This is a genomic window from Thermodesulfobacteriota bacterium, assembly GCA_035325995.1.
Taxonomy (GTDB): Bacteria; Desulfobacterota_D; UBA1144; order Nemesobacterales; family UBA2774; genus JADLGH01.
This window is the reverse complement of sequence record DAOKYU010000005.1, coordinates 170,907-266,568: the sequence shown is the minus strand read 5'-3', so window position 1 is coordinate 266,568 and position 95,662 is coordinate 170,907. Positions and strand designations below refer to the sequence as shown.

The 95,662-nt window shown below is 57.4% G+C and carries 95 protein-coding genes, 1 tRNA gene and 1 pseudogene (1 of these 97 running past the window's edge); 58 read left to right on the top strand and 39 right to left on the bottom strand.

The features are described from left to right. The first annotated feature begins 129 nt into the window (after positions 1 to 129). The 4 genes from radC (at position 130) to PKC29_09125 (ending at position 2,905) form a co-directional block, all read left to right on the top strand. Positions 130 to 825: a DNA repair protein RadC gene (gene radC / locus PKC29_09140; GenBank protein HML95577.1), complete on the top strand. Its 696-nt coding sequence runs from the start codon at positions 130 to 132 to the stop codon at positions 823 to 825. A 43-nt stretch (positions 826 to 868) separates the two neighbouring features. Continuing rightward, positions 869 to 1,519: a cation transporter gene (locus PKC29_09135; GenBank protein HML95576.1), complete on the top strand. Its 651-nt coding sequence runs from the start codon at positions 869 to 871 to the stop codon at positions 1,517 to 1,519. A 191-nt stretch (positions 1,520 to 1,710) separates the two neighbouring features. Next, positions 1,711 to 2,271, top strand: a complete 561-nt coding sequence (gene xrtH / locus PKC29_09130; GenBank protein HML95575.1) for an exosortase H — start codon at positions 1,711 to 1,713, stop codon at positions 2,269 to 2,271. Next, entirely contained in the window at positions 2,264 to 2,905 is a 642-nt protein-coding gene (locus PKC29_09125; GenBank protein HML95574.1) for a hypothetical protein, read from the top strand. The genes xrtH and PKC29_09125 overlap by 8 nt, the downstream gene beginning before the upstream one ends. Positions 2,906 to 2,912: 7 nt before the next feature. Here PKC29_09125 and PKC29_09120 read toward each other — a convergent pair whose 3' ends face one another. Further along, complete coding sequence (locus tag PKC29_09120; GenBank protein ID HML95573.1) at positions 2,913 to 3,644, bottom strand: hypothetical protein; 732 nt, start codon at positions 3,642 to 3,644, stop codon at positions 2,913 to 2,915. 359 nt (positions 3,645 to 4,003) lie between these two features. Here PKC29_09120 and PKC29_09115 point away from each other — a divergent pair, with 359 nt between their 5' ends. The 4 genes from PKC29_09115 (at position 4,004) to PKC29_09100 (ending at position 9,725) form a co-directional block, all read left to right on the top strand. Further along, a complete protein-coding gene (locus tag PKC29_09115) occupies positions 4,004 to 5,152 on the top strand; it encodes a lytic transglycosylase domain-containing protein (GenBank protein ID HML95572.1) in 1,149 nt (382 codons plus the stop codon). A 322-nt stretch (positions 5,153 to 5,474) separates the two neighbouring features. Then, positions 5,475 to 7,484: a (Fe-S)-binding protein gene (locus PKC29_09110; GenBank protein ID HML95571.1), complete on the top strand. Its 2,010-nt coding sequence runs from the start codon at positions 5,475 to 5,477 to the stop codon at positions 7,482 to 7,484. 354 nt (positions 7,485 to 7,838) lie between these two features. Then, the gene (gene pabB, locus PKC29_09105) at positions 7,839 to 8,909 is read left to right on the top strand and encodes an aminodeoxychorismate synthase component I (protein ID HML95570.1); all 1,071 of its coding nucleotides are present in this window, start codon (positions 7,839 to 7,841) and stop codon (positions 8,907 to 8,909) included. 6 nt (positions 8,910 to 8,915) lie between these two features. Continuing rightward, positions 8,916 to 9,725: an aminotransferase class IV gene (locus PKC29_09100; protein ID HML95569.1), complete on the top strand. Its 810-nt coding sequence runs from the start codon at positions 8,916 to 8,918 to the stop codon at positions 9,723 to 9,725. Positions 9,726 to 9,909: 184 nt separating this feature from the next. Here the strand turns inward: PKC29_09100 and mnmE are convergent, their stop codons facing one another. The 4 genes from mnmE to PKC29_09080 form a co-directional block, all read right to left on the bottom strand. After that, positions 9,910 to 11,310, bottom strand: a complete 1,401-nt coding sequence (mnmE, locus tag PKC29_09095; GenBank protein HML95568.1) for a tRNA uridine-5-carboxymethylaminomethyl(34) synthesis GTPase MnmE — start codon at positions 11,308 to 11,310, stop codon at positions 9,910 to 9,912. 115 nt (positions 11,311 to 11,425) lie between these two features. Then, entirely contained in the window at positions 11,426 to 12,133 is a 708-nt protein-coding gene (locus PKC29_09090; protein HML95567.1) for a carboxymuconolactone decarboxylase family protein, read from the bottom strand. Positions 12,134 to 12,162: 29 nt separating this feature from the next. Next, complete coding sequence (locus PKC29_09085) at positions 12,163 to 12,750, bottom strand: TetR/AcrR family transcriptional regulator (GenBank protein ID HML95566.1); 588 nt, start codon at positions 12,748 to 12,750, stop codon at positions 12,163 to 12,165. A gap of 219 nt (positions 12,751 to 12,969) precedes the next feature. Beyond that, on the bottom strand, positions 12,970 to 14,118 hold the full coding sequence (locus tag PKC29_09080; GenBank protein HML95565.1) for an SAM-dependent methyltransferase: 1,149 nt from the start codon (positions 14,116 to 14,118) through the stop codon (positions 12,970 to 12,972). An 85-nt stretch (positions 14,119 to 14,203) separates the two neighbouring features. Between PKC29_09080 and PKC29_09075 the strand changes: the two genes are divergently transcribed. The 8 genes from PKC29_09075 (at position 14,204) to gshA (ending at position 23,583) form a co-directional block, all read left to right on the top strand. Further along, positions 14,204 to 14,983, top strand: coding sequence for a lysophospholipid acyltransferase family protein (locus tag PKC29_09075; protein HML95564.1), 780 nt, complete (start codon positions 14,204 to 14,206; stop codon positions 14,981 to 14,983). Positions 14,984 to 15,124: 141 nt separating this feature from the next. Further along, positions 15,125 to 16,291 (top strand): LL-diaminopimelate aminotransferase, encoded by a 1,167-nt coding sequence (locus tag PKC29_09070; GenBank protein ID HML95563.1) that lies wholly within the window; start codon positions 15,125 to 15,127, stop codon positions 16,289 to 16,291. Positions 16,292 to 16,328: 37 nt separating this feature from the next. Next, positions 16,329 to 17,870, top strand: a complete 1,542-nt coding sequence (locus tag PKC29_09065) for a glycosyltransferase family 2 protein (GenBank protein ID HML95562.1) — start codon at positions 16,329 to 16,331, stop codon at positions 17,868 to 17,870. 108 nt (positions 17,871 to 17,978) lie between these two features. After that, entirely contained in the window at positions 17,979 to 18,737 is a 759-nt protein-coding gene (locus PKC29_09060; protein ID HML95561.1) for an MBL fold metallo-hydrolase, read from the top strand. Beyond that, entirely contained in the window at positions 18,734 to 20,026 is a 1,293-nt protein-coding gene (gene purB, locus PKC29_09055; protein HML95560.1) for an adenylosuccinate lyase, read from the top strand. The genes PKC29_09060 and purB overlap by 4 nt, the downstream gene beginning before the upstream one ends. A 112-nt stretch (positions 20,027 to 20,138) precedes the next feature. Continuing rightward, complete coding sequence (locus PKC29_09050; protein ID HML95559.1) at positions 20,139 to 21,263, top strand: DsbA family protein; 1,125 nt, start codon at positions 20,139 to 20,141, stop codon at positions 21,261 to 21,263. A 135-nt stretch (positions 21,264 to 21,398) separates the two neighbouring features. Beyond that, positions 21,399 to 22,301, top strand: coding sequence for an RDD family protein (locus PKC29_09045; protein HML95558.1), 903 nt, complete (start codon positions 21,399 to 21,401; stop codon positions 22,299 to 22,301). A gap of 7 nt (positions 22,302 to 22,308) precedes the next feature. Beyond that, complete coding sequence (gene gshA, locus PKC29_09040) at positions 22,309 to 23,583, top strand: glutamate--cysteine ligase (protein ID HML95557.1); 1,275 nt, start codon at positions 22,309 to 22,311, stop codon at positions 23,581 to 23,583. A gap of 51 nt (positions 23,584 to 23,634) precedes the next feature. Here gshA and clcA read toward each other — a convergent pair whose 3' ends face one another. The 4 genes from clcA to PKC29_09020 form a co-directional block, all read right to left on the bottom strand. Beyond that, the gene (gene clcA, locus PKC29_09035) at positions 23,635 to 24,987 is read right to left on the bottom strand and encodes a H(+)/Cl(-) exchange transporter ClcA (protein HML95556.1); all 1,353 of its coding nucleotides are present in this window, start codon (positions 24,985 to 24,987) and stop codon (positions 23,635 to 23,637) included. A 75-nt stretch (positions 24,988 to 25,062) separates the two neighbouring features. Beyond that, the gene (locus tag PKC29_09030) at positions 25,063 to 25,482 is read right to left on the bottom strand and encodes a PPOX class F420-dependent oxidoreductase (GenBank protein HML95555.1); all 420 of its coding nucleotides are present in this window, start codon (positions 25,480 to 25,482) and stop codon (positions 25,063 to 25,065) included. A 53-nt stretch (positions 25,483 to 25,535) separates the two neighbouring features. Continuing rightward, positions 25,536 to 26,930, bottom strand: a complete 1,395-nt coding sequence (gene argH, locus PKC29_09025) for an argininosuccinate lyase (protein HML95554.1) — start codon at positions 26,928 to 26,930, stop codon at positions 25,536 to 25,538. A 250-nt stretch (positions 26,931 to 27,180) separates the two neighbouring features. After that, positions 27,181 to 27,615 (bottom strand): PPOX class F420-dependent oxidoreductase, encoded by a 435-nt coding sequence (locus PKC29_09020; GenBank protein HML95553.1) that lies wholly within the window; start codon positions 27,613 to 27,615, stop codon positions 27,181 to 27,183. Between the two features lie 137 nt (positions 27,616 to 27,752). Between PKC29_09020 and PKC29_09015 the strand changes: the two genes are divergently transcribed. After that, the gene (locus tag PKC29_09015; GenBank protein HML95552.1) at positions 27,753 to 28,265 is read left to right on the top strand and encodes a nitroreductase family protein; all 513 of its coding nucleotides are present in this window, start codon (positions 27,753 to 27,755) and stop codon (positions 28,263 to 28,265) included. Positions 28,266 to 28,278: 13 nt separating this feature from the next. Here the strand turns inward: PKC29_09015 and PKC29_09010 are convergent, their stop codons facing one another. Then, positions 28,279 to 29,364 (bottom strand): phosphotransferase, encoded by a 1,086-nt coding sequence (locus PKC29_09010; protein ID HML95551.1) that lies wholly within the window; start codon positions 29,362 to 29,364, stop codon positions 28,279 to 28,281. Then, on the bottom strand, positions 29,361 to 30,293 hold the full coding sequence (locus tag PKC29_09005) for a sucrase ferredoxin (GenBank protein ID HML95550.1): 933 nt from the start codon (positions 30,291 to 30,293) through the stop codon (positions 29,361 to 29,363). The genes PKC29_09010 and PKC29_09005 overlap by 4 nt, the downstream gene beginning before the upstream one ends. A 123-nt stretch (positions 30,294 to 30,416) precedes the next feature. On the opposite strand from PKC29_09005, the gene PKC29_09000 reads away from it, so the two are divergent. Then, complete coding sequence (locus PKC29_09000) at positions 30,417 to 31,373, top strand: ROK family protein (GenBank protein HML95549.1); 957 nt, start codon at positions 30,417 to 30,419, stop codon at positions 31,371 to 31,373. A gap of 10 nt (positions 31,374 to 31,383) precedes the next feature. On the opposite strand, the gene tilS is transcribed toward PKC29_09000, so the two are convergent. From tilS to katG, 5 genes are all read right to left on the bottom strand, one after another. Continuing rightward, complete coding sequence (tilS, locus tag PKC29_08995) at positions 31,384 to 32,715, bottom strand: tRNA lysidine(34) synthetase TilS (protein ID HML95548.1); 1,332 nt, start codon at positions 32,713 to 32,715, stop codon at positions 31,384 to 31,386. Position 32,716: 1 nt separating this feature from the next. Beyond that, entirely contained in the window at positions 32,717 to 33,394 is a 678-nt protein-coding gene (locus PKC29_08990) for a DUF502 domain-containing protein (protein ID HML95547.1), read from the bottom strand. Positions 33,395 to 33,400: 6 nt separating this feature from the next. After that, entirely contained in the window at positions 33,401 to 33,685 is a 285-nt protein-coding gene (locus PKC29_08985; GenBank protein HML95546.1) for an integration host factor subunit alpha, read from the bottom strand. 19 nt (positions 33,686 to 33,704) lie between these two features. Then, positions 33,705 to 36,116 carry a phenylalanine--tRNA ligase subunit beta gene (gene pheT, locus PKC29_08980; GenBank protein HML95545.1) on the bottom strand — a complete coding sequence of 804 codons (2,412 nt, stop codon included), beginning with the start codon at positions 36,114 to 36,116 and terminating at the stop codon, positions 33,705 to 33,707. A gap of 248 nt (positions 36,117 to 36,364) precedes the next feature. Then, the gene (gene katG, locus PKC29_08975; protein HML95544.1) at positions 36,365 to 38,578 is read right to left on the bottom strand and encodes a catalase/peroxidase HPI; all 2,214 of its coding nucleotides are present in this window, start codon (positions 38,576 to 38,578) and stop codon (positions 36,365 to 36,367) included. 237 nt (positions 38,579 to 38,815) lie between these two features. Between katG and PKC29_08970 the strand changes: the two genes are divergently transcribed. Together PKC29_08970 and PKC29_08965 are read left to right on the top strand one after the other, a co-directional pair. Continuing rightward, positions 38,816 to 39,718 carry a LysR family transcriptional regulator gene (locus tag PKC29_08970; GenBank protein HML95543.1) on the top strand — a complete coding sequence of 301 codons (903 nt, stop codon included), beginning with the start codon at positions 38,816 to 38,818 and terminating at the stop codon, positions 39,716 to 39,718. Between the two features lie 87 nt (positions 39,719 to 39,805). After that, positions 39,806 to 40,978 (top strand): cysteine desulfurase family protein, encoded by a 1,173-nt coding sequence (locus PKC29_08965; GenBank protein HML95542.1) that lies wholly within the window; start codon positions 39,806 to 39,808, stop codon positions 40,976 to 40,978. A gap of 7 nt (positions 40,979 to 40,985) precedes the next feature. On the opposite strand, the gene argC is transcribed toward PKC29_08965, so the two are convergent. Further along, on the bottom strand, positions 40,986 to 42,026 hold the full coding sequence (gene argC, locus PKC29_08960; protein HML95541.1) for an N-acetyl-gamma-glutamyl-phosphate reductase: 1,041 nt from the start codon (positions 42,024 to 42,026) through the stop codon (positions 40,986 to 40,988). Between the two features lie 183 nt (positions 42,027 to 42,209). Between argC and gap the strand changes: the two genes are divergently transcribed. From gap to PKC29_08940, 4 genes are all read left to right on the top strand, one after another. Continuing rightward, a complete protein-coding gene (gene gap / locus PKC29_08955) occupies positions 42,210 to 43,217 on the top strand; it encodes a type I glyceraldehyde-3-phosphate dehydrogenase (GenBank protein HML95540.1) in 1,008 nt (335 codons plus the stop codon). Further along, a complete protein-coding gene (locus PKC29_08950) occupies positions 43,214 to 44,434 on the top strand; it encodes a phosphoglycerate kinase (GenBank protein HML95539.1) in 1,221 nt (406 codons plus the stop codon). The genes gap and PKC29_08950 overlap by 4 nt, the downstream gene beginning before the upstream one ends. Before the next feature lie 109 nt (positions 44,435 to 44,543). Next, positions 44,544 to 45,629, top strand: a complete 1,086-nt coding sequence (locus PKC29_08945) for a class I fructose-bisphosphate aldolase (GenBank protein ID HML95538.1) — start codon at positions 44,544 to 44,546, stop codon at positions 45,627 to 45,629. 136 nt (positions 45,630 to 45,765) lie between these two features. Then, a complete protein-coding gene (locus PKC29_08940; protein ID HML95537.1) occupies positions 45,766 to 46,902 on the top strand; it encodes a glycosyltransferase family 9 protein in 1,137 nt (378 codons plus the stop codon). Here the strand turns inward: PKC29_08940 and PKC29_08935 are convergent. Beyond that, positions 46,899 to 47,780, bottom strand: a complete 882-nt coding sequence (locus PKC29_08935) for a nitroreductase family protein (protein HML95536.1) — start codon at positions 47,778 to 47,780, stop codon at positions 46,899 to 46,901. The genes PKC29_08940 and PKC29_08935 overlap by 4 nt on opposite strands. Before the next feature lie 96 nt (positions 47,781 to 47,876). Next, a complete protein-coding gene (locus tag PKC29_08930; protein ID HML95535.1) occupies positions 47,877 to 48,638 on the bottom strand; it encodes an MBL fold metallo-hydrolase in 762 nt (253 codons plus the stop codon). A 74-nt stretch (positions 48,639 to 48,712) separates the two neighbouring features. Here PKC29_08930 and PKC29_08925 point away from each other — a divergent pair, with 74 nt between their 5' ends. Then, positions 48,713 to 49,480 (top strand): SAM-dependent chlorinase/fluorinase, encoded by a 768-nt coding sequence (locus PKC29_08925; GenBank protein HML95534.1) that lies wholly within the window; start codon positions 48,713 to 48,715, stop codon positions 49,478 to 49,480. A 44-nt stretch (positions 49,481 to 49,524) separates the two neighbouring features. Here the strand turns inward: PKC29_08925 and PKC29_08920 are convergent, their stop codons facing one another. From PKC29_08920 to PKC29_08910, 3 genes are all read right to left on the bottom strand, one after another. After that, positions 49,525 to 49,986 carry a hypothetical protein gene (locus PKC29_08920; GenBank protein HML95533.1) on the bottom strand — a complete coding sequence of 154 codons (462 nt, stop codon included), beginning with the start codon at positions 49,984 to 49,986 and terminating at the stop codon, positions 49,525 to 49,527. 257 nt (positions 49,987 to 50,243) lie between these two features. Further along, complete coding sequence (locus PKC29_08915) at positions 50,244 to 51,161, bottom strand: alpha/beta fold hydrolase (GenBank protein HML95532.1); 918 nt, start codon at positions 51,159 to 51,161, stop codon at positions 50,244 to 50,246. A gap of 16 nt (positions 51,162 to 51,177) precedes the next feature. Then, positions 51,178 to 52,539: a prolyl oligopeptidase family serine peptidase gene (locus PKC29_08910; GenBank protein ID HML95531.1), complete on the bottom strand. Its 1,362-nt coding sequence runs from the start codon at positions 52,537 to 52,539 to the stop codon at positions 51,178 to 51,180. A 176-nt stretch (positions 52,540 to 52,715) separates the two neighbouring features. On the opposite strand from PKC29_08910, the gene PKC29_08905 reads away from it, so the two are divergent. The 7 genes from PKC29_08905 to PKC29_08875 all read left to right on the top strand — a co-directional run bounded on the left by PKC29_08905 (position 52,716) and on the right by PKC29_08875 (position 59,666). Then, the gene (locus PKC29_08905; GenBank protein HML95530.1) at positions 52,716 to 53,834 is read left to right on the top strand and encodes a hypothetical protein; all 1,119 of its coding nucleotides are present in this window, start codon (positions 52,716 to 52,718) and stop codon (positions 53,832 to 53,834) included. 30 nt (positions 53,835 to 53,864) lie between these two features. Then, positions 53,865 to 54,830, top strand: a complete 966-nt coding sequence (locus PKC29_08900; GenBank protein ID HML95529.1) for an RluA family pseudouridine synthase — start codon at positions 53,865 to 53,867, stop codon at positions 54,828 to 54,830. Positions 54,831 to 54,832: 2 nt separating this feature from the next. Further along, complete coding sequence (pgeF, locus tag PKC29_08895; GenBank protein ID HML95528.1) at positions 54,833 to 55,513, top strand: peptidoglycan editing factor PgeF; 681 nt, start codon at positions 54,833 to 54,835, stop codon at positions 55,511 to 55,513. Positions 55,514 to 55,596: 83 nt separating this feature from the next. After that, positions 55,597 to 56,040, top strand: coding sequence for a hypothetical protein (locus PKC29_08890; protein HML95527.1), 444 nt, complete (start codon positions 55,597 to 55,599; stop codon positions 56,038 to 56,040). Positions 56,041 to 56,164: 124 nt separating this feature from the next. Beyond that, complete coding sequence (locus PKC29_08885; protein HML95526.1) at positions 56,165 to 57,373, top strand: argininosuccinate synthase; 1,209 nt, start codon at positions 56,165 to 56,167, stop codon at positions 57,371 to 57,373. 13 nt (positions 57,374 to 57,386) lie between these two features. After that, positions 57,387 to 58,394, top strand: coding sequence for a tRNA preQ1(34) S-adenosylmethionine ribosyltransferase-isomerase QueA (queA, locus tag PKC29_08880; protein HML95525.1), 1,008 nt, complete (start codon positions 57,387 to 57,389; stop codon positions 58,392 to 58,394). 15 nt (positions 58,395 to 58,409) lie between these two features. Further along, a complete protein-coding gene (locus PKC29_08875; protein HML95524.1) occupies positions 58,410 to 59,666 on the top strand; it encodes a class I SAM-dependent RNA methyltransferase in 1,257 nt (418 codons plus the stop codon). A gap of 82 nt (positions 59,667 to 59,748) precedes the next feature. Here PKC29_08875 and PKC29_08870 read toward each other — a convergent pair whose 3' ends face one another. Then, entirely contained in the window at positions 59,749 to 60,405 is a 657-nt protein-coding gene (locus PKC29_08870) for a lysophospholipid acyltransferase family protein (GenBank protein HML95523.1), read from the bottom strand. Between the two features lie 156 nt (positions 60,406 to 60,561). After that, positions 60,562 to 61,422 (bottom strand): GNAT family N-acyltransferase, encoded by an 861-nt coding sequence (locus PKC29_08865; GenBank protein HML95522.1) that lies wholly within the window; start codon positions 61,420 to 61,422, stop codon positions 60,562 to 60,564. Between the two features lie 481 nt (positions 61,423 to 61,903). Here PKC29_08865 and PKC29_08860 point away from each other — a divergent pair, with 481 nt between their 5' ends. After that, positions 61,904 to 62,968, top strand: a complete 1,065-nt coding sequence (locus PKC29_08860; GenBank protein ID HML95521.1) for a glycosyltransferase family protein — start codon at positions 61,904 to 61,906, stop codon at positions 62,966 to 62,968. Between the two features lie 45 nt (positions 62,969 to 63,013). On the opposite strand, the gene PKC29_08855 is transcribed toward PKC29_08860, so the two are convergent. The 5 genes from PKC29_08855 to PKC29_08835 form a co-directional block, all read right to left on the bottom strand. Continuing rightward, positions 63,014 to 63,586, bottom strand: coding sequence for a hypothetical protein (locus tag PKC29_08855; protein ID HML95520.1), 573 nt, complete (start codon positions 63,584 to 63,586; stop codon positions 63,014 to 63,016). Between the two features lie 149 nt (positions 63,587 to 63,735). Continuing rightward, positions 63,736 to 64,719, bottom strand: coding sequence for a glycosyltransferase family 1 protein (locus tag PKC29_08850; protein ID HML95519.1), 984 nt, complete (start codon positions 64,717 to 64,719; stop codon positions 63,736 to 63,738). A gap of 45 nt (positions 64,720 to 64,764) precedes the next feature. Continuing rightward, on the bottom strand, positions 64,765 to 65,409 hold the full coding sequence (locus PKC29_08845; GenBank protein HML95518.1) for a phosphatase PAP2 family protein: 645 nt from the start codon (positions 65,407 to 65,409) through the stop codon (positions 64,765 to 64,767). Continuing rightward, positions 65,399 to 66,133, bottom strand: coding sequence for a glycosyltransferase (locus tag PKC29_08840; protein ID HML95517.1), 735 nt, complete (start codon positions 66,131 to 66,133; stop codon positions 65,399 to 65,401). Before PKC29_08840 ends, PKC29_08845 begins: the two co-directional genes overlap by 11 nt. 142 nt (positions 66,134 to 66,275) lie before the next feature. Next, positions 66,276 to 67,463: an ArsA family ATPase gene (locus PKC29_08835; GenBank protein ID HML95516.1), complete on the bottom strand. Its 1,188-nt coding sequence runs from the start codon at positions 67,461 to 67,463 to the stop codon at positions 66,276 to 66,278. 106 nt (positions 67,464 to 67,569) lie between these two features. Between PKC29_08835 and PKC29_08830 the strand changes: the two genes are divergently transcribed. The 3 genes from PKC29_08830 to PKC29_08820 all read left to right on the top strand — a co-directional run bounded on the left by PKC29_08830 (position 67,570) and on the right by PKC29_08820 (position 68,466). Beyond that, positions 67,570 to 67,716 (top strand): hypothetical protein, encoded by a 147-nt coding sequence (locus tag PKC29_08830; GenBank protein ID HML95515.1) that lies wholly within the window; start codon positions 67,570 to 67,572, stop codon positions 67,714 to 67,716. A gap of 193 nt (positions 67,717 to 67,909) precedes the next feature. Further along, positions 67,910 to 68,212, top strand: coding sequence for a hypothetical protein (locus tag PKC29_08825; protein ID HML95514.1), 303 nt, complete (start codon positions 67,910 to 67,912; stop codon positions 68,210 to 68,212). After that, the gene (locus PKC29_08820) at positions 68,155 to 68,466 is read left to right on the top strand and encodes a hypothetical protein (GenBank protein HML95513.1); all 312 of its coding nucleotides are present in this window, start codon (positions 68,155 to 68,157) and stop codon (positions 68,464 to 68,466) included. Before PKC29_08825 ends, PKC29_08820 begins: the two co-directional genes overlap by 58 nt. Before the next feature lie 65 nt (positions 68,467 to 68,531). On the opposite strand, the gene PKC29_08815 is transcribed toward PKC29_08820, so the two are convergent. After that, positions 68,532 to 68,894 (bottom strand): helix-turn-helix domain-containing protein, encoded by a 363-nt coding sequence (locus PKC29_08815; GenBank protein HML95512.1) that lies wholly within the window; start codon positions 68,892 to 68,894, stop codon positions 68,532 to 68,534. 140 nt (positions 68,895 to 69,034) lie between these two features. On the opposite strand from PKC29_08815, the pseudogene PKC29_08810 reads away from it, so the two are divergent. The 3 genes and pseudogenes from PKC29_08810 (at position 69,035) to PKC29_08800 (ending at position 71,064) form a co-directional block, all read left to right on the top strand. After that, a pseudogene (locus tag PKC29_08810) lies at positions 69,035 to 69,888 on the top strand (pirin family protein). 228 nt (positions 69,889 to 70,116) lie between these two features. Next, entirely contained in the window at positions 70,117 to 70,410 is a 294-nt protein-coding gene (locus PKC29_08805) for an HU family DNA-binding protein (protein ID HML95511.1), read from the top strand. A gap of 267 nt (positions 70,411 to 70,677) precedes the next feature. Further along, positions 70,678 to 71,064: a response regulator gene (locus PKC29_08800; protein HML95510.1), complete on the top strand. Its 387-nt coding sequence runs from the start codon at positions 70,678 to 70,680 to the stop codon at positions 71,062 to 71,064. Here the strand turns inward: PKC29_08800 and coaBC are convergent. Then, on the bottom strand, positions 71,048 to 72,250 hold the full coding sequence (coaBC, locus tag PKC29_08795; GenBank protein HML95509.1) for a bifunctional phosphopantothenoylcysteine decarboxylase/phosphopantothenate--cysteine ligase CoaBC: 1,203 nt from the start codon (positions 72,248 to 72,250) through the stop codon (positions 71,048 to 71,050). The genes PKC29_08800 and coaBC overlap by 17 nt on opposite strands. A 140-nt stretch (positions 72,251 to 72,390) precedes the next feature. Here coaBC and PKC29_08790 point away from each other — a divergent pair, with 140 nt between their 5' ends. The 3 genes from PKC29_08790 (at position 72,391) to msrB (ending at position 75,339) form a co-directional block, all read left to right on the top strand. Next, positions 72,391 to 72,888 carry a MarR family winged helix-turn-helix transcriptional regulator gene (locus PKC29_08790; protein ID HML95508.1) on the top strand — a complete coding sequence of 166 codons (498 nt, stop codon included), beginning with the start codon at positions 72,391 to 72,393 and terminating at the stop codon, positions 72,886 to 72,888. 262 nt (positions 72,889 to 73,150) lie between these two features. Continuing rightward, on the top strand, positions 73,151 to 74,722 hold the full coding sequence (locus tag PKC29_08785) for an MFS transporter (GenBank protein ID HML95507.1): 1,572 nt from the start codon (positions 73,151 to 73,153) through the stop codon (positions 74,720 to 74,722). A 206-nt stretch (positions 74,723 to 74,928) separates the two neighbouring features. Next, entirely contained in the window at positions 74,929 to 75,339 is a 411-nt protein-coding gene (msrB, locus tag PKC29_08780; GenBank protein ID HML95506.1) for a peptide-methionine (R)-S-oxide reductase MsrB, read from the top strand. An 80-nt stretch (positions 75,340 to 75,419) separates the two neighbouring features. Here msrB and PKC29_08775 read toward each other — a convergent pair whose 3' ends face one another. Then, positions 75,420 to 76,325, bottom strand: a complete 906-nt coding sequence (locus tag PKC29_08775; GenBank protein HML95505.1) for a hypothetical protein — start codon at positions 76,323 to 76,325, stop codon at positions 75,420 to 75,422. Positions 76,326 to 76,492: 167 nt separating this feature from the next. Here PKC29_08775 and PKC29_08770 point away from each other — a divergent pair, with 167 nt between their 5' ends. Continuing rightward, positions 76,493 to 76,894 (top strand): hypothetical protein, encoded by a 402-nt coding sequence (locus PKC29_08770; GenBank protein HML95504.1) that lies wholly within the window; start codon positions 76,493 to 76,495, stop codon positions 76,892 to 76,894. 107 nt (positions 76,895 to 77,001) lie between these two features. Here the strand turns inward: PKC29_08770 and PKC29_08765 are convergent, their stop codons facing one another. Both PKC29_08765 and PKC29_08760 read right to left on the bottom strand, forming a co-directional pair. Further along, entirely contained in the window at positions 77,002 to 78,927 is a 1,926-nt protein-coding gene (locus PKC29_08765) for a pyruvate kinase (GenBank protein HML95503.1), read from the bottom strand. A 95-nt stretch (positions 78,928 to 79,022) separates the two neighbouring features. Continuing rightward, positions 79,023 to 79,097: transfer RNA gene (locus tag PKC29_08760), tRNA-Met, on the bottom strand. 528 nt (positions 79,098 to 79,625) lie between these two features. Here PKC29_08760 and PKC29_08755 point away from each other — a divergent pair. Further along, positions 79,626 to 80,237, top strand: coding sequence for an SCO family protein (locus tag PKC29_08755; GenBank protein HML95502.1), 612 nt, complete (start codon positions 79,626 to 79,628; stop codon positions 80,235 to 80,237). Positions 80,238 to 80,297: 60 nt separating this feature from the next. Beyond that, positions 80,298 to 80,759, top strand: a complete 462-nt coding sequence (locus PKC29_08750) for a copper chaperone PCu(A)C (protein ID HML95501.1) — start codon at positions 80,298 to 80,300, stop codon at positions 80,757 to 80,759. A 256-nt stretch (positions 80,760 to 81,015) separates the two neighbouring features. Here PKC29_08750 and PKC29_08745 read toward each other — a convergent pair whose 3' ends face one another. Continuing rightward, the gene (locus tag PKC29_08745; protein HML95500.1) at positions 81,016 to 81,846 is read right to left on the bottom strand and encodes a M23 family metallopeptidase; all 831 of its coding nucleotides are present in this window, start codon (positions 81,844 to 81,846) and stop codon (positions 81,016 to 81,018) included. 317 nt (positions 81,847 to 82,163) lie between these two features. Here PKC29_08745 and PKC29_08740 point away from each other — a divergent pair, with 317 nt between their 5' ends. From PKC29_08740 to PKC29_08685, 12 genes are all read left to right on the top strand, one after another. Next, positions 82,164 to 82,970, top strand: a complete 807-nt coding sequence (locus PKC29_08740; GenBank protein HML95499.1) for an AAA family ATPase — start codon at positions 82,164 to 82,166, stop codon at positions 82,968 to 82,970. Next, positions 82,948 to 83,796, top strand: coding sequence for a ParB/RepB/Spo0J family partition protein (locus PKC29_08735; protein HML95498.1), 849 nt, complete (start codon positions 82,948 to 82,950; stop codon positions 83,794 to 83,796). Before PKC29_08740 ends, PKC29_08735 begins: the two co-directional genes overlap by 23 nt. A 25-nt stretch (positions 83,797 to 83,821) precedes the next feature. Further along, on the top strand, positions 83,822 to 84,082 hold the full coding sequence (gene purS, locus PKC29_08730) for a phosphoribosylformylglycinamidine synthase subunit PurS (GenBank protein ID HML95497.1): 261 nt from the start codon (positions 83,822 to 83,824) through the stop codon (positions 84,080 to 84,082). Next, complete coding sequence (gene purQ / locus PKC29_08725) at positions 84,075 to 84,821, top strand: phosphoribosylformylglycinamidine synthase subunit PurQ (protein HML95496.1); 747 nt, start codon at positions 84,075 to 84,077, stop codon at positions 84,819 to 84,821. The genes purS and purQ overlap by 8 nt, the downstream gene beginning before the upstream one ends. Then, entirely contained in the window at positions 84,821 to 84,967 is a 147-nt protein-coding gene (locus PKC29_08720) for a hypothetical protein (GenBank protein ID HML95495.1), read from the top strand. The genes purQ and PKC29_08720 overlap by 1 nt, the downstream gene beginning before the upstream one ends. A 160-nt stretch (positions 84,968 to 85,127) precedes the next feature. Beyond that, on the top strand, positions 85,128 to 85,364 hold the full coding sequence (locus tag PKC29_08715) for a sulfurtransferase TusA family protein (GenBank protein HML95494.1): 237 nt from the start codon (positions 85,128 to 85,130) through the stop codon (positions 85,362 to 85,364). Beyond that, positions 85,364 to 86,311 (top strand): cysteine synthase family protein, encoded by a 948-nt coding sequence (locus PKC29_08710; GenBank protein HML95493.1) that lies wholly within the window; start codon positions 85,364 to 85,366, stop codon positions 86,309 to 86,311. The genes PKC29_08715 and PKC29_08710 overlap by 1 nt, the downstream gene beginning before the upstream one ends. Continuing rightward, positions 86,302 to 86,718 (top strand): M67 family metallopeptidase, encoded by a 417-nt coding sequence (locus PKC29_08705; protein ID HML95492.1) that lies wholly within the window; start codon positions 86,302 to 86,304, stop codon positions 86,716 to 86,718. Before PKC29_08710 ends, PKC29_08705 begins: the two co-directional genes overlap by 10 nt. A gap of 386 nt (positions 86,719 to 87,104) precedes the next feature. After that, positions 87,105 to 88,565 (top strand): NADH-quinone oxidoreductase subunit N, encoded by a 1,461-nt coding sequence (locus PKC29_08700; GenBank protein ID HML95491.1) that lies wholly within the window; start codon positions 87,105 to 87,107, stop codon positions 88,563 to 88,565. Between the two features lie 184 nt (positions 88,566 to 88,749). Next, the gene (locus PKC29_08695) at positions 88,750 to 91,044 is read left to right on the top strand and encodes a DNA translocase FtsK 4TM domain-containing protein (GenBank protein HML95490.1); all 2,295 of its coding nucleotides are present in this window, start codon (positions 88,750 to 88,752) and stop codon (positions 91,042 to 91,044) included. Continuing rightward, the gene (gene lolA, locus PKC29_08690; protein HML95489.1) at positions 91,041 to 91,718 is read left to right on the top strand and encodes an outer membrane lipoprotein chaperone LolA; all 678 of its coding nucleotides are present in this window, start codon (positions 91,041 to 91,043) and stop codon (positions 91,716 to 91,718) included. The genes PKC29_08695 and lolA overlap by 4 nt, the downstream gene beginning before the upstream one ends. A 40-nt stretch (positions 91,719 to 91,758) precedes the next feature. After that, entirely contained in the window at positions 91,759 to 92,085 is a 327-nt protein-coding gene (locus PKC29_08685; GenBank protein HML95488.1) for a hypothetical protein, read from the top strand. A gap of 117 nt (positions 92,086 to 92,202) precedes the next feature. On the opposite strand, the gene nuoD is transcribed toward PKC29_08685, so the two are convergent. The 4 genes from nuoD to PKC29_08665 are packed head-to-tail and all read right to left on the bottom strand — an operon-like array spanning position 92,203 to position 94,785. After that, positions 92,203 to 93,432, bottom strand: a complete 1,230-nt coding sequence (gene nuoD, locus PKC29_08680; GenBank protein HML95487.1) for an NADH dehydrogenase (quinone) subunit D — start codon at positions 93,430 to 93,432, stop codon at positions 92,203 to 92,205. Further along, positions 93,432 to 93,956 carry an NADH-quinone oxidoreductase subunit C gene (locus PKC29_08675; GenBank protein HML95486.1) on the bottom strand — a complete coding sequence of 175 codons (525 nt, stop codon included), beginning with the start codon at positions 93,954 to 93,956 and terminating at the stop codon, positions 93,432 to 93,434. Before PKC29_08675 ends, nuoD begins: the two co-directional genes overlap by 1 nt. Next, on the bottom strand, positions 93,953 to 94,438 hold the full coding sequence (locus tag PKC29_08670) for an NADH-quinone oxidoreductase subunit B family protein (protein ID HML95485.1): 486 nt from the start codon (positions 94,436 to 94,438) through the stop codon (positions 93,953 to 93,955). Before PKC29_08670 ends, PKC29_08675 begins: the two co-directional genes overlap by 4 nt. Beyond that, the gene (locus PKC29_08665) at positions 94,429 to 94,785 is read right to left on the bottom strand and encodes an NADH-quinone oxidoreductase subunit A (GenBank protein ID HML95484.1); all 357 of its coding nucleotides are present in this window, start codon (positions 94,783 to 94,785) and stop codon (positions 94,429 to 94,431) included. The genes PKC29_08670 and PKC29_08665 overlap by 10 nt, the downstream gene beginning before the upstream one ends. Before the next feature lie 138 nt (positions 94,786 to 94,923). Between PKC29_08665 and PKC29_08660 the strand changes: the two genes are divergently transcribed. Further along, positions 94,924 to 95,662 carry the 5' portion of a hypothetical protein gene (locus PKC29_08660; GenBank protein ID HML95483.1) on the top strand. The gene runs 68 nt beyond the window's last position, so only the first 739 of its 807 coding nucleotides appear in the window; the start codon lies at positions 94,924 to 94,926; its stop codon lies beyond the right edge, outside the window.

The following is a 95,662-nucleotide window of genomic DNA, read 5'->3' as shown; positions in this document are numbered from 1 at the left end:
ACTCTCAATCACAAGGCGGGCTCCCTCACAAGGGCAGCCCGCCTTTTTTATTGCCCGCGATCATCTATTCCTCTTTATAAACCTTTTAAAAATTTTACGTTTGAGGTTACAATTTAGCTTTCGTCGATCATGTCTAACGAGCCGCATTATCTGCATCACAGGCAAAGGCTGAGGGACCGTTTCGCGAAGTCGGGCGCGGAAGGGATGCACGACTACGAGCTCCTGGAGCTCCTCCTCACGTACGCCATACCCCGCATGGACGTAAAGCCATTGGCGAAGAGGCTTATCGGCGTGTTCGGCAGCCTCTCGGGCGTCCTCGACGCGGACATGAACAGGCTCGAGAGGGTGCGCGGGGTGGGGCCGATGACGGCGACGCTGATACGGCTCGTGAACCAGCTCTATTCCACGTACCTCGCCGAAAACATGAAGAAGGGGGACGTGCTTTCTTCCCCCGAGGCCGTCCTCAAGTTCGCGCGCGTGCGGCTTTCGGGCCTTAAGCACGAGGCCTTCATGGTCATATTCATGAACACGAAGAACGAGGTCATAGACTACGCCATGCTCCAGGAGGGGACGGTGGATAACGTCGCCGTCTATCCCCGGAGGATTATCGAGAGGGCGCTCGCGCGCCACGCCTCTGGCCTTATACTCGTCCACAATCATCCGAGCGGGAACCCGTCGCCTTCGAAGGAAGACAGGCTCCTCACGCGCGACATAGCGTCTGCCGCGCGCACGCTGGACATCCGCGTCCTCGATCACATAATCGTCGGGAAGGACGGGCACTTCAGCTTCGTCGAGAACGGCATGATGCCCGTGACGGAAAAATAATCGTGCTATCCTTATCAAGAAACGTATCAGCGGTTCATTTGCGATGAAGGATCCGGCGCTATACGACCTTTCCGACCCCCGTGCCGTGCGTAGCCTGCATAAAAAGGCTCTCTACCTCTCCGTATTCACAGTAGCGTATAACTTCCTCGAAGGGATCGTGTCCATAGCCGCCGGCGCCGCCGCAGGCAGCATGGCCCTCGTCGGGTTCGGCCTCGACAGCTTTGTCGAATCGCTCTCGGGCGGGGTTATGATCTGGCGCTTCGGGGGGCGCGGCGCTCTTTCCGAAGAGGAGGAGGAAAGAAGGGAAGCCCGTGCGGTAAGGCTCGTGGGTTATACCTTCTTCGTGCTGGGGGCTTATGTCGCGTACGAGTGCTTGAAGAAGCTGATCCTGCGTGAACCACCCGAGCCCAGCCTCGTCGGAATAGTCATAGCGGTTATATCCCTCGTCGTGATGCCCGCCCTTTTCTACGTGAAGTACAGGCTCGGAAAATCAGTCGGGAGCAGGGGCCTCGTCGCCGATTCCAGACAGACGCTCGCATGTTGCTACCTTTCCCTTTCCCTCCTGGCTGGTCTGGGGCTTAACTATCTCTACGGTATATGGTGGGCCGACCCGGCTGCCGGGCTCGTGATCGTCGCGTTTCTCTTCAGGGAAGGCCTGGAGGCGGTGCGCGGCGAGTACGAAGGCTGCTGCTGAGCCGTTCGTGAGGCGATAATAGAGCCGGCCTCTCCGGCATCTTCCACAATGCCCGGCGCACATTCCCGGACAATTAAATGTTTACATTGTAATCTTTGAAAAAAAGAGATGCCGGATGTATATTTGAGTCCTGTATTTACACGGCCCGAAGCGGCTCAGAGCCCTCACATTCAGCTTATCAACGGAGCCTCATGACGGAAGAAGCGAAAGACCCTAAAGGAAAAGCCGGGCCGGCCCCGGTCAGCGTTTTAAGGTTCGTCATAACGTACGTCGTCCTCATGGGGGTTTTCTTTCTCCTCATCGGGCTCAAGCCCGTTCAGGACGTGTTCGACATAAACGACGGCTACTCGCAGGTGATCGTTTTCCTGACCGCCAAGATACTCGGCGTAATCGGCATCCCGGTTTCGACGCAGGGCTCGCTCATGCATCTCCCGTCCATATCACTGGACGTAGAGTTCGGGTGTAACGGCCTCGAAGCCGTCATGATTTACACGGTCGCCGTCCTTACGTTCCCCGCCACGTGGAGGGAGAGGCTCGTCGGAATAATCGGCGGATTTTTAGTGATACAGGTGCTGAACCTTATAAGGATAGTCGGGCTCGCATACGCGGGCGTATACCACAGGGAGCTCTTCGACGTCATACACCTGTACGTAGCGCAGGGGGTGATGATAGCGGTCGCGCTCGGTACGTTCGTCCTTTACCTGACGTATATAAACCGGAATCAGGGAAAAGGGGAAGAGGCCGTTGAATAAGTCCGTCATTCTAAAGCCGGCTCTTATATTCATCGTCGCCTATCTCGTTTCGCTCGGGCTCTGGCTCGGAATAAAGAACTACTACGGCATGGCCGTGACGACCGTCGCTTCCTACGCGACGGCCATCGTAAAGAACGTAAAAATAGTCGAGATAAAAAGGGAAAAGGACATCGTCACCGTCGGATTCATACCGAAAAAATACGGGGTGACGATTCTTCAGACGAGCATAAACGTCCCGATATCGAACTATACGTTCAACGCCCCGCTCACGTTCGCGATAATGGCGGCGTTCTACCCGTTCCTGAAGAGGCGGCGCGTCTACGCCGAGGCGCTTTTGATAATGGTGGTCGTGCATTTCCTTTTCGTCTTCTCCTACGAGGCGCACGGGCTTACGTCTGAGCTCGAAAAGCAGGGCTACGAAAAGTCCAGCGGGGCGGTGCACATATTCTGGGAGTTCCTGTGGGGATTCATTAACAACATGGTCGTCAGGTTCGAGCCGTTTCTGATAGGAGCGTACCTTTACTTCTTCAGGGACTCCTCGCGGAAGGCCGCACCGGCCGGCGGCCCGAAAGAAAAGACGTACGCCGAACCCCCGCCCAAACGTGCAAGGAAGGGGAAGTGGAAAAAGAAGTGAGCTGCGCTCAGGACGCGGGGCTTTCTTTCCGCCCGATTCCGAGCGCGTTACTCCAGAGGACCCCGAGAAGATATGTCGCGTATATGAACACCACCCCCAGCACGAACGAGGCTGCCACGCCCAGGACGTCCGCCGTGCTGTAGGGCTTTCCGGAAAAGAAGAGCTCTTCTGCGAGCTTGAATACGTCGTCGCTCCTCCACCCCACGGAATTCACCCCGGATGAAATGGACCCGGCTATACGGGATACGACTATGGAGCCCATCTCGTAATAATCACCGCTGAAAGATATGAAAGGGGCGAACGCAACGGGGAGCGCTATACCGAGCTTTACGGCTGCCGCGAGGGGCGGCGAGCCGGCCGCGGACCTGAGAAGGGGCACGCCCAGAAATATGGTAAGAAGGAAGGGCAGGAAGACCGTGTGCATATAGGTCACGTCGCTCCCCTTTGTATCGAACCCGGTGAGCTGCCCCGCGTAGTCGGAGCCCGAATAGACGAAGGGGAATATACTTTCGAGGACGCCTCCCCCGTATAGGGGGCTTATTTCGAGCCTGCTTACGCCCCCGCCGCCTATTATGCACCCGAGGGCGTGCGCGAGCTCGTGGACCGGCACGTACACCCACCACGTGAGTGCGAAGAGGACGAAGATCACGCCTATGTTTACGGCGGAGGCAGTCCGGAGGGCCGCGTCGAGGCCCGAAAAGAAGTCTTCGAGAGGTAGTACTATTATTTTTTTCAGCATTTCGGAGGCCTTCTCATCATAAATAAGAACGCCGCGCGTGTAAATATGCGATTTTCTTCGTACAGTTTATTAGGTTTAATGGTTTAATGCATTAATGATGCATTGTAAACTATAAATCTTATTGACAAATAAAAAGTAAGGCTTTAGAATGAGAGCAAGGCCTGACAATAGATTTTCGGAGGAAAAAGGCCTTTTTAATCGCGCCGGGGATTGCGTGAGGGGCCGGGAAATCTGTTTCACCTCCCCGCGGCGACTGACCGAAGAGATGGAGGATGGGTCTTGAATGTTTCCGCTCTTCAGCTCGTATCGATGCGCGGCCGGATTTCGCTTTGCCGGCTGAGCAGGACGGGTGCGCCCTTATGAAAAGAGGAACGCGAAAAATATCGGTGCGCCGTTTTCTTGCCCTGCTGGGGGCGCTGCCGTTTCTGCTCGGCTCGTTTCCCGGCGACAGCTCCGCCGATACCTCTTTTTATAAAAAAGAGGTCAACGGCGTGGTTCACTACACTAACATCAACCCCAAGAGCAAGGATTTCAAGCGTATCGTGAGCCCCTGGGGCACCTTCCGCGGCACCCCGAAGAGCCGGAGAGGCTATCTCAACAACCACAAGTACTCAGACAAATTCGACAAGCACATAAACATAACGGCCAGGGAGCACGGCCTCGACCCGCTTCTCGTAAAGGCGATGATAAAGGTCGAGTCCAACTTTAACCCCGACGCCGTCTCGCCCGCCGGCGCGATGGGCGTGATGCAGCTCATGCCGGGGACGGCGGAGCGCGTCGGGGTCTCGGACGCGTTCGACCCGGAGGAGAACATCGAGGGCGGCATAAAATACCTGGCCATGCTGATGAAGCTCTTTAACAACAACACGACGCTGGCGCTCGCGGGATACAACGCGGGCGAAAACGCCGTCATAAAGTACGGATACAAGATACCCCCGTACGAAGAAACGATAGAATACGTGGACAGGGTCTACGCCCATTACGATCATTTGAGGAACTATCCCGTCGACAGAAACACCGGGAGCATGGTCGCGAGCGGTAAAGACAAGGCCTCGTCCCGGCGCAATGCCGGATCCTCGAAGCCCTCGAAGTCTTTCATGTACGTCGAAACCGTGAGCGAGGCGAGGGTCTACAAAAATGGGAAAGTGGTCGCTTCCTCCCGCGTGGAGCCCGCCCCCGGAACGAGGGGCAGGACCCTCCTCGGCGCGGGCGGCGTGACTAGGCCCGCGGCCGTGCTGAACGCCGAATCCGCGGTCAGCGGCTCGGAGGGAAGGTATACGGTCCAGGTCGCTTCTTTCCCGGACAGGGCGTCGGCAGAAGAGATGGAGAGGGAGTTCAAGTCCAAGCGCTACCCGGCGTATACCGAGGAAGTAAAGATTCCCGGAAAGGGCACGTGGTACAGGGTGAAGATCGGGAAGTTCACGACCGAGAGCGAGGCCAACAGGTACGGAAACGACATGAAATCGTCCGAGCCGGGCGTAAACTCCATACTCGTCACGATGAACTGACACATCCCCGAAAGGCATTTCACCCCCCGGGACGTGCCTAAACCTGAAAAACAGTTAAAATAGGTAACGGGTGCCGCCCGGAGCGTCCGGACTTGCCGGATGCCTTCAAAGCCGTAGCGATAATATATACAACATATATATGTTATAGCTTCCGGGCGCAGGGAGAATAAGTACATTTTTTTTGCCGGGTAATCTTCAAAATACCTAATAACGGCAAGGCGAAAAGCGGTTTCGAGCTTGACTTGCATACCGCTATTTTTTAAGATACTACTTGTCAAGTTTCGGGGTTACTGCGCCCTCCGGCCCAAGGAGACGATAATATATGAAGCCAATAATAATGGCAGTCCTTATAATAGCCGCCTTCGGCTTTTTTGCGTACAACATATACAACCTGATTAAGCTCCTTCGGCTGGGGAAATATGAACAGCGCTTCGACAACATAAAGGAAAGGATAAGGCTAGTACTCGTATACGTCTTCGGCCAGAAGAGGCTCGTCAAGAACTACACCTTCGCAGGCATAGAGCACTTCATGATCTTCTGGGGCTTCGTCATAATCACGATAGGCACTATAGAGATGCTCATCAGCGGCGTCATCCCCGGGTTCAAGCTCATCCCCGGAAAGGCGCACGTCGCCTACGAATTCATTTTAGACATCGTACAGCTGCTCGTTCTCGTGGCGATAGTAATGGGCATCATAAACAGGACGACCATAGCCAGGAGGCGCGAGGTGAACGGGCTCGACGCCGTCGTCATACTCGGGCTCATATTCGGCCTCATGGTTACGGCGCTTACGGCCATGGGCACGAAGGTCGCCCTCGGCGAAGCAGATCCGACGTGGCTCCCCGTATCGAGCACCATAGCCAGCGTCTTTTTCAGCGGCATGAGCGAGAGCGGCGTCAGGTTCTCGCACGAATTCTTCTGGTGGTTCCACATACTCATAGTGCTCGGGTTCCTGAACTATCTTCCATACTCGAAGCACAGCCACGTATTCACGGCTATACCGAACGTATTTTTCCAGAGCTTAAAGCCGAGGGGGGCGCTCAATCCAATAGACTTCGAGAATGTTCCCGACGACATCGACCACTTCGGCGCGGGGAAGCTCGAAGACTTTACGTGGAAGGACATACTCGACGCCTACACCTGTACGGAGTGTGGAAGATGCACGGACAACTGCCCGGCGTGGCACACCGAAAAACCCCTTTCACCGAGGGAAATCGTAGTGAAATTAAGGCATTACGCGTCGAGCGAGGGGAAGGTCCTCCTCAACGTCAACGGCAATGCCGCCGCCGTGGCCGAGGAGCTGGACACGATACCGGGGCCGAAGTGGGTCACGGAGGAGGAGCTCTGGGCCTGCACGAGCTGTAATGCGTGTGTCGAGCAGTGCCCGCTCTTTATCGACCAGATGGGCAAGATCATGGAGATGAGGCGCTTCCTGACGCTCGAAGGGAGGCTCACCGGCTCGGCAGTGAAGACGCTCCAGAAGCTCCAGACGCAGGGTAACCCCTGGGGCTTCAGCGGCAGCGACCGCGCCGCGTGGCTCGCGGGTTACGAGGGCGTAAACGTCATAGGAGACGAGGGCAACGAGGACGCGAGCGGTTTCGATTACATATACTGGATGGGGTGTTACGGCGGATACGACCCGCGCGGCCAGAAGATCGCGCAGTCGGTCGTCAGCCTGTTAACACAGGCGGGGGTCAATTTCGCCGTGCTCGGGCCGCTCGAAAGCTGCACCGGGGACCCGGCGAGGAGGCTCGGCGAGGAGGCCCTTTACCAGATGCTCGCGACCCAGAACATCGAGACGATGAACGATCTTAAGGTAAAGAAGGTCATCGCAAACTGCCCGCACTGCTTTAACACGATCAAGAACGAGTACCCGCAGTTCGGCGGAAATTTCGAGGTTATAAACCACACGCAGCTCCTTAACGACCTCGTAAGGGAGGGGCGTCTACGCCCGACGAAGGAAGTGAAGGAAGATATCGCATATCACGATCCATGTTACCTCGGGCGGTATAACCGCATATTCGACGCCCCGAGAGAGCTCCTCGAATCGATACCGGGAGTGAACCTGGTCGAGCTCGACAGGAAGCGCGAGCGGAGCTTCTGCTGCGGTGCGGGCGGCGGAAAGATATGGATGGAGGAAGAGGCCCCGCGCGTCAACTGGAACCGCTTCGAGGAGGTCGAGGCGAAGAACCCGGACACCCTGGCCGTGGCGTGTTACTTCTGCGATACGATGTTCGAGGACGCGGCCAAGCAGGCCGGAAACGAGAAGATGCAGATTAAGGACATCTCGATGATCCTTCGCGAGTCCGTCGAACCCGATAAGAAATCCTGATAGATGACAATCCTTGGAGCGCTTTGGATTTATCCAGGGCGCTCCCCGCTTTCCCATTTATTACCAGCTTTCCTTCTCGACCGGCCGATCGGTTTTTTGTGTTTAAATACCCTAGAAAGCGTAAACCGGTGTTCTCACATGGGATTCACTCTACATATATGTAGGTCATATATGTATACTTGAGAAGTGCCTATGAGCAATCTGCCTTCTTTCTCTGCTGTATTCGTCGATTCGGGAAACGGATGGCTCGGTGAGCCCGGTAGGTCGGGCTCGATTGCGTTCGGGGAGCCTCGGCTCAGGATTACTGTCGAGAATGGATTAATATATATTAAAAATGATAAACAAATACTAACAATGAGTCGTAATCCGCTTCGAGTCCTCGAAAGCTACATTGGGGAAGGATTCATAGCCGTGGGTTATATAGGTTATGAGTATGGGGCGGTTACGGAGGACGGCTTTTCGAGGAAAAGGGAGAAGACGGGGAGAAGACTCCCGGACCTTGCCCTTCTGCTCTACAGGCCGGAGGATGAGATGCCGATCGGCTCGGAAGGGCCGGTAGAGGCCAGGCTTTCGGACTCACCGTTTCGGGGGAGGGCGCTGCACGTAACGTCCAATATGGACGAAGCGGAGTACGTAGGTATAGTGGAGCGCGCCAAAAAATACATAGAATCGGGGGATATATACCAGGTCAACCTATCGCGGAGGTTCGAGGTGGAAGGCCGTGTCGATGCCGGGGCGCTCTTCCGGCGATTGTTTCACGTGCAACATGTGCCGTTCGGGGCATACATCGATTTCGGTGACTTTCAGCTCGTGAGCGGCTCGATGGAGCTTTTTCTCCGGAGAAAGGGGAAGACGCTGACCACCTGTCCTATCAAGGGGACCCGGAGCCGGGGGCATTCGCGCGAGGAGGACACGATCAAAAAGGCGGAGCTCCTCCGGAGCGACAAGGAAAGGGCCGAGAACCTTATGATAGTCGATCTCATGCGGAACGACCTCTCCCGTGTATGCAGGAGGGGTTCCGTCAAGGTCGGCAGGCTATTCGACGTCGAAACGTACGCGACTCTTCATCAGCTCGTCTCGGAGGTCGGGGGGCAGGTGGAAGGAGGGGAGGGGGTCTCCGGTATCCTGGAGAAGGTCTTTCCGCCGGGGTCCGTAACGGGGGCTCCGAAGAAGAGGGCGCTGGAAATAATCGACGAGCTGGAGCCACATTACCGGGGGCCCTACTGCGGCGCGCTCGGTATATTTTATCCGGACGGCGACTTTGCGCTCAGCGTCGGCATAAGGACGGCGGTGATCGAGCCCGATAGGACCACGTTCTGGACGGGGAGCGGAATAGTGTGGGATTCGGACCCCGAGGCGGAATTCGTGGAAACGACCCTGAAATCGAAGGCCATGACGAAGGCCCTCGGATTTTCGGAGGGATAGTATCAAGTGGCGGAGCATATATTCATCGAAGACAGGCCCGTAAACGATGCGGCCACTGTGAGAACACTCTTTTACGGCGAAGGCCTTTTCGAGACTTTCAGGTATAAGTCGCGGATGCCGGCGCTGTTCGAGAGCCATTACGAAAGGATGAGAAACGGCGCGGAGTACCTCGGAATACCTATGTACTCGATCTCGTATATCGAGGGGTTGATTGAAAATGCCGTAGCGGCCGCCGGTATAGGGGACGCCTACGTCAAGGTATGCCTCCTTTCGGACGGGAGCACGCTGTTTTACGACCTTCCGTCGAAAAGCGCCGTTTTAACTGTGGTCAGGGAGTATAAGCCGCCTTCGGAGCCGCTCGCGCTTCACGTGGGCTCAGCAAGGAGGAATTCGACCTCGCCCCTATCGCACCTGAAATCACTCAACTATCTCGAAAATGTGCTCGCCCGGAGGGAGGCCGTCTCGGCCGGGTTCAGCGAATGTCTTTTCCTGAGCGACAAGGGGCACGTCGCCGAGTGCTCGGCGGCCAATATATACTGGATAAGGGGCGGTATTCTGTATACGCCGTCCCTGGAATGCGGAGCACTTCGGGGAACCACGAGGGAAGCCCTCTTGCAGGTTGCCGGGGATGCAGGGCTGGATGTCCGGGAGGGGCGTTATTCACCGGACGATCTGTACGAATGCGAGCTTGCGCTAGCCACCAATGCCCTCATAGGTGTGATGCCCGTATCGGTTATAGGGCATATCTCGCTGGATACCGATACCGTGCACCTGGATAGCCTGAGGAAAGTCCTGTTCGAGCGCCTGGGGTGGTAACTACACCGCGAAAAACATGTGGAAAAAAGTGGAAGGATTGTGGATGAATATTTCAACAAAACCTTGAACCATGTCTTAAGTGGCTGGAATTAATAATTAATATTGTTTAACATAGCCTTAACAAATGTGAAATTATTTATCCACAATGATCGTTGTTTCACGTGAAACATGGCGTTGCCCGGATTTATTTGCCGACGCAGAACTTGCTGAAAATGCGGCCGAGTACGTCCTCGGTTGTAACCTCGCCCGTGATCTCCCCCAGTGAATCGAGGGCTACTCTCAGATCGAGCGCCAGGAATTCAGGCGATTCCCCGGCGTCGAGAAGCTTGAGGAACGACGAGAGGCCTTCCGCCGCCTTCTCGATGGCCAGTTTGTGCCTGAGCTCGGTTAATACAATCTCCTCCGCCTCTCCCCGTTTCGCGTTTCCGCGGAGGAGCCCGTTTATGGCTTCTTTCAGGTCCTCTATGCCGGTTCCAGCCTTTGCCGACGTGTGAACCGTCTTCCCGGGGGCGCAGAATCCCCGGAGCTCGCTGTCGCTTACTTTAAGCCCCGCATCCGCCTTGTTGACCGCCAGAACGGCCTGTTTTCCCTCGAGGCTGCTTAAAACCTCGTTATCATCCTCGTCGAGGGGGGCGCTGCCGTCTATAACGCATATTATGAGCTCGGCCTCCGAGGCCTTCTTCTTCGCGAGGTCTACCCCGGCACGCTCTATCTCGTCTCCGGTGGCTCTTATTCCCGCAGTATCGACTAGGCGGAGCGGGAGACCCCTTACGTCTATGCTTTCCTCGATAAAGTCCCTGGTCGTGCCCGGAACGGGACTTACTATTGCCCTTTCCTTCATGACGAGCCGGTTAAGGAGGCTCGATTTGCCGACGTTCGGCTTCCCGATGATGGCTATGCTGACACCGTGTTTCAGAATCCTCCCTTCATTGTAGGTGCTCAAAAGTGCTCCGAGGCCGGCCAGGATATCCTCCGTCCGTGCGATGAGGGCGCTTTTAACGATGGGGTCTATGTCTTCCTCGGGGAAATCCACCTGTGCCTCGACCTCGGCCAGTATGTCGAGGATAATGTCCTTTATTTCCTGTATCTTATGGGACAGTACGCCCTCTAGCTGGAGCTCGGCCTGTTTAAGGGCGTCTCCCGTCCGGGCGTTTATCACGTCCGCTACGGCCTCGGCCTGCGCCAGGTCCATCTTCCCGTTGAGAAACGCCCTCAGCGAGAACTCCCCGGGATTCGCGGGCCTCGCTCCCTGGCCGAATACCAGGTCCATAATCTTTTTGGGTACTATGTGGCCGCCGTGGGAGTGTATCTCGACGACGTCCTCTCCCGTGTAGGAAGCCGGGGATTTCATATACACGGCCAGCACCTCGTCGATCAGCGCCCCGCTTTCCGGGTCAGTGATGTGACCGTGGTAGAGGGTCCGCGGTGTGAAGCCCGGGGCTTCTTCCCCCCCGGCTTCGAATATAGCGCGGATAATATCGAGTGATTCCGGGCCGCTTATGCGTATAACGGCTATTCCGCCGTCCCCGGGAGGGGTGGCTATAGCGGCAATCGTGTCGTCATTGGGGGTAAATGAGGAGCCCATTTAATGGATAAATTACCATAACCGGGCCGGCCGGGCTATCTTCGAACCCTCCCGGCCGCAATAACGAGCAGCCGGGAGGCCGGTATAATCGGATTTGCAAGCTAAGCCGCCTGAATCAAACGGCTGCGCGGGCCTTTTCCTTCTCGTTTATTTCCATCAGGGTCTCCATGGCTATGCTAGTATGGGCAAACGCCGACCCTGCGGCCATGACCATGGCTACGTTAATGGCCTCGGCCATCTTTTCCTTCGAGATCCCCGCACTCCGCGCGTCCTTAACGCAGCCCCTTATGCAGTAAGGGCATTTTGTGAGGTGGGCGCATGCGAGCCCCATTATGCCGCGCTTGAAGTCCTTGGACAGTGCGCCGTCTTCGAAGACCTTTTTCGTGTACTTTTTGAACGACTCGGATATCCCCCCGCTGCAGGCGTGGAAATCGTTTACCTCCTTCAGGATGTTCTTCTTGAAGAAGTGCCCCTCGGTGAGGGGGATGTCGTTATCGAGTGCGTCGTGCGCTTCGAACGCGATGCTGGAATACGCGAATGGAGCGCCCATCGCGAACCTCATCGCGACGTATATCGACTCGATTATCTCCTGGTCAGTCGCTCCCAGGTTCTTGGAGAGCCTTACCCTCGACCTTATACAGTAGGGACAGCCGGTTATGTGCGCCCCTGCAACCGCGATGAGCTGCTTTTCCTTCTGGGTGAGCGCCCCGTCTTTAAACGTATTGTCGTGGAATTCGGACCACGCGCCGTGAAGATCCGGATTGAGCTCCTTAAAATAAGCCATTTCCTTGCCTATTACGCTTTTATACATATGATCGGACATGATGTTGCCTCCCGTTTGTGTGTCGTGTTTCAGGTCGCTTTTAAAAGCGACATAATCATCGCCGTCCCCGAATCGAGCGGCTCCATGGTGCGGTGCGTCTTCACCATCAGCACCATGCCCTCGAGGTGTGAAAGGATCATCTGCGCCATCAGCCTCGGCGAATAATCCCCCCTGAACTCGCCGCTTTCTATCCCTTGCCTGATGCAGCTTTCGAGGGAGTCTTCCCACATATCGAAGAACGACGAAAGCATTTCCCTGAAGTTATCGTTGGTTCCGCACATCTCCACGGCGAGGTTGCCGAAGGGGCATCCCGCGGGAGGTATCTGGCTCCTGTGGTAAGCCGCGACGCGCCTGTAGAATTCCGAGAGCCGCCCGGCAGGCGGGAGCGAGGTGTTTCTGAGCGTGGGCTCCAGCACCTCCGCCTCGTAATGCCTTATCCGCTCCCTCAGGGCCTCGAGACCGAGCTCCTCCTTGCTGTTGAAGTGGTAGTAAAGATTGCTCCTCGTGACGCCGCTCACCCTCGTAATATCGTCGAGCGAGGTCTGCTGGAAGCCGTGCCTGTGGAAAAGCGCCTGGGCGCTGTCGATAATCTTTTTCTTGCTACCGCTTATGGACAAAGAATATCCCCTCCTCGTACCTGATAAAATATCCTCTCCACTGACATCCTCTTCACTAACCCGCTTTCGCTGCCAATCCCCTTCTCTAACCCCTTATCACAATAGTACTGACCACCCAGTCCTAATTATATTGCGAAAGGAGACATGCTGTCAAGAGATTATTTTCTCGGTAACCAATTATTAAATGAACGGCCGGGATTATGTAAGAATCGGGATGAGTTAAGTAACGCCGAAGCTGATAGTCAGGGGCGACTCGGGATAAAACCCTTCGAGCTCGCGGCCAAGCCCTTTTGCCTGAAGCAATGCCCTGAAGCTGTGTCCCATGGAGCCCGGGAGGAAAAGGCCCTTTATGGCCGAAAGCGCTTTAACCTCCCTCAGCTCCTTGCTTTTTTTTGCCGGGCTCTCCCTTTCGAGTATCTCCAGGACGCCCCAGTCTATAAGAAACTGGCCCTGCGTGGTGTATTTCACCTCCCTGAGGCCGGTTTCCTCGCCGGCCCGTACAAGGAGGCTGAAATCTACGTGCGCCGTAATGTCCTGCTCACCGATGCGGATGTACGGGTCCTCGCTCACCGTGTGTCTGTAGATACACTTGTATGTCCCTTTCATCCTGTCCGGTCCGAAAAGCTCGTCCCGGAGGTAGCCGTAGTCTATTGTCAGGGCGAAGCCTTTCTTTAAAACCCGCGCGATGTCTTCCAGGCATTCAGCAGAGCCGAGGTTAACCTCTACCTCCTGCCCCTCGACGAAATCGTCCTTCCAGCCGAAGTACTCCTCTATATCGGGCGCAGGCCCGTCGCCCGTCGTTTCGATAAGCCGCCCGTCTTCGAGTGTTACGAGTATTTCGCGAATCCTCCCGCCCTCGAACCTCGCCCGCCTGAAGGGGAGGGCGTCCATGAGCTCGTTCGAGAGCAGGGCGCCGGTTACGCTCTCCGCGCCGAGGGCGTCGAGAGATTCGGCGAACCTCACGCGCCCCCGGTGCCCGCCGAGGAGCGTCTCCGCCTCGCGTATCGCGGCGGGGCTCTTCTCTATTACGACGTAGCTCGTCCGGCTGTATACCCCGGGCGCGTTCTCCCTCAGAGAGTGCAGAATGTCGGACGCGAGGAGCCCTCGTCCCGCGCCGGGCTCGGCCACTGTAAACTCGCCGCCCCCCAGCGTCTCCGCCGCCTTAACGAGGAACCGGGCGATGGTTTCGCCGAAGGCGGGATGGACACAGGGGCTCGTGTAGTAGTCGCGCTCCTTTCCGATACGCGCGCCGCCCGATGTATAATAGCCGTAGCCAGGGTGATAGAGCGCAAGCTCCATGAAGCGGTCGAACTTCATCGGGCCGCTGCCCGCTATCTCGTCCTTTATGATTTCCGTAAGGGGGCTCATGGGCGTGTTTATTTTCTCCCGGCTGAAGTAGATTATATCTGAAACCGCTTCGGTAGAGACAGCCCGGCGCCGGTTATCGAATTATATGAGATACTTTCTGAAAGCGCTTAAAATAGCGGCGTTCGTGCTGCTCGTCGTGACGTTCCTCGCCGTATCGTTCGCCGTCGATCTCGCGGTCGGGAACGAAAAATCGAAGCGCCTTTATTTCTCGCGCATATCCTCTTTCTACATGAAAATGGCGCTCGCAGTTCTGGGCGTCAGGGTGAGGGTGATAAACCCGGAAAGGCTCGTCCCCGGCCGAGGCTCGTTCATGGTGTGTAACCACCTCTCCTACATCGACGTATTCGCTATATTCTCGAACGTCCCCGCGGTATTCGTCGCCAACTCGGAGCTCGAAGAGGCCTTCCTCCTAGGGACCATTATAAAGTATTCCGGCGGGGTATTCGTCGAGAGGAGGGGGCGCGCCCGGCTCCTCCGGGACATGGAAAGCATAACGGGCATGCTCGACCTCGGGCTTAACGTGGTCCTCTTCCCCGAGGGCACGACGTCCGACGGGAGCGGCGTTTCGCCGTTCAAGAGCTCCTTTCTCGCAGCCGCCGAGGGGAGGGAGGTCCTGCCCCTCTGCATAAAGTATAAAACCGTCAACGGCGCGCCCATAACACCCGAGAACTCGCCGCTCGTCTATTATTACGGAGATATTACATTTTTCGAGCACTTTTTCAGGTTCCTCGGTCTCGAATCGGTCACTGCCGAGCTCACGGCCCTGGGGCCCGTAGACGCGCACGGGCTTTCGAGGAAGGAAATAGCCGATATTGCCTGCCGGGAGATAGGCTCGTGCTATCTCGATGATACTTATACCGGTTAAATCCCGCTATGTATTTACACGCGTTTATGTTATTCAGTTGTTATATCCGCAGAGGATGCGCCCCCGGAGGAAGCTTGCCCTAATACTTTAGTTTGGTTATGATAAATGCTCTTAAAGGGCAATAATAAAGGAGAATTTCAAATGGATTTGAAGTGGGCGAAGCGAATCGCGGACCTTCCGCCATACCTTTTCGCAGAGATAGACGCCAAGAAAAACGAGATGAGGGCAAAGGGGATGGAGATAATCGACCTCGGCGTGGGCGACCCCGACATTCCGACCCCGGATTTCATAATAGAAGCGCTCAAAAAGGCCGCGGACGACCCCAAAAATCATCGCTATCCTTCGTACGAGGGCATGCCCGCTTACAGGGAGGCGGTAGCGGAGTGGTACAAGGAGCGCTTCGGCGTCTCGCTTGACCCCGCGACGGAAGCCGTCGCGCTCATAGGCTCGAAGGAGGGCATAGCCCATACGCCGCTCGCGTTTTTAGACCCGGGCGACGTCGGCCTCTACACTGACCCCGGTTATCCCGTCTATCCGACGTCCATAAGCTTCGCGGGGGGTATACCGCACGCGGTGCCGCTCCTTAAAGAAAACGGGTTCCTTCCCGACCTCGACGCCATACCCGAGGACGTAAAGCGGAAGGCGAAGATATTTTTCGTGAATTATCCCAACAACCCGACGACGGCCGTGGCCGACGCGGACTTTTACAAGAGGCTCGTAGAGCTCGGGCAGAAGTACGACATACTCATCTGCCACGACGCCGCCTACACCGAAATCGCGTACGACGGATACGAGCCCTACAGCTTCCTTCAGTTCGACGGCGCGAAAGAAGTGGGAATCGAGTTTCATTCCCTGTCGAAAACGTTTAATATGACAGGATGGAGGATTGGTTTCGCCGTGGGCAGCCCGAAGGCCGTGGGAGGGCTCGGCAAGATCAAGACCAACATAGATTCCGGGGCTTTTCAGGCCGTCCAGGCGGCGGGCATCGAGGCGCTCAAGCACTATAAGCTCGGACTCGAAGACAGGAAGAAAATATTCCAGGAGAGGCGCGACATTTTCTGCAAGGGACTCGACGAGGCAGGGCTCAAATACGAAAAGCCGAAGGCGACCTTTTACATATGGTTCGAAGTGCCCGAAGGCCTTACCTCGAAGGAATTTTCGGCGAAGCTTCTGACCGACACCGGGATAGTCGTAACGCCCGGCACCGGGTTCGGAAAGTACGGGGAAGGCTATGCGAGAATTTCGACTACCTTCAGCACCGACAAGATAATTCAAGCGGTGGAAAGGCTGAAAGAGGTCAAATACTGACCCCTTTCCCAAATGAAAAGGCAGCGGGAAATTAGAAGTGGAATATTTTATTTTAACTTCTAAAATCGTATTAACCTTACTTTACACGTTAACCCTTATACTCCTCTGCATTTTCGGCCTTCACAGGTATTACCTGTCCTACCTTTACGGCAGGTGCAAGAACAAAAAGCCCGTTCCGAAGGAGAAGTTCGCGGTCCTTCCGAAGGTTACCGTGCAGCTTCCCGTATACAACGAGATGTACGTCGTGGAGCGCCTCGTCGATTCCGTAAGCAAGCTCGACTATCCGAAAGACCTCCTGGAGATACAAATACTCGACGATTCCACCGACAGGACGGCCGAAATCGCCGCCGCATGCGCGGAAAGGTACAGGGCCGAGGGTTTTAACATAAAGCATATACACAGGGAGAACAGGCAGGGCTACAAGGCCGGGGCCCTCCGCGAAGGGCTCGAAAAGGCCGAGGGGGAGCTCGTAGCGGTGTTCGACGCCGATTTCATGCCCCCTCCCGAGTTCCTGAAAAACACGGTCGATTTCTTCACCGACCCCGTGATCGGCATGGTGCAGGTGAGGTGGGGCCACGTCAACCTCGATTACTCGAATCTCACGAGGGCCCAGTCCATACTACTCGACGGCCATTTCGTCATCGAGCAGACGTCCCGGTTCAACCAGGGCATGTTCTTTAACTTTAACGGCACGGCGGGCGTGATACGAAAGGAATGTATAGAGTCCTCGGGCGGCTGGCAGCACGATACCCTGACCGAAGACCTAGACCTCAGCTACAGGGCGCAGCTCGCCGGGTGGAAGCTCGTATACGTGAAGGACATGACCGCGGACGCCGAGCTCCCCGTCGACATGAACGCGTTCAAGAGCCAGCAGCACAGGTGGGCCAAGGGCGGCGTCCAGACGGCGATAAAGCTCCTCCCCAGGATATTCAGGGATAAGAACCTTCCTTTCAGGGTGAAGCTCGAAGCCTTTTTCCATCTCTTCGGCAATATTTCCTATCTCCTGCTGCTGCTGCTCTTCCTCCTCATGTTCCCGGTGGCCCTCTTCTGGAGGCACCTCGGCTGGGAAAGCAGCGTTGCGATGAACATCTTCGCGATAACGGCCGGGACGTTCAGCTTCGTCCTGTTCTATATAATCACGGTGAAGGAAGTTCACGGCAAGAAATGGCTCGGCTACCTCAAATACGTCCCGCTCGCGATTTCCATAGGGGCGGGAATGGCGGTCAACAATTCCAAGGCCGTGCTGGAGGCCCTCCTCGGCAAGACCTCCGAGTTCCGGAGGACGCCGAAGTTTGCCGTCACCTCGCGCGCCGACAACTGGCGCTCGCGGAGCTACGTCGTCTCGAAGGAGATCACCGCGATAGTCGAAATAGCGTTCGGGCTCTTCTTCACGGTCCAAACGGTTTTCGCCCTGTACATGGGTTACCTTCCGTGGATACCCTTTCTTCTTCTTATCCAGTTCGGCTTTTTCTACACGGGGCTTTTGTCCATACTCCACGGCTCGGGCAGAAAGGGCGTCCCTGCAGGCGTGAACGCCATCATGCCGGAGCCCGCGCTCACGAGGGATAAAAAATTCTGACGGCGGCCGGCAGCGGGCGGCCCGTTTATTCGCCCCGGTGTATACACGGCGGACGTCATCGTGTATGTTGCATCTAACCGGGATTTTAAGAGAGGCATGAATATATAAATGAGGGTGTGCACGCTTGCGAGCGGTAGCTCGGGAAACTCGCTCTATATAGAATGCGGCGCGACCAGGATACTCGTCGACGCCGGTATCAGCCGGAGGCAGATGACCCAGAGGCTTGCGTCCATCGGGGTCTCGCTCTCGGATATAGACGCCGTAGTGGTGACGCACGAGCATTCGGACCACACGTCGTCCCTTCCCCGGCTGGGGCTTCCGGCCTACGTCGCCTCGGCGACCGCTCATCTATGGAGGGAGAAGGTCCCCGAGCTCGCCGAGTTCGAGAGCGACAGGCCGTTTACGATAAAGGACCTTTACATTACGCCGTTTTCGGTCCCCCACGACGCGCTCGACCCCGTGGGATTTACGATAGAGGCGGGAAACGGCTCCAAGATAGGCATAGCGACGGACATAGGGACGGCGACGTCTCTCGTAAAGGAGAGGTTGAGGGGCTGCACCGCACTCGTACTCGAGTTCAATCACGACCCGGAGATACTCCTTTACAGCCACTACCCGTGGGACCTCAAGCAGAGGATAAAGGGCCGCCTCGGCCATCTCTCGAACGGCCAGGCGTCGGAGCTCCTGGGCGCGCTCATCCACCACGGGCTCAGGCACGTCGTGCTCGCGCACCTGAGCCAGGTCAACAACAGGCCCGAGGTCGCCTACGAGTCGGCGTTCGGGGTTTTAAGGAAAGCGGGCGGCGAGTCGGACATAGCGATATCCGTCGCGCCCAGAAAACAAGCAGGGGAGGTATTCGGAATTTGATAGAAAGATATTCGAGGCCCGAGATGTCGGCCATATGGACGGACGAGGCCAAGTACAACAACTGGCTCAAGGTCGAGATCGCCGTTTGCGAGGCCTGGGCGAAATACGGCCGCATACCGAAGAGCGCCGTCAAGGTGATAAAAAAGAAGGCGGGGTTCGAGGTCGTCAGGATTAACGAGCTCGAAAAGGAGCTGAAGCACGACGTCATATCGTTCCTGACGTCCGTTTCGGAGCACGTCGGCGAGGAGGCGAGGTTCATACACCTGGGCCTTACGTCGTCGGACGTTCTCGACACGGCCTTCGCGCTTCAGTTGAGGGACGCTTCCGACATACTGGTAAAGGACCTGAAACAGGTAGCGAAAATACTGAAAAAACTGGCGTACAAGTACAAGAACACGCCGATGGTGGGTAGGACCCACGGCATACACGCCGAGCCCAAGACCATGGGGCTCGTCTTCGCGCTATGGTACGACGAGATGAAGCGGAACACGGAGCGCATGAAGAGGGCGCGCGAGGTCGTAAGCGTCGGCAAGATATCGGGCGCCGTGGGCACGTTCGCGAACGTGCCGCCCGAGATAGAGGAAGACGCGTGCAGGAGGCTCGGGCTCAGGGCCGCGCCGATATCGACGCAGATCGTGCAGCGGGACATACACGCCGAGTTTTTCGTGACGCTAGCCATAATCGCGTCCTGCATAGAGAAGATCGCGACGGAAATAAGGCACTTTCAGAGGACCGAGGTTTTAGAGCTCGAAGAGCCGTTCACGCACGGACAGAAGGGGTCGTCGGCGATGCCGCACAAGAGAAACCCCGTCCTTTCCGAGAACCTCTCCGGGCTGGCGCGCCTCGTAAGGTCCTACGCGCTTCCGGCGCTGGAAAACATTCCGCTCTGGCACGAGAGGGACATAAGCCATTCGTCGGTGGAAAGGGTGATAGGCCCGGACGGGACCATTCTCCTCGACTTCATGCTGACGAGGCTTTCGGGTCTTCTCGACGGCCTTCAGGTCTACCCGGAGAACATGAAACGAAACCTGTGGCTGACGCGCGGGCTGATATTTTCGCAGAAGGTGCTCTTAAAGCTCGTCGAGAAAGGGCTTTCGAGGGAGGATGCCTACAGGCTCGTCCAGGAAAACGCCATGAGGACGTGGAGAGGGGAGGGGGATTTCAAGGAGCTCCTTTCGGGGGACAGGGCCGTGTCCGCCGCGCTCACCCCCGGCGAGCTCGACGAGTGCTTTGATGAAACGGCCGATTTAAAGAACGTCGACCGCATATTCGAGAGGGTGTTTGCATAGACCAAAATCTAATGATTATAGATAGAAGCGGCTGATTTGAGCCCTCATTTTTTATTGCATTATAAACATTCAGTGGTATAGTTTTAGCTAATCTATACCCAAGGAGGCAAGTATGAGATTTAGATTTTTATCTCTTGCAATACTATCTATTACTTTCCTGATAGTAAGTGCGGCTGCTTATGCGCAGCAGATTTCCAAGGAGGAGAACGAAAGACTCCAGGAGTTCTTCAAGAACAGGTTCGGGGTGAACATCCCGTCAGACAGCAAAATAGAGATCGAGGGCTTCGAGAAGAGCCCGGTAGGCGATCTCAAGTCGGGTAAGTTCGTGATCCAGTCGGCGGCAGGCGCTCAGGAAGTCCCCTTCGTCATAAGCGGCGACGGAAAGTACATCCTCATGGGCAACGTGGTCGATACGAAGAAATTCGAGGCCACCCCGATAAAGGGCATCAAGAAGGGCGCGGTGCCGATTCCAAGGGGCGAGTTTCCCCTCCTCATGACCGACGACGGGAAGTATCTCATAATCAACAGTGAAATCGTCGACACGGGGACGTTCAAGGAGTCGGAGCTTAAGGGCTTTAAGGGCGGCTCTTTCATAATGGGCGGCTCGCAGCAGGTGCCGGTATACATAAGCGATAACGGTCAGTACCTCGTTCTCGGCACCGAGATGATGGACACCACCATCGACCCGCATCAGGAGATCATGGAAAAGATTTCGCTCGAAGACGTACCGGTCAAGGGCAACAAGGACGCCAAGGTCGTAGTCGTCGAGTATTCCGACTTCCAGTGCCCGTTCTGCAAGAGGGGCAAGGACATGCTTCCCGATATACTGAAAACGTATGAGGGCAAGATAAGCATCTCCTACAAGCAGCTCCCGCTCCGGAACCACAACTGGGCGATGCCCGCGGCCATAGCGTCCGAATGCGCATACCAGCAGGGTAACGACAAGTTCTGGGAAATGCACGACAAGCTCTTCGACAACCAGAAGCAGATAACCCTCGAAAATTCCGAACAGAAGTTCAACCAGTTCGCGAAAGAGATCGGGCTCGATACAAAGAAGTTCGATGCGTGCCTCGACTCGCCCGATGTGAAGGCCAAGGTCGAGAAGGACGTCGCCGAGGCGACGGCTATAGGCGTTCAGTCCACGCCGACGTTCGTCGTGAACGGCATGATAGTCCCGGGTGCGAATCCCGAAGGCCTGAAATCCGCGATCGACATCAAGCTTTCGCAGGACTCGTAAACATAAAATTCAGACCACAAACGGTGCGTCCTATCCCGAAACAGCCGACGTCAGGCAGAGCCGGTATTACGGGGTAGGGCGCATTTTTTTATTTTTAGCGTATCTTCTATATAATACTTCTTCCGGCAGGCAAAAATGAAGTGCCCTACTTGCGGATACAACAGCTTCGATCATCTCGACACCTGCAAGAAGTGCGGCTCCCCGCTGAGGGGCGACCCCAGAATGAGGCCGGTGATCGACACCCCGACGGAAGACGAGTACGAGCCCCGGCCGAAGTTTCGTCCGGAAAATACTTCCGGGGAAGACTCCCGGTCCGACGAATTTCTCGACATACCGATAAACGAAGGCCGTTCCCCCTCCGAACGCGAAACCGACGAAGGCACTCCGGAAGCGCGGCGGGAGCGGAGGGAGCAGCTCGATTTATTTGGTGAATCGGAAGCCGCATCGGGTGTCTCTAATGAATCGGCAGGGGGGGAGCCCGACCTGCTGGAAGGGGGCAGGCCAGAAGACTGGCTGCCTCCGGACCCGGGCGGCCCAGATAAATACGTAGATAGGTACGAGGACCCCTTCGCCGGGGAAGAGCAAAATGCGGAGCCAGGAGCCGCATATCGCGGACGCGAGGCCGACGAGGTCTACAACCTCGCAGGGTTTTTTCCGCGGACGGCGGCGTTTTTTGCGGACCTCGTGATAGTGGCGGCGATAGCATACATCACGCTGAAAATAAGCTTCATGGTTGCCGGCGCCGGCGGAGAGACCCCGGGCATGAATTATCTATACCCGGTTCTTTTTCTTCTCGCCTCCACATACTTTATTTTCCTTCATGCCCTCGGCGGGAAGACTATAGGCAAGATGCTTATGGGCATAAGGCTCATAAACGACGAGGGGGGAGACGTCGGGATATGGGACGCGTTTTTGAGATGGTTCGGCTATTTTATCTCGGCGGCCGTTATGCTGGCCGGATTCTTCTGGGCGATATTCGATTCGGAAGGGCAGGCGTGGCACGACAAGATAGCCGGGACTTACGTCGTAAAGGATTAAAGCGTAAATGAAAAAACTAAGGGAAATAAACGAAAAGATATCTCAAAACCGCGAGAGTCTCGAATCATGGGCGCTCGGGAAGGCCGAGAAAGAGTTCGTTCCGCTCTACTCCTCGGTCGATCTCCGGATATCCGATTACAAGATAGCCCCCGTCGATACGAATATCTTCCCGGCGGGGTTCAACAACCTGTCCCCGGAATCGAGGGACAGGGCGTCCGGGCTGTTCAAGGCCTACTTCAGTCAAAAGCATCCGAACGTAAGGAACATCACGATTATCCCCGAGCTCCACACGAGGAACCCCTACTACTGGGAAAACGTTTCCGTTCTCAGATCCATACTCGTAAAAGTCGGCTATTTGGTGGACATAGGAATAGTCAGCGACGACTTTACACAGGACAGCGCGACGTTCAAAGCCCAGAACGGCGAAGACGTCACGGCGTACAAGGTCAAAAAGGAAGACCACAAAGTTTTCACGTCGAACTCCGTCCCCGACCTCCTCCTTATAAACAACGATTTTTCGGAGAGGTGCCCGAAATCGCTTAACGACATAATCCAGCCCGTGGAGCCGCCGGTCGAAATCGGCTGGCACACCCGCCGGAAGAGCGTTCATTTCGATTTCTACAACAGGCTCGCACGCGAAGCGGCGGATATAATCGGCATCGACCCCTGGATAGTAAGCATCGAGACCGTGCCGGTGGAAGGGGTCGATTTCGACGATCCGGCGGACAGGGAAAGGGTCGCCGAAGTAGCCGCCAGAATACTCGACAGGCTGAAAAGGGAATACGAGGCGAGGGGGGTAAGCGACAAGCCCTACCTCTTCATCAAGAGTAACTCCGGCACATACGGCATGGCCGTTATAAGCGTCTCGGGGCCCGAGGAGATAAGAAACCTCAACGCCGAGGGCAGAAAGCGGATGCGCGTGAGCAAGGGGGGGAAGCCCGTCCGGGATATAGTAATACAGGAGGGCATACCGACGACGCTGGCCCACGGCGCCGACTCCGCCGCGGAGCCCGTCTTTTACCTCGTGAACGCCAAGGTCGCGGGTGGATTCCTGAGGGTGAACAGCGGGAAGAGCGGCCTCGAAAACCTGAACACGCGCGGCATGGAATTCGTCCCCCTGTATTATCACGGGAGCCCGGTCGAAAGCGGGGCCGAGTGCGTCGTCTGCTCGCCCGCGCACGAGCTCGTCTCCTCGATAGCCAGCATCGCGGCCGGCTACGAAATCGAGGAGATATTGAGAGAGGGCGGATGCAAGGACGACGAAACCGGAGCGCGCGCCTGATCCATTCCCGGGGCGGTGCGCGGCGGCTCGAACACCGTCTTTCCCCGGCCTCTACTTTTTCGCCAGGTTTAAGGTCCTTCTCAGGAGCACCGTGTATATCGGCTTTCCGCCGAGCCCTTCCGCGACGACCGTAGCCGTGAGGCACGTGATTATGAGCGGAAGTATGAGGAAATAGTTACCCGTCATCTCTATCGTCAGCGCTATACCCGTAAGCGGCGCCCTTACGGTTGCGCAGAAGAGGGCCGCCATCCCGGCCACGGCGAAGGATTCGGGCCTTATGTCGACACCGGGAAAAAAGAAGCCCGCGTAGTGCCCGAACCACATTCCGAAGAGGGTGCCCAGGGCAAGCATCGGGGCGAATATCCCACCGGGCGCGCCTGAGCCGTAGCTTACCATTGTTGTCCCGAACCTGGCCGCGAACAGTATCAATAGAACCATCACGGGAAAGGTCCCCGTAAGGGCCTTGGGTATGACAGCGTATCCGCCGCCGATAGTATCGGGGAAAAACCACGCGAGAAGTCCTATAAGCCCCCCGACCAGCAGGCCCGTCAGGGAAAAGAGATAACCCTTCAGGTTCGCGAAGAAGTCGAGCGTCTTTACGAGAAGGAAGTTAAAGAGCACCCCGAATACCCCGAACACTATTCCGAATACGAGAAAGAGCCAGAGGGAAGAGAGGGCGGGGGCGGAGAGCATCTGCATGGATATGTCCGGCTGCTGGCCCATTATTGCGCGGAGCGCGATGTCGGACGCGGCCGACGCCACGAGCACGGCCTGCACCGAGAGAAAGCTGTATTTAAACTCGGGGCGCATCTCCTCGAAGACGAACAATATGCCCGCGAGCGGGGCGTTGAACGCCGCCGTCAGGCCGCCCGCGGCGCCCGCGGCTATGAGGGCGTGGGAGTCGTCCTTCGATACCCTGAAAATATCGGAGACCATCTTCCCTATATTGCCGCCCATCTGTATCGTCGGCCCCTCGCGGCCGAGCACCATCCCCCCGCCGAGGGACAAAAGGCCGCCTAGGAACTTTACGGGCAGGACGAGCTTCCACCTTATGGGCCTTATGTCGTCGAGAGCGCCCTCTATCTCGTGGACGCCGCTCCCGCCCGTCTCGGGCGCGACCCTTCTTACCAATAGAAACGCCAGGAATACGAGGACCGCGGAAAATAAAACGGACGCCATGACGAGTACGGAGGTCGACTGCGGCAGGCTGTCCATAAACATCTGCCTGAGCCCGCCGACCTTGTCTATCGAGATTTGAAACAGTGCGCCGACGATACCGGTAAGGCCGCCGGCTATGGCGGCCCAAAAGATGAGCGGGGTGAATTTTCTCTCGGACGCGAGAAATCTTTTAAGAACCTTCGACAGTTCCGCGCTGCCTGTCTTCCGCTCAGAGTGAATCTCCATCCATTCCTCCGGGGGTGAAACAATAAATTATAATCCGGTATTCCCGCTCGCGGCGAATCCGGGATCGGAGCTTGTCTACCAGGCCGTAACGTCGCGGTACGAGATTATTTTCGAAGGGGTAATCCTGACGAGTACCTCGCCCTCCCCGGAATTCCTCTTCCCGAAGGCTTCGGCCTCCGCCTGCCCCACGTACCTTCCCGCTATCCGCTTCGCCCAGTTGTGGAGCTCTTCGGGGTCTTCGGACAGCTCGGCCGTGCCTTCTATCATCACGAAAGAGTAGGGCGGGGCCTGGTCGTCTACGGCCATACAAACCCTGGGGTCCCTTTCCATGTTCCTCCCCTTGACCGTTTCGGCCCCGGTCGTGAAAACGAGGCTGTCGCCGTCGAGGTCGTACCACACGGGCACGACGTGCGGCGAGCCGTCTTTCCTTACCGTCGCGAGCTTGCCGGTCTTGGTGCCGTCCAGAAGGAATTTCCTCCGTTCAGCGTCACTCATTTCAGGCATGGGAAACCTCCCACCCGGGTTGACCGGGATATGTTTTGAACGCTCTATACTTCTTTTTTCCAGGAAGCGATATCTTTTTTTGCCGTCTCTATCATTTCGAGGACGTTCTCACCGGCCGTACCGCCGTAGGACTTTCTGTTCCCGACCGACCCTTCGAGCGTTATATAATCAAAGAGGTCCTCGTCGAATGCCTTCGAGAACATCTTGTATTCGGAGATGTGGAGGTTGATGAGCTCCCTTCCTTTCTCCTCTGCATATCCTACGATCTTCCCCGTAACCTCGTGCGCTTTTCTGAACGGCATTCCCTTCCGTGTGAGGTAGTCCGCGATGTCGGTCGCCGTGATGAACCCCTCGCCGAGCGCTTTTTCCATATTCGCCCTTTTGAACTCTATCGTGTGAAGCATTTCGTGAAGGACGGCGAGGCAGGACTTCACCGTGTCGGCCGCGTCGAACATGGGCTCTTTATCTTCCTGCATGTCCCTGTTGTAGGAGAAGGGAAGCCCCTTCATTATAGTCAGTATCGCCACGAGGTCGCCGTAGACGCGGCCTGTTTTTCCGCGTATGAGCTCGGCCATGTCGGGGTTTCTCTTCTGGGGCATTATGCTGGAGCCCGTCGTGAACTCGTCGCCGAGGTCCACGAAGTCGAACTCCTTGGTAGACCACAGAACGAGCTCCTCGGATATACGGCTCAGATGCGCCATGAGGTTCGCCGATACGGATATGAATTCGATTATAAAGTCCCTGTCGCTTACCGTGTCTATGCTGTTCCGCGTGACTTCGGGGAATCCGAGCGCCGAGGCCGTGTGCTCCCTGTCTATCGGGAACGTCGTCCCCGCCCCCGCGCCGGCGCCGAGCGGCATCACGTTCACCCTTCCGAAGCAGTCTATGTATCTCTCCCTGTCGCGCTTTAGCATCTCGAAGAGCGCGAGGAGGTGGTGCGAGAGGAGGACGGGCTGCCCTCTCTGGAGATGCGTGTAAAGAGGGAGTACCGTGCCGAAGTTCTTTTCTGCGAGGTCTACTAACCTTTCCGAGATGAGACCCAGAAGCTCTACTATCTCTTCTATTTCTTTTCTGAGGTAGAGCCTCATGTCGAGGGTTATCTGGTCGTTCCGGCTTCTGCCGGTGTGAATCTTGCCCCCGACCTCGCCTATCTTCTCTATGAGTCTTTTTTCGATGTTGAGGTGGATGTCCTCGTATTCTTCCCTGAACGGAAATTTACCGGAGTCGATTTCCTTCTCTATCTGCCGGAGCCCCTTTATTATCTTCTCGGCTTCCTTTTCGGGGATTATGCCGTTCGCCGCCATCATCCCGGCGTGCGCGACGCTGCCCTCGATGTCTTCCTTATAGAGCCTCTTGTCGAAGTCTATAGACGCCGAGAACTTCTCGGCAACCTTATGCGTGCCCTTTTTGAACCTTCCCGCCCATGATTTCTTGATCACACTCGGCCTCCGCTTTAAGCCTTTATATTACCGTGATTTCTACGGCCTTAGAATATCGGGATTGTGAAACTATATCATGCGAGGGCAGTTAACTTAAGCCGAAGACGGCTGTTTTTTCTCCCGCCGCGCGGGAAGCGCCGGAGTGAAAGGTGTGTAAATAGAATTAGCCGGGTTTCGTTAACCCTGCAGCCACCGCGGGGTTAACGGCTTATTTGAAACGGAAGTTTCAGACCGGGCGGATTCAGGAATTTTACTTTCCGAGCCTTATGACGGATTCCGACCCGGCCTCGAGGTCTCTCACCTTGAGCAGCGGCTTCCCGTTTTCGAAGGATTCCCTGTCGATGCCCCAGCTCCACACGCGACGGGGCGTTACAACTATGTTAAGGCCATGCCCGAGCGGGCCTTCCATTTCGACGAGCTCGGCCGCGCCGTGCATTTTTATGCCGCGCGGCCTGAACGGCCTCGCCGATTCCACGTCGTCGACGACGACGGCCACGAGCGCGCCGCCGTTCCTGATGTTCTTGTATTTAAGCGTCTTCTCCATGTCGATGCTCGGGATTACCAGCCTGTCCCCGTCGAGCATGAATGAGACGGGGGCGACGTCCGGCTGGCCGCGCTTCGAAACGGTGGCGACCCTCGCCAGGCGCTGCGATTTCAGGTATTCCCTTTCCTTATCTGAAAACATAAACCCCTCCCGCGGCGCATGGTCCGTGTATGGACGCACCGCTTCAAGCGTGCTGCTATACTTATCAGTTAGTTGTACACGCGTCCCGTATGGATTCATGCAAGGGCGTTTTTTTAAACGGGAGAGGAGGCGAAAAGATGGAAGTATTCGACTGCGTAAGAACATTGAGCTCGATAAGGAGCTACGTTACAGGCGACGTTCCCGAAGAGGTAATCAGCGAGGTAATGGAGGCGGGAAGGCTCGCGCCGAGCGCCCGTAACCAGCAGCCCTGGGAGTTTATTCTCGTTACGGACAGGGCCGTGCTCGAGGCACTCGAAAGATACTGCACGAGCGGGAGGTTCGTATCGGAGGCCGCCTTCGCCGTCGTCGTCCTGACAGACCCGTCCAGCAAATGGCACGAGATAGACGGGACCCGCGCAGTGCAGAACATGGCGCTCACAGCCTGGGGGCGGGGGCTCGGCTCGTGCTGGATAGGCATGATAGACAAAAAGGGCCTCGCGCAGTATCTCGGCATACCCGGCTCGCTCAGCATCCTGACCGTGCTTCCCTTCGGATACTTCGACGAGGGGCTCGCCGGCCACGGGAAAAATCGGAAACCTCCGCACGAGGTATTCCATCTGAACCGGTTCGGTGTGAAGCCGGGGGATTGATCGCGCCGGGCGCTCAGGGCAGGACGGAGCCCGCGTCGAAGTCGAGGGCAGCCGCGAAATCCCTCGTGACTATGGCCCGCACGAGCTTCTTCACGCGTCCCGTAGCGCCTATGGACCCGACGTGGAAATGGACCGGGAAGCAGAGGTTAAGGAGAAGGCCGAGCCTGTAGTCCCTGACCGCGTCGTCCCTCGTGTAGCCGCCGACGCCGTCTTCGACGATTGTGTCGAACCATGTGTCCACGACTTCGTAGTGATATTTTCTCCGCTCGGAAACGGGTTCGCTCCCGGCCGTAAGCCTGGCCACGTCGAAGGCCCCCATGCTCCTTATCGCGAGCTGCCAGTCGAGTATGACAATGCGCTCATCCGAGCCCGGCTTCCCGAATAGAAGGTTGTCGGCCCTGAGGTCGCTGTGAACTATGGTTTTCGGACGGGAGTTTATCTCGCCGGCCAGCCACGGGGCGCACCTTCCGAGTTTTTCTCCGAGCTCGACCGCGCGCCTGTCGAGGAGCCCTCCAAAGTGCCCGATGAAGGACGGCCATTTCTCTTCGTAGTCCTGCCAGACCGGGTTCTCGTAGGGTATCCACTCAAACCCGTCGAGCTCGGGGCTCCCCCAGTACCGGGCGTGGAGCTTTCCTATATCCGCCGTAATTCCGAGGGCCTCTTTCTCGCTTATTCCCCGGATCTGGTCCCCGGGCCTTAACGCGCTCAGATCCTCCATCACTATAGCGTATGCCGGAGGCTCCATAACGGAGCCGTATATGCGGGGGAGCCTCATGGAAACGCCGGGAGCGACGTCCCTGTAGAACATTATCTCTCTCGTAAAGGCGTGGAGCTCTTCGCCCGCCTGCCTGTAGGATTCGGATTCGGGCTCGATTTTTATAACGAGCGACCCGGGCGCCCCCTCTTCCTTCACGTCGTAAGCCGGGACCGCCTTCACCACGCTGCTCATGAACCCCTCGACGCCGCCCAAGGGAAGTATCCTGAAACCTGTTACGCGCGATTTCCCTATGGAGCCGCCTTCTCTCAATATCAGCGTCAGCCATTCGGCCGTTATCTCGTTCACGTGAAGGGGGTTCTTTATGCCCGTCTGTGTAGTCATGCTTTCCCCGCCGCCGGTATTATGCTCACGCCTCCGTTTATAAACCCCGATACCCAGTCTCTTTTGCCGTCGCCGCAATTCTTGAGAACCTTTGCAACCCGCTTCGACTTGAGGACGTTCACCCTGTACGCCTCGCCCGTGCCCGGGGATATGAAATCGACGTCGATACCGTCATTGGTTTTCTTCTCGCGCTTGAGCGTAAATTCCGAAAGCCCTGTCCTGCCCGTTTCCGTCCTGAGGAAGTATTCCGCCGCCTGGGCCTCCGCGCTGTAGCAGGAGCGTCCGCGAAGGCTGCCGAGGTCTATCTCGCCGCGCACGTACTTGTCTATTACGTCGTCCGCCTTTTTACCTTCCCTCACCCTACCGTAGCAAATGCCGTGCGGGAGGCAGACGAACGTGGCGGCGAACCTGTGCCCTCCGATGTGGTTAGTCTGCCACACGTTCCGCCCGTGGGGGCCGGCGGCGGCTTCGAGGTATACGGGCTTCCCGAATTTCCCGCAGCACGTGTCGCGCTCGCCGTTCGTGCATACGATTACGAGGGGCTCTTTCCTCTCGTATTTATCGCCCTCGAACACGGAGTCCACGTCCAGCAGAGGGAGGTCTTCGTACGAGCCGAGGTTTATCTCGTAGAGCCTGGCGTCCGTATCCGACGCGCGCGAGATGAAGAGGCTTATGCCTTCGTCCCCACGCCCGTTTTGGCTCACGACCTGAAGGCGCGAGCCCTTGACTGCCTTCCCGATCTTCTTCAGCTTCTCTCTGGCGGCCTTCGGTATGGAGCTGTCCTTGTACGCGTCGCCGGACCATCTGCCCCTGTACTCTATGAGTATCCATCCGCTCGCCTCGGCCGCCGTGCCGTAGAGCGGCTCGCCGGCGCCGAGCGAATCCACGGCGCACAGCCCGAGCCCGCCCTTTTTTTTATCCTTGCTCAATGTGCCGCGCCTCTCGAATCCTTATGAATTTTGCTTCTTCCTTCGGCTTGTTTACAAGACGAGAACAATCGACGATATTTTACAGCAAAGCCGTGAATATTTAACCCCGGGACCGGTAATCGCATGGGAAAGACCGTAATAGGAATGGACATCGGAGGGACTAACCTCCGGGGCGCTCTCGTCACCCCGGAGGGCCGTATACTGAGGCAGCTCAGGATCGCGTCCGACGCGGACGACGGTATCGACGCCGTGGTCGAGAACATCGCGGGCCTTGTAAACGAGCTGGGCGGCGAAGGCGGCGTCTCGGGGGTCGGCATAGGCATAGCGGGGGTTATAGACTCAAAAACCGGCGTCATCACGCAGGCCCCCAATATCGCGAACGTCGTCAACTATCCCATACGGGATAACCTCGCCAAAAAACTCGGCCCGGGGACCAACGTTATCGTGGAAAACGACGCCAACTGCGCGGCACTGGGCGAATGGTGGATCGGCGCGGGGAAGGACGCCGCGTCACTCGTCATGATAACGCTCGGCACCGGGGTCGGCGGCGGAATCATCCTCGACGGGAGGTTATGGACGGGAGCCGACGGCATGGGGGGAGAGGTCGGACACATGACCGTCTACCCGGACGGCGCCCTCTGTAACTGCGGGAACCATGGCTGCCTCGAAAGCTACGCCTCGGCGACGGCTGTGAGAAGGATGGTGAGGGAGGCGCTCGCGGAGCCGGGCGTGAAAACCGTCCTCAGGGATATGATCCCCGGGTCTGACCCCGACGACATTCCGGAGGTCGTCATGAGCGCCGCTCTCAAGGGCGACGCGGCCTCTATCGATATTTGGGAGCGGTTCGGCGTCGCGCTCGGAATAGGCATGGCGAGCCTCGTCAATATCCTCAACGTCGAGATGATAGTCCTCGGCGGCGGGGTAGCCCGGGCGTGGGACATGTTCATAGGGCCCGCACGCGCCGAGCTGAAAAAACGCGGCCTGAGAGCCCCGGCCGAGAGGGTCGTGATCGAAAGGGCCGGGCTCAACGGCGACGAAGGCATACTGGGGGCGGCATACCTCGCCCTCGGCGGGCGGTGAAGGCGGCGTCCTAGAACCGCGGCCTTACGAGGGTCAGCTTCAAAGCCTTCTCCGGCTTGCCTTTTACCTTCGCCCGCTCGTCGATCCTCATCCCGCCTATCCAGACTATCTCTCCCGCGGAAAGGAATATCGGAACGCGCTTCCGCACGAAGGCCGGGACTTTCCTGTCGATGAAAAAGTCCTTCACCTTCTTCCGGCTTTTCATGCCGAGCGGGACGAACCTGTCCCCGGGTTTAAAGCTCCTTACCTCTACCGGAAACCTTACGGCCCCCGGGTCGAGATAAACGACGTCCTCTCTATCCTCTTCGAGCCCCGCTGCCGGGACCTCTTCCACCTCGACTTCGAGCTCGTCGAAGGTCCATTTTCCCGGCGTGGGAATCTCATGCGCAAACCCGCGGGCCAACTCGTCCTTCGTCGTCACGATGAAGGACCCGTGTCCCTTCACAATGACGCTTCCCCCAGGAAATACGGACTCTCCGGACGTTGCCATCGATGTCAGGAAGGCGTCCGCCGCGGAGAGGTGGATCGACGACACATTCTTGAGATTCTCCCTCGTTTCGGTGAGCGCACGCATAAGAACGGCGACTCTCACGGCCCCATGGAGACGGGTGTATTTGGCGAGGTCTCCCGTGAGCTCTCCCCGCTCGCGATTAAAAACCCTCCGGAATCCCTTTTCGGCCTCGCGGGAAATAAAATCCTCTTCGAGGCGCAGTATATCCGCCGTCCGTGCGAGGGTTTCCTTTATCTTCGGGTTATATTCCGAAAGACCCGGCAGGAGGTCGAGCCTTATCCTGTTCCTCAAATAATCCCTCTCCAGGTTCGTCGAATCGTCTATCCATTCGATCCCGCGGGACTTAAGGTAGCCCTCTATGGCCGCGCGGTCCGTCTCGATAAGCGGCCTCACGATATATTTTCCCGATACGGGAGGGATGCCCGAAAGCCCCCGCGTCCCGCTCCCGCGAAGGAGCCGCATGAGGACTGTTTCGGCCTGGTCGTCGAGGGTGTGGGCCGTAGCGATCCTGGCCGCCCCGTGCTTTTTCCGCACGCTCTCGAAAAATTCGTACCTCAGCACCCTGGCCGCGTCTTCGAGAGAGAGCCGGGACTTCTTTTTCTGCGCCGGCGCGTCCGCCTCGCCGAGCTCGAATTCCACGCCGAGGGATTCCGCCACGCCCCGGCTGAATTCAGCGTCGCGCGCGGCTTCCTTCCCGCGTATGCCGTGGTTAAGGTGCGCGGCTACCAGAGTGAGCTTGTATGCCTTGAGCTCGTGAAGAGCGTGCAGCAGGGATACCGAGTCCGCGCCGCCGGAAAGGCCGACGACGACACTGTCTCCCGGCCGGAGCATGTCATACTTCTCGATTGTTTTTCGTGCCCGGGAGAGCATTTTCCGATGTATTGGCGGCGAGTCCGCCCGACATTATTATCCTGAATGCGTCTTCTATGCTTATATGAAGCTCTTTTACGTCCTCTTCCGGCAGCATGACGTAATATCCCGTGGTCGGGTTAGGCGTCGTAGGCACGAATATGCCTACGAGATTCCTTTCGGACCGGTTAAGGGGCGTACCGCTTTCGAGGTTTCCCGTGATAAAGCCTATCGAGTACATGCCCTTCCTCGGAAACTCCAGGAGGGCGACCCTCTTTATATCCTTGATCCCTTTCCCCATGAAGACGGTTTCTATTACCTGCTTCGTCGCGGTGTATATGGTCCGCGCGAGGGGGATACGCGTTATGACGGCTTCGCCCAGGCCGACGAGCTTGCTGCCCAGTATGTTCCTGGCCAGGGCCCCGACTATAAGGACGATGAGGAGCGTCCCCAAGAGCCCCGTGCAGAAGAGAAGGGCTTCGTAAACGCCTTTTGGAAGGTCTGCATACGGGCCGCCCAAAACCCTTCCGGGTATTGCGCTTACGAGGCCGACGATCCACGTGCCGAGCTTGAATAGTATGAATAGTGTGAGGCCGAACGGTGCGGTGACCAGTATCCCGGCCAGGATATTATTCCTGAAAAAACTATAGATATGCTTCATGCAGCATCATGCTGTCTGCTTGTCTATGGCGTCGCGGAGGAACCTGCTGGGCTTGAACACGACCGCCTTCCTCTCGGCGATTTCTATAGTTTCGCCCGTTGCGGGGTTGCGGCCCTTCCTGGCCTTGCGGTTCTGGACACGGAAGCTGCCGAACCGGGGGAGCTTTATGCCCTCGCCCTTGCTTAGCCTCTCCTTGGCTATTTCGAAAAAGAATTCTACTATTTCCGCGGACTCCCTCTTCGAGAGACCGATTCTGGTGTGTATTACGTCTGCCAGCTCTTTTTTAGTCATCTCTTTACCCCTCCATTCGCTATATTGTACGTAATTCGGCACCCAGAGCCAATCGAAGTTTCTTAAGCGCCTTGTCCTGAATTTTGTTGATTTCCTCTTCCGTGAGCGTTTTGTCCGCGGCCCTCAGGTGGAGCGAAACGGCGACGCTCTTCTTCCCTTCCTGCACCGTACCGCCCGTGAATACGTCGAATATCCGGGCGTCCTCTATAAGGCCCGAGCCCATGGACCTTATCTCGTCAATTATACTCCCTGCGGAAACGCCCTGGTCCACTACGAGCGCGATGTCGCGCCTTACGGACGGGAATTTCGGAAGCGGCCTGAATTCGCCCTTCTTCCCCGCCGTGAGACGTGCGGCGGCGTCGAGGTCCATCTCGGCGACGTACACCCTCCTCGTGAGATCGAGCCTTTCTCTTAACCCGGGGTGAAGCTCGCCGGCGTAGCCGACGACCTCGCCGTCTATGACGATCTCGGCGGACTTTCCGGGATGGAGGAATGCGATTTCAGGCGCCGCTCTGAACGAAGCGCCTTCCTGCGCGTGGAGCGCGCCGAGCGCTTTTTCGAGCACCGCCTTTAAATCGAAGAAATCGAATTCCTCCCTGTCCCAGAGCTCAGGCTGTTTCCTTCCGGTTGCGGCCGCAGCCAGTTTGCTGGTCTCTTTCGGAAGCTTATCTCCCGACGAGGGGATATAAATCTTCCCCGTCTCGAAGATCCTTATGTCGCTCTCCTGCCTGCTCAGGTTAAGTAGCACGTTCTTTACGAGTCCGGCCGTAAGGCTCGTCCTCATGACGGCCCCGTCCTTGCTTATCGGGTTCAGTATCGGGAGCGCCTTTTCGGGGCTGAAGAGCCCGAGAAGCTCTTCGTCCTCGAAGCTGTAATTTATCGCCTCGTAGAAACCGTTCGCCGTGAATACTTCCCTGAATTTAGCCTGTACGGCCCTTCCGCCGCCCGGGAGCTCCGTCTTCATGGCGACGGCCGGGAGCGTGACGGGCACGTTGTTATAGCCGTAAAGCCTGGCCGTCTCTTCTATGACGTCTATTTCGCGGGTGAGGTCCACCCTGTACGTCGGCACTCTAAAAGCAAGAACCCCGTTCTCCGACGACAGAAGCTCGAGCCCGAGCCTCTTCTGTATCGATATTATTTCTTCTTCGCTTATGTCGGTGCCGAGTATGGCGTTCACGCGCGAAGCCGTGACGCTCACGACCGCGGGCTCGATTATGACGGGGTTCTCGTCTATCCTGCCGGCGGCTACTTCGCCCCCGGCGAGCCCGGCGATGAGCCCCGCCGCCCTGTCGAGCGCCTTTACGACGCCCTCGGGATCGACGCCCCTTTCGAACCGGTAGGAGGATTCGGATTTGAGCCCGGTTTTCCTGGACGTTTTTCTTACGGTATCGGGGCTGAAATAGGCGCTTTCGAGGAGTATGCTCGTCGTCCCCCCGGTGACCTCGGTATCCGCCCCGCCCATGACGCCCGCGAGCGCAACGGGCCCTTCGCCGTCGCAGATGAGAAGGTCGTCGGCGGAGAGCTTCCTTTCGACGCCGTCGAGGGTCGTGATCGTCTCGCCGTCCCCGGCCTGCCTCACGACTATCTTCTTCCCCCGGACGAGGTCGTAATCGAACGCATGGAGCGGCTGGCCTAATTCGAGGAGGACGTAGTTCGTAACGTCCACGACGTTATTGATGGACCTTATCCCCGACGATTCGAGCCGCGTCTTCATCCACCGGGGCGACGGGCCTATCTTTACGCCGCTTATCACTCGGCAGGTGTACCTGGGGCAGCTCTCGGGCGATTTTATCTCGACGGATACGTAGTCGCCGACGGGGCTCCCCGACTCCTTCACCGACGTATCGGGATACCCTGCCGTGCCGGAAAGCACGGCGGCTGCCTCCCTGGCCGTCCCGACCACGCTGAGGCAGTCGGGACGGTTGGGGGTTATGCCTATTTCAAGGAGGACGTCGTTAATGCCTAGTTCGTCTATGAGCCGCGTCCCCGGAACCGCGCCGGGCGGAAGAATCATGATGCCGTCCGATTCTATTCCCAGCCCGAGCTCGTTCTCGGCGCAGAGCATGCCTTCGGAGACCTGCCCTCTTATCTTCGCTTTTTTGATGGTGATTCCCTCGGGAAATTTCGGCCCCGGCGGGAGGACCGTGCCCGTCCTCGCCAGCGCGACCTTGTCGCCCGTTTTCATGTTGCTCGCCCCGCAGACGATCGGATATTCGGCCCCGCCGTCCGAAACCCTGCAGAGGGAGAGCTTGTCGGCGTCCGGGTGCTTACCCATATCGAGTATCTCGGCGACGACCACGTCTTCGAGGGCTTTGCCCACGTATTCTATCGATTCCACTTCGAGCCCGGACATGGTCAGCCTGTCGGCGAGCTCCTCCGGAGAGACGGAGAAATCGACATACTCCTTAAGCCAATTGAGGGATATTATCATTGTTCAGTGACCCAAAATTTAATAATTACATATTCTTAGGGCCGGGTCAATACTTTCGCCGGAAGTCCCGGCGGGGGAAGAGGGCAGGCGGGTGAGCGCCTTGTCGGCCCCGGTCCCGGGCTCCTTTTCCGTACCCGGCGGCTCTTCAGCTATTCACAGGGCCTAAAAAAGAAAGGCGGCGATCCCCGGTTCGGGGGATTGCCGCCGCTTCTCTTCACAAGGAGGAGGATATGGTCAAACTCTTTTTTTTAGTTCTGATAGATGAGGTCGAAGCGGTCGAGGTTCATCACTTTATTCCACGCCGCCACGAAGTCGTGAACGAACCGCTCCCGAGAGTCGTTGCATCCGTAGACTTCGGCGACGGCCCTTAGCTCGGAGTTCGAACCGAAGATAAGATCGACCCGCGTAGCGGTCCACTTGAGCTCGCCCGTCTTGCGGTCGCGGAGCTCGAATTCCTCTTCGTCCTCCGAAGTCGCCTTCCACACCGTACCCATATCGAGCAGGTTGACGAAGAAGTCGTTCGTCAGAGCCCCGGGGCGGTTGGTAAAGACGCCGCGGCGGGAATGATCGAAGTTGGTGTCGAGCACGCGCATGCCGCCGAGGAGAACCGTCATCTCGGGAACCGTCAGCGTCAGGAGCTGGGCCCGGTCGACCAGCATTTCCTCGGGCTTTACGGTGTAACGGCCCCTGAGATAATTCCGGAAACCGTCGGCCTCGGGCTCGAGGTATGTGAAGGATTCCACGTCTGTCTCTTCCTGGGACGCGTCGGCGCGCCCGGGCGTGAAGGGCACCGTAACTTCGTAACCGGCGTTCCTCGCGGCCTGCTCGACGCCCGCGCATCCGGCGAGGACTATCAGGTCGGCGAGTGAAACCCTCTTGCCGTCCGTCCGGGAGTCGTTGAATTCCTTCTGTATGCCTTCGAGGGTTTCGAGCACCTTCGCCAGCCGGGGCGGATCGTTTACTTCCCAGTCTTTCTGCGGCGCGAGGCGAACGCGCGCGCCGTTGGCGCCGCCGCGCTTGTCGGAGCCGCGGAACGTCGAGGCCGACGCCCATGCGGTCGATACAAGCTGGGGCACCGTCAGCCCCGAGGCGAGTATCTTTGCCTTGAGCGCCGCGGCGTCATTGTCGTCTACGAGTTTGTGCGTGACCGCGGGTATAGGGTCCTGCCAGATGAGGTCTTCGTCAGGGACTTCGGGGCCGAGATAGCGCGAGCGCGGGCCCATGTCGCGGTGCGTGAGCTTGAACCACGCGCGGGCGAAGGCGTCGGCGAACTCGTCCGGGTTCTCGTAAAAGCGCCTCGAAATCGGCCCGTATATCGGGTCCAGCCTGAGAGACAGGTCGGTCGTGAGCATGAACGGCGCGTGGCTCTTCGACGGGTCGTGCGCGTCGGGCACGGTGCCCGCGCCGGCCCCGTTTTTGGGTATCCACTGGTATGCTCCCGCCGGGCTCTTCGACAGCTCCCATTCGAAACCGAAGAGGTTCTCGAAAAAGTTATTGCTCCACTTCGTCGGGGTAGTGGTCCATGCGCCTTCGAGTCCGCTGGTGATGCAGTCGCCCCCATTACCCGTACCGAAGCTGTTCTTCCAGCCGAGGCCCTGCTCCTCTATGCCTGCGGCGGCGGGCTCGCGCCCGACGTACTTGGCCGGATCGGCCGCCCCGTGGGTTTTGCCGAACGTGTGTCCTCCGGCGATAAGCGCGACGGTCTCTTCGTCGTTCATGGCCATGCGGCCGAATGTCTCGCGAATGTCGCGGGCGGCTGCGATGGGGTCGGGGTTTCCGTTCGGCCCCTCGGGGTTAACGTATATGAGGCCCATCTGCACCGCGCCCAGGGGATTCTCCAGCTCGCGGTCGCCCGTATAGCGCTTGTCGCCGAGCCATTCCGCCTCGGAGCCCCAGTAGATGTCTTCCTCTGTCTCCCAGACGTCCTCGCGCCCGCCTGCGAAGCCGAACGTCTTTAGCCCCATCGATTCCAGCGCGCAGTTGCCTGCCAGGATCAGGAGGTCGGCCCAGGAAATCTTCCTGCCGTACTTCTGCTTTACAGGCCAGAGCAGCCGGCGCGCCTTGTCGAGGTTCGCGTTGTCGGGCCAGCTGTCGAGCGGTGCGAAGCGCTGGCTGCCGGAGCCTCCGCCTCCGCGGCCGTCCGCTACGCGGTAGGTCCCGGCGCTGTGCCAGGCCATGCGGATAAAGAACGGCCCGTAGTGCCCGTAGTCGGCCGGCCACCAGTCCCGGGACTCGGTCATAAGATCGAAAATGTCTTTCTTTACTGCATCGAGATCAAGTGTCTTGAACTCCTCTCTGTAGTTGAATTCCTCGCCCATAGGGTTGGACGAGGGGGAGTGCTGGCGCAGGATGTTCAGCCGGAGCATGTTCGGCCACCATTCCCTGTTCGATGTGCCGCCCCCTGCGCTGTGCTTGGACATTCCGCCCGAGAACGGGCACTTGGCGGCGCTTTCGGTATTCATATCTCCTATAACAGCGTCGTGAGCTAATGCGTTCTTCTCACTCATTTTTTGTCACCTCCTCTTTGAATGCTTGCTGTCGGAGTAATATTATGAACTCCCGACCTATAGTCGTCAAATATTCATTATCTATGTAATAGATAGGCAATGCCTATGCTAATTTATCTCCTGCATGGTAAAATGTATTAACTACGGGTCCCGGGGGGGCACGGGACGCCTGTGTAGCCGGGGAGATAACGTATGGAGCTTCATCAGCTTAGATACTTCGTGGCAGTCGCCGAGTCGGGCGGGTTCAGCAAGGCCGCCCGGAGGTGCTACGTCGCCCAGCCCTCGCTCAGCCAGCAGGTAATCAAGCTGGAGCAGGAGCTCGGGCAGAGGCTTTTCGAAAGGCTCGGAAGGCGCATAGCGCTCACCGAGGCTGGAAGGGCGCTCCTGCCGCGTGCGAGGCTCGTTCTTAGCGAGGCAGGGAACATAAAGTCGGGCATAGTCGAGGACGTGGCCGAAGGTGTCGGCACGCTTTCCGCGGGGCTCATTCCGACGATAGCGCCATATCTCCTCCCGGGTGCGCTCAAGAGATTCTACGCCGGCTATCCCCGCGCCCGCATATCGCTCCAGGAAAACCTTACAGACATGCTGGTGAGGGGCATAGTAGACCTCGAAATCGAGGTCGCCGTCATGAGCCTGCCGATAGAAAACAACCTGATTACGACGGAGCCGCTTTTCGACGACCCGCTTTACCTGGCCCTCTCGCCGGGCCACGAGCTCCTTAAAATGCGCGAGATAAGGGCGAAGGACCTGAGGAACGTCCCCTTCATCGCCCTCGATGAGGATCACTGCCTCGGCGAGCAGATAAATAACTTCTGCTACGAGAGGCAGATAAACCCCGAGGTCGTATGCAGGACGTGGAACCTCTCGACGATTCAGCACTGCGTCTCGTTCGGAAACGGGGTTTCGCTCGTCCCGCTGATGATGGTGCTTACGGACACGTCGAACACCTGCATTTACAGGCCGATAAAGGGCCGGTCGCCGAAGAGGACCGTGGTTGCGGCGTGGCACAGGGACCGGAAGCCTTCGCGTCTCGCGCGCGAATTCATAGGGATGGTGAAGGACGAGTATGCCTCGCTTCTCGAAAGGGCGAAGTGAGCATTCTTCCCAGCGGCTCTTGCGGCCTGTTAAGACTGCGCGCGGCTTGTGTAAACTAAACTAAATCCCGATACGGGTTTTGCCGGTATGAAGAAAGTGTATCTCGACTACAATGCGACTACTCCAGTCGACCCGAGGGTCCTCGAAGCGATGATGCCGCACTTTAAAGACGGCTTCGGGAACCCTTCGAGCATCCACGCGTTCGGGAGCGCCGCGAAAGCCGCGCTCGACGAGGCCCGTGAGAAGGTCGCCGCCCTCCTCGGGGCCGGGGCGAGGGAGATACTCTTCACCTCCGGCGGGAGCGAGGGCAATAACCTGGCAATAAAGGGGGCGGCGTTCGCCGAGAGAGGGCGCGGGGGAAAGCACCTCGTAACGACGCGGGTCGAGCACGATTCCACTCTGGAAGCGTTCATGTATCTGGAGTCGCACGGGTTTAAGGTGACGTACCTCGGCGTGGACAGGAACGGTCTCGTCGATCTCGACGAGCTCCGCGAAGCCGTCACCGGCGAAACGAGGCTCGTCTCCGTAATCTACGCGAACAACGAGACGGGCGCGGTGATGCCTGTCGGTGATATCGCTGCCATCGTAAAGGAAAGGGGCGCTCTCTTTCACGTGGACGCCGTACAGGCGGCGGGCAAGATGGGAATCGACTTGAAGAAGATCGATGCCGACCTGGTCTCTATATCGTCCCACAAATTCTATGGCCCGAAGGGGGCCGGTGCGCTCTACGTAAGGGAGGGGCTCGCGAGGCGCCTCACTCTCACGCCGCTCATACACGGCGGAGGGCAGGAGAGGGGGCTGAGGTCGGGCACGGAAAACGTCCCGGCCATTGCGGGGCTCGGGAAGGCCGCGGAGCTTGCGCTCGGCGAGCTCGACCCTGACAGGGAGAGGGTGGGGAGGCTCCGCGACGAGCTCTTCGCCCGCATATACTCAGGGGCAGGAGGCGTCACGCTTAACGGGCAGCCGGACGGCATGGTCCGGAACACGCTCAACCTGTCGTTCGAGGGCGTTCACGGCGGCTCGCTCGCGATGGCGCTCGACCTCGAAGGCATAGCCGTCTCGACGGGCTCGGCGTGCTCGGAGGGGAACGTCGATCCCTCGCACGTCCTCCTGGCCATGGGGCGTACAAGACAAGAGGCTCACTCGTCTGTCAGATTCAGCCTGGGAAGATTCACCACACCGGAAGAGATAGAGTACGCCGCCGGGGCTGTCGTATCTGCCGTGAAGAGGATAAGGGCGCTTAAGGGTGCGGGCTCTTAAGCCGCGCTCAGGGGAAAAGAGGCGGAATATCGAGACCCGCCGATTCCTCGAAGCCCATCATTATGTTCATGTTCTGGACAGCGACGCCCGAGGCCCCCTTGACGAGGTTGTCGATCACGGACACGATCACGGCCGACTTCGATTCCGGATCGGCCTTTAAGCCTATGTCGCAGAAGTTGGAGCCCTTCACCTGGGACGTGGACGGATAGACCTTCTCGGGCGAAATCCTGACGAACCTTTCGTTCTCGTAATGCTTTCCGTAGAGCTCCAGGAGCTCCCCCGTCGTCATCGACTTGTTCAGCCTGACGTATATTGTCGAGAGTATGCCCCTGTCCATGGGGATGAGGTGCGGCACGAACTGTACCCTGAGATCGATGCCTGAATACTCACGCATAACCTCTTCTATCTCCGGCATGTGCCTGTGCTCGCCGACCTTGTATGCCTTGAGTCCCTCGTTGACCTCGCAAAAATGGGTGTCGAGGGAGGGGCTTCTGCCCGCGCCGGACACGCCGGATTTCGAGTCGGCTATGACGAGACCGGGCTGGAGAAGCTGCTCCCACGCGAGGGGGAGCAGGCCGAGTATGACGGACGTCGGGTAGCAGCCGGGGTTCGCCACGATCTTCGCGGATTTGAGGCGCTCCCTGTTTATCTCGGGGATGCCGTACACCGCTTCGGGGATGAGCCCCGGATGCGGGTGCTCGCCGTACCAGACTGTATATACCTCGTGGCTCAGCCTGAAATCGGCCCCGAGGTCTATTATCCTGACGTCCCTTTTGTAGAGCTCGCCCACGACCTTCGCCGATGCCCCGTGGGGCAGGGCAAGGAATACTACGTCTATATCTTCCGGGAGTGTTTCGGGATCGAGGGGTTTTAATTCCAGATCGCAGAACCCGGAAAGGTGCGGGAAGACGTCGGATATCCTCTTCCCGGCGTGCTTATCCGCAGTCAAATGTGTAATATCCACGGAGGGATGTGTAAGGAGAAACCTCAAAAGATCGCTCCCCGTGTAACCGCTCGCCCCCAGTATCCCGACTCTTATTTTCCGCATAAGGATTGAAAATATACGGTAAAATTGTCAAATACAAGTTTGGGGGGAGAATTTCCCTTCGCCGATGCGCAGGAAAGGACCCCCGGGAGCCCGTGCTATACCTTGACGCGCATTATTTGTAAAGGTAATTTTTAGAGGATTTTCTTCAAATTAAATAACATTTCAATTACGTGGAGGGATTAGATGTCTATCAAGGTTGGGATTAACGGGTTCGGAAGAATCGGGAGGCACGTTCTCCGTATCGGGCTCGAAAGGGAAGGGCTCGAATTCGTAGGAATAAACGATATATCCGATTCCAAAACGCTTGCCCACCTTTTTAAATACGATTCCGTATTCGGCCCGTACAAAGGAGATGTAAAATCCGAAAACGGACATATAATTGTAGATGGAAAGGCTATAAGGGTATTCACGGAGAGGGATCCGAAGAACATACCGTGGCAGGATACGGGGGCCGAGATCATAGCGGAAGCCAGCGGGGTTTTCCGTTCGAGGGAAGCCGCGGGCGCGCACCTCGGCAGCACGGTCAGGAAGGTCGTAATCACCGCGCCCGCCAAGGGTGAAGTGGATTTCACGACCGTGCTGGGCGCGAACGAAGGGGATTACAGCAACGATTTCGACGTCATATCCAACGCCTCGTGCACGACCAACTGCTTTGCGATGATAGTAAAGGTGCTTCACGAAAACTTCGGAATAAAGAGGGGTGAGATGACGACTATCCACTCCTACACGAACGACCAGCAGATCCTGGACGCCCCTCACAAGGACCTACGCCGCGCAAGGGCGGCGGCCCTTTCCATAATCCCGACGAGCACCGGCGCCGCGAGCGCGATAGAGATAATCTACCCCGTGCTCAAGGGCAAGCTGAGCTCGGTGTCCATGAGGGTGCCGACGGCCGACGTCTCCGTCGTCGATTTCACCTGCGAAGTGGAAAAGGACACGACGCCCGAAGAGGTAAACGAAAAATTCAAACAGGCGGCGAAGGGCGAGCTGAAAGGCTACCTGAGATACGTCGAGGAAGAGCTCGTATCGTCCGACTTCATAGGCGATCCGCACTCGGCGATTCTCGATTCCCAGCTCACGTCCGTCGTAGAGGGCAACCTCGTAAAGGTAGTAGGCTGGTACGATAACGAATACGGATACTCGTCGAGGGTAGTGGACCTCATCGAGTACATAGGAGAAAGGCTGAAATGAGTAAGCTCGTTATATCCGACCTCCCTGATTCGACATACAAGGGAAAACGCGTTTTTGTCAGGGTTGACTTCAACGTGCCGATAAGGGACGGGAAGATAAGTGAGGATTACAGGATAAGAAGGGTGATCCCCACGATAGACTATCTTGTCGAGAGGGGCACAAGGGTGATACTGGGCTCCCACCTCGGAAGACCGAAGGGCATAGTGATGCCCGAGCTTTCGTTAAAGCCCATTGCGGACCGCCTCTCGGAGCTACTCGGAAAGTCCGTGAAATTCACCGGAAAGGTGACGGGGCCCGAGGTCAAGGAGTCGATAGACTCGCTCGCCGACGGCGAGGTGATGCTGCTCGAAAACCTTAGGTTCCACAAAGAAGAAACCGACAACGCCCCCGAATTCGCGAAAACGCTCTCATCTTACGCCGACATTTACGTTAACGACGCGTTCGGCACGTCTCACAGAAAACACGCCTCGACTTACGGTATGGCCGCCAATTTCCAGGTGAAGGTCGCGGGCTTTCTCGTAAGCAGGGAGCTCAAGTTCCTCACCCGGCTCCGCGAAGACCCCGATCGTCCTTTCATAGTCATAGTCGGCGGCGGCAAGATAAAGGACAAGATACACGCTCTTCAGAGCCTGATAGACAAGGCCGACAAGGTGCTCCTCGGGGGCGGCGTCGCATACACGTTCTTAAAGGCCAAGGGCGTCAGGATAGGGAACTCGATAGTAGAGGACGACCAGGTGGCATGGGCGAAGGACGCGCTTTCGACCTACGGCAAGAAGATACACCTCCCCGTCGATCACGTAGTAGCTAACAGCCTGGAAAAAAGAAAGAACTGCATGGTCGTGGACGGCTCCATACCCGACGACCTCCAGGGCTTCGACATAGGCCCCAAGACGGCCGCGAAGTATAACCACCAGATTAAGGGCACGGGCTCCATATTCTGGAGCGGCCCCATGGGCGTATTCGAGGTCGGCGATTTCTCGGCCGGGACGACGCAGGTCGCGCGTGCCGTTGCGCTCGCCACGTGGCGCGGCGCGACGACGGTCGTGGGCGGCGGCGAGACGATAGCCTCCATAAGGAAGGCCGAGGTGCTCGACTCGGAGATCACCCACATATCGACCGGCGGCGGAGCGCTTCTCGAATTCCTGGGCGGCGACGAGCTCCCCGGAATATCGATTCTGAACGACAGGGAAGAGCGCATGTCCCTGGCCGCCAATTGAAGACCGATTGTCGATCGGGCTTTCGCTCGGGTGTAATTTATTTTAAACTTCTGATAATCTCCGGCGCAGCTGTGCCGCCAATCTCAAATACCGTAAGAGGAGTGCGAAAATGGCAAAAGTAAAGAGCACGGAAGGGATAGATTCGATATCGAAGCTCCTCGGAAGCGAGGCCGACTACCTTCTCAACCACAAGAGCAAGACCGTACCGAAGAGCCAGCTCCACCTGCCCGGCCCCGATTTCGTAGATCGCATACTGATCCCGTCCGACAGGCCAAACTCCGTTCTCCGTAACCTCCAGCTCATGTACAACACGGGCAGGCTCGCGGGAACGGGCTACATGTCGATACTACCCGTGGACCAGGGGATAGAGCACTCGGCCGGGGCGTCGTTCGCCCCGAACCCGATTTACTTCGACCCGGAGAACATTGTGAAGCTCGCGATAGAGGGCGGCTGTAACGCCGTCGCCTCGACGCTCGGCGTCCTCGGAGCCGTTTCGAGAAAGTACGCGCACAAGATCCCGTTTTTAGTGAAGCTGAACCACAACGAGCTTCTGACGTATCCGAACAAGTTCGACCAGATAATGTTCGCAAACGTCGACCAGGCGTACCAGATGGGCGCGGTTGCCGTGGGCGCGACGATATACTTCGGCTCGGAGGAGAGCGACCGCCAGATACAGGAAGTATCGGAGGCCTTCGCCTACGCTCACACGCTCGGGCTCGTGACGGTGCTCTGGGCCTATCTCCGTAACCCGGCGTTTAAAACGGACAAGGCGGATTACGACCTCGCTGCCGACCTTACGGGGCAGGCGAACCACATAAGCGCGACGATAGAGGCCGACATAGTGAAGCAGAAGCAGGCCGAGAATAACGGCGGCTTCCTCGCCCTCAAATTCGGGAAGACGGATCCGCGCGTCTATTCGAAGCTTACGACGGAGCACCCGGTAGACCTCACCCGCTACCAGGTAGTGAACTGCTACATGGGCCGCGCGAGCCTCATAAACTCGGGCGGCGCTTCGACGGGCAGCGACCAGGACGACCTCGCGCAGGCCGTGAGAACGGCAGTCATAAACAAGCGGGCGGGCGGCATGGGCCTCATCACGGGGCGGAAGTCCTTCCAGAAGTCGATGAAGGAAGGGGTGGAGATACTGAACGCGGTTCAGAACGTCTACCTCTGCGGCGACGTCACGATAGCCTGAGCCCGGCCGTTCAAGATCACGGCCCTTTCCCGGGCTCCGGCTGCGAAACCGGCGATTACCCCTCCCGGGGTTCCTACACTATTCCTCCGCTAGGATTTATAATTGAGTGCGGGCGGACAGCCGCCCCTGCCTCGTCATGAACTGGAAAATAGAAGGGCTCAAAAGGATCGACGGCATCCTCGGGGGGATTGCGTGCGGCATTTCGAGGCTCATCGTGAGCCCGGGGAAGGGTCCCCATAACACTCCTCTGAAAATACTCGTAATAAGACCGGGCGGCATAGGCGACGCCGTGCTCCTGTACCCGGCGCTCTCAGCGCTGAGGCGAGAATTCCCCGGCTCGCCGATTCACGTACTCGCCGAGAAGAGAAACGCCGGGATTCTCGTGGACTGTCCCTATATCGACGGCGTCCTCCTCTACGATTCCTCGCCGCTTGGAACCCTCGCCGGCGTCGTCAAAGAGGGATACGACATCGTGATAGACACGGAGCAGTGGCACCGTATGACGGCCGCTCTCGCATACCTCACCCGCGCCCCCGTGAGGGCGGGATTCGCCACGAACGAGAGGGCCCGGCAGCTCACGCACACCGTACCGCACGGACGCGGGGATTACGAGGCGGTGAGCTTTCTCAATCTGGTCTCCGCAGTAACCGGGAAAGAATACGCGTTCGACGAGGACAAGCCCTTTTTGCCGATAGACCCGAGCAAATATGGGAAAATTCTTTCCGCGCTGGACGAGTTTAAAAGCGGGAAGAGGGGCGTGGTAGGCATATTCACGGGCGCGACTGTTAAGGAAAGGCGGTGGGGGACCCGGAAATTCGCCGGGCTCGCAAAGGCGCTCGCGGAAGAGGGGCTCGGCGTGGTGCTCCTGGGCGGGCCGGGGGACGTGGAAAGCTCGGCGGAGGTCAAAAAGGGCCTTGACTGTAACAGCGTCCTCGACCTTGCGGGAAAGACGCCGCTCATGGAAACGGCGGCCGTTATATCCACGCTCGACCTGCTGGTTTCGGGGGATACCGGCCTCATGCACATCGCGTACGGAGCCGGCACCCCCACGGTTTCTCTTTTCGGTGCGGGCATCGAGGAAAAGTGGGCCCCTCGCGGGCACCGTCACGCGGTTATAAACAAGCGCCTTCCCTGCAGCCCGTGTACGGAGTTCGGATACACACCGCCATGCCCCTACGGAGTCAGATGCCTCCGTGAGATAAGCGTGGAGGAGGTGAAGGAGTCGGTGCTGGACCTCCTGTCTTTAGCCTCGACGAGCGCGTCTTCCGGTTAAACGCCCTTTTCTTCGAGGCCCGGCGGCACTTCGCCGTAGTAGATCGAGTCCTCTTCGTAAAGGGCCTTGATCTTGTCCTTCGGCATGTCGGGCATGTCTTCCTTATAGCCGAACATCCTGCACACGTGCCTGAGCTCCTCGTCCCTTCCAGGCAGCGGGTCTTTCGGCTGTATCATGTTCTCGGCGATGAGCTCCTGCTTTACCGCCTGGTCTTCCTTGAGGGGGTTGCCGTAGGTGTTGTAGTGATAGAGCCTGTCGAAGCGCTTTCTCGGCCTCTGTCCCGGCGTTTCGGCGGCATAGCCGACTGCCATTATCCAGAGAGGGACGATGTTGTCGGGCACGCCGAGGACCTTCGGGAATTCGGCCGGCTTTCTGCCGGTCGCGAGGAGGCAGCACCCGAGCCCGAGCTCTGTCGCAGCGAGGAGCGAGTTCGCTATGGCCTGCCCGGCCTCGACCCTCAGCAAATCCTCGGCCTTATCCCTCGGAAAGCTCATCAGGCGGGGATAGGTGCTCTCGGTCAGTATCTTGTACGTCCACCCGTGCGCCGCGGTGATGGCGCGGGCCGGGAACAGGACGGCGAAAGACTCGACTAGCTCCTTATACCACGCGTCCATGTTGACGAGCCACGCGATTACTATCGGGGCCGTCCTGAGCTGTATCTCGTTGAAAGTCGAGGCGCACTGAATGAGCTCCTCGAACTTGTCGGCGGGGTAGGTCTTCTTGTCGATGACTATGGCCTCGGTCGAGCCGCAGTTACCCTGGCACGAGGCATGCCGCGCGGCCTGGAGCATCCTCTGTATCTTCCAGTCCTCGACATCCTTCCAGGGTTTGAAAAACCTTATGCTCCTTCTGTTTCCTATCGCTTCCATCAGTTCCATGCGGGTGTTCCTCCTGTCGTTTATGTCTTACACCATTTAACAGCACGAAATTTTCTTGTCAATGGGAATCTTTCAGGACGGAGGATTAAAATGACGTCAGACGTCTATGCTCAGGAGGTCCTCGGCGCCGATTACTTCGGCCCGGACGGCTTCCGCTATGCGCCCGACGGCGTCTTCCCTGTCGCACGCGGGGTAGAGGTGCGTTATCACGGTGCGCTTTGCGCCGGAGCGGTTTATCGTATCGACGACGTCCCCCGGGGTCATGTGTCCCTTTCGCTTCATGCCGTCGAGCGGGAGCGCGCACTCGACGATTAGAACGTCGGCACCGCGGGCGAGCTCTATGAGCGGCTCCGAGTATTCGGTATCCCCGGAATACACGAGCGACTTTCCTGCGTGGTCTATCCTGTACGCGAGGCTGCTGTTGATGTGGGGCGTCTTTACGGCGGTGAGCGTAAAGCCCCCGAATTCGTATACGCCCTCGACAAGCTCGCCCGGATCGAGGGGCTCGGGCGAAATCCAGTCTCCGTATACGCCTCTCAGCGCCTCGAGAAAACCGAGGAACCCGGGACCGCCCCTCAGGTGAAGCAGCTTTTCGCGCGTGTCGCCCCAGGGCGAGCCGTATGCGTACTTGGTGGCGAAGAGGAACGCCGCGAGGTCGCCCGTGTGGTCGGGGTGCAAATGCGAGAGGAAAAGGTAATCGACGTCGAGATAATTTATCCCCGCTTCGGCCAGCCTCTTCGTAGAGCCGCTCCCGCAGTCGAGGACTATCTTCGCGCCGGGGAGCTCCACCGCGTAGCCCGAGGAGCCCCTCCTCGCGTAGGGAACGCACGTCCCCGAGCCCAGAATCGTAAGCCTCATTTCAAATCCCGCCAGGTTGGGTTATTGTAATATCCGAGCAATGTAGCACCTCTTCCCGGAAAGGGCAACCGACAATGGGGATAATCACTCTTACCACGGACTTCGGCGCGGGCGACCACTACGCGGGCGTCATGAAGGGCGTTATCGCCGGCATAAACCCCTCCGCCATTGTCATAGACATAACCCACGGCATCGGGGCCTATAACATCGCCGAGGCCGCGTTCAAGCTCCACGCCTCGTACGGCTACTTCCCCGGAGGAGCCGTACACGTGGCCGTCGTCGATCCGGGCGTCGGGAGCGCGCGGAGGGCCATCGCGGCAGAGGCCGGGGGCTACCTCTTCGTTGGGCCCGATAACGGCGTCTTCTCTATGGTATTCGATAAATCAGGCGTGGACCGTATCATCGAGATAACGAATCCGGCGTTCATGCTGCCGTCCGTGAGCAGGACGTTTCACGGAAGGGATATATTCGCGCCGGCCGCCGCCCATCTTTCGAGGGGCGTAGCGCTTGAAGACCTGGGAAACGGGCTTTCGTCGTACGAAAGACTCGACATCCGACCTCCGCTGGACGACGGGGATGTTATAGAGGGCCGAGCCGTATACGCGGACAGGTTCGGGAATCTCGTCACGAACATCCCGGGGTCCGTTATTACCGAGGGGGCCCGTATCAGGGCGGGGGACATGATTATAGACGGAATGTCCGCGAGCTACGCGGACGGGAAAGAAGGGGAGCTTATAGCGCTCACAGGGAGCTCAGGGTTCCTCGAAATCTCAATAAACAAGGGGAGCGCCTTGGAATTCTTCGGCGGGAAGCTCCCGGAAGTGAAAATACCGAAGATTTAAAGCGCCGGACGCCGTGAGCCCGGCGGGCGGATGGAACGACGGCCTCATGCCTCCCATTCTATCCTGTACTTCCTGCCGTTCACCTCTACTTCCTTCGCCGATCTGTAGGTGAAGATATTTTCCCAGAAGTGGTCTTCGGGCTCCTTTACGCCTTCGCTTCCGAGCTTTTTTATAAGCTGCCAGAAAGTGTTGTCGTCGGGGAGGTCGGGCAGAAGGTCGAAAAGCGTGGCTATGTCCGGCCTGTTCATCGGCTCTATCTTCTCCCAGCTCACCCAGTCTTTACTCCGTTTCGATATGAAGAGCTTGTCGCCCGAATTGTTGAGCGGCGTCGGGTTCAGCGTCCACGCGGGTACATATTCCGTGTAGTAGTAGTCGAATGCGCTTTCGAGCACGTCGCTCCACTTGAGCCTTACCACCCTGGAACCATCGGGCTCCGCCTCCGCCATGTTAAAAAATTGCCTTCTTATCATAAGCGCTCCGAAATCGGCTTCTTCATATTTTTTCATTCGTCCCTTCCGGCCTCACTTTACCCGTTAGATTCGCCGATGCATCACCCCATGCATACTGGAAATATAAAAGTGCAAAAACTATGCCATAAGACTGCAATTTCTAACCAACTGTAAACTATGCGCTTTTCTCCCGTGCGTCCCCGGCTTTTCTTCCGGCCTTAACAATTTTCGTCACGCGTTATGCAATTCAGGGAATGATTATTGGAGTATTCACGTGGTTTGTTTACAGTTTTAGACGCCCATTTTCACTCGCTCTAACCCGGCCCGGCACCCAGCCTTCGGTCGAGCCAGCTCGTCACTGCCTTGCCCAGAGTCTCCTCGCATCCCTCGAAATCGTGCGCGGCGTCGAGGTATAGCGCGCTTGCGTCGCCGTTCCCCGCGTGTGCCGCGAGGCTTGCGAGGTCTTCCGCTTCCTCGGGCCGGAGGTCCTGGTCCCGCCGCCCCTGTATGAGAAGGAGCGGGATGTTTATTTCGGTTATCTGCTTGTAGCACTTGGCCGATTCCGCCTCGGGCCCGGCGAGAAACCACCACGTTTTGTACGTATAGAGCTCCGTGTGCTCGGGGTTGAGGGTATCGCCGCGCGCCCTGTATATCACCATCGTGCGGTCCTCGGCCGTGTGCATCGGGTCGGGCCTGAGCGTTTCCCTCACTCTCCTGTATATCTCGTCGTAGGAAGGATTACTGCCCCACCTCTCCCACCTTCTTCTGACCGAATCCGGGTTCGAGTAGGGCGTCGAAACGGCGATTATGCCCTTCAGCGACGGAAATTTCGATGCGTCGCTCCTGAGCGAGGCGTATCTTAAAACGACGCTCCCCCCGATGCTGTACCCCGAGAGGACGATACTGTTGTAACCGAGCTTCTTCAGATAGATTATGGCGGCGTCGAGCTGCGGTATGGTGTCGTCGATGATCCCGTAGCCGAAAAAGAGACCGAACGTGGCGAGCCTCGTGTTGATGCAGAGGGACGAATACCCCTTCCTCGCCAGGAGAGGAGGCAGAAATCTCTGCGAGCCTTCGAGGAAGTTCCCCAGAAAGCCGTGGACGTGTATTACGACGGTCCCCATTCCATCCCCGCGCCCGGGGGCCGTGCTCCTGTAGTAGAGCGCATCGATTTTCCCCATCCCGTAGGGGATGGAGATAAGCTCCTGCTCCATGAAATCCGATATCTTCATACGTCGGCTGCGCGCTTTAATACGTGATGGTTATTATGTTCTTTTCCTGGTCCGTTTCCACGCCGGCCGAGTCGTTCCCGGTTTCGATATTCGGCTTCTGCGCCATATCGATGAGCTTGCGCGACGGCCTCAGGATAACCCGTTTTACGTTCTCGACGGCCGTCTTGAGCTTCTTCTTTCCGTTCACCTCGGCCTTGACCTTGACGGGCCTCGTAAGCTCGTAGGGCATGAACTCCGTCCAGTAAGCCCTGTTCTTGAAAACCCCGAACGGCGCTGTGTAGTAAACCGATTTCGGGTATTTTTCCAGCTTGAAATTTTCGAACCATTCGAATACGTGGGGAAGGTCGTCGTCCACCATCATCCACGTGTGCCCCTCGTTCGGGTAGAAGTTGAACTTCACCCTTCCGCCGAGCTTCTCCAGTATCTCGTTGAGAGTCGCAGCGTCAGCCGCGGGCACGGCTTCGTCCGCCCCGCCGTGCGATATGTAAACGGGGAGATTCCCGAGGTTGAGCAGCATCCTGTGCGGGAAGTCGAGCCCCTCCAGGAACCCGACAAGGGCGTCTCTGTTCATCCCCTTCACCGAGTCCTTGTAATTCCTCAGCCTGTAGGGGCCGAATACGAGCGCCGAGGCGGCGAGGACGTCGGGGTAGTACATCGACGCGAGGAACGCTTCGAGCCCGCCGTTGGACATTCCCGTGAGATATACCCTGCTCTCGTCCACCCTGAATTTTTGCTTTACGAACGCGAGGAGCTCGGCGAATATATCGAGCTTCCCCTGCCTTATGAAATCCCCGCCGATCTCGGGCGCGGGCATTATCCCGAGGTAGCCGTTCTTCCTGCAGTGCTTTTCGATATCCTGCGATTTTATGTAATTGTTCAGGCATATGACGGCGGGCGGCGGTATCTCGTCGTCGTAGTTCGGCGGGAGGACGTAGAAGAGGTCAAAGCGTCGCTTATACCTGGCAGAATCGAAGAACGTGTGCGATATGCCCCTGCCTTCGAGAGTGAACTTCTTCCTCTCGGGATTGTCCGCCTGAAGGACCTCGCCGCTTTCTCCTATGTACACGACCGAGTTCGCACCCCCCGACGTGTCGGGGTTGAGGTCGGGATTGTTGGGGTCGGTGGTCCAGCTCCCGTCAACTATGAACTTGTAGTCGTACGACCTTCCGCGCCGCAGCCTGAATATAGCGCGCCACACGTCGTCGTGTCCCTTGACGAGCCTGCTGACGTCGCTGTTCCATCCGTTCATGTCCCCGGATATGAATACGTTCTGCGCGCCGGGCCCGTAATAGCTGAAAAGCACACCCTCGCCGACGTTCCTCGGCCTCCCTGCCCACTGTCCCTCGTATTTCGAAACAATCCCGCTGTAGTCTGTCATCGTGAAGTCTCCGGATTCGGTTGTTACATCTACATAATATGCCAATTCTTTTAAAAATCTATTGTCATGCGAGTGAATCGTATCCGCGCCGAAATCCTGCAGCGGGCTGCCCCCCCGGGCCTCTAAGGGCCCGCCGTGTTGAACCGGGGGGCTTTTTTTAATACACTAGTGAAGATATGCCAGGCTCTATACCGGAATCGATTAAGCAGTTCGCCGACCCTTCACGCCCGAAAGAGCTACGCCTCATGGCGGCGCGGGGGCTCGTTCCCGCATCGCCGGGGGACCTTTCCCGGGTGCTCTATTACCTTACGCGGGACGAGGACGAAGACGTATCGCGCGAAGCCGGGGAAACCCTGTCGGGCATGCCGTCCGAGGTCGTCTCGACCATCCTCACCGACGCGGCCGCCGAGCCCGGGCTCCTCGACTTTTTCGCGCGGGCGCTCACGGACGAGGCCCAGCTCCAGAGGATACTCTTAAACGCCTCGGCAACGGACGAGACGGTCGCATATCTCGCGGAAAGGGTGCACGACCAGAACATAATAGACCTGATAGCGAATAACCACGAAAGGATCGCCCGCTCGAACGACATAGTCGAAGCCCTCAGCAAGAACCCGCTCATCACGCGCTCGACTATGGATGCGGTGATAGAGTTCCTGAAGCTCTACATGGGAGACAGGTTCGACTTTCCTTCCGGGACGGATGCGGGGGAAGACGAAGACGCCGCCGCTCCCGCACAGGCCGAATCCGGCGGCGCGCCTGTTCCCGAGAGCTCTTTTCTCGACGACTTCGAAATAGACGAGGAATTTCTCCGGGAGGAAGAAGCCGGCTACGAAGCCGAAGAAGAACCCGGCGAAGAGCACCGCTCTCCCGGCGCATTAAATCAAAACGCCTATATAAAGATAAGCGTCCTTAACGTCGGGCAGAGGATAAAGCTCGCCCTCCTCGGGAACAGGGAGGCGAGGGCGATTCTGGTAAAGGACCCGAACAGGATAGTCTCGCGCGCCGTTCTCAAGAACCCGCGAATCACCGATACCGAGGTCGTCCAGATAGCGCAGTCGAAGATAGTGAGCGACGAGATACTGCGCGAAATATCCGACAGCAGGAAGTGGACGAGGCTATACCAGGTAAAGCTGGCCCTCGTCACCAACCCCAAGACGCCGCCTCACATATCGATTGGGTTTTTAAAGCAGCTCAGAGAGTTCGACCTCAGGAACCTGAGATGGAATAAAAATGTTTCCGGGGTCGTCGCGACGGCCGTGAAGCACATGATGAAGGAGCGGAATGAGAGAAAATAAGCTCCCTCTCCCCTCCGCGCAGGTCCGTGCATGACGGCAGGCGATAAAACCCTCACGTTCGTAATATCCCCCGAGCTTTCGGGGAAGAGGGCGGACGCGGCCCTCCCCGAGCTCATGCCGGAACTCACGCGCTCCCGGATAAAAAAGCTCATAGAAGATAAAAATATTCTCGTCGGCGGAAGGCCGATAAAGCCGTCGAGAAAACTCGGCCCGGGTGAAACGGTTCATGTTACGATACCCGCCCCGGCACCTCTCGACGCCGCGCCGGAGGACATACCCGTAAGCGTCATATACGAGGACGAATACATAGCCGTCATAGACAAGCCCGCCGGGATGACCGTCCACCCCGGCGCGGGCGTAACGGGCGGGACTCTCGTGAACGCGCTCCTGCACCGCCTGGACGGGCTCTCGGGCGTGGGGGGGAAGGTGAGGCCGGGGATAGTGCACAGGCTCGACAAGAACACCTCGGGCGTGATAGTCATAGCGAAAGACGACGCGTCCCACAACTCGCTCGCGGCGCAGTTCAAGTCGCGCTCAGTCGAGAAGAGATACCTCGCCATAGTCGAGGGGGCCATGAAGACCGGCTCCGGCTCGATTTCCTCGCGCATAGGGAGGCACCCCGCCGACAGGAAGAAGATGTCGTCGCGGGCGCCGTCGGGGAGGGAGTCTCTTACGCTCTGGAAGGTGCGGAAAAAACTGAAAGGCGCGACGCTCGTCGAGGCCCGCCCGAGAACGGGAAGGACGCACCAGATACGTGTCCACTTCGCCGAGGCCGGGCATCCGCTACTCGCGGACGAGGTCTACGGCGGCAAGGGACGGAAGCCGCACGTCATATCCGCCGCCGCGGAGATAATCGGCAGGCACGCCCTACACGCGTGGAAGCTCGCGTTCACGCACCCCCGGACGGGGGAGCGCATGGAATTCACGTCCCCGATGCCCGGGGACATGAAAAAGGCGCTTAATTTTCTCTCGGAAGCCGGGGAAAATAATTTATAGAAATGAGCTGGATAAAATCCCGTATACTGTCGTCCATACCGGGCGTCGTCCACGGATTCGGGCATAGGGACTCCGGGGGGACGGAGCGCATCGCCGGGGCCTTCGGCCTTAAGAAGGTCGCCCGTCTGAAACAGGTCCACGGCAGCAGGATCGTCTTCACGGACGACGAGGAAATATTCGAGCCGCCCGCGCCCGAAGGGGACGGTCTAATAAACACTTCGAAAGGGCTCGGCGTCGCGGCCGCGTCAGCGGACTGCGTGCCGATTCTCTTCGCCGACGAAAGCGGCACGGTAACGGCGGCCGTCCACGCGGGGTGGCGCGGCACGCTGGCCGGGATATCGGCCGAGGTACTTCGGCTTATAGACGAGCGCTACGGCGTCCCGCCCTCGCGGATGCGCGCCGTTATAGGCCCGTCCATAAAGCTCTGCTGCTACGAAGTCGGGGAGGACGTGGCCTCGCTCTTCCTCGGCAAATTCGGCCCGGACGGCGGTTACCTCCACGAAAAGGGGGACGGGAAGTATATGCTCGACCTCCCGCGGATGAACGGGATAATACTCGAAAGGTCGGGGGCCGGCGCCATGGAGACCCTATCGCACTGCACCAAGTGCGACGGGAGCTTTTACTCCTACAGGAGGGAGGGCAAGGGCGTCCCGAGCCAGCTTAGCTTCATAGGCCTCCTTTAACCCGGCGGGAAATAGGTGTTATATTCATGCTTGGGTATAATATCGGGGTTTTATCCGGAAAATAAAACTGACTGGAGGCGAGCATGCTTCAGATACTGTGCTGGGTCGATACGGAAGATTATCTCTATCTCCAATCGATGAACGAGAAGAACCAGACGCTCAACTATTACGCTTACACGTTCGAGGTGGAAGGCGGCACGGAAGGCATAGGCACGAGCGTCGTAAGGCTGTTGGTCGTGGAGTTCATAAGCGCCAAGATGGCAGTGGGCTTCGTTCTTCCGAATAACTTCGTAATGGAAAGCAGGGATCTCACGCTCAGGTTCGTTTCGCCCGAGAACCCTTCGAAGGATATACCCATCGAATGCAAGGTTTCGGACGAGATAAAGAAGGCGAGCTACATGGGCGACGACCAGGAGAAGATAGAATATATAGGCTTCACGCTGGAGAAATTCTACGAGAACAACAACGCAAAATTTTACCTTCACGACCTGAGGCCCCCCACGGAGCAGAAAGGATACCAGGAATAGGCCCGGTTCCCGGCGCTGAAGCTCCATGAAATAAAGACCGGCAACAACATGCACGAACGCCGTTTCGGTTCCGGGACCGCTCTGAAAAAACCCGGCTCAAAGACACTTCGGAGGAATAGACAGAATGGCCAGGAAGAGTAAGATTGTGCTTGCATATTCGGGCGGTCTCGACACGTCCGTCATCCTCAAATGGCTCGCCGAAAGGTACGACGCCGAAATAATCGCTTTCGTCGCCGACCTCGGCCAGGGAGAAGACCTCGATGCAGCCCGTGAGAAGGCCCTCAAGACGGGCGCGAGCAAGGTGTACATAGAGGACCTCAGGGACGAGTTCGTGCGCGACTTCGTTTACCCGGCCGTTCAGGCGAACGCCGTATACGAAGGCGTATACCTTCTCGGAACGTCGCTCGCCCGCCCGCTTATTGCCAAGCGGCAGATAGAGATAGCGAAGAAAGAAAAGGCCTTCGCAGTGTCCCACGGCTCGACGGGGAAGGGGAACGACCAGGTCCGTTTCGAGCTCACATATTACGCCCTCGACCCGTCGATAAAGGTTATCGCGCCGTGGAGGGAGTGGGACCTTAACTCGCGGACCGCCCTCATCGATTACGCGAAGAAGCACGGGATACCCGTTCCCGTAACCGCCGCCAAGCCATATAGCTGCGACAGGAACCTCCTTCACATAAGCTACGAGGGCGGCATTCTCGAAGACCCGTGGTCGGAGCCCCCGGACGACATGTTCGAGCTCACCGTGTCCCCGGAAAAGGCCCCGGACGAGCCCGTATACATTGACATAGATTTCGAGGGGGGCGTCCCGACGAAGGTCGACGGGAAGGCCATGAAGCCCGCGGAGCTCCTGGGTACGCTGAACAAGATCGGCGGGGCGAACGGCGTGGGCCGGGTGGACCTCGTCGAGAACAGGTTCGTCGGAATGAAGTCGAGGGGCGTTTATGAAACCCCCGGCGGCACTATCCTACACACCGCGCACAGGGCGCTCGAATCCCTTACGATGGACAGGGAGGTCATGCACCTCCGGGATTCGCTCATCCCGAAGATCTCGGAGCTCATATACTACGGCTTCTGGTACTCCCCCGAAATGGAAATGCTGAGGGCCGCCGTGGAGGAGTCGCAGAAGAAGGTGACGGGCACCATAAGGCTCAAGATTTACAAGGGCAACATCATACTCGCGGGAAGGCGCTCGCCGAACTCGCTTTATAACCCGGACCTCGCGACGTTCGAGGAGGACAGCATCTACAATCAGGCGGACGCGACGGGCTTCATAAAGCTGAACGCGCTCAGGCTCTCGATGCGGAAGCTCCTCGAAGAGAAGAAGAAATAAAAGCGGTCACGACATGAAGACCTCGGATTTCGATTACGACCTCCCGGAGGAGAGGATTGCCGTCCGCCCACTTCCCGGGAGGCAGGATTCGAGGCTCCTCGTGCTCGACAGGGAAAGCGGCTCTATGACGCACCGGAAGTTCTCGGGCCTGCCGGAGCTTCTCGGCCCGGGGGACCTCCTCGTCCTTAACGATACGAAAGTTCTCCCGGCGAGGCTATACGGCAGAAAACCGTCGGGCGCTGAAATAGAGGTGCTCCTCGAAGAAAAGACGGGCGAGCGCACGTGGAAATGCATCGCCAGGGGGCCGAAGGAGAACCTCGAAGTCGATTTCGGAAGAGGCCTTACGGGGAGGCTCGTAAAGTCGGGCGGGGACACGTGGTGGATAGAGTTCAGCGACGACGTCCTTTCCTTTCTCGATTCGCTCGGGCACATGCCGCTCCCGCCCTACATTAAGCGAAGGGCCGACGAAGTAGACAGGGAGACGTACCAGACGGTCTACGCCGAGAGGGAAGGGGCCATAGCCGCCCCGACCGCGGGGCTTCATTTTACGGAAGGGCTCCTCTCCGAAATCGAGCAGAAGGGCGTAGGCGTCGCGCGCGTGACGCTCCACGTCGGGGCGGGCACGTTCCTGCCGGTGAAGTCCGAGAACATAGAGGAGCACCGGATTCATTCCGAGTGGAGGGAGGTCCCGCCCGAAACGGCGGAGATGGTGAACGACGTGCGCTCGCGCGGCGGCAGGGTCGTGGCGGTCGGCACCACTGTCCTCCGGTCGCTCGAATCGGCCACGGGAGAGGACGGGAGGGTCGTCCCCATAAGCGGCAGGACGGACCTCTTCGTATATCCGGGCTACCGGTTCCGCGTGACTGACGCCCTCGTAACGAACTTTCACATGCCGCGCTCTACGCTCCTGATGCTCGTCTCCGCGTTCGCCGGGCGGGAGCTTATACTTAAATCTTACGTCGCCGCCCTGGGGAACGGCTACAGGTTCCTCAGCTACGGCGACGCGATGTTCATAACCTGATTCCGGGGGAAGAATTTGCAGGTAGAAATAGAGAGCATAGCATTCGGAGGCAGCGGGGTCGCGAGGGAAGGCGGAAAGGTGATCTTCGTTAAAGGGGGGGTCCCTAAAGACGTCCTCGACGTACGTATAATAAAGGACAAGGGAAGCTACGCCGAGGCCGTAATCGAGAGCGTGATAACTCCATCGCCCGAAAGGGCGGAGCCCGTATGCGAGGTCTTCGGAACGTGCGGGGGATGCCAGCTCCAGAACATGGGCTACGAGGCCCAGACGAGAGAAAAGGAGCATATTCTAAAAGACGCTTTAAGGAGGACAGGCGGCTTTACCGACCTGCCTGCCGAGCCGATATTCCCCTCGGGGAGCGAGTACGCCTACAGGACGCGCGTCAGGCTCGCAGCATGGTATTACTCCGGAAGGTGGCACGTCGGATACAACATCGGCGGGACGCGGAGGAAGGTCGGGATAACGTCCTGCCCCATATCGGACGGGCCGATAAACAGCGCAATAGGGAGGCTCTCGGCCGTTCTGGCCATGTTCGACAGGCCGGAATTCCCGCTCGAATTCGTCCAGATATCGTCCGACGGAAAGGACGCGCACATATCTCTCGTCGCCAGGTCCGGGAAGCAGCCCGGGGCGCTCGGCACCCTCGCAAGGCACCTGGCGAGGTTCCCCGAAACCGAGAAGGTCTCCATAAAGGGCAAATCCGAAGCCGAGTTCGAGTTCTATCTCTCGGAGATGAAATTCCTGGCGAACCCGTCGGTGTTCACTCAGTCGAACCCGGGCGTGAACGAGGCCATCGTCCGCACGGCTCTCGAATGGGCCGGCCCGGTGGAAGGACTCTCGGTCCTCGACCTTTACTCCGGCATAGGGAGCTTCTCTCTTCCGCTCGCGAAGACTGCCTCGAAGGTTGTGTCCGTCGAGATAAACAGGTTCTCTTCGGCGCTCGCCCGGAAGAACGGCGAGGTTAACGGCCTGACCAATATTTCGTTCGTAACCGCCCCTTCGGGCGAGGCCGTAAACGAGCTTCTCGAAAAAGGCGAGGCGTTCGACGTAGTGGTCCTGGACCCGCCGAGGGAAGGGGCGAAGGAAATCCTGGAAGGGATAGCGTCGCTCGCCACGGGAAAAATAATCTACGTCTCGTGCGATCCTGTCACGCTCTCCCGCGATTTAAAGCGCCTGAACGAGCTCGGATGGAGCCCTCGGCGCGTAAAGCCGTTCGACATGTTCCCGCAGACGTATCACGTCGAATCCGTCGCGATCCTCGAAAAGGGCTGAACGTTACGCCGATTCTGACGGGAATCCCGTGCAGGCACGAAGCGGGGGGGCGCCGCCGGAGCGCGCCGGTTTCGCTGGCCGCTCATTTCCTCGCGGCTGCCGAGGGGGCCTTCTCGTCCCGCTCGACTGCGCCGCCCGCGTACTCCGCGCTTATGGCGTTATAAACCTCTTCCGAGAGGTCCTTCCTCGATCCTGCGGAAGATACACTTAGCGGCTCCAGAACGGTGACCTCTACGTCTATCCTCTTTACGTTAAGGAGCTTTCCGACGTGGGAGAAGAATTCCATGTCGCCGTGGAAGTAAACGAGGTCGCGGTTTTCGGGGCCGATATCCTCGCCGTCTATCTTGGTGTACTTGATACAAACCGGGAGGACCTCGACGCCCGCCTTTTCGGCCGCGCTTATGAGAGGCGTCTTGAACGGGAGGACTCCCTCTCCCGTAGACGTCGTCCCCTCGGGAAAAAGCGCGACGTTTATGCCGAGCCTGAGTATGTCCGCTATCTCATCTATGTCGGCCCTCAGCGTAGAGCGGTTCCTCCTTTCGACGAAGTACCCGCCGCTGAGCTCCGTAATCCGCCCGAGGAGGAACATCTCCTTCACCTCGTCCACGCTGGCGATGAACGACGCAGGGAATTCGGAGAACAGTATGAAGATGTCGAGGTAGGAAAGGTGGTTCGAGAGTATGAGATAATTCTTGTCTTTGGAGAAGCCCTTCGAGGTGTTTCTGGCGCGCGGCTTCACACCGAAGTTGACCGAGAGGAGCCCGGTGAAGAAAGACGCGAGCCTCGTCGAAAACCGGAGCTTCTTTCTCTTATTCCGTAAAAGCGCCCGTCCCGCCGTCGCGATGACGAAATACGTGGAGACTATGCAAAAAAAAAGAATATCTTCGAATATCGTCTAATCATTTGCGCCCTTGTATCTTTTCTCGAAAGATTTCGAAAGGGCCTCGAGATCGAGCACCGTGAAGAAGTCGGCGCACTTGAACTTCATGTCGAGAGCCGGCTCCCCGCATATGACGGAGCCCGCCTTGAGGTAGCTCTTGAGGAGCGGCGGTATGAATTCCTCTATGGATTCCGTCTTGATGCCGAACTTGTCAAAGGCGTTTATGTAATGGTCGAGCTCCTTCACTCTGTGCTTTTCCGTGGGGAAAACCCTGAAGTCCTCGGGCGAGAGGTAGAGCTCCTTAATGTATTTATATATGAGGCTGACCTCGACCGGGTTTGTCGTCCCTATGCTGGAGCAGCCGAAGAGGTACTTCGCCTTTATCGTCCTGAAGTATTCCGTGAGACCTTTCCAGAGGAGCGCTATGCCGGTGCCGTTCCTGTAGTCCCTGTGAACGCACGCCCTTCCGAGCTCGAGCTTTACGCCCGGGGCGCTTTTGATCTGCTCGATGTCGAACTCCGATTCCGAATAGAATTTGTCGGAGAACGTGGACGATATGAACCTGTACGTCCCGATGACCATGTTCTGCTTCTTGTCGAGTATGATGAGATGATCGCAGATGGAATCGAACTTGTCTATGTCCGTCCTGCTGAAGTTGTCCTTGTTGAGCGTTTCCCTGTAGAAGACCTCGTATCTGAGGTCGAGGGCCTTCTCCAGCTCGGACATGCTTTCGACGGTTTTTATTACGAAGCGGTTACTTTCTATGTTGATGGGAACCTTGGTCCGGAACTGCCTCAGCTTCCATTTGAACGCGCTACCGAGCACGTTCGAACCTGTGACGGTGTTCCTGAACGATGTGATTTTTTTCTCTCTCATTCGATTTATCTCCGGTGAGCTTTCTAACAGTTATATAACATAGTATTGTTTGGTTTTGACTAACCAGCTGTTAATTCACCGTTTACAAAACGTATCCATTATATCTAAAAACGGGATATAAAGTCCAGATGCGGACCGGGGCGAGTCGCTTGACGAGTTTGACATTTCCTCTAAATATTCCCTTAATAAAATCGAATTACAATACTTCGCAGAAATAACGTCGCCATATGTGTAGTAGTGCACTGCCGGCTCTTGCGGACCGTAAGCCGCTGCATGGCTTTCGGGGGCTCGGCGCCGAGGCCCCGGGGGCGGCGGGAGCTTGGAATAAATTTCACGATGGAATATAATTTGATTTCTCTTGCAGGCAGGGCGCTTTCGTTTGAAAAGCTGTTTGCGAGGCCGGTAACCGGAGGCGGCAGGAACACGCGCGTCGCCTTCTTTTCCGGAGCCGACTTCGCCCAGACCGGCACAGGGGTGTGACATGAAAGTACTGTTCGGCATACAGGGTACGGGCAACGGGCACATCTCCCGCTCACGCGAGCTGCTCCGGTACCTGAGCAAGCGGGCGAGCGTGGACATCCTCCTTAGCGGATACCATCACGAGGTCGCTCTCGGTTTCGAGGTGAAGTACAACCTCCCCGGCCTCGGGTTCACGTTCGGTAAGAAGGGCGGGATAGATTACGTCCATTCCCTCCGGAACTTGAGCCCCGGAAAACTCCTCTCCGACATATACAGCCTTCCCGTCGAAAAGTACGACCTCGTCCTTACGGACTTCGAGCCGATAACGGCGTGGGCCGCGCGCGTCAAGCGCCGCCCGTCCGTCGCCATATCGCACCAGGCGGCGTTCCTGTCGCCGAATATCCCGCGGCCCCCCGAAGGCCGTAACCGCTTTCAGGAAAAGGTGCTCGAATGGTACGCACCGGCCCCTGTGCTTATAGGGCTTCACTTCGAGCGCTACGACGATTTCATATTCACGCCCATCATACGGGAGGAGATAAGAAAGCAGGATCCCCGGAACGACGGGCACTATACCGTCTATCTCCCGTCATACGATTACGCACGGATATCCGGGATACTGAAAGGGATAGACGTCAGGTGGGAGGTCTTTTCAAAGCACCACAAGGGCGAGGCGTTTAAGGACGGAAACGTCACCGTCTACCCTGTAGGCAACGCGGAATTCGCCAGGAGCCTCGTCACGTGCGAGGGGATACTGTGTAACGCCGGGTTCGAGACCCCGGCCGAGGCGCTTTACCTCGGGAAGAAGATAATGGTCATACCGATGAAGGGCCAGTACGAGCAGCAGTGTAACGCCGAGGCGCTCGGGAGAATGGGCGTCCCGGTAATAAGGAGGGTCGACGCCGGGTTCGTAAGCGTACTTTCTGACTGGGTTAGTTCCGGGTATTCGTACAGGCCGGATTACACGAACAATCTTCCGGAAATCGTCGACAGGATACTCGAAAACGGCAGCGGCGCAGGCATCGCGCCGGAGCTCAGCTCTAACATGAGCCTCGGGGAAGACAGGCCCCCGCTCGGCCAGCCGGAATAGATGTTCCGGCCTGCATGTCTACAGCCCCTTAGTTTTCGGCCTGTACTATTGTCTCGTTTCCGAAACCCTGTTTATAAGCGAAAGATTGATCAGCTTTTCGGCGATGTTCTTGTAAATCTCGCCTATCTTGAGGAGGTTTATGACCTCGTCCATGTTGTGCCAGTCCTGGACGAGATAGGTTAGAAGCACTCTTTTGTGCTGGTCTTCTATCGATTCGATGAGAAGATAATCCTCTTCGAGCTTCTTCGTGTCGGGCATCCCGCTTTTCCCGTACTCGACGAGGGCTATGAGGTGCGGAAGGAGAATATCGAGCATTTGCTTCGTGTCGAATTCCTTGCAGACAGGTTTTTTCGACTTCATGTTCTCCATAAGCTGAACGGAATAGTTGAACTTCTGGATTATGGAGAGCATAAGCTTGAATACGGTGACGCCCTCGGGGTTTTTATGTTTTTTGCTTTTTTCTATTTCTTGTTCGAGCTTCAGTTTAAGGTGTATGAGGTCGTTCCTGAGAGTTATGAGATCGCTTTCGTTTCGCGAGTCGATGTAATTCTGCGACTTCGAAACAAGCCTCTCGAACTTGTTCTCTATCAGCAGCTTTTCCAGATCGTCGGTTTCCATGATTTCTCCTTGGGATCTCCTTAATTGGCTGTTGGTAGTGTATATGGGAATTGTTAAGACTATGTTAAGAATATGTTAAGAAATCCGGCCGCCTCGGCCGGGGTGGAAAGTTGCTTTCAGGCGCCTTTATTTTAAAGGCTTTCCTGCGCTCACTCAAGGTGGTTTACGAACTGCTCGGCTATGGAGTCCCAGCTCTGGGCCTTCGCATACTCGAGGGCCCCTGCCGAGACGTTCCCGAGATTCCCGAACGCATTTTCAACGCACTCCTCGAGGTTGTTCCCGATGTATCCCGTGACCCCGTGTTTCACAATATCGCTCGGGCTCGGCACGTCGTAAGCCGCGACGGGAAGCCCGCACGCCATGGCCTCCAGTATGACGAGGCCGAACGTATCGAGCCTGCTCGGGAAGACGAACACGTCGGCCCTCGCGTACATACGCCGGAGCTCGCCGTGCGGCACGGGGCCCGTGAACTCGACATCGGGATATTTCGCCCTGAGCGTATCAAGATACGGCCCCCCGCCGACGAGAATCTTCCTGTACCCGCGAATCCTGCAGAAATCGTCGAGGTTCTTGTCCTTGCTGACGCGCCCGACCGTGATGATCGTTTTCTCGCCGCGCGTCTTCACGCCGCTTTCCGGATAGAAAAGCCCGGTGTCCACGCCCCGCCCCCAGACGAGGCAGTTGCTGAGGCCGAGCTGCCTCGTGATGCTCCTCGTCGTGACGAGAACCTTCCGGCTGCACATGTGAAACCACCTTATGTACGCCCACGTCAGGAACGCCGGGACCCTGTAGAGGAGCCATCCGTAGTCGGCGAGCCGCGTGTGGTAGGAGGTGTTGTAGGCTATCCCGTTCTTTCTGCAGAGCTGCCTTGCGGCGAGCCCGAGCGGACCCTCGGTGGCGATGTGAACCTTGCCCGGCGAATGCGCGTCGAGGTATCTTTCGGCGAGTATGGCTGCGTTCTTTACGATCGGTATGTTGTGTATCAGGAGGGGGAGGGATTCCGAGCCCTCGACGTAGGGGTTCAATACGGTTATGTCATGCTCTCTCCGTATAAGCCCCGTTACATAGCTCAGCGTATGCGCGACGCCGTTTATCTGGGGCGGCCACGCATCTGTAACGAGCAGGATCTTCATGGAATTGCCCTCCGGCTGAAAGCCTCCCCCGGCTCTCCGGACGGATCATATGGACAGCGAGCCGGTAATGTAGAGAATCCCCATTACGGTGACAGCGCCGAGGAAGCTCCCGGCGATGGTCTGGTACAGCGTGTGTCTTCCGAGCCTTATCCTCGACCACGCAACGACCGGGATAATCAGTGTGAGCGGAATCATCGGCTCACCGTAAAGCGCTATCGCCAGGAACGACAGCCCCGCTGCCGACGTGCAGTGACCGCTTATTTTCCATCTGAGCGTAACGAGGAATACGAGCAATATCTGGATGAGCGCGATGCCCGTTACGATGATCATAAGCTTCGGTGCGTTCAGAAGATACGTGACGACGAAAACGAGAGAGGCATACGTGAAGATTACGAGGAGGGGCTTTGCGCGCTCTTCACGCCTGCTCAGGTGGAAATCGCTTACCGCGCCTGAATGAACGAGCGACAGTATGTAGAGCGTAGGCGGTATGATGAGAAGAGCGATGAACACGAATATCCACCACAGGGAGGAATCGGCCTTCGCGGCGTGGGCGGTTACCACGATACACACGAGCGCTATGAGAGGCGGACTGAAAACGTTGGAGATGATGCGGGCCGACCTGTCGCGCCATCCCTCGGGGATGACTATAGGCTCGGCCGACTGCTGGTATAATTTTTTGTCAGTTTCCATTTCGGAGCTCCGTGTCCGAATCGTACCCGCGCCAGTATCCCCAGTCCCTGCCGCGCCATCTGTCGGGTATCAGTCCAAAGTATAGCGCAGTGCACCTCGTAAGAGAATGGAGCGTCTTCTTTGTCCTGCCCATCTCGACGCGCCTGTGATCCTCCGCGTAAACGACGAGGTCGAACGTGAAATGCGCCGTGAACCCCGCGCGCTTCACCCGCCACGCGAGCTCCGAATCCTCGTTGCACGCGAGCGCGGCGTCGAATCCCCCGGATTCGACATAGGCTTCCCTTCGTATGATGAAGTTCGACCCCGAGGCAGCCGGAACACCCAACCGGTGTATCAGGAATTGTCCGTAAGCGAACCATTTGTAATAGCCCGCGTGCCTGTCGCGGGAGAGCTTCGGTCCGTAGATCAAATCGTATTCTTCGAGCTCCCGGAGATTCCGGAAATATTCCTCCGAGAATACGACGTCCGCATCTGTAAAGAGAAGCCAAGGGGTGGTGGCTGCGTCAGCTCCTGTCAGACGCGCTTCCGTTATGGTGCCCGGATACCTGATGATTGTAGTATAATCCGGCCGCGCCCGAGAAACAATATCGGGCGTCGAATCCGTGCTGGCGTCGACGACCACGAGCCTTATCCCGTCGGGTATCGAGTGGAGGAAATTCCCTATATTCCTTTCTTCGTTTCTCGTGGGAACAACGACAGTCAAATCGCCGGGATGAATCGCCATTGCGAAAATATATTAATGACGGTGTGTTAAGGGGTTTTTAACGAAGCGTGAATTTGCAGTTAAAGGGGCGGGCCCGGTGTGGAGCATTCGGCCCGGTTCGCGGGCGCCTTTCGGGGCCCGGCCGCGTTCTTTTTACAGCCCGTCACTTCTTTCCTCCCCTTGCGGGCTTTTCGAAGGTTACCCTGAGCTCTCCGCCCTCGAGGCTCGCCTTCTCGACATTGAGCTTGGCCAGAAAGCCGGGGAGGAATATATTTCTTCTCTGGTTCTCTATTTGTATGGTGAGCTCGTCGGCTACCTGGTGGAGCTTGACCTCTTCCTTGCCGACGAAGGGAAGCTTCAATACGAGATTGTAAACGCCTTTGTCCTTCACTATCTCGTAGGGCTTTATGTTCGAAAATATCGATATGGGGTCCTTGCTGCCGAAAAGCGAGTCGCCGAATTCGAGAAGGGCGTCGGTGCCCATGACCTCTTTTTGGTGGAGCGGCGCCTCGAATATCGGGACAGAGCTGAAAAGATGCTCGACCTCTTTTCTGTATTCGGCCTGCGATTTCCGCCACTCTTTGAAGAAGGGGTGGTCTATGTGGGTCGGCATCGTCCTGTTGACGATGACGGAGTCTACGTTGTAGCCGTAGAGGCTGAGATACGTGTACGCTCTCTGGGTTTCCTTTATCACCATCTTTTCGAGGTTCGTGACGAGCCTTATGCTTGTTACGTCCGAGTTGGAGAATATCTTGTGTATGGAGTTCAGCTTGTCGAAGAGGTCTTCGATGGCGACGTAGGTCTCCTCCTCGGGGAGCGGCATGTCGGACACGACCTTGACGGCCGGCCTTACGACCTTGAGCAGCTTCCTCTCTATCGGGAAGACCTTGACTATCCACCACCTGGCCACGTCGGGCAGGGACAGGAGCCTTAAAGTCTCGCCCGTAGGGGCGCTGTCGACGATTATGACGTCGTAATCGTTTTCGGTGTAGTGGCTGTAAACCCAGAGGAAGCACGAAACCTCTTCCATGCCGGGGAATATGCTGAACTCCTCGGCGAGAATGTCGTCCACCTTCATCCAGTTAAAGAGCGACTGTATATACCCCGTGAGCTTCCCCCAGTATTTATCGACTGAGTAAAAGACGTCTATCTCCTGGGCGTAGAGATTCTTCATTATCTTCTTCGGCTCGGGGCCTATTTCCTGGTCGAAGGAATCCCGGAGGCTGTGGGCGGGATCGGTGGATATCACGAGCGCCTTGTAGCCTCTCCTGGCCGCCTGGAGCGCCGTCGCGGCCGCCGTTGTCGTCTTCCCGACGCCGCCCTTTCCCGTATAGAGAATTATTCTCGCCATGTTGAATCCTCTTTAAAATCTTCCGTATAATACTACCTGACGCCTTCTTGACAGGAGTCTGTGAAAGCATAATATATACGTGAATCAACAAGGAGGGGTAACCCGAATGAGCGACGAAAGGGATTTCACAAAAGCACGCACGATGAACAACTACGAGGGCCTCTTCACGATCCTGGCCTCGGCCATTACCGCGGCCACCATCCTCCTTTTCATCGGCGGCATCTACTTCACCTTCATAAATCCTTCTTTCTAACCCGTTTTGGGCGGCGTATCCTCGCCAATGGGAATGGGTCGCCGGCCCGAATGCCGGCTCCGAAATCCCGGAATGCTCGATCCGGCGAATCCGGCATGTACAGCTCCGTTTCTCTGTCCGTATATATAGTTTCCCGACGCCTTGTTTTGTCCGTGGGCGGTTAAAGTGATATAATGGGTTTCAGGTGCAAAATATGAGCGAAGACGTTTCTTATAGCGAAGAATCCGCGAGCCCCCGGCCTCCCCGCGAGAGCCTGGCGAAGACCATCGGCACCGACGAGGCCATACTGATAACCCTCATCGCGCTATCGGCTATCGGCATAGGCGTGACGAACTTCGCACCTGTGAAAAGCTTCTGGTACTGGGCGTGCATGGCCCCGGTATTCGGTCTCGTGAGCCTCTTTATCGGCTGGTCCAAGGCCAGGAGGAGGGGGAGGGCGTGTCGAGGATTATCCGCGTCCAGATCCTTCACTGGGCCGGCCTTTTCGCGGCCATAGTACTTATATATCTCCTCTACCACCCTGCAGGGCGTATAACCAACAACCAGCTCGGTATACTCTGCCTCCTGGCGCTGGCGCTGACGACGTTCCTGGCCGGCGTCCATCTCGACTGGCGGTTCATGCTGGTCGGTATAGTTTTAGGGGCGTGCGTCGCCGGGGCGGCTTTCGTCGAGCAGTTCATATGGATGATCATCATCCCGATCGCCGTCGTGATATTCCTGGCCGTCTTCTGGTGGAAACGGAAGGTCTGAGGCCCCCGCCGCGCCCCCGTGTTTGACATTGACGCCGCTGCCCGCTCAAGTCCGGCGTGCTTTCCCTATCCGGCCGCCTTCTCCGCGTCGTCCTCGTCCGCCCCGGCCGCTGGAATCATGCCGCCGTACTTCTCTCCCCACTCGTGCATTTCGAGGAGTATGCTCTTGAGCGACGCGCCCAGGGGCGAGAGGCTGTATTCCACGCGGGGAGGTATCTCGCCGTAGTCCTCGCGTAAGACGATTCCCTGCCTCTCCATATCGCGGAGCTGCTTGGTGAGCGTTCGGTGCGAGATCCCGCCTAGCTCCCTTTGGAGCCGGTTGAATCTCCTCTTTCCCTGGAGGAGATAGTAGATAATCATCACCTTCCACTTGCCCGCGATTACGCCGAGCGTCGTTTCCACCGGGCAGAAAACATAATCCTTCGCCACGTCTTATTCCTCCAGCCGCATCGGGCGGTATCCTGAATGTCCGTACTTGCAAAAGTATCGTACATGCCTAAATTATCACAAAGCCGCCGGAAGTAAAGCCTAAAACGGGCGCTTCAATGAAAATTTTACGGAGGTCTTAAATGACGGAGAAAAAAATAACCCGCATTGCCCACGACACGGGACGGCACTGGGTAGGTGACGGCTTTCCGGTGAGCACCATGCTCTCCTACGACATGGGTCCTGAAATCAGCCCCTTCCTCCTTCTCGACTACGCGGGCCCGGCGGAGTTCCCGCCGTCTGACGCCCCGCGCGGCGTCGAGCGCCATCCACACAGGGGATTCGAGACGGTGACGATCGTCTACGAGGGCGAGGTCGAGCACGGCGACAACGCCGGCCACTCGGGCAGGATAGGCCCGGGAGACGTGCAGTGGATGACGGCCGGGCGCGGAATACTCCACGTCGAGAAGCACGGGCGCGAGTTCAGCCGGAGGGGAGGGACGCTGGAGATGATCCAGCTGTGGGTGAACCTGCCCGCCAGGCACAAGATGACGGAGCCACGCTACCAGGGGATACTCGCCGGGGATATACCCGCAGCGGCGCTCGAAAACGGGGCGGGAGAGGTGCGGGTTGTAGCGGGCGAATTCGGGGGCGTTCGCGGCCCCGCGCGGACGTTCACCCCGGTAAATGTGTGGGACGCGAGGCTCGAGGGCGGGAAGGCGCCGTCTTCGAAATCCCGGACGGCTTCAGCGCGTTCGTCCTCGTCCTCAAGGGCGGCGTTTTGGTGAACGGCGCGGATGAGATAAACGAGAGAGAGCTCGCGTTCTTCACGAAGGAGGGCGAGACGATGACACTCGAAGCCGGACGGGACTCGAAGGTCCTCATCCTGAGCGGCGAGCCCATAGACGAGCCCGTGGTCGGCCAGGGCCCCTTCGTCATGAATACGACCGAGGAGATTCGCCGAGCGATCGACGACTACAGGGCGGGCAAATTTTAACGGCGGGAATATTCCCGGCATACGCTTCGTCTCTTCTGTAGGGGGCATGGGGAAGGAAGCTTCTCTATGTCCGCATGCCGTCTCGCGGACCGTTCCTCTTCACGCGTTCTCTTTCTGAAAAGGCGGTATAGCGCATCGATTCGATATTCGTATTTTTCTCTTTTGTATTGATTTTTACAGTGCGTTTCTGTAGTATTCACGAAAATACTCACTTTAAAGGAGAGGGAGATGGCAGAGAAGAAGCCCATGACCAAGTCTCAGTTGGCAAACCACATTGCAGAGCTGGCCGGCGTTACCAAGAAGGTCGCCGGTGAAATTCTGGACGAGCTGGCCGCGGTTGCTTATAAGGAAGCCAAGAAGAATAAGCAATTCACGATTCCCGGAATAGGCAAGCTCGTTCTCGATAACAGAAAGGCGAGGATCGGCAGAAACCCCGCCACCGGTGAAGAGATAAAGATACCGGCTAAGAAGGTCGTAAAGTTCAGAGTTGCCAAGGCCTGCAAGGACGCCGTTTTAGGATAGTAACAGCCAACTCCAGACTCCGCAGCACCAGATAATATCTTATTCGGATATCAGGTTAACCTTAAGGGATAACGGCCGTTATCCCTTAAGGTAGACTTGTACGGCTTCGACCCATTCGCAAGGAAAATTTCTTATCAGTAGTTATAAATAGTCACAAATATTTTTTTTAAGCTGTATAATTCCTCAGTAGCCGGTAAATATATAGTTAAATAAATCGGTTAAGTACGACGTGTGCGTTCTTTAGGGCTACGGACGAGAGGGACTGAAATGGCCAAGGTGCTCCTGATAGAAGACGAAGAATCCCTCAGGAATCTCTACACAAGAATCCTGAGCTCGAGGAACTACACGGTCGAAACAGCCGTAGACGGCGAGGATGCTCTTCTCAAGCTCCCGATGTTCACGCCGGACATTATAGTGCTCGACATCGTCATGCCAAGATACAACGGTATGGAGCTGCTGAAGGTGCTAAAGAACGACGACAGGCACAGGAAGATACCCGTCGTTATGCTGACTGCCTTGTCCGAGATGAAGAAGATTACGGAGTGCCTCGAAATGGGCGCTGTGGGTTATATAACGAAGGACAGCACCGTCGAGGACATAGCCCACAGGCTCAATCTTATCCTGGAATCTTTCAATATCAAACAGATTTCCTGAGCCCCGAAATCCTGTCGAAGATGATCCCGGCGATCTCTTTTTTCGGAGCGAGCGGGAGCTCTTCCATCGCGCCCGAAGCGAACAGGAGGCACACTTCGTTGGTGTCCGCCTCGAATCCCGCCCCCGGTGCGGCGACGTTATTCGCCACTATCATGTCGGCGTTCTTCTCCCTGAGCTTGATTGCGGCATTCGCCATGAGGTCCTCCGTTTCGGCGGCGAACCCGACGACGATCTGCTGCTTTTTCCTCTCGCCTATCTCCTTTAATATATCTTTGGTTCGTCTGAGCCTGAGGCCAAGCTCCTCGCCGGTCTTCTTGATCTTCCCGCCGGCCTTCGACTCCGGGGCGTAATCCCCGACGGCCGCGGCCTTGATCACCAGCGTAGACCAGTCGAGGCGCTCCATCACTGCGGCGTACATATCGTCCGCGCTCTCGACGCCGACGAGCTCGACGCCCCTCGGCGGCGGGAGCGGGCTCTTTCCGGAAATCAGCACGACCTCGGCGCCCCTCATCCGCGCCTCTTCGGCAAGCGCATATCCCATCTTGCCGCTCGACGGGTTGGATATGAATCTTACGGGGTCTATATACTCCCTCGTCGCCCCTGCGGTTACGAGCACCTTCTCGCGGGCCATGTCCTTCGGCGTGAGCGCGGACTCGACCTCGCTCATTATGTCTTCCGTTTCCGGAAGCCGGCCTCTCCCTTCCCATCCGCAGGCCAGGAATCCCTCGGACGGCTCGACGATCGTGACGCCCCTTTCTTTCAGCTTCCGGAGGTTGTCCTGAACGGTGCCGTTGTTGTACATGTTGACGTTCATCGCCGGGCAGACGATCACGGGCGCGAGGGTCGCCAGGACCAGCGTCGCCAGAAGCGAGTCGGCTATACCGGTAGCCATCTTCCCTACGAAGCTTGCCGTGGCCGGGGCTATCACGACGAGGTCCGCCCTGTCCGCAAGGCTTATGTGCCCGATCTCGGATTCCCAAACAGGGTCGAAGGGACGCGTCGCGACCTTGTTTCCCGAGAGCGTCTGGAGCGTAAGCGGGGTGACGAATTCCATGGCGTTTTTGGTCATTACGACCTCGACGGACGCCCCTTCCCTGACGAGGGCCCTTACGAGCTCGCACGCCTTGTACGCAGCTATTCCCCCGGTGACCCCGAGAACGATATTTTTCCCTCTGATTGCGGACATTTATCTCCCCCGCGGGATGAGATTGCATGCCGGACGAAGAGCTCTTCCGGACGCCACTGTAATTATAAGGAGCTTAGCATAATTGTACAATTCACCATTCGGCCTTGACTATTCATTTATCAGTGTATACATAATAAAGTGTGAAAAGGGGGTGCGCCACGGATAATATCGATAATCACGAGGCCGAAACGCCTGGATCGGAGGAGCTTCCCACTCTGGACGGTTTCAGGGAATGCACCTGTTTTAACCTGAGGAAGGGCATGCGCGTCGTAACGCAGCTCTTCGATAATGCTATGAGATCGATTAACCTGAGGGGCACGCAGTACACACTCCTCGTTCTCGTCCTCGCCCTCGGGCCAATAAGCGTAAGCAAGCTTGCCGAGGAAATGGTAACGGATAGAACCACTCTTTCCCGTAATCTCGAGCCCATGCGAAGGAACGGCCTCATCAAGATCGGACGCGGTGAGGACCGGAGGACCCGGATAGTAAAGATTACGGACTCGGGCAAAAAGAAGCTGGAGGAGGCCTACCCCATCTGGCGAAAGACCCAGGAAGATTTAAAAACGAAGATCGGACTCGGCAGCTGGGCTTCCATGATGACCAACCTCTCGGAGCTCATAAACCGAATACGGTTGTAGCGCCTTTATTCGCCTCCGCGTTTTCGAATCTCCGGCTCCTCGTAATAATGCAAGCGGGCTCAATTCCTGTAATTTCCTCTCATGCAGGTAAAATAAGTTAACTCCGCGTTCCCGGAGAGGGGGAGTTTGCGCTCCGGGCCGCCGCTGCAGTGCCGTATGCCCGGCCTTGCCGGCGAGGAGAAGACCCTGCGGCATATGCCCCGGCGGCAGTATCGGCCGGGAGATAATGAAGCTCATCTTTTAAAAGGCGAGAAGCTGTTAAGTGCCCAAAAAACACCTCGTAGATAAAACCGTCATAGACAGCGTCGCAGTCGTGCATTCCCTCGCCGGGGGCGAAGGCAAGTGGGTTCTTCTCGTCACGATACTCGGCTCGGGCATGGCGTTCATCGACAGTACGGCAATGAACGTCGTCCTTCCCATACTTCAGCTCGAGCTCGACGCCACGATTCCGCAGATGCAGTGGATAGTGGAAGCCTACGCGATATTCATGTCCTCGCTTATGCTCCTGGGCGGCGCGCTCGGGGACAAGTTCGGCAGGAAGCGCATGTTCGCCGTCGGCGTCGCTATATTTTCGCTGGCCTCGATATGGTGCGGTGTTGCACCGGGCACGGGACACCTGATCGTCGCGCGCGCCTTTCAGGGCGTCGGCGGCGCGCTCCTCGTGCCGGGGAGCCTCGCCATCGTGAACGTTTCCTTCAGCGAAAAGGAGAGGGGGAGGGCCATAGGGACGTGGTCGGCATTCACTGCCATGACTACGGCCCTCGGGCCGATTCTGGGCGGCTGGCTGGCCGAGAATATCTCCTGGCGGCTCGTGTTCTTTATTAACATTCCGCTCAGCATCGTCGTTCTCACCGCGCTCTTCTTCAAGATACCGGAAACCAAAAAGGACAACGGCGAGGGGAAGCTCGACATCCCGGGATCACTCTTCGCGACGCTCAGCCTCGGCTGTATAGTCTATGCGCTCATCGAATCGGGCAATTCAGGCTTCGGACATCCGAAGGTCATAGTGCCGTTCGTCGCCGGCGGGCTGTCCCTCGTAGCGTTCCTCTACCACGAATACAAAACCCCTTCGCCGATGATGCCGCTAAGCCTGTTCCGATCGATGACCTTCAGCGGGGCGAACATCGTATCGGCTCTTTTCTGGGCGGCGTGGGTCGGGGGCATATTCTTCGTCCCGTTTAACCTCATACAGATACAGGGCTATTCCGCCGCCGGGGTGGGCATAGCGTTCATACCGCTCGTCCTCGCCCTATTCCTGTTCTCCAGATGGGCAGGCGGGCTCGTCGGGAATTACGGCGCCCGGCTGCCGATAATCGCGGGCACGCTCCTCGCCGGTATAGGCTGCCTCCTCTTCACGCGCCCCGACATAGGCGGCAGCTACTGGACGACCTTCTTCCCGGCTATAGTCACGCTCGGCGTCGGAATGGCGGTGACGATATCGCCGCTTACGACGACAGTCATGGGCTCCGTCCGCATAGAGCATTCGGGGATAGCGTCCGCCATCAACAACACGGTCGGAAGGATAGCGGGCCTCCTTTCCATCGCCATACTGGGAGTCTTCGCCCTCTCCACTTTCAACGGCAACCTCGACCGGGAGCTGGCCGTTATGGACCTTACGCCGGACACCATCCAGGCGATAGATTCCCAGCGCATAAAGCTCGCCGCCATAGATATCCCCGAGAATCTCCCATCCGGCACAAAAATAGAGCTCAGGCGCGTGATATCGGAATCCTTCCTCGGCACCTTCAGGACGATGATGGAGATTTCGGCCGCCCTCCTTTTCGCGGGCTCCATAGTATCGTGGCTGACCATAGGCAGGCTGAAGCCCGGTTAAAGCCTCTTTCGGCTTTCGTGCCGGCGGCTCCTTCCCGCGTTTTTTATATTCCTGAATCCAAATAGTGTTTGAAAGCATATAAACTTCCTGTGTGAGCTCCGATGCGAGCATGCGAATTTGTGTAATCCGATATTGATTCTTCTACCCCGTATTCGTTAGACTTATTATTCTGTGGGCGTTACAAAAACCGTTTCAGGGAGGCTGTAATGTCTGATAAAACAAAGAAAACCGACAACGAATGGCGTGAGAAGCTGACCGACGAGCAGTTTTACGTCACCAGGCAAAAAGGCACCGAAAGGCCCTTTACCGGCAAGTATTACGACAACAAGGAAAAAGGGATGTACAAGTGTGTCTGCTGCGGAGAGGAGCTCTTCACCTCGGATGCGAAGTACGACTCGGGCTGCGGATGGCCGAGCTTTTACGAGCCGGCCGAGGGCGCCGGAATAGACGAGGAGCTCGACACGAGCTTCGGAATGACGAGGGTCGAAGTCACCTGCACCAAATGCGGGGCTCACCTCGGCCACGTCTTCCCCGACGGCCCCGCGCCGACCGGGCTCAGGTACTGCATCAACTCTGCATCGCTGGACTTCGACAAGGACGGCGACGGTAAAGAATAGAGGTCCCCGTGCCGGCCATTCGTTCCGGGCAGGGCCCCGTTGACCGAGACGCGGGGCGGCCTTCCCGGGCTCCTGAATTCCTAGCGTCCGGCGCCGAGCCTGTCCACCGTTCTACATTCACCGAAGCCGCCGTGGCTCACTATGAAATCGACGTCGAGCGGGTCGTCCTCGCGCCCCTCGTAAGGCGGCACGCGCACGCAGAAGCAGCCCGCCTCTTCGAACGTGGCGTTCCTGACGAGGTATTCCGTGACGACGGAGGATTCGAGCGCCTGTGCGGCGGTAAGGGAATTCCCTGCGCTCGCATTTACGGAAAATCCGAGCCCGCTGAACGAGGGATCTATACCGTAGACCTGGCGGAGCGCCGCCGATAGATCAGCGTCGGACATTATAGCGGCACCGAGTCCCATCGCGTTCTCGATGCTTCCCGTGACGTCCGCACCCGGCGCGTCCTCGAACCCCGCAGCGAGGCAGTAGAGCTCGTTCGCGGGCGAATCCGAATCGGGAGGGCAGGTAAATTCTCCCCCGAGGTCGGACGTCAGAAGCTCGAACACGCGCGGCCACGTGGCGAGGCCGGGATCGATAACGGCCGGGTCCTCGGGAAGGCACCTGAGCGCGACGAGGTCCAATTGCCTCTGGGCCTCGCCGACGGGAATGCCGAAGAAGTCGGCCGTCTTGAAAAGCGAAAGGGGCGGCTCGAAATAGGAGGCCACGCTTACGAACACCCTGAGCGCGCCGGGCCTCCCGAGCGTATCGGTCGTCACGTCCGCCGGGAGGAAGATCAGCCTCAGGAAGTCGTTGGTTTGGCCGGCGTCGCGTGAGCGCTCGACGACCGACGCTACGGCTTCGCCGTGATTCTTCCCGCCCCCGCCGTCGTCACACGCCGCGGCGAGCAGCATCAAAACCGCAATCGGCAAAAATAGAACGATACGCACGGCGCTTCCCGTCTCTCTAATCCGTATTGCTGCTCTTTCGTCCAACGGTTCCATTCTCCGCCTCCTGTCCTGCCGCCTTTCCGGCGGAGGATAAGGAATTATAAATCTCCTTTCCCCGTTTTGCAGCCGGGCGTGTTACGTTCCGTCGTTATTACATGTTCATTTTAAATAAATTTTCTGTTAAGATAGAAATTGTTGTTTCGCCAATGGGAGAGGTGGTCATGAAAAAAGTATTTTCTCTCGTCGTGCTTGTCGTCGCCGTAAGTTTCCTGAGCGCAGGCGGATGCGGCGGAGGGGGAGGGGGTCAAAACTGCGATTTTAACCTCGATAGAATATTAAACGGGCCCGATTTCGATACAGCTCACTCCGAGTGGATCTGCGACACCATGCTGGAGTTTGCGCTTTACGCGGGCGGTACGGGTATAGAGCCTTTGGATATCGGCTTTTTCACGTATCAGCGTTCGGGCTGCCGCAGCCTGGAATTCCAGGCGGACGAAGGCGGCACCGGGAGCATAATCAACCTTGACGGTTCACGGGATTTGAATTTCCTTTCGTTCGATCTCGTTTCGGAAGATTTTGGACATTTTTCCGTTAACTGTACTTTGAATATATTCGTCGAGTAGCGGTTATTAAAATCGTATGCAGAGCAAACAGGTATAGGTGGATTGGAAGATCATACGCGGTGCTTAAATAGCCGCGCGCCGGGGCCATGAGCGCCTCATTGCCTGATTCACTCGTGCGGGAAGTTGTAGGCCAGTCTCAATTCCCGGAGCATCGCCATTTTCTTCATCTGATGCGCCTGCATGCGTTTCATTATGTCGCCCAGGGCCTTAAGGGCTTCGAGGATGTGGGGGCCCTTGTTGAGCATGACGCACTCGGCCCTGTGCCCCATGGCGGCGTCCGTGATCTCGGCCCTCGTCGCCGAGCCCTGCTTGGCCAGGCTTTCGAGCACCTGAGTCGCCCATATCGCGGGCACGTGTGCCGCCTCGCAGAGCCAGAGTATCTCTTCCTGAACCTCGGCGAGACGCTCGAATCCCGTCTCGACAGCGAGATCGCCGCGCGCGATCATCACGCCGCAGGACGGGCTCTTCATTGCTTCGAGAAGCATGGCCGGCAGGTTCGTGAAACCGCGGCGCGTCTCGATCTTGAGCACGATTCCGGGCTCGCCTTTGCCCAGGCGTTTTATGTGGGCGAGAAGCGACTTCACGTCTTCGGCCGTATTCGCGAACGACATGGCGACTATGTCGGCATGCTCCGAGACGAATTCGAGAATCGAAACGTCCTCGGGCGTAATCGCCGGCAGGTCGAGCTTGCTCCCCGGGAAATTGATGCCCTTGTCGCTTCCGAGCTTAGCCGTCTCAGAGCTCGTATGGGTAATGCGGATCCTGAGCCCGCCGCCGGTTTTCTCCTCGACAACGCCGCCTATCTTCCCGTCGTCGAACCAGACGGGCTCGCCCGCGTTTACGTCGCCGAGTATCTCCGGGATCATGCAGCCGATTACAGCCAGTGACGTCACCCTCCCGTCGGCGTCACGTTCCGCGGGGGAGCCGGGCTCGGAGCTTCCCGTCAGTATAAGTGCGTCGCCCGTGCCGACAGTAATGAAGTTCTCTTGCGGGGATATTCCGCCTGCATTTGTCCTCCACGCGCCGAGGCCGTCTCTCTTTTTCAGGCGAAGGAGCGTCTCGGGGGTTATATAGGCTGTCCTGACGGCATCCGCCTGAAACCCCTCTTCCGTCCACGCCGTAATCCTCATCGAGCGCCTGGAGCCGCGCGCGTCTACGAACCTGACCGTGCCGCCCAGGTGAATCTTCTTGAGCCATTCGCCGGAGACTGTCACGACGGCGTCGTAAGCGCCTCTGTCTTCGGGCCCGGGCGAGCCCTCGGCCCTGAGCAATATCTTCGCGGGTTTCGTTACCCTGCCGTACGCGTCCCGCACGGGGCGGTATTTAAGAACGCGCGGCCCGGGACGGAGCCGCCCTGTCCGGAGCTTGGGGCCGGGGAGGTCCATTATGATCTTGCAGGGCTTTCCCGTTTCCTCCTGCGCGCGCCTCAGGTTGCCGATCATGCCGGTCCATTTCTCCGGGTCGTCGTGGGCGCAGTTAATGCGCATGCAGTTCATGCCGCTCTCCGGAAGGCCGCGGACGAGCGCGTAGTCTTCCGCCGCGCCGCTCGGCATCGTCACCATTATATAGACGTTCCGCCCTTCGGGCATTGGTCCGAGGAGCCTTTCGGTATGCTCTTCGAGGAGCCGTTTCGCCGATTTAAAATCGAGCGTGGTCACATCTTCGGAAACCTCGGGAGGGCAATCGGCCACCAGGCAAAGGGTCTTAAGCACCGATTCTATCGTGGCCATCACGTGGGACTCCGAGCGCCCGAGCGAGGAAAGGCCGAGCTCGGCCAGTTCGGACTGGAGCTCCCGGAGGTCGTGACGCCTGAGCGCCAGGTAGTGAAGGAGGTTCTCGGCGCTTCTCACGTATGCCGGGTCTACTTCGCCGAGGGCGGCGCCCCGGCAATCCGACGCGAAGCGGAGCATCTCTCCCCGCATATCGCCGAGCAGGCGTATGAGCCTTAGAAGCCCGTCTTTCGATTGTCCCTGGCCGCCGGCGCACCCGATGCCTGTTCCCCGGGGGCCGCCGCACTTGTTTACGGATTCCATTCGTCACCTCTTCTTACAGAGAAGCCTACAGGGGTACTGTTTATTCCGTATGAAGAACCTGAAATTATCCGGCTGACTGAAAAGAGGGTTGGGAATGGTGGCGACGGGTGGAATCGAACCACCGACACGGGCCTTATGAGAGCCCTGCTCTGCCTCTGAGCTACGTCGCCTGATTTTTGCGGTATGGAATGCTCTAGTTTACGCGGGCAAGTTGTCTGCCTGCCCGTCAGAAGTGTTGAAATATATCACGCGCCCGTCAAGTTTCAAGTCTCCCGAATGCTCCGGGCCGAAAGAAGCGATACGGGCGGGAATCAAATTTTTATGCCTGCTCGCCCTCGGGAATGAAAAGCGACGTGCGAAGCGCCGTTTCTTGCAAATATTATGCAGTTATATCAATGGCTTGCGGTATTATTGTGGCGCCGGAAAAATGCCCCTTGACACCTTAAGTAAAATACTTTATTTTTATTACTAATCTTAACCGCAAGACTTAACAATTCATCCTCCATCCTCCTTTAAAAAGGGAATGCCCGCGAGACAATCGAGGCATTCCCTTTTGTTTTTATGAGAGTCTTTGGTTTCACGCGGCATGACCTCCTATCCACCCCGGCTCGTTATTCTTCTTAGACGCTGAAAATATTAGTGGGTAATATATAAACTCTGTTGGAGATATTCTCGCCGTTCCACCGGGAAATAACGCTATGAGACGCAAAAATATAATAATCGCTTCGTTCGTGGTGCTCATTTTAGTCGCTGCGGGGTGGGGGGTGATCCTCTACAAGCTCTGGGACCATAAGGTCAAGGATGATTATTACGGGAACTCGCTCGAAATGGACATTCCGGACTTTACCCTCACGGACCAGAACGGCAACAAGGTCAGCCTAAGCGACTTCCGGGGGGAGCCGGTGTTCCTCTTCTTCGGCTATACGCACTGCCCGGACATCTGCCCCGTCACGCTCTCGGTCCTGAACGGCGTATCCAAAGAGGTAGGCGAAGCCGAGAAGGATAAATTCAAGGTCCTCTTCGTCACTATAGACCCCGAGAGGGACGACCCCGAAGCGCTCAGGAATTACGTCCCCTATTTCAACGAAAGCTTCACGGGGCTTACGGGTACGCCCGACGAGATAAAAAAAGTCGCGAATTCGTTCCGGGCTTTTTATATGAAGGAAGAGTCGGACTCCAAAGCCGGTTATCTAATGGGGCACACATCGGCCGTATATCTTCTCGATAAAAACGGTAAGGTCGTATTGAGATACCCGCAGGACAAGATGGATCCGAAATCCATAGCGGGGGATTTGAAGAAAATACTCTAGGCAGGAAACCTTAATGAGGGCTGATAAAACAGCCAAATAATCCAAGGTGAGGAGAACGAAATGAAGAGTCTGTTTCTCGCTGTAGCGCTTGCACTTTTTGCTTTCGGTTATTCGAACGCGGAGGATACGATAACCGTTACGGACGCGTGGGTAAGGGAAGTCCCGCCGGCGTCGACGATAACGGCCGCATACATGAAGATCGCCAACAACGGCGACGAGGACGACACGATCACGGGCGCCTCGTCCACGGCGGCGGAAACGACCGAGATACACCTCAGCTCCGTAGACGACAAGGGCGTCGCAAAGATGGAGAAGGTAGACGGGGTTGCGGTTAGCGCCGGCGGCACCGTCGAGCTCAAGCCCGGGAGCTATCACATCATGCTCATAGGGCTTAAGGAGCCGCTTAAGGGTGGGGAGAATGTAGAAATAGTCCTCGACTTCGAAAAAGCCGGGAAGGTAACCGTCAACGCCCCTGTCAAGGGAATGGACAAGCAGTCGGAAGATCACAGCCACCACCACTGAGCATTAATATTCGGGGCCGGGGAACAGTCAGGCTTCGGCCCTCCAAACACCCCTCTAGAACTTATCACAATTTGAATAGCCGCTTCGCCGCATCCGTGAAGGATGTTCGGCATGGAGCGTCACACAGGGCGGGCTTCTCCTCGCACGGTGTACCTCGCTCGAAAGGGATACTTCCCCCGAAATTACGGATGTATATGAATCAGCCTCGGTCCCGGCGGCAAGATCGTTTCCTTACGGCCGGGTGTTTCGGATTGTCTTATTTCAGCGACAGGAAAGTCGCGGGGTTGACTCTCTTCCCGTCTTTCATCACTTCGTAGTGGAGATGCGTTCCCGTCGACCTTCCGGTGCTTCCCGCCTTGCCTATGACGTCGCCGACCTTCACCTCGTCGCCTTCCTCGACGGTGATCTTCGAGAGGTGCCCGTAGAGCGTCTCGAAGCCGTCCTTGTGGACGAGCACCACGACCTTTCCGTAGCTGCTCTGCCAGCCCGCCTTTTTCACGACACCGTCGGCGGTCGCGACTATCGGGTCCCCCTGGCTGGCGTCTATGTCTATACCGGAATGAAAACCGACCCTCGAACGAAACGGGTCCTTCCTGTAGCCGAAGGCGGAATTTATCTTGCCTTCGAGCGGGATGCCGAGCGGGAGGTTCTTCATCGTCTCGAACAGCACATCTACGTCGCTCTCCACGTAATCGATGTAGGATAGGCTGAGCCTGTCGGTGGGTATGAACTCGCCCCCGACGGCCAGGTCTTTCTTGATGCCTTTCTTGTCGAGCATGTCCTGCATTTCGAGGAGCTTGGCCTCTATGCCGTGGAGCTTTGCCCTGAGGTCGGCCTCGGTCTCCATGTTCTCAGTCAGGTTCTGGCTCAGCCTGTCGATTGTCGATGACAGGTTCTTGACCGACTTGGTTTTTGATTCTGAATCTTTGTAAAAGGTATAGGTGGAAGCGAAAGACAGGATTGAAGCGACTGTAAAAACCGAGAATACGAAAAAGATGAATTTAAGGTGGGAAATTTTTAAATTGAGCGCCTTAGGGCCCTTACTTCCCGGAGTAATCAGCATAATGGTAAGATGATCCTTATCCATGCACCTCTCCTCGAGAATAATTTGGTAGACAAGACCCCAATGGGCAACCACCAGGTAAGTCCAGAGAAGAGCTAGCTTACATATTTTGAATCCCGAATTCAACCCCCGGCCGAAACTCGGGGGATTTACGGGGAAAAGCCAGGGCGCCCGGAAAAGCCGTGTTCTTCGTTTGCCGCGAGTCTTGCGGGGAGGGGTGTTAAAAGATAATATGGTAATATCCACGGGTTCGGGGTTATACATCGCATTGCTATCCACAGCCGATACATCGGAGCGGGAAGACCCACAGCCGGGTAGATTCAGTTGCATTCGGGCGGAATATGGCAAAGGTCATATGTATCGCAAATCAGAAGGGCGGCGTCGGTAAAACGACTACGGCCATAAACCTCGCGGCGTCCCTGGCGGCCGCCCAGAAGAGGACCATGTTCATAGATTTCGACCCGCAGGCGAACGCCACGAGCGGGGTAGGGGTGGACAAGGAAGAGGTCCGAAGGAGCATATACGACGCCCTCATCGGCGAGGCGGAGATAGCCGACATCAAGATAGACGTCGAGCCCGAGGCCCTGGGCGGATTCCTCTCCGTAGTCCCGGCGACGCCCGAGCTTACAGGGGCGGAGGTCGAGCTGCTTCACCTGGAAGACCGCGAATGGAGGCTTAAGCAGGCGATCGAAAAAGTCGTCCACGAATACGACTTCATACTGATAGACTGCCCGCCTTCGCTCAGCATACTCACGGTAAATGCGCTCACGGCGGCGGACTCGGTCCTCATCCCCGTACAGTGCGAATACTACGCCATGGAAGGGCTCGGGCAGCTCCAGAGGACGATATCGCTTATAAGGCAGAGGCTGAACCCGGAGCTCAAGGTAGAAGGTTATCTCCTTACGATGTTCGATTCACGGAACAGGATATGCCACGTCGTCGCCAACGAGCTCAGGGCGTATTTCAACGAAGAGGTATTCGAATCCGTAATCTTCAGAAACGTAAGGCTCGCCGAATCCCCGAGCCACGGAAAGCCCATTATCCTTTACGACATAAAATCCACCGGGGCCGAGAGCTACGTGTCGCTCGCACGGGAAGTAATAGCACGAAACGGAGGGGGAAATATTGAAGAAAGCCACACTGGGTAGGGGGCTCGACGCGCTCATACCCAAGGAAACCGCATCGGCGGGTTTCATCCTTGCATCGATACACGACGTCCGCCCTAACCTCCGCCAGCCGAGAAAGGAATTCGACGACGAAGCGATCTCGGAGCTCTCGATTTCCATAAAGGAAAAGGGCGTTCTCCAGCCGCTCATCGTCAGGCGCTCGGGCCAGGGCTACGAGATCATAGCCGGCGAGCGGAGGTGGCGCGCCGCGCAGAAGGCCGGCGTCAACAAGGTCCCCATAATAATAAAGGAGGCGACGGACAGCGAAGCGCTAGAGCTCGCTCTCATCGAGAACCTCCAGCGCCGGGACTTAAACCCCATAGAAGAGGCCACGGGTTACCGTCAGCTCATAGAGGATTTCGGCCTTACGCACGAGGACGTAGCGGCACGCATCGGGAAGGACAGATCCACCGTCACGAACCAGCTCAGGCTCCTCAGGCTCCCCGAAGAGGCGCAGAAAGCCCTGGTCGAGGGTGAAATATCGGCCGGGCACGCCCGCGCGCTCCTGTCGCTGGAGTCGGCTTCGGACATGAAAGCGGCGCTCGACGCGGTACGAAAGCAGAAGCTTTCAGTAAGGAATACGGAAGCTCTCGTGAAGAAGATGTCGGGGGCGGCGAAGAATGCGGCGAAGGCGGAGGAAGCGAAGGAGGAAGACCCCTTTATCCGCAGCCTGGCCGACGAGTTCAAGCGCGCCCTCAGCACCAAGGTGAGAATCGTATATAATAACGGCAGGGGCAGAATCGAGATAGATTACTACTCCACGGACGAGCTCGAAAGGCTCGCCGCGCTCCTCCTGGAGAATAAATAAAGGATCGAAAAGAGAGCCGGAATTCATGAAAGAATATAAAGTTAAGGTGGAAGTGAAGTTAAAGCCCGTCGTCCTCGACCCGCAGGGGAAGTCCGTCCTGTCGGCGCTTCGTAACCTCGGGTTCAGCGAGGTAGAGGACGCCCGCATCGGGAAGCTCATCGAGCTCACGATAAAGGACGGCGACTCGGGAAACGTGGAAGAGCGTGTGACCGAAATGTGCCGGAAGCTGCTGTCGAACCCCGTTATAGAGAACTTCGACGTCAAGGTGGAAGAAAAGAATGTATAGGTTCGCCGTCATAGTATTCCCCGGGTCCAATTGCGACCACGACTGCTACCACGCCGTAAAGCACGTTCTCGGCGAAGGGTGCGAGTTCGTGTGGCACCAAGAGGACGACCTTTCGAGGTTCGACGCCGTTATCGTGCCGGGGGGATTCTCGTACGGTGATTACCTCAGGACGGGGGCCATAGCGAGCCTATCGCCCGTGATGAAGGCCGTCGCCGGCTTCGCCTCGAAGGGCGGGCCGGTCATAGGCATATGCAACGGCTTTCAGATACTCGTCGAGGCGGGGCTCCTCCCCGGGGCGCTCATACGGAACTCGTCGCTCAGGTTCGTATGCAAGTGGGTGGATATAAGGGTCGAGAGGAACGACACGCCGTTTACGTGTAATCTCGAAGTCGGCGACGTGCTCAGGATCCCGGTGGCCCACGGCGAGGGGAACTACTTCACTACCGAGGCCGGGCTCAAGGAGCTGAAGGACGGATCGAGGATAGTCTTCAGGTACGTGACGCCCGGGGGCGAGGCGGCGCCCGAAGCCAACCCCAACGGCTCTATCGACAACATAGCCGGCATATGCAACGAAGGGGGCAACGTGCTCGGGCTTATGCCGCACCCCGAGCGATGCGCCGAGGAGATGCTCGGCGGGGAGGACGGGAGGCTTATATTCGAATCCGTCCTCACGTGGCTCGGCTCGCGGCACGACAGGCGCGAGAGGGCAGAAATCCCCGCGATGAAGGCGGACGCCTGATGACGAAGCTCATACTCCTCGCGCTCATAATAATGCTGGCTTTCTGGCTGGGTAAGATGTCCGTATCGAGAAAGAAGGTCTCTCCCCCCGACGGGAAAAAGGAATTCAAAAGCCCCGTCATAGACATAACTCCCGAGGATAAATAGCCGCGTTTCTCAAGTGTTTTTCACTAGTCCAGTGTTCACGCCGCGGGACGCGCCTGCCTGCGGAATGCATTCCCCATGTTGTAGAGGAAAAGGACGTGTGGTAACCTTCAACATATCAAATATCAAATGTTTGTAAGGGGTAGCAGGGAACTTACGGAAGATGGAAACTCATAAAGCGGATAACCAGATAGACATTACGAAAGAGATATGTCCCATGACATACGTGAAGACGAAGCTGAAGCTCGAAACCATGACGTCGGGCCAGGTCCTGGAGGTGCTTCTCCGTGACGGGGAGCCGCTCGTGAACGTCCCCAAGAGCATCAAGGCCGAGGGCCACAAGATCCTGGCCGTGAGCCAGGAGGGCAGCTTCTTCAAACTCCTCATCGAGCGTCGTTGATGAATTTTGTTCAAGCGCGAAGAGACGTTCTCGACACAAGATTAAAGCAGGCTCAATCGGTAATCGAACTCGTCGGAAATACGCCTCTCATAAAGCTCACCCACGTCACGGCCGGACTGGGTCCGGGGGTGGAGGTTTACGCCAAGGCCGAGTGGTTCAATCCCGGGGGGTCGGTGAAGGACAGGCCTGCGCTCTGGATGGTGCTCGACGGCATAGACAGGGGCGAGCTCACACGCGACAAGGTCCTCATGGATTCTTCGTCCGGCAACACGGCGATAGCCTACGCCATGATAGGCGCGGCGCTGGGTTACAAAGTGGAGCTCGTTATTCCCGCGAACATCAACATCGAAAGAAAAAATACGCTCAGGGCGTTCGGCTCCGAGATAATATATTCGGACCCTCTGGAAGGCTCGGACGGCGCGATAAGGCTCGCGAGGAAGCTTAAGGCCGAGGAGCCGGAGAAGTACTTCATGCCCGACCAGTACAATAACCCCATGAATCCCCAGTCGCACGCCGACTCCACGGCCGTCGAAATATGGGAGCAGACCCGCGGCAAGGTTACTCACTTCATCGCCGGGCTCGGCACGAGCGGCACGTTCATGGGCACGACGAAAAAATTAAAAGAGCTCAATCCCGAAATAAGGGGCATAGCGGTGGAGCCGGCGGAGGCTCTCCACGGCCTCGAAGGCATGAAGCACATGCCATCGTCCATAGTCCCGGGCATATACGACGCGGCCTTCCCCGACGAGCTTATAAGGGTACACACCGAAGACGCGTACGACGTCATGAAGGCCCTGCTTAAAAAGGAAGGGATTTTCGTCGGGCACTCGGGCGGCGCTGTCGCATACGCGACGCTCGAATACGCGAAGAAGCTTAAGGAAGGCGTCCTCGTCACTCTCTTCCCCGACGGTGGATATCGATATCTGAGCGGAGGCATATGGTGGTAAAGATCAAGAGGTCGGCATACGACGGCATGATAAAGCACGCGGAGGCGGGGTTCCCGCACGAAATCTGCGGCGTCCTCCTGGGCGGCGACGGGCGCATAACGAACTTCCGCGAGTGCCGTAACCTCAACACCGAAAGGGCCCACGACAGGTACGAGCTCGACCCTGTATCGTTCAAGGAGGCCGACGAGTGGGCCCGGAAAGAGGGGCTCGAAATCCTCGGCGTCTATCATTCCCACCCCGACCATCCCTCCATAGCGTCGGAGACGGACAGGGTGAACGCCTGGCCGGAATGGGTTTATCTCATTTTCTCCATAAACGGGGGCAAATACAACGACGCCCGCGCCTGGATACTCGAAGACTTCGATTCCAAATTCAACGAAGCGCCGATAGAGGTTTTCGAGGACTGATAACTAGTACGGAATACTGAATTTATAAATCCCCACTCGTTCCCCCTTTTTTCTAAAGGGGATAAAAGGATGAAAGACAAAGGCTGGATTCCCGATACAAGCTTGATGCTAAAGAAGGTAAGTTGCGAGCGGTACCGGATGAGCGCTTGCGCTGTGAGGTGGCGGCGACCGGTTCTTGCGCGCGCTCAGAACCGTTGGGAATGACAGGGGTGGAGGCACGGCAGGGTGGTAATGGCAAGAGGCGGCTACTTCGATATCCGGCGCGCGTGGTGCGCCGGACGGCGGCTTGACAACCCCCCGGACCTCCCACATACTAAACTCGTTTTCATGTCCAGCTCGCAGTCACCTGTAAACATTCGGTATCGGCGGAGAATCACTCGATGAATTTGAGCGAGGTTTTTAAGAGCACTCTACTTCTGGGGCCCGAAGTTTCACTGATACTGACGGGTGTCTTGCTGATTGTGATCGATCCCGTGCTCAAGGGCGGGGCGAAAAAGAACCTCTTCTGGCTCGCCCTCATCGGACTCGCCGTCGCCTTCGCGCTTAATCTGAAGCGCTTCGGCATAGACGAAACGGCCTTTTCGGGGGCTCTTTCACTGGACCAGTTCGCGGCCTATTTCAACGTAATATTCCTTCTTGGCGCCTTTGTCGCCGTTATATTTTCGAAGGACTACCTGTCCTCGCATGCCAGCCATTATACGACTGAGTTTTACGCCCTCATAGTCCTTTCGACGTCGGGCATGATGATCCTCGCCTCGGCGCGCGAATTCATGTCGCTTTTCCTCGGCTTCGAGATAATGTCGATATCGGTTTACGTCTTGTCCGCGTTTCAGCGCGAGTCCGCCCGTTCGACGGAGGCGGGAATAAAGTACCTCATTTTAGGCGGCTTCTCGTCGGCGATACTCCTTTACGGGATAGCGCTTCTTTACGGCGCTTCGGGCTCGATTTACTTCTCGGAAATACTCTCGAAATACGATGCGGGCAACCCTCTCTTCGTAGCCGGAAGCGCGCTCGTCCTGGTCGGATTCATATTCAAGATAGGGGCTTTTCCGCTCCACCAGTGGGTGCCGGACGTATACGAAGGCGCGCCCATGACGGCGACGGCTTTTATGTCCGTCGGGGTGAAGGCCGCTGCGTTCGCGATACTACTCCGCGTCATATTCGAGAGCCTCTACCAGATGCAGGTAAGCATCATGCCCGTACTCTGGATAGTGGCGGTGTTCACGATGATAGTCGGCAACATCGCGGCCATCACGCAGAAAAGCATAAAGCGCATGCTGGCGTATTCGAGCATAGCACACGCGGGGTACGTCCTCGTCGGCGTCGTGGCGGCATACGGCGGACGCGAGCTCGGCCTGGGGAGCGTCATATATTACCTGTTCGCCTATACGTTCATGAACCTCGGCGCGTTCGGCGTACTTTCATACCTTTCCCGCGACGGAAAGGACTGCGAGACGTTCGAGGACATAGCCGGGCTCTGGAGCCGGAGGCCGTTCGTTGCGCTCGCGCTCGGGGTCTTCATGTTTTCGCTCGCGGGCATACCGCCGACGCTCGGCTTTTTCGCCAAGTACCGCGTTTTTCTGTCTGCCGTCGAGGCCGGGTTCTACTGGCTCGCGGTAATAGGCATACTGAGCAGCGTCGTCTCCGCTTACTATTACCTGAAGGTTCTGGTTTACGCGTACATGAAGGAAGAGACCGTTTCCTTCCCGTCGTTTAAATTGGCGTCTTCGATAGCGCTCGTGGTGCTGGCGGCGGGAACGCTCCTCCTCGGCATCTTCCCGCTGGACTCGTGGGACCTCGCCATAAAGGCCGCCGGCTCCGTGCTGGTCGCCTTTGGCGGCGGTTGAAATCGTTCCTAAGCATCTCTGAAAACACGATATTTCGCACAATTCCGGCGACGCTGGGGCGATTCGCTCGTCCCGGTTTTTGAGCCGCTTGCCCTCTTTTTTGCGCCGGATATCTCGTGTAATATTTAAAATCAACAATTTTGATAACTTATCCCGTATATTGTATAATTAGCTTTAAGAATCGATGGCTAGAAAGAAAATAAACACCCGCCAGGACGCGCCGGACTTCGTGGCGCGCGAAATCGTAGCGGCGCTACTCTTCGCAATCGGACTTTTCTCGGCCCTGAGCCTCGTCTTCTACAGCGCCGAGACCGGCACCGACGTCAGGGGGGCCATGGGCGCGGTCGGGCTCTACATATCGGGTTTTCTCGGTAAGGCGTTCGGCGTATGCGCCTTCGCGTTCCCGCTGGTGCTGTTCTACACGTCCATCATCGTCTTCAGGAACAGCCTGGGGGGGAACCTCTACAGGAAAACGATCTCGGCGTTCCTGCTGCTGCTCGCGGTGATGGCGCTCCTCGGTCTTTTGTACGGGGAGGAGGCCCTTTTGGGCTTCGCGCCGGCGGGGGGATTTGCGGGATTCGCGCTTGCCGATTTGCTCCGTAACGGCGTCGCCGGGAACGTGGGCTCGTACCTGATTGTAACCCTATTCCTTATCGTGAGTTTAATAATAATATCGGGCATAGGACTGTCCGACATAATAGGCGCAGTAAGAGATGCATCCATGTACGTCGCAGGTATGACATACGCCGGAACGAGATACCTCCTGTACAAGCTCGGGGAATCGCTGTCCGAGCTCAGGGAATCCCTCGCGCGGCCGAGGCCCAGGCAGGCTTCCATGACCGTCCAGAAGAAGGCGAACGGCTCCGTACGGCTTAACGGCAAGCACAAGTCCGCCGAATCCCCCGGTTTCTTCGACGATTACGTAGGGGACGAGGACGAAGCCTACGCCGGGATCGAGGAAGTGCCCGAGATAGTGTTCGAGCACCCGAAACCCAAGGAGCTCGAAGACTTCATGCCCAAGAAAGAAGTCATACACAAGGACTACAAGCTCCCCCCGCTGGACCTTCTCGACTCCAAGGTAGATTCGGGGGTAGTCCTCGACAGGGACGCCGTATACGAGAAGGCGAGGCTCATAGAAGAGAAGCTCCGCGATTTTTCCGTTTCAGGCAAGGTGACCGAGATACGGCCCGGCCCCGTGATAACGATGTTCGAGTACAAGCCCGCGCCGGGCATAAAGATAAACAGGATAGCGGCCCTCGAAGGAGACCTCGCCATGGGCCTTTCGGCGCTCAGCATACGAATCATCGCCCCGATACCGGGGAAGGACGTCATAGGCATAGAGGTTCCGAACGCGACGAGGGAGACGGTCGTCCTGAGGGAGCTCCTGGAAGATTCCGAATTCTCGAGGCGTAAGTCCATGCTGACGCTCGCACTCGGAAAGGATATCTCGGGACTGCCGTTTTACATGGACCTCAGGCGCGCGCCGCACCTCATGATAGCCGGCACGACGGGCTCGGGTAAGAGCGTCCTCCTAAACGCGGTAATAACAAGCATGCTCTACAAGGCGAGCCCCTACGAGCTCAAGTTCATAATGATCGACCCGAAGATGCTGGAGCTCTCCGTCTACGAAGACATCCCGCACCTCCTCCACCCTGTCGTGACGGAGCCGAAGAGGGCGGCGGCCGCGCTCAAGTGGGCCGTCGAGGAGATGGAAAAGAGGTACAGGATTTTATCCGAGGAAGGCGTCCGCGACATAGAAACCCACAACAGGAACGTAGAAAAACTCCAGACCGAGGACAAGTGGGAGAAGCTCCTCCCGTATATCGTCATCGTCCTCGACGAGCTCGCCGACCTCATGATGATAGCCCCGAGCGAGATAAAGGAGTCGATAACGCGGCTCTCGCAGAAGGCGCGCGCCGCGGGCATACACCTTATCGTCGCGACGCAGCGTCCCTCTGCCGACATCGTGGCCGGCCTTATAAAGGCAAACTTCCCGGCGAGGATATCGTTCCTGGTGTCGTCGAAGATAGATTCGAGAATAATTCTCGACGCCGGCGGGGCGGAAAGGCTCCTCGGGAAGGGCGACATGCTGTTCCTGGAGCCCGGCACCTCGAAGCTCCTCCGTATACAGGGGGCTCTTATATCCGACGAGGAGAGGGAAGCGATAACGGAGCACGTCAAATCCCAGGGCGCGCCGGTTTACAACGAGGAGATTACGTTCATCGAGGCCCGCGAGGATTCGGACGAGCTCGACGCCGAGAAGGACGAGCTTTACTACCAGGCACTTCGCACGATCGCCGAAACAGGGCAGGCATCGATATCCATGCTCCAGCGGAAGCTCAAAATCGGATACAACAGGGCGGCGCGTATAGTGGAGATAATGGAGAAGGAAGGCGTCGTCGGCCCGCAGGAGGTCGCCGGCAAGCCGAGAGAGGTTTATATAGATCCAAGTCAGCTTGACGAGAGGCATACGAATTGAAAAAAATAAAACCGGTTATATTCATACTCGCCGCGGCGTTCCTTCTTTCCGCGCCGCAGGCGGCCCCTGCCGACGACGGGCTCGATTCCGTCGTGGACAAGGTGCAGAAAAAGTACGAGCAGATAAGCGACTTTCACGCGGACTTCTCGCAGGAGGCCGAGGTGAAGGCCCTTAACAAGGTGCAGAAGGCCGAGGGAGAGGTGTGGTTCAAGAAACCGGGCAAGATGAGGTGGAACTACCACACCCCGGCAAAGGACGAGATCGTGTCCGACGGCAATACACTCTGGTACTACAGCCAGGAGGAGAAGCAGGTCATCGAGTCCCCGCTGAGCAGAGTGTCGGACACCGAAACCACTTCGACTCTACTTTCGGGGCTTGGCAAGATAAAGGAGCTTTTCGACGTCAGCTTCGCCCAGAACGGCTCCGCCGAAGCCGGGAGCTATTTACTCGACCTCAAGCCGAAAACCGAGGAAGAGGGTTATAATAAGGTCACGATCGCCGTGGATAAAAACACGATGCTCGTAAATACGATGTACCTTTACGATCCTTACGGCAACCTGACGACGGTGAACCTGACGGATATTTCCGTGGACAAGGGCGTTCCCGATTCGCTCTTCGTCTTCAACGTGCCGGACGGGGTAGAGGTCATAAAGCCCCCCTCTATGGGTCAATGACGGTGGGCCGGTAACGGGGCGAGCACAGGGAGGGTGAGCGATGAGGCTCCGCATTCTTAATCGATTCCTTCTGACGGCGTTCTTCTTCTGCCTTGCTATGCCCGCAGTCTCCCGCGCCTACACCGTAAACCAGGCGCAGGAAAGCTTCGCCGCCGAGGTCAAGTCGCTCCCCAACGTCATACAGGCGTCGTGGCAGTCGCCGCTCGACCTGTGGGTATACGCGGACGGGGTAGACGCCGCCGAAGCCAGGTCCATCGCAGAGCAGGTGATTATCCTCGCCCAGACGAACCTCGGGCAGAGCCTCTGTGTCCACGTCCACAACGGCGACTATAACCCGCTCGCGACCAAGTGCTGGTCGTCCCTCTGATCTTTCGCTCGACAAAATTCCCGATATGCGAGTAGGGGCGCGTTCGGACATGGCTGCGTCAGGACGTGTCTCGAAGGCTTCTTGCTGGAATCCTGAGATTGTGCGGGAAATACAGGCTTAGCGGTCTATCTCGCCGAGGACGATGTCGAGGCTCCCGATGGCGGCTATGACGTCGGCGATGAGGCTCCCCTCGACCATATTCGACAGGGCCTGCATGTTGACGAAGGACGGTCCCCTGACCCTCATCCTGTAGGGCTTTCCGGAGCCGTCGCTTATAAGGTAGTACGAGAGCTCGCCCTTCGGGTTTTCGACGGCGTGCTGCACCTCGCCCGGCTCGGGCTTGAAGCCTTCGTATACGAGGACGAAGTGCCTGATGAGGGATTCCATCTTCGTATAGGTGAGCTTCTTTTCCGGAAGAACGACGTCCGGAAGGTCGGCTGCGTAGGGGCCGTCGGGAAGGTTGTCGATTGCCTGCGTTATTATGCGGAGGCTCTGGTTCATTTCCTCGAACCTGCAGAGATAGCGCGAGTAGGCGTCGCCTTCCGTTGCGACGGGGACGTCGAAATCGTAGTTTTCGTATCCGAGATAGGGGGTGGCTTTCCTGATGTCGTAGGGCACGCCGCTCCCGCGGAGGGCAGGGCCGGTGAGCCCGAGGTCTATGGCGTCGCCGGGGCTGATGTAGGCGACGCCCTTCGTCCTCTCGATCCATATTTTGTTCCTGGTGAGGAGCTTGTCCACCTCGGCGAGCGTTTTCGGGAACACCTTAAGAAAATTCCTTACCTTCTCCTCGAAATCGTCCGGCAGGTCGAGCGGAAGCCCGCCCACCCTGGGGTAGGAAGTCGTCAGCCTCGCCCCGCATACCGTTTCGAGTATCTCGTATATCCTCTCCCTTTCCTTAAAGCAGTAGAGGAATGCGCTCATCGCGCCCAGATCGAGCGCGTTGGTGCCTATGCCGACCAGGTGCGATTCTATACGCCCGAGCTCGAACAGTATCACCTCGGCTGTTTTCGCCCTTTCGGGTATGGCGTCCTGTACGCCGAGGAGTTTTTCCACGGCGAGGACGAACCCTATGTTGTTGCATATGGAGGCCAGGTAGTCCATCCTGTCCGTATACGGCAGGCACTGCTGGTAGGTTATGTGCTCGCAGAGCTTTTCTATCCCCCTGTGGAGATAGCCTATGTGCGGGACGGCCTTTACTATGACCTCGCCGTCCAGGTGCAGCACTACCCTTAGCACTCCGTGCGTGGCGGGGTGCTGAGGGCCCATGTTGAGCATCATGGTCTCGGATTTGAGCCCCGTAATCGGGTCTACCACCGATTCGTCGGTTACGAATTCGACCCTTTCCATCAGTCGTTACCCTCTTCGAGCGCCCTCCGGAAAGACCTCTTCGAGGCCTCCCTGTCCCTGACGTCGAAATCCTTTCTGAGCGGGAAGGGCTCGTAATCCTCCGGCATGAGTATGCGTCTTAAGTCCGGATGGCCGTTGAACACGATGCCGAACATGTCGTAAACCTCTCTTTCGAGCCAGTCGGCCCCTCCCCAGACGGGCACGACCGAATCTATCTCGGGCGAGTCCGCGTCTTCGACCCCGGCCTTGAGCCTTATTCTCACGTTCTCGTCGTACTCCTCGCCGAACCTGTGCACGTGGTAGACGACCTCGTAGCGCGGGCTCCTGACCCTTAGATAATCCACAGCCGTGAGGTCGGCCAGGAACGCGAATCCGTGCGATTCCTTAAGCCGTGCACAGATAGCCTTTATGCGGCCCTTGTCCACGACGAGCGAGGTCTCGCCCCTCCATTCGAGCTTTTCGGTTACGCTTCCGGGGAATTCGTTGTTGAGCGCGGATATTATGGAGTCGATGTCGAGGCTCATAGAATAGGGGCCCCTTCGAGCTCGATCTTTTTCTGTATCTTCATTACGGCGTCGATGACGGCCTCGGGCCTCGGGGGGCACCCGCCTATGTAAACGTCCACAGGCAGGAACTCGTCGATGCCCTGGACGACCGCGTAGCTGTCGAACGGCCCACCGCCGCACGTGCACGACCCCATTGCGATCACCCACTTGGGCTCGGGCATCTGGTCGTATATGCGCCTGCAGACGGAGGCCATCTTATACGTTATGGTGCCCGATACGAGCATGAGGTCGGCCTGCCTCGGCGAGAATCTCGCGACCTCGGCCCCGAAGCGGGAGAGGTCGAACCTCGAAGCGAAAACGGCCATCATCTCTATCGCGCAGCACGCCGTTCCGAACGGCATCGGCCACAGGCTGTTCTTCCTTCCCCAGTTGGCGAAGGCCTCTATCGTCGTCGTAAGAAACCCCTCTCCGCCGAGAGCGGGGTCTGCGTTTACTCCCATTCGAGGGCTCCCTTCTTAACGATGTAAAAGTATCCTCCGAGAACGACGAGGAGGAAAACCAGTATTTCTATAAATGCGAGCATGCCGAGGTCCTTGTACACCACCGCCCATGCGAAGAGGAACACGGCCTCTATGTCGAACAGTATGAACAGGGCCCCCACGAGATAGTACTTGATCGAGAACTTCCCGCGCGTGTCGCCCGTGGGCGGAATCCCGGACTCGTACGGGGCGAGCTTTCTCTTCGAGCTGCGCTTCGGGCCGAGCATGGCCGACAGCCCCAGCATTGCGGCGGCGAGTACTATAGCGAGTATGAGAATTAATAAAACGGGAACGTAATCGTTAAGCACAGAATTAGATTAAGTGGTAACGGGGAATTGTCAAGAATCCGGACGCCGTGCGTAGAAGCTCCGCCGGGAATTGCAAGCGTCCGGTGAATTCGGGGCATTCTGTGTTAGAATAGAAGGCAAAAAATGGCTGGAGGGACCATGATGAGGAGACTGATTTCATCTTTCGCGGTTGCACTATTATTCACGGCCTCGGCGTACGCCGACGTCGTTTTCGAGATCGAGCAGAAGGAGCTTAACCCCGAATCCACGGGGCAGATAAAGGGCAAGGTCAAGGGCAGCGACCTCAGGATGGACATGTACGAGGACGGCGGCAGGCTCGACGGCTCTATGATCTACAGGGGCGCGAGCAAGGAAATGATAATGATCGACCACGACGACAAGACGTTCGTAGTCCTGGACGAGGCCACGATGTCGGCGCTTTCGGCCAAGCTCGGCGAGGCAATGAAGCAGATGGAGGCGCAGCTCCAGAACCTCCCGCCGGAACAGAGGGAGCAGATGAAGCAGATGATGGGCATGGGCGGCGGCGACTACGTCGAGCCTGTACTCAAGAAAACGGGCAAGGGGGAGGTGAACGGCGTTGCCTGCGAAAAGTACGACGTTTTAAAAGGTGCCGAGAAGGTGAGGGAATACTGCGTCACCCAGTGGGGCAACATAGAAGGCGGGCAGGAGATGATGAGCCTTATGATGCAGATGGCCGATTCCATGGAGAGTATGATGAAATCGTTCTCCATACCCGGAAACCCAGTGGGCTCGCAGGTCGAGTTCGAGGAGAACGTTTTTTCCCGGTTAAGGGAGCTAAACGGCTTCCCCGTCGAGACCATCGACTTCGACGACGGCGAGAAGGAATCCGTATCGACGTTCTCTTCTTCGAAGAAGA

What these genes read in the sequence shown, in the direction of transcription:
- radC (HML95577.1), top strand. Translation starts at nt 130, where the DNA reads ATGTCTAACGAGCCGCATTATCTGCATCACAGGCAAAGGCTGAGGGAC.
- PKC29_09135 (HML95576.1), top strand. Translation starts at nt 869, where the DNA reads ATGAAGGATCCGGCGCTATACGACCTTTCCGACCCCCGTGCCGTGCGT.
- xrtH (HML95575.1), top strand. Translation starts at nt 1,711, where the DNA reads ATGACGGAAGAAGCGAAAGACCCTAAAGGAAAAGCCGGGCCGGCCCCG.
- PKC29_09120 (HML95573.1), bottom strand. Translation starts at nt 3,644, where the DNA reads ATGCTGAAAAAAATAATAGTACTACCTCTCGAAGACTTCTTTTCGGGC.
- PKC29_09115 (HML95572.1), top strand. Translation starts at nt 4,004, where the DNA reads ATGAAAAGAGGAACGCGAAAAATATCGGTGCGCCGTTTTCTTGCCCTG.
- PKC29_09110 (HML95571.1), top strand. Translation starts at nt 5,475, where the DNA reads ATGAAGCCAATAATAATGGCAGTCCTTATAATAGCCGCCTTCGGCTTT.
- pabB (HML95570.1), top strand. Translation starts at nt 7,839, where the DNA reads ATGAGTCGTAATCCGCTTCGAGTCCTCGAAAGCTACATTGGGGAAGGA.
- mnmE (HML95568.1), bottom strand. Translation starts at nt 11,310, where the DNA reads ATGGGCTCCTCATTTACCCCCAATGACGACACGATTGCCGCTATAGCC.
- PKC29_09090 (HML95567.1), bottom strand. Translation starts at nt 12,133, where the DNA reads ATGTCCGATCATATGTATAAAAGCGTAATAGGCAAGGAAATGGCTTAT.
- PKC29_09080 (HML95565.1), bottom strand. Translation starts at nt 14,118, where the DNA reads ATGAGCCCCCTTACGGAAATCATAAAGGACGAGATAGCGGGCAGCGGC.
- PKC29_09075 (HML95564.1), top strand. Translation starts at nt 14,204, where the DNA reads ATGAGATACTTTCTGAAAGCGCTTAAAATAGCGGCGTTCGTGCTGCTC.
- PKC29_09070 (HML95563.1), top strand. Translation starts at nt 15,125, where the DNA reads ATGGATTTGAAGTGGGCGAAGCGAATCGCGGACCTTCCGCCATACCTT.
- PKC29_09060 (HML95561.1), top strand. Translation starts at nt 17,979, where the DNA reads ATGAGGGTGTGCACGCTTGCGAGCGGTAGCTCGGGAAACTCGCTCTAT.
- PKC29_09050 (HML95559.1), top strand. Translation starts at nt 20,139, where the DNA reads ATGAGATTTAGATTTTTATCTCTTGCAATACTATCTATTACTTTCCTG.
- PKC29_09045 (HML95558.1), top strand. Translation starts at nt 21,399, where the DNA reads ATGAAGTGCCCTACTTGCGGATACAACAGCTTCGATCATCTCGACACC.
- gshA (HML95557.1), top strand. Translation starts at nt 22,309, where the DNA reads ATGAAAAAACTAAGGGAAATAAACGAAAAGATATCTCAAAACCGCGAG.
- clcA (HML95556.1), bottom strand. Translation starts at nt 24,987, where the DNA reads ATGGAGATTCACTCTGAGCGGAAGACAGGCAGCGCGGAACTGTCGAAG.
- PKC29_09030 (HML95555.1), bottom strand. Translation starts at nt 25,482, where the DNA reads ATGAGTGACGCTGAACGGAGGAAATTCCTTCTGGACGGCACCAAGACC.
- PKC29_09020 (HML95553.1), bottom strand. Translation starts at nt 27,615, where the DNA reads ATGTTTTCAGATAAGGAAAGGGAATACCTGAAATCGCAGCGCCTGGCG.
- PKC29_09015 (HML95552.1), top strand. Translation starts at nt 27,753, where the DNA reads ATGGAAGTATTCGACTGCGTAAGAACATTGAGCTCGATAAGGAGCTAC.
- PKC29_09010 (HML95551.1), bottom strand. Translation starts at nt 29,364, where the DNA reads ATGACTACACAGACGGGCATAAAGAACCCCCTTCACGTGAACGAGATA.
- PKC29_09000 (HML95549.1), top strand. Translation starts at nt 30,417, where the DNA reads ATGGGAAAGACCGTAATAGGAATGGACATCGGAGGGACTAACCTCCGG.
- tilS (HML95548.1), bottom strand. Translation starts at nt 32,715, where the DNA reads ATGCTCCGGCCGGGAGACAGTGTCGTCGTCGGCCTTTCCGGCGGCGCG.
- PKC29_08990 (HML95547.1), bottom strand. Translation starts at nt 33,394, where the DNA reads ATGAAGCATATCTATAGTTTTTTCAGGAATAATATCCTGGCCGGGATA.
- PKC29_08985 (HML95546.1), bottom strand. Translation starts at nt 33,685, where the DNA reads ATGACTAAAAAAGAGCTGGCAGACGTAATACACACCAGAATCGGTCTC.
- pheT (HML95545.1), bottom strand. Translation starts at nt 36,116, where the DNA reads ATGATAATATCCCTCAATTGGCTTAAGGAGTATGTCGATTTCTCCGTC.
- katG (HML95544.1), bottom strand. Translation starts at nt 38,578, where the DNA reads ATGAATACCGAAAGCGCCGCCAAGTGCCCGTTCTCGGGCGGAATGTCC.
- PKC29_08970 (HML95543.1), top strand. Translation starts at nt 38,816, where the DNA reads ATGGAGCTTCATCAGCTTAGATACTTCGTGGCAGTCGCCGAGTCGGGC.
- PKC29_08965 (HML95542.1), top strand. Translation starts at nt 39,806, where the DNA reads ATGAAGAAAGTGTATCTCGACTACAATGCGACTACTCCAGTCGACCCG.
- argC (HML95541.1), bottom strand. Translation starts at nt 42,026, where the DNA reads ATGCGGAAAATAAGAGTCGGGATACTGGGGGCGAGCGGTTACACGGGG.
- gap (HML95540.1), top strand. Translation starts at nt 42,210, where the DNA reads ATGTCTATCAAGGTTGGGATTAACGGGTTCGGAAGAATCGGGAGGCAC.
- PKC29_08950 (HML95539.1), top strand. Translation starts at nt 43,214, where the DNA reads ATGAGTAAGCTCGTTATATCCGACCTCCCTGATTCGACATACAAGGGA.
- PKC29_08945 (HML95538.1), top strand. Translation starts at nt 44,544, where the DNA reads ATGGCAAAAGTAAAGAGCACGGAAGGGATAGATTCGATATCGAAGCTC.
- PKC29_08940 (HML95537.1), top strand. Translation starts at nt 45,766, where the DNA reads ATGAACTGGAAAATAGAAGGGCTCAAAAGGATCGACGGCATCCTCGGG.
- PKC29_08935 (HML95536.1), bottom strand. Translation starts at nt 47,780, where the DNA reads ATGGAACTGATGGAAGCGATAGGAAACAGAAGGAGCATAAGGTTTTTC.
- PKC29_08930 (HML95535.1), bottom strand. Translation starts at nt 48,638, where the DNA reads ATGAGGCTTACGATTCTGGGCTCGGGGACGTGCGTTCCCTACGCGAGG.
- PKC29_08925 (HML95534.1), top strand. Translation starts at nt 48,713, where the DNA reads ATGGGGATAATCACTCTTACCACGGACTTCGGCGCGGGCGACCACTAC.
- PKC29_08920 (HML95533.1), bottom strand. Translation starts at nt 49,986, where the DNA reads ATGAAAAAATATGAAGAAGCCGATTTCGGAGCGCTTATGATAAGAAGG.
- PKC29_08915 (HML95532.1), bottom strand. Translation starts at nt 51,161, where the DNA reads ATGAAGATATCGGATTTCATGGAGCAGGAGCTTATCTCCATCCCCTAC.
- PKC29_08910 (HML95531.1), bottom strand. Translation starts at nt 52,539, where the DNA reads ATGACAGACTACAGCGGGATTGTTTCGAAATACGAGGGACAGTGGGCA.
- PKC29_08905 (HML95530.1), top strand. Translation starts at nt 52,716, where the DNA reads ATGCCAGGCTCTATACCGGAATCGATTAAGCAGTTCGCCGACCCTTCA.
- PKC29_08900 (HML95529.1), top strand. Translation starts at nt 53,865, where the DNA reads ATGACGGCAGGCGATAAAACCCTCACGTTCGTAATATCCCCCGAGCTT.
- pgeF (HML95528.1), top strand. Translation starts at nt 54,833, where the DNA reads ATGAGCTGGATAAAATCCCGTATACTGTCGTCCATACCGGGCGTCGTC.
- PKC29_08890 (HML95527.1), top strand. Translation starts at nt 55,597, where the DNA reads ATGCTTCAGATACTGTGCTGGGTCGATACGGAAGATTATCTCTATCTC.
- PKC29_08885 (HML95526.1), top strand. Translation starts at nt 56,165, where the DNA reads ATGGCCAGGAAGAGTAAGATTGTGCTTGCATATTCGGGCGGTCTCGAC.
- queA (HML95525.1), top strand. Translation starts at nt 57,387, where the DNA reads ATGAAGACCTCGGATTTCGATTACGACCTCCCGGAGGAGAGGATTGCC.
- PKC29_08865 (HML95522.1), bottom strand. Translation starts at nt 61,422, where the DNA reads ATGAGAGAGAAAAAAATCACATCGTTCAGGAACACCGTCACAGGTTCG.
- PKC29_08860 (HML95521.1), top strand. Translation starts at nt 61,904, where the DNA reads ATGAAAGTACTGTTCGGCATACAGGGTACGGGCAACGGGCACATCTCC.
- PKC29_08855 (HML95520.1), bottom strand. Translation starts at nt 63,586, where the DNA reads ATGGAAACCGACGATCTGGAAAAGCTGCTGATAGAGAACAAGTTCGAG.
- PKC29_08850 (HML95519.1), bottom strand. Translation starts at nt 64,719, where the DNA reads ATGAAGATCCTGCTCGTTACAGATGCGTGGCCGCCCCAGATAAACGGC.
- PKC29_08845 (HML95518.1), bottom strand. Translation starts at nt 65,409, where the DNA reads ATGGAAACTGACAAAAAATTATACCAGCAGTCGGCCGAGCCTATAGTC.
- PKC29_08840 (HML95517.1), bottom strand. Translation starts at nt 66,133, where the DNA reads ATGGCGATTCATCCCGGCGATTTGACTGTCGTTGTTCCCACGAGAAAC.
- PKC29_08835 (HML95516.1), bottom strand. Translation starts at nt 67,463, where the DNA reads ATGGCGAGAATAATTCTCTATACGGGAAAGGGCGGCGTCGGGAAGACG.
- PKC29_08830 (HML95515.1), top strand. Translation starts at nt 67,570, where the DNA reads ATGAGCGACGAAAGGGATTTCACAAAAGCACGCACGATGAACAACTAC.
- PKC29_08825 (HML95514.1), top strand. Translation starts at nt 67,910, where the DNA reads ATGAGCGAAGACGTTTCTTATAGCGAAGAATCCGCGAGCCCCCGGCCT.
- PKC29_08805 (HML95511.1), top strand. Translation starts at nt 70,117, where the DNA reads ATGGCAGAGAAGAAGCCCATGACCAAGTCTCAGTTGGCAAACCACATT.
- PKC29_08800 (HML95510.1), top strand. Translation starts at nt 70,678, where the DNA reads ATGGCCAAGGTGCTCCTGATAGAAGACGAAGAATCCCTCAGGAATCTC.
- coaBC (HML95509.1), bottom strand. Translation starts at nt 72,250, where the DNA reads ATGTCCGCAATCAGAGGGAAAAATATCGTTCTCGGGGTCACCGGGGGA.
- msrB (HML95506.1), top strand. Translation starts at nt 74,929, where the DNA reads ATGTCTGATAAAACAAAGAAAACCGACAACGAATGGCGTGAGAAGCTG.
- PKC29_08775 (HML95505.1), bottom strand. Translation starts at nt 76,325, where the DNA reads ATGGAACCGTTGGACGAAAGAGCAGCAATACGGATTAGAGAGACGGGA.
- PKC29_08770 (HML95504.1), top strand. Translation starts at nt 76,493, where the DNA reads ATGAAAAAAGTATTTTCTCTCGTCGTGCTTGTCGTCGCCGTAAGTTTC.
- PKC29_08765 (HML95503.1), bottom strand. Translation starts at nt 78,927, where the DNA reads ATGGAATCCGTAAACAAGTGCGGCGGCCCCCGGGGAACAGGCATCGGG.
- PKC29_08755 (HML95502.1), top strand. Translation starts at nt 79,626, where the DNA reads ATGAGACGCAAAAATATAATAATCGCTTCGTTCGTGGTGCTCATTTTA.
- PKC29_08750 (HML95501.1), top strand. Translation starts at nt 80,298, where the DNA reads ATGAAGAGTCTGTTTCTCGCTGTAGCGCTTGCACTTTTTGCTTTCGGT.
- PKC29_08745 (HML95500.1), bottom strand. Translation starts at nt 81,846, where the DNA reads ATGGATAAGGATCATCTTACCATTATGCTGATTACTCCGGGAAGTAAG.
- PKC29_08740 (HML95499.1), top strand. Translation starts at nt 82,164, where the DNA reads ATGGCAAAGGTCATATGTATCGCAAATCAGAAGGGCGGCGTCGGTAAA.
- purS (HML95497.1), top strand. Translation starts at nt 83,822, where the DNA reads ATGAAAGAATATAAAGTTAAGGTGGAAGTGAAGTTAAAGCCCGTCGTC.
- purQ (HML95496.1), top strand. Translation starts at nt 84,075, where the DNA reads ATGTATAGGTTCGCCGTCATAGTATTCCCCGGGTCCAATTGCGACCAC.
- PKC29_08720 (HML95495.1), top strand. Translation starts at nt 84,821, where the DNA reads ATGACGAAGCTCATACTCCTCGCGCTCATAATAATGCTGGCTTTCTGG.
- PKC29_08715 (HML95494.1), top strand. Translation starts at nt 85,128, where the DNA reads ATGGAAACTCATAAAGCGGATAACCAGATAGACATTACGAAAGAGATA.
- PKC29_08710 (HML95493.1), top strand. Translation starts at nt 85,364, where the DNA reads ATGAATTTTGTTCAAGCGCGAAGAGACGTTCTCGACACAAGATTAAAG.
- PKC29_08705 (HML95492.1), top strand. Translation starts at nt 86,302, where the DNA reads ATGGTGGTAAAGATCAAGAGGTCGGCATACGACGGCATGATAAAGCAC.
- PKC29_08695 (HML95490.1), top strand. Translation starts at nt 88,750, where the DNA reads ATGGCTAGAAAGAAAATAAACACCCGCCAGGACGCGCCGGACTTCGTG.
- PKC29_08685 (HML95488.1), top strand. Translation starts at nt 91,759, where the DNA reads ATGAGGCTCCGCATTCTTAATCGATTCCTTCTGACGGCGTTCTTCTTC.
- nuoD (HML95487.1), bottom strand. Translation starts at nt 93,432, where the DNA reads ATGGAAAGGGTCGAATTCGTAACCGACGAATCGGTGGTAGACCCGATT.
- PKC29_08675 (HML95486.1), bottom strand. Translation starts at nt 93,956, where the DNA reads ATGAGCCTCGACATCGACTCCATAATATCCGCGCTCAACAACGAATTC.
- PKC29_08670 (HML95485.1), bottom strand. Translation starts at nt 94,438, where the DNA reads ATGGGAGTAAACGCAGACCCCGCTCTCGGCGGAGAGGGGTTTCTTACG.